The sequence below is a fragment of the Maribacter forsetii DSM 18668 genome (assembly GCF_000744105.1).
GTDB lineage: Bacteria > Bacteroidota > Bacteroidia > Flavobacteriales > Flavobacteriaceae > Maribacter > Maribacter forsetii.
This window is the reverse complement of sequence record NZ_JQLH01000001.1, coordinates 3,287,122-3,402,464: the sequence shown is the minus strand read 5'-3', so window position 1 is coordinate 3,402,464 and position 115,343 is coordinate 3,287,122. Positions and strand designations below refer to the sequence as shown.

Genomic DNA, 115,343 nt, shown 5'->3' with positions numbered 1-115,343 from the left:
CATGTTGATTATTTATTGGTTAGGTTGTTTTGAAAACGTGCTATTTAAAATAGCACGTTTTTGCTAAATAAAAGCTAATGTGTCATGAAAACTTCTAACTATGAAATCTGCATTGTACCTTATTTAAAAAAAAATTGATATGCCTGCAAAAGCCAAAAAAGTAACAAAAGAGATGATTATAACAATGTTTATGGACTACGTTTTAGAAAACGAGAAGTTGCCCAAAACAGTCTACAAATTTTGTAAAGTAAATGCTATTGAAGAATCAGCTTTTTATCTTCATTTTGGATCAATAGATGCCATCAAGAAAAGTATTTGGAATACTTTTTACACAAACACAGTTAGTGTAATAGAGAAAAATAAAGAGTATCAGGATTTTACCAATAGAGAAAAGATGCTTACGTTTTTCTATACCTTTTTTGAAGTACTGACATTGAATAGAAGCTATATTTTATTTATAATGGATAGTGCTTCTGGTCCGTTCAAAAATATGGAGCAATTAAAAGGACTAAGAAAAAATATTAAGGAATTTTCTAAAGGCTTGATTGCAGATGGCAATGCAGACAAGAATTTAAAAATTACGAAACACAACCCGCAATTATTTTCAGAAGGGGCATGGTTACAGACCATGTTTTTAATGAATTTTTGGAAATCGGATGATTCTGCCGCATTTGAAAAAACAGATATAGCTATTGAAAAATCTGTAAACACCATTTTCGATGTGTTCGATAATACGCCATTAGAGAATATTCTTGACTTCGGGAAATTTCTTTATAAGGAAACCTTTGCCTAATCTAAATCATACGATTTGAAAACACTTGATAAAATACCTACCGGAAAAATAGAGCGTGCAAGTAAGCTGGTGAAAACCGGAGCTAAGATTGGTGGTAATTATGCCAAGTATTTGGGTAAGAAAATCATAAATCCGGACACGACTAAAGACGAGTTGAACGAAGATAATGCCGCAGATATATATGACGGCTTAAAATCATTGAAGGGTAGTGCGCTTAAGGTTGCCCAGATGTTGAGTATGGAGAAAAATTTACTGCCTAATGCTTATGTAGAGAAGTTTTCACTTTCACAATTTTCAGTTCCCCCTTTATCTGCACCTTTGGTTAGAAAGACTTTTAAGAAGTATTTAGATAAGTATCCAGAAGAAGTTTTTGATACATTCGATAAAGATTCAATAAATGCCGCTAGTATAGGTCAGGTGCATAAAGCAACCAAAGACGGTAAAAATTTAGCGGTAAAAATTCAGTATCCAGGTGTAGCACAAAGTATAAGCAGCGATTTGGCGATTGTAAAGCCTATTGCTATCCGTATGTTCAATCTTCAAGGCAAAGATTCAGATAAATATTTTAGGGAAGTTGAAAATAAACTGGTTGAAGAGACAGATTATATTTTAGAAGTAGCACAAAGTAAAGAGATTACCGAAGCCTGTTCGGTAATACCGAATATCAATTTTCCAAAATATTATACAGAACTATCTAGTTCACGTATAATTACAATGGATTGGATGTCCGGTAAACATTTGAGTGAATTTACAAAAACTGATTTTTCTCAGGCAACAGGAGATAAGTTAGGTCAGGCATTGTGGGATTTCTATATGTTTCAAATTCACGGATTAAGAAAAGTACATGCAGATCCGCACCCAGGTAATTTTATGGTGAATGATAATGAAGAGCTTATTGCAATTGATTTTGGTTGCATTAAGGAAGTGCCAGATTCTTTTTATGTACCGTATTTTGAACTGGCAAGACCAGAGGTGATATCAAATGATGAAAAGTTTACAGAAAAGTTATACGAGCTTGAAATATTGATGCCTAATGATACTCCAGAAGAAATATTATTTTTTAAATCGATATTTCATCAATTGCTAAGTTTATTTACATCACCATTTCACAATGAAGATTTTGATTTTGGCGATGAGGTTTTTTGGAGTGAAATAGCGGCGTTAGGTGAACAATTCTCTTCTGATAAGCAAATTAGAAAAATGAATGGAAATAGAGGTTCAAAGCACTTTTTGTATATGAACCGTACCTTCTTTGGTCTTTACAATCTTCTTCATGATTTAAAATCAAATATTAAAGTAAACGACTACCAGAAATATTTGAGTTTGTAATTTCACGCTCCTTTGTAATAATAGATGATTGTTATATTTTCAAAAAAATTTCTTAATAGTTGTTTATATTGCAACACTAATTCAACCTGAGCTTTATCAGGATTAAAAAATTACTATGTATAATTCAAAAATAATTGGCTTAGGTCATTATGTACCTGAAAACGTAGTGACAAACGATGATTTGTCAAAAGTGATGGATACTAATGATGCTTGGATCCAAGAACGTACCGGTATAAAAGAGAGAAGGCATGTGGTAAAAGGTGATGGAGATACCACTACTACCATGGGTGTTAAGGCAGCTAAAATTGCCATTGAAAGAGCCGGTATTGATAAAGACGATATTGATTTTATCGTTTTTGCTACTTTGAGTCCCGATTATTATTTCCCTGGTCCTGGTGTATTGGTTCAAAGAGATTTAGGAATTAAAACCGTAGGTGCATTAGACGTTAGAAATCAATGTTCTGGTTTTGTGTATGCTGTTTCTATTGCAGATCAGTATATAAAAACGGGTATGTATAAAAATGTACTTGTTATTGGTTCTGAATTACATTCTCATGGTTTGGATATGACCACAAGAGGTAGGGGAGTTTCTGTAATATTTGGTGATGGTGCCGGTGCGGCAGTATTAACTAGAGAGGAAGATACTACCAAAGGTATATTGTCAACACATCTACATTCAGAAGGTCAGCATGCAGAAGAGCTTTCTCTAATAGCACCTGGTATGGGTAATAGATGGGTAACGGATATCATGGAGGACAATGATCCAAATGATGAATCTTATTTTCCTCATATGAATGGTCAATTTGTATTTAAAAATGCAGTTGTTCGTTTCAGTGAGGTTATTGTAGAAGGTTTGGAGAAAAATAAATTGAATTCGACGGATATAGATTTATTGGTTCCGCATCAAGCTAACTTGAGAATATCTCAATTTATTCAAAAGAAATTTCAGTTAAGTGATGACCAGGTTTTCAATAATATTATGAAATATGGTAACACAACAGCTGCATCTATTCCTATTGCACTTACAGAAGCGTGGCAAGAAGGTAAGGTAAAAAGTGGGGACTTAGTAGTTTTAGCTGCATTTGGTAGCGGTTTTACCTGGGGCAGTGTAATTATTAGATGGTAAACATAAAGCACCCATAGTTTTGGCTATGGGTGCTATATAGTTTTACTTAATAAGAAAAAACCAACCAATCTTCTTTATTTAACATCCCTATATAAAGTAATAGACGTAATTATGTTCTAAATGTTACTTCTTCATTCGTTTTATCGAAAAAATGAAGTGCAGTTATTATGGTAAATTTTTGGTCAAGTGTCAAAAAGAAGAAACCCGGACATTCCAAAATGAATTGGAAGCCGGGCTTCAAATGCTGATAGGCTATACTAAACACTAACCATTAACTATAAACATATAGCGTTACCAACAATATTTTAAACTCGTAAGAGTATCTAACTTTACTAATAGACGAAATATTGTCTTATTAGTTACATATTAGTGCTCTTTTAACATTTTTTTATCATGAAAAAGACCCTTGTGTTCGGAGCCTCCTTAAAACCAAATCGATATAGCAATATTGCAATACATCGACTAGTAGATTCGGGGGTAGAAACCTTGGCTTATGGATTAAGAGAAGGTGAGGTTTCTGGTGTCAATATCAGTAATACTTTAGACAAAATTAGTGATATTCATACAATAACCCTATATATAAATCCAAAAAGACAAGAAGAATATTATCAATATATTATTTCTTTGGCTCCCAAAAGGGTGATTTTTAATCCGGGAACCGAAAATCCTGAATTTTATAAGTTACTGAAAAATAATAATATAGAGGTAGATGTGGCATGTACTTTAGTATTGTTGGGTACACGTCAGTATTAAGCAATATCGTTAATTTTGGCAGATGTATTTTTTTTACGAATGAGCCATAATCCTACAAAGGTTAGCAGACCATTCAACGGTAAAAGTTCATATCCGAAGACATAGCCACCAAAATAGTCACTAGGTAGCTTTGCTAAAATGAGAATTATGGAGACGCAAACCAGAGCCACGATCCATACATATTTGTCTTTTACTTGATGTTTGGTGAAAATTCCGAAAGAGAATAATCCTAGTAACGGTCCGTAGGTGTATGAGGCTACCGTTAATAATCCGTCAATTACATTTTTGTCCAATATATATTTAAAAGATATAACCACTAGAACTAACAGAATGCTCATGCCTACATGTGTTATTCTACGGGTCTTTTTTGCTATTTGTTCAGATTTTTTCTCTGTTCCAAGAAAATCTATACAAAATGATGTGGTTAGAGAGGTAAGTGCACTGTCTGCGCTACTGTAAGCAGCTGCAATTAAACCTAGCATGAACGTTACGGCAACCGTTATGCCTAAACCACTATTTAGTGCTATCTCCGGAAATAAAAGATCTGACTTTGGAGAGCCGTCCATAAGTGGTATGGCAATATTATTCGCATCGGCATATATAAAGAGCAAAGCCCCCAACAACATAAATATAAAAGTAACAAAAACTAAAACGATACTAAAGCTGACCATATTTTTTTGAGCCTCACCTAAGTTTCTACATGTTAGGTTTTTTTGCATCATATCTTGATCAAGTCCCGTCATACATATGGTAATGAACATTCCGCCTAAAAACGATTTTACCAAATGGTTTTTAGAAGAAAGATCGTCAGTAAAAAAGGTTTTGCTATACTGACCTAATTCAGGAGAGTTTAGAAACTCCATAAAAGTCCAATCCATTTTTTCAAGTATAAAATAAATGGATAACCCCACTGATATCAACATAAACAAAGTTTGCAAGGTATCTGTCCAAACAATCGTTTTAATTCCGCCTTTAAAAGTATAGATCCAAATTAGTAATATGGATAGAATAACAGTAATTTCAAAAGGAACGTTCCAAGCATCGAACACGAATTGTTGTAGAACAATAGCTACCAGAAATAAACGAAAAGCAGCACCAAGAACCCTAGAGATAAAAAATGAAATAGCGCCCACTTTATAACTTACAAAGCCAAATCTATCATCTAAATACTGATAAATAGAGGTTACATTCTGCTTATAATAAACAGGAAGCAGTACAAACGCCGTAACCATGTAACCTAAAAAGTACCCAAAAACAACTTGCATATAGCTGAATTCAGAAGCTTTTACCCACCCTGGTACAGAAATAAAGGTAACACCAGATAAAGAGGCGCCCACCATACCAAATGCTACCAAATACCATGGTGACTGTTTACCTGCCTTAAAAAAATCTTCGTTAGAATCGTTTTTGCCGGTGAAATATGAAATAATCAACAGCAAAACAAAGTAGCCAGAAATTAAAAGTAAAATATGAGAGGCGTTCATGGTTTAAAATTTGCGGCAAATTACAAAAAGTTAAAGGAGCTTGTGAGATAACTTAAAATCTTGGAGCTTAATTTGAGAATACTTTAATTAAGAACTGATAAAGTTGGTTTACATTTTATTACCGATTTAATTTTGATACCTTTTCGAATATCAAATTCTAAATAAAAATAATTATGAATAAGGGGCATCTTTTGAAAAATAAAACATTTTTAGGTTTACTGATTTTCGGTTTGCTATTAAGTAATGTGTTAAGTGGTCAAGAGAGTGTAGTTGCGGATAAGAAAATTGATAAGGCAGTAGGTAAGCTTCTGAAAGATAAAAAAATAAAAAATGCTTTTGAGGTTATAGATGCTATAGAGAATGAAACAGAACGTGATTTAATTACGTTAACAGAAATTCCTGCTCCACCTTTTATGGAAGCTGAGAGGGCAGAAGCATTTAAGGAAATGTTTGTGGAAGCAGGTTTAGATGAAGTTTCAATTGATGATGTAGGTAATGTGATAGCAGTAAGAAAAGGAACAATTGGCAGTAAAATAGTTGTTTTAGATGCTCATTTAGATACCGTATTCCCAGAAGGGACAAATGTAAAAGTGGTTAAAAAAGGAGATACTTTGGTTGCACCAGGCGTTGGAGATGATACCAGAGGGTTGGCAATGTTACTAGCTATTTTTAAAGCTATGAAGAAAGCTGATGTAAGTACTGAGGCAGATGTTTGGTTTGTTGGTTCTGTAGGTGAAGAAGGATTAGGAGATTTACGTGGGGTAAAGCATTTGTTTAGAGATGGGGCTACAAAAATAGATTCATGGATATCTATAGATGGTGGTACGGTAGGCAGAGTCAATAATGCCGGTTTAGGTTCTGTAAGGTATAAGGCGCTGTTTAAAGGAAAAGGAGGGCATTCATGGGGTGCATTCGGATTGGCAAATCCGCATCACGCACTTGGTTTTGCTATTAAGGAGTTTACTGAAAATGCTAAAGCATTTACTGATGAAGGAGCTAAAACAAGTTTTAATATTGGTAGAATAGGAGGAGGTACTTCGGTTAATTCTATTCCTTTTGAATCTTGGATGGAAGTTGATATGCGATCTGTTGATAGTGGTCGTTTAAAAGAAGTAGAAGCTATTTTTAAAGAATCTATGGAAACTGCTTTAAAGGCATATAATAATACAGGTGTTGATGATGAAATATCTTTAGAGCTTATAAAAATTGGCGATAGACCATCGGGCGAGCTTTCATTAGACACTCCTTTAGTGCAACGTGCTATTAGTGCTACCAACTTATTTGGATATAAACCAAGTCTTACTAGGGGTTCTACAAATAGTAATATTCCTATTTCTATGGGTGTACCGGCAATTACCATTGGCAGAGGTGGTATTGGCGGTGGTGCACATTCACTTCATGAATGGTGGCTTAATGAAAATGGTGCAGAAGCTATAAAATTGGCAATGTTGCTTACTGTTATTGAAGCTGGTTATGTAAAATAGCGGTTGTAGGTAAGATTTTTTCGGTAATTTTTAAATGTTAAATAATTTTATGAAAACCGTAAGAGTTGATTTTCAAGTTTAGTTGTAAATTTATCCCGACAAAAACTTATGGATTTCTCATCTAAATTATTGGAAAACGCAGTATATGAAGTTTCGCAATTACCAGGTATTGGTAAGCGAACAGCATTACGTTTGGTATTGCATTTATTAAAACAGCCAGAGCAGCGTACAGAAAATCTTTCTGCGTCCTTAGTAGATTTAAGAGGTAAAATTCAATTTTGTGAAAATTGCCATAATATTTCAGATACGACCATGTGCGAAATATGTGCCAACCCTAAAAGAGATGGCGCATTGGTTTGTGTGGTTGAAGATATTAGAGATGTCATGGCAATTGAAAATACAGGTCAATTTAGGGGTAAGTACCATGTTCTTGGTGGTAAAATATCCCCTATGGAAGGCATTGGTCCACAAAATTTGAAAATAGGAACTTTGGTGGATAAAGTGAGAAAAGGCGTAATAAAGGAGTTGATTTTTGCGTTGAGTTCTACCATGGAGGGCGATACCACCAATTTTTATATTTTTAGGCAGATAGAAGGATTGGATGTAAAAACGTCTACCATAGCAAGAGGAATAGCGGTTGGCGATGAATTGGAGTATGCAGATGAGGTCACTTTGGGTCGTAGTATCTTAAATAGGGTGCCATTTGAAGGGTCGTTAAGACAAGATTAGCACTTGATTTTCGTTTAAATATCAATAAAAAGGTATTTATTTTATTATTTTTGCAAAAAACATAAACAAAACAAGCTTTAAATTATCGATATGTCAAAATTTGAATTGAAACTACCACGTATGGGAGAGAGTGTTGCAGAAGCAACATTGACGTCATGGTTGAAAGAGGTAGGTGATACGATTGAGATGGACGAGGCCATTTTTGAAATTGCTACGGATAAGGTTGATAGTGAAGTGCCAAGTGAGGTTGATGGTGTTTTAATTGAAAAATGCTTTAATGTTGATGATGTGGTAGAGGTCGGTCAAACAGTAGCAATAATTCAAGTAGGTGGTGATGTTGATGTAAGTGATGCTACAGATAACGTTCAAGATATAGCAGAACCAGAGCCGGTACTTCAGGAAATGGTTGCAGCGGCAGAATCAGCGGTTATGCATGCAAGAGCAGAGACATCTACGGCGCAATTAAATGGAACTTCTGATCGTTTTTACTCTCCTTTAGTTAAGAATATAGCAAAAGAAGAAGGTATTTCTTTTGAAGTTCTTGAAACAATTTCAGGAACAGGAAAGGACGGCAGAGTAACCAAAGATGATATATTAAACTACGTTAAAACCGGAGAAAGTAAGCCGGTTGCAAAGGTAGCGACTCCAGAAAGAGTTGTTGTACAAGATAGGGTTGAGGCACCGGTTAAGGTAGCTGCCCCCGCTCCTGCACAGGAAAAAGTTGCAGCGCCTGCAGTGACGGCTAAGGTGGCACCGGTCCCTCCGGCAAGTGCTCCAGCGCCAACGCCAGCTAGTGCCCCTGCTCCAGAAAAACCAAAAATGCAGGTTTCTCGTGGCGATGAGGTAATACCTATGACAAGAATGGGCAAGTTAATTGCCAAACATATGACGGATAGTGTTACTACATCTGCACATGTACAGAGTTTTATAGAGGTAGATGTAACCAATATTGTTACATGGCGTAATAAAATTAAAGATGCATTCTTTAAAAGAGAAGGTGAGAAGTTTACGTTCACACCAATTTTTATGGAAGCTGTTGCCGTGGCATTGAAGAAATATCCTATGATGAATATTTCAGTTGATGGTGATAACGTTATAAAAAAGAAGAATATAAATATAGGTATGGCGGCAGCTCTGCCAGATGGTAATTTGATAGTGCCGGTAATAAAAAATGCGGATCAATTAAATCTATTAGGTATAGCTAAAGTTGTAAATGATTTGGCAGACCGTTCTAGAAACAATGCGCTTAAGCCAGATGAGGTACAAGGTGGTACTTATACGGTAACCAATGTTGGAACGTTTGGTAGTGTGTTTGGAACTCCTATAATCAATCAGCCACAGGTTGGTATTATGGCATTGGGAGCTATAAGAAAAATTCCTTCGGTTATTGAAACTTCGGAAGGTGATGTAATTGCAGTACGTAGTAAAATGTATTTATCTCATAGCTATGATCACAGAGTGGTTAATGGCGCTTTAGGTAGTATGTTCGCCAAAGCTGTTGCAGACTATCTGGAAGGTTGGGATGTTAATAGAGAGGTGTAAACCTAAAGAGATATTAAAAAATATACCCCATTATACAAAATGTATAATGGGGTATATTTTTTAATTGTATAGTTTTTAATTCATTGTATATGTTGGTTTGGGTAATATAAAATTGATTAACTATTTAGGCAAATCCGTATTTTCTTCAGCTTTTTGATTTGAAATAAAATTAATCCCAAGTAATTTTATGTGTCTAAAAAACGAAAGTGTATTTTTGTTAAAAGTTGAACACTTATGGAATTAAAGCTTACCAGACCTATTTGTTTCTTTGATTTAGAGACAACTGGGATCAATGTGGCAAAAGATCGTATTGTAGAAATAGCGATTTTAAAAGTATACCCTAACGGTAATAAAGAAAGTAAAACATGGCTGGTGAATCCTGAAATGGTGATACCGGAAGAGGTAATTGCCGTTCATGGTATTACTAATGAAAAGGTGGCTAACGAGCCAACCTTCAAAGAACTTTCTAAAGAAATTTATAAGATTATAAAGGATAGTGATTTAGGTGGATTCAATTCTGACCGATTTGATATTCCTTTGTTGGCAGAAGAATTATTGCGTGCAGATATAGATTTTGATATGAAAAATACGGTATCTGTAGATGTACAGACCATTTTTCATAAAATGGAAAAACGTACCCTAGAAGCTGCTTATAAATTTTATTGTGATAAAGACCTTACCGATGCCCACAGTGCCGCGGCAGATACCAATGCTACTTATGAGGTGTTGCTTTCTCAGTTAGATAGGTATCCTGACTTGGAAAACAATATTAAAAAACTATCAGAATTCTCAAGAAGAAAGCAATCTGTAGATTTCGCAGGTTTTATAGCAATGGATGAAGAAGGAGAAGAAGTTTTCTCTTTTGGTAAGCATAAAGGTAAAAAAGTACATGCGGTTTTAGAAAATGAACCAGGTTATTTTGGCTGGATGCTAAATGCAGATTTCCCATTGTATACTAAAAAAATTCTTACTCAAATTAAACTGAGCAAACTCAATAATAAATTAGTTTAAAATGCGAATTTGTTTAGTATTATTTTTATTGATAATGGGTATTGGTCACGCCCAAGAAGTTTTGGTTGAAGGTCATGTATATGATGATAAAACCAAAACCGCAGTACCGTATGCCAACATAAGTTTTCTAAAAACGCTCAAAGGAACTTCTAGTGATGAAGAGGGTTATTTTTATATAGATGTTCCAGAATCATATTTAGAGCGCGACGTGCATATTTCAGCATTAGGATTTAAAGACACCATAATGTCTGCCAGAGTTATTTCTGAAAAGAAGAAAATCTACATGAAAGAAGAAACCTTTGAGCTTGAAGAGGTGGTGGTTTCTCAAAGTTTGGGTGATTCACAGGTGTTAAATCCTGTGAGTTCCTATAGTATTAAAAGTGGATTCTCGTCTGCAGAGACCCCTTGGGTATTGGCTTTGTATTTTCCCAATATAGGTGCTGCCAAAAAGTATCTGCAGAAAATAACTATTCATGTACAACAGAATAGCAAGTTTAAAAGAGCTTCGTCTAAATTTAGACTTCGTGTTTATGATGTAGATAAAAAAACACGTAAACCAAATCACGATTTAATTCGTAAAAGTATCATATTAGAAAGCTCTACAAAAGAAGATTATGTTTCCATAGATCTTTCAAGCATGGGTATAAGAATGCCAGACGAAGGTGTGTATATTGGACTAGAGTGGATTTTCCTTCCTTATAATTGGTATACAAATACGTACAAACACGCCATTACAAATAAGAATGTAGTGGAAGATCGTTTTGCACCTACATTTGCTGCGGTATATCAAAAGAATCAGAATTTTAAAACTATGGTTTACGGTATGGGCGAGTGGAATGAATTTGGGATAAAGGCACCTGGTAATAATGAAAACTTAATACCTGCCATCAGTTTAAAATTATCTAAGAAAAAATAAGTCCGGATGAAAATTATATGCATAGGTAGAAATTATACAGCTCATATTGATGAACTGAAGAATGAGAGACCGGAAGAACCGGTGGTTTTTATAAAGCCAGATTCATCTGTTTTGCCTAAACAGCAAGATTTTTATATTCCAGAATTTACGGATAATGTGCATTATGAGGTTGAGGTCTTGGTGAAAATTAAAAAAGTAGGAAAGCATATAGCTAAAGAATTTGCACCTACTTACTATGATGAAATAGGATTGGGTATAGATTTTACTGCAAGAGATTTGCAATCGAAATTAAAAGATAAAGGCTTGCCATGGGAAAAATCGAAAGGTTTTGATGGTGCTGCTGTGATAGGGGAATGGCTTCCTAAAACTGATTTTGAGGATATTAATAACCTAAATTTTAAGTTGTTAAAGAATGGTGAAGTCGTTCAAGATGGCAATACCAGTTTAATGCTTTGGGAGATAGATGAAATAATTGCTTATGTTTCAACGTTCTTTATGTTAAAAAAAGGAGATATTATTTTTACCGGAACACCTGCGGGTGTTGGGAAAATAAGTCCAAATGACTATCTTACGGGTAGTTTGGAAGACAAAGAGCTTTTTAACTTAAAAATTAAGTGATGATTTATAGCCTGGATAAGATTAATGAGATGGCAGAGGGGGATCAGGATTTTATAAATTCTGTTATATCTGTTTTTTTGGAAGAAGTACCTGAAGATTTAGAGGCTCTAGAAAAAGCCCTTCAAGAAAAAGACCATGATCAAGTATATAAACTTGCCCATAAAATAAAGCCAAATGTTGATTTGCTAGGAATGGAGCAAACACGTGCCATAGCCTTGGAGTTAGAAACTTTAGGTAAGCAAGAGGCTAATATGGCGGAGATCGAGAAAAGATTTCCAATGCTAAAGACCGATATCAATCAGGTTGTGGCAGAATTAAAAAATGACTTCCAGTTATAATGCTTGCAGAAATTATTACTATTGGCGATGAAATTCTCATCGGTCAAGTTATTGATACCAACTCTGCATTTATAGGTAAGGAGTTAAATAAAATCGGTATCTCGGTTTATCAAATTACTTCTATTCAAGATGAACGCGAACATTTATTAAATGCTTTTAAAGATTCATCAGAACGCGTAGATGTAGTCATCATCACAGGTGGTCTGGGTCCTACAAAAGATGATATTACGAAACACACTTTGTGCGAGTTCTTTAATGATACCCTTGTTGAGAATACAGAGGTATTGGCACATGTAGAAGAGCTGTTCGCTAAATATATAAGTAATACCCCAATATCCGATATTAATAGGATGCAGGCTTTAGTACCTAGTAAGGCAGAAGTCTTGCATAATGCCAATGGTACCGCTCCTGGTATATTGATAAGGGAAAATGAAGTTACGTTTATTTCTATGCCGGGTGTGCCTTTTGAAATGAAGCACCTAATGACGGAATCTGTGATTCCTAAACTGGCATCTTATTACAAAAGACCACATATTATTCATAGAACTGTAGTTACTTATGGTTTGGGAGAAAGTGCAATTGCCAAACGTATAGAGGCTTGGGAAGATGCATTGCCGGTTAATATAAAATTAGCTTATTTACCTAATCTAGGTAAAGTGAGGTTGCGTTTATCGGGTAAAGGACCTAGTCTTTATGAATTGGAAACAGCGATGAACGCTGAAATTGAAAAATTACACCCTTTAATCGATGATATTATATTTGGTCTTGAAGATGACGAAAGTATAGAAGAGATTGTAGCGAAATTATTGACTAGCAAAAATTTAACCTTATCCACTGCAGAGAGTTTTACAGGTGGTAAAATTGCTGAGAAGATTACTTCAATACCTGGTGCGTCCAATTATTTTAAAGGAAGTGTGGTCAGTTATGCTACAGAAGCAAAAATAAATGTATTGAATGTGCCTAAAGAAATTGTAGATCAATATTCTGTAGTTAGTGCTGAAGTTGCTACGGCAATGGCAAAAGGGGCAAAAGAATTGATGAAAACCGATTATGCAATAGCAACAACTGGTAATGCAGGCCCTACAAAAGGAGATTCAAATGCAGAGGTTGGAACGGTATTTATTGCCATCGATGGTCCGAAGTCAAAATATGTACAAAAATTTCAAATGGGAAGCACCCGTGAGAGAGTTGTGGAAAAGTCTGTAAATAAGGCATTTGAGCTTCTTCAAAAAGAAATTTTAAAAATGTGATCTTTATTGTTGTTGGAACGATAAAAAAGATATAAATTTGCACCCTGTTTAAAAGAAAAAGTCAGCACGATGTCAAAAGTTTGTGAAATTACGGGTAAGAAGGCGATGTTTGGAAACAATGTTTCGTTTTCCATTAATAAAACTAGAAGAAGATTTGATGTAAATCTATCTAAAAAACGTTTTTACATACCAGAGGAAGACCGTTGGATAACTCTTAAAGTATCTACAAGAGCTTTAAAAAGTATCAATAAGAAAGGTATATCTGCTGTTTTAAAAGAAGCAAAAGCAAAAGGATTCGTTATTAAGTAATCTGGAAAATAGAGCGATAAGATGGCAAAGAAAGGTAATAGAATACAAGTTATATTAGAATGCACTGAGCATAAAGAATCTGGTCAACCAGGTACTTCAAGATATATCACTACCAAGAATAAGAAGAATACTCCTGAGAGATTGGAAATTAAAAAATTCAATCCTATTCTTAAGAGAATGACCCTTCACAAAGAAATTAAATAGATTTTCACTTTAGAGAATCACAAAAAAATATAAGTCATGGCTAAGAAAACCGTAGCAAGTTTACAGACAAGTTCTAAAAGATTGACAAAAGCTATAAAAATGGTTAAGTCACCAAAATCAGGTGCTTACGTTTTTGTAGAACAAGTAATGCCACCAGAATTGGTAGATGCTTGGATTGCCAAGAAATAAGAAATATAACTTTTAGTAGTTATTGAGCCCCTTTCCTACGAAAGGGGCTTTTTAATTTTTTATATTTGACTAACCATACAATCAAAAATGAGTTTATTTAAAAAAATATTTTCTTCTCAGAAAAAGGAAACCTTAGATAAAGGTTTGGAGAAAACAAAAACCAGCTTCTTTTCTAAATTAGGAAAAGCAGTTGCCGGTAAGTCAAAAGTTGATGATGATGTTCTAGATAATCTTGAAGAAGTACTGGTTTCTTCAGATGTTGGTGTAGATACTACATTGAAAATTATTGAAAGAATAGAAGCAAGGGTAGCTCGAGATAAGTATGTAGGTACAGATGAGCTTAACTCTATTTTAAGAGCTGAAATTGCTGGTCTGCTTTCTGAAACTAATGACAGTGAAACTGGGGATATTCAGATACCAAAAGATAAAAAGCCTTATGTAATAATGGTCGTTGGTGTAAATGGTGTTGGTAAAACAACCACTATTGGTAAGTTGGCACATAGATTTAAAAACCAGGGTTTAAAAGTAGTGTTGGGTGCTGCAGATACATTTAGAGCAGCTGCAATTGATCAGTTACAAGTTTGGGCTGATCGTGTAGATGTGCCCATTGTAAAACAACAAATGGGAAGTGATCCTGCATCAGTTGCTTTTGATACGTTGAGTTCTGCCGTTACCCAAGATGCAGATGTAGTTATCATAGATACGGCTGGGCGTTTGCATAATAAGGTGAACTTAATGAATGAGTTGACCAAGGTTAAACGTGTAATGCAGAAGGTAGTTGAAGATACGCCGCATGAAGTATTATTGGTGTTAGATGGTTCTACGGGTCAAAATGCATTTGAACAAGCAAAACAGTTTACAAAGGCTACGGAGGTAACTGCCTTAGCCATCACCAAATTAGATGGAACGGCAAAAGGTGGTGTTGTTATCGGAATTTCTGATCAATTCAAAATTCCGGTAAAGTATATTGGTGTAGGTGAAGGTATTGAAGACTTACAGGCATTCAATAAGCACGAGTTTGTAGATTCATTCTTTAAAATTTAAAATTGAGATACGGCTGGTTCATACTTCCTCTTTTAATATGTAGTCTGAGTTGGGGGCAAATGAACCACCCGAAAGCTAGTCCGTTTGCTAAGATTGAACAAGAAGTCGGGCTTTCAAAAATTACTATAGCATATTCAAGGCCATCTGCTAAGGGTCGCACTTTATTTGGTAATCAACCTAACGGTGAACCTGGTCTAGTACCTAACGGTCGTATTTGGAGGGTAGGAGCCAATGAATCTACCAAAATTACTTTTAGTACTGATGTTTTAATAGATGGAAATAAACTTGCTAAAGGTGCTTATGCCCTATATGCTTTTCCTGAGGAAGAAGAATGGCAAATAGTTTTTCATAACAATACTACACATTGGGGAGATGGCAGGGCAAATTACAATGCTGAAGAAGATGCATTACGGTTTACGGTTACGCCCACACATAAAAACGATTTTCAGGAGACATTTTTAATCTCGTTCGATAATATTGATCACAACCAAGCATCAATTTATTTAAATTGGGGAACTACTCAAATAGTAATTCCTATTATGTTTGATACAAAATTTATTATGCAAGAACAGATAGATGAATTATTATCAAAAGAATCCACTGCACAAACTTATTACGAAATTGCACGATATTATCAAGAGCAGGGTTTACACCCCAAAAAGACACTTGATTATGTTGATAAAGCAATTGAATTGGGAGGTGATACATACTACTTTCATAGAGTACGATCTTTAATATTGGGAGATTTAAAAAAATATGAAGCTGCCATCAATGCATCTAACATTTCTATAAATCTAGCCGAAAAAGAAGGAAAAGATGAATTTGTTCGATTGAACAAGAATGATATAATGAAGTGGAAAGCTATTCAAAAAAATAAATAACACTATGAAAAAACTTGTATTATTATTAATCATTGTTATAAGTGCATGTAAGAACAAGCAAGAGACGAAAAAAGAGGAAGTAGTTCTTTGGACTCCCTATAATGATTCTACTGAAGTTGCTGACAATGCTGATCACGAGAATGGACGTATGCAGTACAAGCTGATTCAATCTAACGTATTAGATAAGAATGAGGTTTTTATGCCTTTGAATGAAGAGGTTTCTAAGTTTACTGAGGCTCAATATAAAGAGTTGCTTCCCATGATTTTGGAACAAGATATTTTTGTTATTAGAAATCATATAAAAGAGGGTAGGCTTACTTATGAAAATCTAGTATTGTTTTATTTATATCGTATTTATAAGTATGAACTGGATAATTCGACAACTTTAAATACTGTCATCGCTCTTAATAAAGATGTAGTAAACCAAGCCCGAGAATTAGATAGGCAGAATGAAAAAGGAATAGCGGCTCAAGTTCAGCACCCAATTTATGGTATGCCTATTTTGTTGAAAGACAATATTAATACACTGGGTATGAAAACGACAGCGGGTTCAATTGCTTTAATGGACAATGAAGTTGATGATTCGTTTATCGTTCAACAATTAAAAAAGAACGGTGCTTTAATTTTAGGTAAAGTTAATTTAAGTGAATGGGCGTATTTTTTATGCTCAGGTTGTCCAGTAGGGTATAGTGCTTATGGTGGTCAAACACTAAATCCTTACGGGAGAAGAGTCTTTGAAACAGGTGGTTCAAGTTCTGGAAGTGGTACGGCCGTTGCGGCAAATTATGCAGTTGCAGCAGTAGGTACGGAAACCTCGGGTTCTATTTTATCACCAAGTAGTCAAAATTCTGTAGTAGGCTTAAAACCAACTATAGGCTTATTGAGTAGGTCAGGCATAGTTCCTATATCTAGCACATTAGATACTCCCGGTCCTATGACAAAGAATGTTAAGGATAATGCCATTTTATTGTCTGCTATGTTGGGTTATGATAAATTGGATGCCGCTTCTGTAGAAGATAATTTTCCGGGTGTATTATCTGCAGGATTACATCCCATACCTTTTTCAGAAATGAGATTGGGTGCTATCAAAGAACTGGTGGAGACTGATAGTATTTATAAACATACCATTGAAGATTTAAAAGAAGCTGGTGCAACAATTGTAACGTTTACACCGCCAGAAGTTGCCATGGATGGCTTTCTAAGTATTTTAAATATTGATATGCGAAATGACTTAAAGTCGTATCTAAAGGTGTATACCAACCCTGAGTTAGTGAAAATTTCTTCAATTACAGATGCGGTGGCATTTAATAATACGGATTCATTGGTTAGAATACCATATGGTCAAGCATTATTCAATGGTATACTTTCAGATTCTACTACAACGACCGAATTAGAGGAGATAAAATCTAATCTTGAAACAAATGGACGAACTTTCTTCGATACAGCGATGGATAAGAACAAGCTGGATGCTGTTTTATCTATTAATAATTACCACGCAGGTTATGCTGCAGTTGCCAAATACCCTGCTTTGACAATACCTATGGGGTATAAAATATCGGGCGAACCGATAAGCTTAACTTTTATAGGAAAACAGTTTTCAGAGGGGCAACTGTTGAGGTTGGGAAAATCATATGAAGACAAATTTCAAAAGCGTGTAACGCCTAAAGACTATCAAAATTAAATTTGATTACTTAAAATGAAAAGAAGAAGCTTTGTCAAAAAGACTTTTCAGTGGGTAGCAGGGCTAGGTTTGTTAACAGGATTGTACAGTTGGCAAATAGAGCCTTTTTGGATGCAGTTTGTGTATGTAAATATGCATTTGAAGAACTTACCGGATTCACTGGTTGGTAAAACCGTAATGCAAATAAGTGATGTGCATATTGGCAATTCTTTTGATTATCAATACATCATAGATTCATTTAAAGAAGCCCAAGAATTGAATCCTGATTTTGTGGTGTATACCGGTGACTATGTTACCTATGAAGACAATGAACAACTAAACCAGTTGCAAGAGGTATTGAAATTTGTGGTTAAAGGCACTTTGGGTACCATCGGTATATTAGGTAATCACGATTACGGAATTGATTTTGTAGAAGATGATGTCGCGCAAAAAATCACGAAGAGTTTAGAAGATGTAGGGGTAACCATGTTACGAAATGATGCAGTGGAAATTAACGGACTCAATTTTATGGGTATGGATGACTTTTGGGGAAGTAATTTTTATCCTGAAAAAGCTATTGCAAAATACAATCCTGAGAAAGCAAATATTACCCTATGTCACAATCCGGATGTATGTGATCTTCCTGTTTGGAATAATTTTACGGGTTGGATACTCTCTGGTCATACTCATGGCGGACAAGTTAAACCACCTTTTTTGCCGCCACTTATTTTACCCGTTAAAAACAAAAAATACAATGCTGGCATAAAAGATTTAAAAGATGGAAGAACCCTGTATATTAATAGCGCATTAGGTTGTTTGCGTCAAGTACGTTTTAATGTAAGACCAGAAATTACGGTATTTGAATTGGCTAAAGAAGTTTGAAATTTTAGACTAATCAATTGATTGAATCACGGTATCTCCAGATAATCTAGATTTACCTATTAAATTTGGTTGTGTATTATCATTTTCATCACGGTAGCCAATTGCCACTGAAAATAAAACCTTGTGATCTGTAATATTAAGTATGTCCTTGTATTTAGCAGCGTCTATACCTTCCATAGGGGTAGAGTCTATTTCCATAGATGCACATGCGGCCAAAAAGAATCCTAACGTAATATACACTTGATTGGATAACCAGTTAACCGTTTTCTCTTTCGGTTGTGTTTTTATGTATTGCTTGTAAAACTTAATGGAGTTTTCAAGTAAATTTTCTTCTACACGTTTTTCAAATTCCTCAAGATTATCCATAACACTAAAAACGACCAAATGACTGGCATTTTTTATTTTAGGCGCATTAGAATATGAAGCATCAGCTAAGGCATTTTTCACCTGTTCATTAGAAACGAATGTGAATAACCAAGGTTGACTATTAATAGAAGACGGACTAAGTTTTAAAATATGCTTTAAATCTTCAATATCTGAATTTGAGATTTTTCTGGATACATCATATTTTTGGGTTGTATACCTATTTTGTGCAAATTGCTTAAAGTCCATTTTACCTTATTTAACTATTCTTAATCTCTATAACTTAGAATAGTGTTTTTTATTTTTAATGATGTCAGTTAGTTTTTGATTATTGCATTAAGTAATTCCCATATTTCATTATCGAAACTAGAAGGTCCTAAAAGTTCTTCATTACTAGCACCGCCCATACGTACGACTACCAAATCTAGGCTTGGCACCATATATAGTTTTTGGTCGTTTAATCCAAGTCCGGCATACATATCGGCAGGGGCATTAGGGATTAAGCTACCTGTAAATTCTTCTACAGAACTTGGCAGTCTAAAACTACTTTTACCGTTTAACCAATACAAATATCCGTAAGAAGGATTTATATCTTGAGAACTATTGATCATGGCGTTAAAGTAACTCTGGTCAGATAGAATGGGTGTTCCGTCCCAATTACCTTGATTCAAATTTAAAATTCCAAAACGAGCCATACTTCGTGCAGAACTAAAGAATACATTATTGTATCCTACTTTAAAGAACAGACCTTGCATGCCAATTGGTTCTTTGATTTTTTCTGAGAAATAGGAATTAAAATCAGTTTCGGTAGCATTGGCAATGACATCATCTAATAATGTATATGGTGCATTATGATAATACCAAAACGTGCCAGGATCATTTAAGTAAAACAGACATTCTGGTTCGGTACAGAAAATATCATCTCCAGTATAATCTAGACCAGTAATCATTGTCAATTGATTTTTTATGGTAATATTCAGTTCTTGTTCTAAAGGCATGCTTGACCAGCCCTCACCTAAATAAGTAGATGTAGCATCTGTGATTTTAAGATATTCCTCTTCTTGTGCAATACCTGTAAGCATTGCCGTTAAATTTTTTCCGGCAGAGTTCCATGCATGATTGTCATCAGACTTAAAATCACCAAAGTATTTTTCTATTACTATTCTGCCATCCTTTAGGATAATAAAAGCATCGGTATTATTGTTTTCTAGGAAGAAATATAGATTACTTACTTCATCTTCGTTCCAACCTAAGGTTTCCATTGATATGGTTTCCCATTCGTTAGCTCTTGAAATTGGAGGGAAATAAGTTTCTGTAGGTATAGGTGATACCTCGGGTGGTACGCCACTTTTACCAGTTTCTGATGTAGGTTCAGAATCTTTGGAGCATGAAGCTACAATTAATGATAGGGCAAATAGCCTGAAATATTGGGAGAATTTCATGGTTAATTTAAGATTTGGGTCTTGATAAACTGTAATCAAATAAAGATTACAAGTAAATTTGTCCATATCTAACGTTTTTAAGTACCCAAATCGTATTTTTGCACCCCAATTTAAATTATGAGGACAAAAACTCTTAAGAAGAACAAAATCAACGTAGTAACTCTAGGTTGTTCAAAGAATGTATATGATTCTGAAGTACTCATGGGCCAATTGAAGGCAAACGACAAAGAAGTTGTTCATGAAGAAGAAGGAAACATAGTCGTAATTAACACCTGTGGCTTTATTGCCAATGCTAAAGAGCAAAGTGTTAATACCATTTTAGAATATGTTCAAAAGAAAGAAGATGGTGCCGTAGATAAAGTTTTTGTTACTGGTTGCTTAAGTGAGCGTTACAAGCCAGATTTACAAAAAGAGATTCCTAATGTTGACGAATACTTTGGTACCAGTGAGTTACCAGGTTTGTTAAAAGCACTGGGTGCAGATTATAAACATGAGTTGATTGGTGAGCGTTTGACGACGACACCTAAGAATTATGCGTATTTGAAAATTGCAGAAGGTTGTGATAGACCTTGCTCTTTTTGTGCAATTCCTTTAATGCGTGGTAAGCACAAGAGTACTCCAATTGAAGAATTGGTGACAGAGGCTGAAAAACTTGCGGCAAAAGGTGTAAAAGAGCTTATTTTAATTGCTCAAGATTTAACGTATTACGGGTTAGATTTATATAAGAAAAGAAACCTTGCCGAGCTTTTAGAAGCTTTGGTAAAAATTGAAGGTATAGAATGGATACGTTTACATTACGCGTTTCCTGCAGGTTTTCCGATGGATGTATTAGATGTAATGAATAGAGAGCCAAAGGTTTGTAACTATTTAGATATTCCATTACAACACATATCTGACCGTATTCTTAAAAGTATGCGTCGTGGTACCACAGAAGCTAAAACAACTAAGTTGTTAAAGGAGTTTAGAGCTGCAGTTCCGGAAATGACCATTAGAACTACTTTGATTGTTGGTTACCCTGGTGAAACTGAAGAAGATTTTGAGATTCTTAAAAACTGGGTAATTGCCATGCGTTTTGAGCGTTTAGGTTGTTTTACCTATAGCCATGAAGAAAATACTCATGCCTATACTTTGGTAGACGATGTACCTGAAGAAGTAAAACAAGAGCGTGCCAATATTATCATGGAAATTCAATCTCAAATTTCTTGGGAATTGAACCAAAAGAAAGTAGGGGAGACGTTTCGTTGTATTATAGATCGTAAAGAAGGTAACTACTTTGTAGGAAGAACAGAATTTGATTCTCCAGATGTTGATAACGAGGTGTTGATAGATGTAACTAAGCATTATGTAAAGCAAGGTGAGTTTGTAAATATTAAGATTACAGAAGCGGCTGACTTTGATCTTTACGGTGAACCTGTTGTATCATCTAATTAAATAGAAATCCTGTTTTAAAACCGCCCCAATTGGCAGAATTACCAAAGGTGAACTCTTTGGTAATTGATGTTCGGCTATATTCTAAATATAATTTTCTGTATTTTATAATGAGTCCGTAGTCGATTTGTGCGGTTATCCTTTCTATATTTTTTGAAGATATGGTATAAGGATTATCATTGGTAAAAATGCCGCCTTGCAAGGTGGCATCAAAACCAACGACATGTACTGTTGGCTGTACAAAAGCATAAAATTTAAACTTTGAAGGTGTGCTGTTTCTAGCGAACGGATGATCTAATAGTCCGATAGTAGAATTAAATCCCACCGATGCATTTGTAAATAAGGTGCCTAGTTGTAGCGAAGTTATTGCTTGTGTATTTACTATGTTTTTATAATTGAATATTTGTTTCTCGTAGCCAATTTTATAGTTCAACACTAAATCGTTCTGAATTTGATTGTCCCAACCACCGGGAGTTTTGTTTTCAATAAGTTTATGAATTGCTGTTTGCATTTCTCTGCCAAATGCCCCCGGACCAAAAAGTCCTAAACTTAACGATTGAGATAATCTTGATTTTTTAATGGTATTTGCTGCAACAGCAAAACTCTTAAGATATATAGCAGCAGCAAAGGGTCTATCATCAATTTGTATATCTGGACTAACAAAATCACTAGGTGTATAGCCGATATGTTCTAGTGATAATCCGTAAGTGAAGTGATTACCTTTAGGCTTGATGAAAATATGGTTTACTGGATTTTTCTTTAAGCTTGGATTTGCATACTCAAAACTATAGCCTTGCGTGTAATTTTTATCTGATGCAGCGAAAAAATCATTGTCATAATTAAATCGGAAATAGCTTTCACTACCCATATCTCTGAAAGAGGCAAGATGGTCTATTTTTTGACTTAAAAGAACTGTTGGAAGTAGAAGCAGTAATAGAATGTAATATTTCATCAAACTACTTACGATGTAATTTCATGAAGGTTTTGCCTATTGGTAAGTTAAATTATATTAACCACTTTTACATCAGATTATAATTTATATAGCAATGGTTTATTTATTGATTCCCAGATCAGAGAGATGTGTTTGAACTTAGTTACGTAACTAGTTGATATTTGATTTTAAAAATTAGTTGTGTCCACTTTATATAGTAAATCATTTGATAAAAACAACTAAAGCTCCTTCTTCATCATCCCAATGGTAAAATACCCTAGCAAAGCAATTACAACACCAATAATAACCCACAACCACCATTTGTTTTCAAATAAAGGATTGGTTGTTTCAGTTTCTGGTTTAGGTATTTCTACCACGCTACCAAAATCTAGTTTTGTAATATTATCTGGTAAAGTAACCGTGGTTTTTGATATATCGTAATTAGGAAAGTTGCCATTAGGTTTACCGTAAACCAGATAGTAAGTAGCCGGTTCTGTAAAACGAGTGGTTAACGTATGCAGGTATCCTTTAAGTTTTACATTAGATATTTTTAAAGGTTGATTATCATTGTTTAAGATGATAACACGTAGTTTTTGTGTTAAAGTACCAGGTAATTGAAAGCTGTTATCCTCCATTGAAGAAAGCGTCTTTGTAGCTAAAGGTCTGTAATTATGGTAATAACCTTTTTCGGTCTTTACGCTATCAACCAAATAATGAATAGAAATTGATCGGTAGTAATCAATTTTATCATCGACCGTAAACTCTAGTCGGTTGAGGGGTACACGGTTTTTTAAATCAATGTCTATAATCGTTTTTTTGTCTTCTTTAGAAATCTGGAAATCACTAACCTCATAATCGCGATAAGTGGCAGCCTTTTCAGCCTTTTTGGTAATATGTACAGATGTTAGATTTGGCTTTTCCTTACTCTTTATTAATACTCTGTAATATCTAAAGCTAGCATCTGGAAACTTTAATGTAGTAAACGAATAGTTTGTCTGGTCATTGTTGATAGATAAAATACGATAGTCTTCTAGAATAGTAAACCATTGTTTCTGATGTTGACTACCTTCTAGTGTAATTTCCCAATTAAAATTTAGGTCTTCTATGTTTAGTAGTATCTCATTAATAGTTTCCTTTTGGGGTAGCTCATAAGTATAAAAGTAACCTTTAGAATTATTGACGCTATTTATTAGATTGAAAGATATCTCTGAATTGGAAACTTCAGCTTTGGAAACTTTGTGTAAGTACGGTGCTTCAATAGTATCGGTAGCGGTAACCCCATAAACGCGAATATCGCTCATGTTGGCATTTACATTTTCAAATACTTGGTTAGGTACTTCAATAGTATGCCATTGATTTTCGATACCCTTTAACGCTATCTTTTTGGAATAGGAATCCATCTGTCCGAAACAAACTGAAATAGATAAAAAGGCAAGTATTGTTAAAACGCTATTGTTCAGTCTCATCTGAAATTATGTATTTGTATTTGTTGTAAAGAAATGAAATAATCAATAATAAGACACCCAATGATACAAATACGATTGTCTTAGAAATAGTATTCAAAGATGAAATATCATAGAAGAACAACTTAATTAACGTAATAGAAAATAGTATAATAGCACCAATTCGCAAGTATTTTTTCTTTTTCCAAATACCTAATGCGATTAGAAGTAGCGCATATACGCCCCAAAGAATACTAAGGCCTAGCTTATAAGATTGTTCAGATCCGGATATATCCATCCAATTTAATAATTCGCTACTTGCTACCCATATAATTGTGGTATGCATTAGAATTTCAAACGGAATTTTATAATTGAATTTTAAATACTCTTGCTGTGCTAATTTATAAATGGCGAATAGAAGAAGTGTAAGAAATGCAAATGAAATATAACGTATGTATATGTTATATGCTCCTATATTGTAAAATTCTGTAAGTTGCTGTGAAAGGTAATTTTCACGAAGCTCGCTTAAGGTATAAAGTCCGATAGTAAGGAATATTATAGTCATTAAAAGCGCGGAGCCTAAGGCCACAATTCCTAATATCTTGTTTTTGATTTTTAAAATATTTACGAAACTTAAAACGCTAATAAAAAACATGGTGTAATGTATCAACCAAATAGCTTCAAAATCTATGAGATTGTAGTTGTACTCAGGGTATTCGCCAGAGGTACTTGATATCTCTATTTTAGATAACTGAAAGGCATTGTTCCAATATTGTTCAATTTCAAGATAGAAGGCAAAGTAGAGGGTTCCTATAAACAAAGCAGGAATACCAAATGTCATTATCTGTTGAACTATAGAAGGTTTTTCAGTACTGAACTTTGTTTGAATCCAATTCATGAATCCGAATACGGCAACGCAAAGTATCGAAGTTAAAAACGTAGTGTTCGACAATAGGCTCCATTCATCTGTGGTATTCATATACGAGTACCTTTCTGCCCAGTCCATTGTTAAGCTTAAGAATGCTAGAGCAACCAAAATATAGGAAAGGTATTCATAGAATTTGACTTTTTTGGTGCGCCCGATCCAAAATAATAATGCGGCTTCAAAAGCCCAAAATAATGTTACCCAATTGCCATCTAATTGAACAGGTACCGCTATGGTAATAAACGTAAGTACAAACCCAGAGGTTAAGAAGAATAGCTTTCGATCGGCTAATTTTCTTTTGAAGATAATTACCGTTATCACAAAATGAATAAGTGCATTCAATAGGGTGAATAAACCTAAATAAAATTCTCCACCTTCATAATCATAGAGCCAGGCAATACCAAATCCGTAAAATATGAACGAATTCAGCATGATTAGAATAATATCAGCAACTTGGAATTTTTCGGATTTTATTAATTTAAACGCTAAAAACGTAGCGTAGAACAATGTGAAGAATAGCGCTAAAAACCCAAAACCAATATAGAAATCTTCATCGTAGCTAGAGAATATATACCAAGATCCATAAATAAGCCAGGTGAATGCAAAGGCTACGTAATAAAGTGCTTTCCAATATTTTTTAAACGAAATAACTAAGAGACCGATATTAATTAGGGCGATATAACTAAATAGTGCAGTAACATTGCCAGAATCATTGCTTAAAAGAAAAGGTACGGCGTAAGCCCCTACTAGACCAATATGAGCAATAATCTGCTTGTTGTAACTCAGTGCGGCTACAACCCCAAAAATGGTAAATAATAGCATAATACCAAACGCTACCATCTGTGGGAATAGCCCATAAAGGTCGTAAGCGATATAGGTTAAGAAATAAAGGATAGCCAAAGCACCACTTACAAGAACAGCGCTGTAGCTTAGGTATTTTGCTTTTAGCTTAAATCCGAATCCTAATAAGCCAATGCCTACCAAATAACCGAGTATAATTCTGGTTAGCGGACTAATTAAGTTATTTTCAATAGAATATTTTGCACCAATACCAACACCAATTACGGTAATAAGTATCCCAATTTTATTGATAAGGTTTTCCCCAATAAATTTCTCAAGATTAGATTTACCTTTTGGAAGTTTTATTTTCTTTTCAGGAATTTTTTTAGGTTCTTCTTGTATAGAAGCAATTTCTATTGGAACTTGAACAGGAGCAGGAGTTTCAATTTCTACTACTTTATCAGTTATTTCAGCCTCTTTTTCAATACTTACCGCTTCAGGTTTAGTTGTTTGTTCAGTAGACTCTTCGTTGAATTTTATTGCCTGGGTGTTTCTAAGAATTTGAATATCCCTACGAATTTCATTTACCTCAATATTAAAGTCTTGCTGCTTTTTTAAAAGCAGTTCTAACTTTTGCATTAATGCATTTATTTGATCTTGGTTGTTTGGCATTGGTGGTGGTTTTTGCACTAACAGGTTAGTGTCTTCTATTTTAACGCAAAAGATGCGTATTTGTTGGGAGCAGTGCCATGAAGCTATAAAATAAAATATCCCTAAAACGATTTTAGCTGTTTCAGGGATATCTAAACTAGACGTTTATTTGTGTTATTTTACTTTTCAAAATACAGATAAACATACATATCCATACTATATTCTGTAGTATTGGTCGATACTAAACGCCATCCATTTTTAGCATACTCGTCTAGTTTTTCTTGAATTGCTATATTTGATGACTTCGCTAAATGATGTCTATCAAAAGTTAATTTAGAACGAAAAAGGAGGGTTTCAACTTTATATTCTTTCATATTGTTTTTTATTTAACCATAAATAACGCATTGGCGAAAAATAGTTTTCCATTTTCCCAAAAACCTCTAAATAAAGGGTTGTCTACCATGTATATTACTTGTCCGCGACCGATATCTTCTGTCCCAAAGATCAAGGTTTCGGCAATCTTCTTCTTTGCTTCACTACCTGCAAATCCAGATACGGGTTCATTGGCACCTTCACTTAAATAAACAGCACTTCCGTTTTCTAAGTAATTATAAGCACGAGATCCTAGTTTAAGCGTGAAATAAGTGTCGTCATACCCATAAGCCAACGGATTTGTATTATCAACCGTTGCTTTAAAAATAGCTCCTGTAATTGCTGATTTAATCTGTTCTCTTTCAGAAACCTCAAAGGATTCAATAGTAGTAGAAGTATCTTTTGGCATTTCTTTTTCAGATAGTTCAAAATCCTTATCAGAAGCAGTAATACCATCAATTGCGCCACCCATGGCAATTAATTTTCCGCCACGTTTAACCCAGTCCATGATTTTCTCTTTATTATATGTGCTTAAGAAACTGTTGTAGCCACGACCGTCAGGTAATATTAAAATATCATATTTCGCAAGATCAACACGACTAAAATAAGCCTCGTCCAATACAGAAATAGGGTAGTCTAGTTGTTGTTCAAAAAAGTTCCAGATTTCTCCAAAACGTAGGGTAGAGGTAGGCTCTCCAGATAGTACGGCAATTTTTAAATCTTGTAATACATCAACATAACCAGAACCAAAATCTTTACCGCTTTCTACAAAACCTGTGTTGGTAGAAGTTAAATTTTTAGAGAGGTTGGTAGATGCAGTTCTAAGAACTTCGTTGAAATTCTTTAGATGCTTGTTATCTCCTTTTGTGATGATCAATGTACCACGATCATGAGAAATACCATCTAATGTAAATGGTTTATGGGCATAACGCACACGTACCTTGTTACGTAATAATTCAGCCAGGAACCTAGCGTCTTTCATACTATTCCAGTCTGATAAATAAGCGTAACTGTCTGGTTTTAAAACTCCATATTCAGTACCGTTATGTGGCGGGTAGGTTTTACTTATAAGGCTTTCACTTGCAATAGCATCTAATCCGTAAGCATAAGGTAAAGACCATGCGGTAATATCATAGGTAACAGAATCACTTAATTTCGCCATTGGCTCAAAGAGTACTTTAACCAAAGTGCTTTTTGGCTGATTTGAAGAAATTACTAAACTCTTGTCAGTACTTTTTAATGAACCAGATTTGCCTGTAGCATAGTTGTAGCCTTTGACTGTAGCCTTTGAACCTGCTTGGTATTCAATTTCATGCTTGCTTAATAAATCTGCTAGAGCTTCAATTTTATCTGGATTACCGTTCAATACATAACTTTTGTATTTGAAGTTTTTGTTAAGATAGAATTTCTTGAATTCATCATTTAATTTAGAAATATTTTTAGATGCTACTTCTACGGTAGATAAACCTGTTGTAAGATGATGTGCTATTCTATCTTTTAAAGAAAGGGTGTCTCCAATGCTAGTTGTAATGGCTAAGCCAGCACGACCGCTACCACCTTGTTCATAAGTCATGCCAATACCACCATTGTAGGTAGGGTAGGTATCACCATAACTAGGGTAAAGTAAATCGAACACCTCTTTTGTAAAATAGAACCATCCATTTTCGTCAAAATATTTAGCGTGGTTTCTACCTATGGTTTCTTGAAACTCTCTTTGGAAATCCGTAATTACCTCATGAAAAGGCTCTGCGGCAGGGGCAAAAAAATATGGGTTGTCAACTCCTTGCTCATGAAAATCTACGTGTACATGAGGCAACCATTTATTAAACTGCTTTAAACGTTGCTGACTTTCTACTTGTGTTAGCCAAGCCCAATCTCTATTAAGATCGAACATATAATGGTTACTGCGACCACTCCACCAATTCTCATGATGCTCCTTACTATTAGGATCTACCTGGTTGGGTGAATTTTTAAATTGGTTGTACCAATTTACATAACGATCTCTACCATCTGGGTTAATACACGGATCGATCAATACTACTATATTATCTAGGTAACTGCTCTTAGTAGTGAAAAGGTCATATATAGTCTGCATTGACGCTTCTGTACTTACGCTTTCATTACCATGAACATTATAGCTAAGCCAAACAATTGCTTTATCTGGTGATCCTTCGCCATTAATACCTTTCATGTGCTCTTCCTTAATTTTATCAAGGTTTTGCATATTTTCCTTTGTAGAAATAGTAGCCAATAATAAAGGTCTTCTTTCATTGGTTTTACCGTATTCCATAAGGTTCATGCGCTGAGGTTCCGCTTCGGCTAAATATTGGTAGTAATCAACAACTTCATGATGTCTGGTAAATTGAGTTCCTAGTTCATAACCTAAAAATTCTGAAGGGGATTTTAATTGGGATAAACCTAGAAAGGGAATTAAAAATAATGTGTAGCGTAGAATTAGTTTCATATAGCGTTGTTTGTATTCTGAGTCAGCCAAATCTATTAAAATAAATGCAAAATAATCTCCATTTGCAGCGTATTTTGACGAGAATTCAAGTATTTAATACTAACGGTAATTAACTTATATTTAGGAAATGTAAGACGAAAGGGTTTTATATTTACCAAGTATTTACTTTTTATATGGATATTGATTGTTTGCCCTTAGCAAAAACGGGTTATTTTTCGAAATTAATTTGCGATTACACTGCAGCGGATATTAAGCTTAAACCATTATATAATCGGTTTCCCGATATTGAAGGTTTTAAAGGGCAGATAGAAGAAAAACGGAAGCATTTTACCCAAGCCCAAAGAGATGTGTTGCATTCTTCAATGCAAAATCAATATAAAAATACAGATACATCTAAGGGTACGGCTGCTAATATAGCGTTATTAAAAGAAAAGAATACGTTTACTATTGTTACCGGTCATCAATTAAATCTCTTTACGGGTCCGTTGTATTTTTTATACAAGATCATCTCTACGATCAACTTGACCAAGCAATTAAAAAAGGAATTTCCAAATAGTAATTTTATACCTGTCTATTGGATGGCTACGGAAGATCATGATTTTGATGAAATCAATTATTTTAATTTCAAAGGATTAAAATTTCAGTGGAATAAAGAGGCATCTGGGGCAGTAGGGCATTTACCTACAGAAGGGCTAGAGGAGGTTTTTTCATTGTATTCAAGAACCATTGGTGATAGTAAGAATGCCAAGGTGCTAAAAGAGCTATTTGAAAACGCCTATTTAAAGCATGATAATTTAACGGATGCAACCCGATTTTTGGCAAATGAAATTTTTAAGGATTACGGGCTAGTCATTGTTGATGGTGATGATATAGATTTGAAAAGGACATTAGTGCCTTACATGAAGAAAGATATTTTTGAACAAACTGCGTTCAAGAAAGTATCTGAAAGTATTACTGAGATTGAAAATATATCATCGGATTATCCTATACAGGTTAATCCGCGTGAAATCAATTATTTCTATTTAGCAGAGGGTGTTCGCGAAAGAATTATAGAAAGTAAGGGCAACTACCTAGTAAATGAAACGAATATATCATTTACAAAAGAGAAATTGGTTGCAGAGATGAATGCTCACCCAGAGCGTTTTTCTCCCAATGTAATAGCTAGACCTTTATACCAAGAAGTAATTTTGCCTAATCTATGTTATATAGGTGGTGGCGGTGAGATTGCCTATTGGTTTGAATTAAAAGCGGCATTTGAAGCTATGGATGTTCCTTTTCCAATTTTGCTGGTAAGAAATTCGGCGCTAATCATTACCGAGAAGCAAGCTGAAAAGTTAGAGAAAATGAATATCTCTAAATCTGATATCTTTTTAAAGCAAAATAGTCTTATCAACAAAAAGATTAGAGAAATTTCAAATATCGATATCGATTTTTCGCCAAAGAAGAAATTACTGGAAGAACAGTTTAAAGATATGTACGTACTTGCCGAAAAGACCGACAAATCTTTTCTAGGAGCTGTGAAAGCACAAGAAGTAAAGCAGAAAAAAGGACTGGATGCTTTAGAAAAACGCTTGTTGCAAGCGCAAAAAAGAAAGTTAAAAGATCACGTAGTTCGTATGACAGAATTGCAAAATGAAATATTCCCAAACCAGTCACTTCAAGAACGGCAATCTAATTTTTCTGAGTTTTATTTGGCTTATGGCGAAGACTTAGTGCCTATGTTATTTGAAGCTTTAAATCCGCTAGATTTAAGTTTCACGGTTATTACCCAAAAATAAGCGATGGGCAAGAACGCATCTCTAAATAAGATAACCGTCCTTGCTTTTTTATCATTTTCAGCTATAACCTTAATTACATTTTTTAAAAGTGCCTTAGAATTAGAAGACGCTGAACAGGCATATTACTCGCAATGGTTTCGTTGGGGGTATGATGATCAACCACCACTTTATACATGGTTGCAGTATGGCTTTAATACCATATTTGGTGTTAGTAAAATTTCATTCTCTATACTAAGGGGATTATTATTTGCTGGTATAATACTGCTATTGTATCAATTTTCAATACTTAGAATACCTGATAAGTATACATCAAAACTTCCTGTATTAGCATTGGTCTTCATACCAGTATTCATAGATTTTACTTTTAGAAGGCTTTCACATACCAGTCTATTGTGTTTAAGTGTAGTAGCGTCTTACTATTGCATACAGTTATTGATGCAACGAAAATCCATATTAAATTATCTATTACTAGGTTTTGTTGTGGGTGCAGGGTTCATGTCTAAATACAACTATGCATTTTTTCTGGTAGTGTTTGCTTTGGTTTCTTTATGGGACTCAAAATTGCGGGCTATAGTTTTCAATCCCAAAATACTGATAACTATGCTGCTTTCTTGCCTGTTAGTTGCGCCACATGTCTATTGGCTATTGGGTCCTGAAGGGTTTCAAACTTTTTTGGCTTCTAGTATTGAAGAGAAAATAGGAATAGAAGAAGTTGAATCAGGATTTTCATTGATGCCTATTCTAATTTATGTAAAAGGATTATTTGCTTTGTCATTCCCTTTGTTATTGGTAATAGGTATCGGTTACTTTTCAAAATTGATCACTTTTAATAAGCAAAATTTAAACTGGTTTTCTAAAATGTTCTTGGCGCAGTTAGTTGTGGTTGGCTTGTTCTTTCTTGTTTTTCAAAGTCAGAAAGTAGAAACAAGATGGCTATTACCCCTTTTTATTCCTTTTGTAGTTTTATTAATGGAGTCAGTTAGTTTTAAAAATGAAAAGAAGATTGTTACTGTTGGATTTTGGGTTTTTGTAGCTGTAATTTTTATCCAAACACTTAGAACGCCAATAGAGAAGGTGTTGAACATACCTTCTTCTGTTCATTTTGGTTTTGATCCTATTGCCAATAAGTTGAGCGAGAATTATGATCATTATCAATGGGTGCTTCCCAATGTAACCTATGCAGGTAATGTACGATTACTGAATCCTGAACGAACAGTATTTTCGGCAGATGACTATTCGTTACCCCTTATAGAATTGAAACATGAGAGAGAAGTTGAAATAACGATTGATCCATCCGCAATGAAACAGACCGCACCAGTAGATAGTTTAATCGTTTTTGGAAAGGATATGGAAAATCTTTATTTCTATATCAATTAGGGAACAAGAAATTCCCCGTTCCAAGAATTATCCACATTTTTGAATAAGGCTCTAATATGATTAGGACGTTTAAGCTTTAGGTATTCGATCTTTAGAGGTGTAACATCGATGATGCTGAAATAATTCTTCTCATCAATATATTCAACATTATCGGGGTTTTTAATAAGGCTTCCAGGTGTAGTTTGGGTAATGTAGTCCTTTCTACTATTAGGCTGTATAGTTTGCCAAGTTGTTTTTAATCTTTCTGTATTCGTTACTATTTCAGCGGTACCTTCAACTTTTAACTGTAGCATTTTTTCAGGATGATAAAGTAGAAAGCTAACCTGATTGTTTTGGGCAATATGTTTCATCTTTTGCGTACGGCTATCGGTATATATCGTAATTCGCAAATCTTCGGTAATCTCACGTAACACCACAGTACGCAAACGAGCGATAGTTTCATTGCCTACTGTTGCCATGGTAATGAATCTGAACGGATGCCCTTTTTCATTTACTCCGTTTTGTAATTCAGTACTTAATTCTTCAAAAAATGAATGGATCATATAGTTGATTTATCTAAAGGTAAAAATAAATGAATTTTACAATAGGGTAGATGATGAGTTAGTTGTTAAATAAGTAATGGTCTTGTAAAAGAATTAATTAAGGTCAATTTTTAAGCTTTGGCTTGAATATTATTTTCTTTTATTAGAAAGCTCAGTGTAATTCCTAAGCTTTTTTTTAAAAGATTGTAAGGTGTTTAGAAAAGTAGCGACCTACAAGGTGAATACATATTGTTATGAAAAAGATTTTTTAATGTATTCGTTTTGATAATTGGTTGAATGAAAAGCCCGGGGTGATTGCCGGGCTTTTATATTTTTAAAGAATTAATATTATTTAAATTATTCTTTCCCAGATCACTATGTAATATTGAACAAAGTAATACTATTACTTTACCTTATATTCTAAACGCATGGTTATAGATGCTGTTTTATTTTTAGATGAGGTATTGTATGCGCCACCCCAGCTATAATCTTCACCAGAATTTTGACCTGTAATTTGAAAAACCCCCATATTGGCTGAAACTAGATCTCCTAAATTACTACCCGCATTTTCAGCTATTTTCTCGGCACGTATTCTAGCATCCTCGGTGGCTTTAGAGATCATTTCAATTTTAAGGTCGGCTAATTTGGTGTAGTAATATCTTGGTGGTGAAGAGTTGAATTGGACCCCTTTGTTCAATAATTCGGTAATTTCCCTAGATACACCTTCTATTAAAGCAACGTTTTCAGATTCTATTTTTAGAGTTTGAATTAATTGGTATCCTCTAAAAATACTACCAACATAATTTCCATTCTCATATTGGTTATCTCGCATTTCTGTAGTCTGTACACTATTGAAAATTATGCTGTTTGCATCAATACCTTTAGAGGTTAAATATTGGCGAACAATATCCTTGTCGCGGTTTAATTGATCAAAAGCTGTTTTTAATACGGTACTGTTTGTAGAAAATTGACCTTCCCAAACAATGAGGTCAGAGGTGAAATTTTCATTGCCCAAACCGGTAACGGATATCATTTGTGGCGGGTTTGCCCTTTGTATATATGCGTTGCCTAAAAAATATGCAGCGATAACAATTGCAGCTCCAAAAATAATTGCACTAATGTGTTTCATGATTTTTTATTAAAATACAATCTAAATATAACAAAAGATACTTTTCAAGAACTACCAATTTACTATTTTTGCCCATGCAAAATAAAGTCCTGATATTAGATTTTGGTTCACAATACACCCAATTGATTGGAAGACGCGTACGTGAGCTAAATATTTTCTCCGAAATTAAACCTTATAATAAACTACCAAAAGACCTTTCTGACTATAAAGCGGTGATTCTTTCTGGATCTCCTTTATCGGTTAGGGGCGAAGATGCAGTTCATCCGGATCTGTCAGAAATACGTGGTAAAAAACCATTATTGGGCGTTTGTTATGGTGCACAGTATTTGGCACATTTTCATGGTGGTAGTGTAGAAAAATCCAATACAAGGGAATATGGTCGTGCCAACCTTAGCTTTATTAAGGAAAACGAACCATTTTTTGATAACGTAGATACAGGCAGCCAAGTTTGGATGAGCCATGCGGATACTATTAAGCATTTGCCAGAAAATACAACCTTGCTGGCAAGTACCCATGATGTACAAAATGCAGCTTTTAAGTTTCAGGGAGAAGAAACATATGCAATTCAGTTTCACCCTGAAGTATATCACTCTAAGGACGGAAAACAGGTTTTGGAAAACTTTTTGGTGCATATTGCCGGAATGGAACAAACTTGGACTCCGGATGCCTTTGTTGACAAAACCGTAGCGGAGTTAAAAGAAAAGATCGGCGATGAAAAGGTGATTTTAGGATTGTCTGGTGGTGTAGATTCATCTGTAGCAGCGGTATTATTACATAAGGCGATAGGGAAAAACCTTCATTGCATATTTGTAAACAACGGTCTTTTAAGAAAAAATGAGTTCACTGATGTATTGAAGCAATACGAGGGTATGGGCTTAAATGTAAAAGGTGTAGATGCTTCGGCACGTTTTTTGGATGATTTGGCTGGTGAGAGTGATCCAGAAACCAAACGAAAAACAATTGGTCGTGTATTTGTAGAAGTTTTTGATGATGAGTCACATTTAGTTGAGAACGCAAAATGGTTGGCACAGGGTACTATTTATCCAGATGTTATTGAATCTGTGTCTGCAACTGGCGGTCCGTCACAAACGATAAAGAGTCACCATAATGTTGGTGGTTTGCCAGATTATATGAAATTGAAGGTGGTAGAGCCTTTAAAGATGTTATTTAAAGATGAGGTAAGAAGAGTAGGGGCTAGCTTAGGAATTGACAAGGCATTGTTAGGAAGGCATCCTTTTCCAGGTCCTGGTTTGGCAATTCGTATCCTTGGCGATATAACGCCAGAGAAAGTGGCTATTTTGCAAGAAGTAGATGCCATTTTTATAGACGGATTAAAAAAATGGAATCTATACGATAAAGTATGGCAGGCAGGTGCCATGTTATTACCTGTAAATAGTGTTGGTGTAATGGGTGATGAGCGTACGTATGAAAAATGTGTTGCACTTAGAGCTGTAGAAAGTACGGATGGTATGACTGCTGATTGGGTGAATCTGCCGTATGAGTTTCTACAAAAAACATCAAATGATATCATTAATAAAGTCCCTGGCGTCAATCGTGTCGTATATGATATAAGTTCAAAGCCGCCAGCAACAATAGAATGGGAATAGTATGAAATATATATTTAATCAAATTTACTTAATAGGATCGTTTTGCTTATTAGTGTCTTGTACGGCAATGGCGCAAAAATTCGATACTCATCAAGTAAAATCAGGGGAGACTTTAGAAAGCATTTCTAAAATGTACGGGGTTTCAACGTCAAGTATATTACAGTATAATAAAGAGATTAAGGAAGGTCAAAAACTAAGGTCCAATACCATTTTGGTAGTGCCTGGTAAAAAGATTGTTGAGCAGACAAGTGCACCTATATCTAATACCCCAACCTCTACTACAGTAACGACGACTACAAATACTACGGTTGTTCAGGACTCTGTTAAGGCAAGAGAACCTATTGGTTATACAGAGCATCGGGTCAAAAGAAAGGAAACCATTTTTGGCATCACTCAAATGTATAATATTACAGAAGATGAGCTAAAAAAATACAACCCCAAGTTGTACGCTTCTCCACTTCAAAAGAAGATGGATTTACGTATTCCTAAATACCGCGCTCCTAAGGTGGAAGAGGTTACAGGTAATACTGATGATTTAGAAAAATACATTGTTGCGGCAAAAGAAACAAGGTGGAGTATAGCGCATAAATATGGTATTACTATAGAGCGAATGCTGGAGCTAAACCCTGGGTTGTCGGCGGCAAATAATTATTTATCTGAAGGATACGAATTAATGATGCCTAAAATTGCGGGTAGTACCGTAAAAAATCAGGTAACTCAATTATATACTTCGTATACAGTGCCTGCTAAAATGAATTTCTATCGTTTGGAAAAGGAATTCGGAGTTAAATCGGACGAGATAGTTCGCCTAAACCCAGAAATTACTGAAAGAGGCGGTTTAAAAGAAGGTATGGTAATTCGTATTCCAGAAAAGAAAGTAGAGACCGGAGAAATTAATACCGAGAACTACATTTTTTACGAGGTTAAACCAAAGCAAAATGAATTTCGATTAACTAGAAAATTTGGTATGACTTGGGCAGAGTTGGTTGCATTGAATCCTGATTTAAAAGACGGTCTAAAAGCAGGTATGGTTTTAAAATTACCAAAAGACAAGGTTGGTGATTTTGAAGTTAGAAATGCGTTGGTTTTGGATAAGGTAAATTTATTGGACAGTATAAATGTTACTGTAAAACCAAAAGTATTGTTCTTATTACCTTTTAGATTAGATAAACTTGATTTAAGTAATAAAGAGGCAACTGAAAAAATCATTGACAATAGAAATAGCTTAAAATATAGTTTAGGGCTTTATTCTGGGGCATTGGTAGCAATTGATTCTATGAAATCATTAGGGGTTTCTATAGATGTTAAAACTTTTGATAATCAATTGGATTTAGCTAGGACAAAGCAAGTTTTACAAGGCGAGCAATTAGGTGGCTACAGTGCTGTTTTTGGTCCTTTAGATATGCCATCGTTGAAAGAAACCGCGGTACAGGCATCTAAATTTAATGTTCCTGTTGTAGCGCCAGTACCTGCTAAAAGCGAGTTAAGTTTAGATAATGTTTTCTTTTCATATACCGATGAAGAGGTGTTGTGGAAACATATGCTAGATTATGTAGAAGCGAACCATACGGAAGAAACACTTTTGGTTATAGCGGATGAGGATAACAAAAAGGAGAAAGATGCTATTCTTAAAAGATTTCCGACAGCTAAAGTAGTTGTTGTAAAAGAAGAAGAGAAAAATATTGGTATTAACAGAGATAAATTGCAAACTCTATTATCTGATCAAGTACCTAACTGGGTCTTTGTAGAATCTGATAATTATAAATTGATTGCCAGTGTGGTATCTATATTAAACTCATTCAATAATACCGCTTTTGATCCATTATTGGGTAAGGATAAGGTTAGTGTACGTATGTTTACAACAGATATGAATTCGGCATTTGAAAAAGATGTGATTTCAAATACGCATTTATCCAACTTAAAATTTACGTATCCTTCTGTAAATCGTCAGGTAGCCAATAATTCATTTGTTGAGCGATATAGAAAACGTTTTGGCGATGATCCAGATAAATATGCGGTAAGAGGATTTGATCTTACCTATGATCTTTTGTTGAAACTAGCATATAATAATAGCCTAATAGATGTTTCAAGATTTATTGGGGAAACGGAATACAGTGGTAATAAATTCAATTACCAGAGAAAAGGAGTAGCTGGTTATTATAATCAGTCGTCTTATATTATGATGATGGATGATTTAAGAATAAAAACAATAGAGTAGAATGACATCAAAGGTTACTTACAACGGCGAGTTAAGAACAGAATGTGTGCATTTACAATCTAACGATTCTTTTGTTACTGATGCACCGGTAGATAATAACGGATTAGGGCAGGCATTTTCACCTACCGATACCGTGGCTACAGGTTTAGCAAGTTGTATGTTGACGATGATGGGTATTAAGGCAAACGGATTGGAAGTAGACCTAAAAGGCACTACGGCATCGGTTACCAAACATATGGCAGCTTCACCAAGAAGAATTTCTAAAATAGAAGTTGAGGTTTATTTGCCAAAAGAAATATCAGATAAGAATAGAAAAATTTTGGTGCACACGGCAAACACTTGCCCTGTGCATTATAGTTTACATCCAGATATTGAGAAAGTAATCACTTATAATTGGGACTTATAAAAAAGGTACATTTTATTATATTTCTTTTAGCGCTACTGAGCATCTCTAATGTTCAGAGTCAAGAAGTAGTGTCTTGGGAACCTGATTTTAGATTTACTTGGAACGATTTTAAAGGAGCTGCTCCCATAACTTCAAGAGCAGCAGCAACCACGGCAAGTGGTATAACCTACCGTTTTTCCACTTATTACGAGAATAATGAATTACAGGTAGATTATAAGGTATTTGCCTATTTTTATCCAACAAAGTCATGGTATAAACCTGCGCTTTGTAATGACATAACCTTGCTACACGAACAATTACATTTTGATATTACCGAACTCTATGCACGCAAATTGCGAAAGAAATTGGCGGAGACAAAATTTACCAAGAACGTAAAAGAAGAGATTCGTAAAATCTACAAGGTCACCATTCGTCAACTAAACGATTTTCAAAATAAATACGATTCAGAAACCAACTATTCTAGAAATCTACCTGTACAAGAACGTTGGGTAAAAGAGATAGAAGAGGCTTTAATCAAATCTTAGCTTAATGGTTTAAAAGTGAATTAGTGAATTAGTGAAATAGTTTATTGGTTTTAGATTCGAGTTATAAGAATTCATTAAAATTACATCAACAATCTTCTTGTATAGAAAAGGAGAAGTAAGTTTTATCAGAAAACAGCTTGCTGTTTTTTGATAAAGAGCTCACTAACGAACCAGCTCACTAATTAACTGGATAAACTACACATCACAAATAGTAACGCCTTGTTTTAAAGCGTCTATTTTATTTTCCCAACTAGGAACAAATTCCTGTGCTACGTGTCCGGTATAACCCGTTTTTAAAATAGCCTTCATTACGGCAGGGTAGAAAATTTCCTGTGTTTCATCTATCTCGTGCCTACCGGGGTTTCCGCCTGTGTGGTAGTGTCCGTAGTATTGGTGGTAATTTTCGATATTTCTTATAATGTCGCCCTCCATAATTTGCATATGGTAAATATCGTATAGCAGTTTAAAATGCTCAGAACCTATGGCTTCGCAAAGAGAAACGCCCCACTCAGAAGTATCGCACATATAGTCTTTATGGTCCACCTTACTGTTTAAAAGTTCCATTTGTAAAACAACACCGTGCTTTTCAGCCAAAGGCATTAATTTTTTTAATCCAATGGCACAGTTACGTAAACCAACTAGGTCGTTCATTCCGTTTCTATTACCACTAAAGCATATAAGGTTGGTGTAACCGGCTTCAGCTACTAACGGAATAACACGTTCGTAGTCTGCGATAAGTTCATCATGTAAAGAGAGGTCGTTAAAACCTTTTTCAATACCCATGCCAGCACCCCAACACATGGCAGCGTGGATATTATATTTTTTTAAAAGCAGAAATTCATCCGGTCCCACTAGATCTACAGAACGTATATCAAGTTCTACTAAATTTTTAAGAAAATCTTCAAAAGGGATGCTCCCATAGCACCAATAACAAACACTATGGTTTATATTGTACTTTAGTTTGGCGGTAGCTTCATTTTTATTTTTGCTTGCTGCTGTAGCAGATGTAGTTAAGAAACCAACAGACGCCGCCGCCGAGGTTCCAATAAAATTTCTTCGTTTCATGTTGTTGTGAGTTGTTGATTTTTTTAAAGATAATTTTTTTAGATTAAAAAATGGAAATAAATCCTGATAAGGAAAAATTAATAGAATTGGCACATTACAGAATGCCATTTGGTAAGTTTAAGGGTAGGTATCTAATAGATTTGCCGGAACCTTATTTGGTATGGTTTAAACAAAAAGGATTTCCTGATGGTAAATTGGGAGATTTGTTGCAATCTATGTTAGAAATCAAAACAAATGGCTTAGAATCGATAATTCGAAAAATACAAAAACATTTTCCTAAGGAAACCCGTTAAGTTCTCACCTCAATTTGTAACTTTGTGTCCCGTAACATAGAAATTGATACATGGCACAAACCAAATACATCTTCGTTACGGGAGGCGTTACTTCTTCGTTAGGAAAAGGCATCATTGCTGCATCTTTGGCGAAATTACTGCAATCTCGCGGCTACAAAACTACCATTCAAAAACTAGATCCTTACATTAATGTAGATCCAGGAACTTTAAACCCTTATGAGCATGGCGAATGTTATGTAACTGATGATGGTGCGGAAACAGATCTAGATTTAGGTCATTATGAGCGTTTTTTAAATGTTCGTACATCTCAAGCGAATAATGTTACTACAGGTAGAATTTACCAAAGCGTTATTGAAAAAGAACGTAGAGGGGAATTTTTAGGTAAGACCGTACAAGTGGTTCCCCACATTACAAATGAAATTAAAGAACGTGTTCAGGTTTTAGGTAAAAGTGGTGAATATGATATTGTGATTACTGAAATTGGTGGTACGGTAGGTGATATTGAATCTTTGCCATATATTGAAGCGGTTCGTCAACTTCTTTGGGAACTTGGAGATAACAATGCCATTGTTATTCATTTAACTTTGGTGCCCTATTTATCCGCTGCAGGTGAATTAAAGACCAAACCTACACAACACTCTGTAAAAACATTAATGGAAAGCGGTATAAAAGCCGATATTTTGGTGTGCAGAACAGAGCATGAGATTTCTAATGATATTAAAGATAAACTAGCACTTTTCTGTAATGTAAAGCGTGAAGCGGTTATACAAAGTATTGATGCATCTACAATTTATGATGTGCCGTTATTAATGCAAGAAGAAGGTTTAGATACAGTAACCTTACAGAAATTGGCATTGCCTAATGAGGTAGCTCCAGATTTAGGTCGTTGGAACGAGTTCTTGGCGAGACATAAGAACCCAAAAGATGAAGTTACTATAGGTTTAGTTGGTAAGTATGTAGAGCTACAAGATTCATATAAATCTATTCTAGAAGCTTTTATACATGCGGGAGCTGCTAACGAGGTAAAAGTAAAAGTAAAATCTGTTCATTCAGAATATATTACGGCTGCCAACTATGAGAACAAGCTAAAAGGATTGGATGCTATTTTGGTAGCACCAGGCTTTGGTGAGCGTGGTATAGAAGGTAAAGTGAAGGCTGTTGAATATGCACGTGTAATGAATATTCCATTTTTGGGTATATGCTTAGGTATGCAGATGGCAGTTATTGAATATGCACGTAATGTGTTAGGTCTTGTAAATGCAAATTCTACCGAGATGGATGAAAACACTCCTGATCCGGTAATTAGTATTATGGAAGAACAAAAAAGTATTACCGATAAAGGTGGTACAATGCGTTTAGGTGCGTGGGATTGTGAATTGAAGGAAGGTAGTCTTGTTAAAGAAATGTATAATGGTGAGTCTCAAATTTCTGAGCGTCATCGTCATAGATATGAGTTTAACAATGCATATTTAGAGCAATTAGAGAATGCAGGTCTAAAAGCAACAGGTTTTAATAAAGAAACCAATTTGGTTGAAATTGTAGAGTTAGATGATCATCCTTGGTTTATTGGCGTGCAGTATCACCCAGAGTATAAGAGTACGGTAGCTAATCCACATCCATTGTTTGTTGGCTTGGTTAAGGCTGCTTTAGAGCATAAAAATGCACAAACTAATGCCACATTGGCATAAACACCATATTTGGACATATATTTGCTTTCTTAAAAACTCAAAATATTCCCAATTAATTAGAAATACCACATGGAAGAAAAGAAATTTGATGTACAATCCATAATTGGCTTCGTGCTTATTTTTGGAATACTCATCTTCATGTTTTACCAAAATCAGCCAACTCCAGAAGAGTTAGAGGCAGAAAAGGCAAAGCAAGAACAAGTAGAGGCTGCAAAGGCATCAGAAAATTCAGGAACAGAAACTGTTATTAATGATGTACCGCAATTAGATTTACAAGATTCTACTGCAGTTGCCAATTACCAAGGTAAACTTGGCGCATTTGGTTTTACAAAACCTTCTAATGACATTACTACTTTTGAGAATGAAGTGCTTTTATTAAAGATTAGTAATAAAGGTGGACAAATTGTAGAAGCGAAAATGAAACAATTCGTTACCTATGATTCTGTACCTGTATATTTAATAAAGGATGGTAATGCTTCTTTCGGATTGGATTTTGCCACTTCTGATAATAGAACATTGAATACTCAGGATTTATATTTTGAGCCAACAATGTCAAATGACAATGGTAATAAGGTATTATCATTAAAAGCTAAGACATCAGGTAATCAATACTTAGAGTATAGATATGTTATTAAGCCGAACGATTATTTAGTTGACTTTACGATCAAGTCTAAAGGTTTGGACAATGTTATTAGTACAAGTAAGCCGGTAACCTTAGATTGGAAATTAAAAGGGATACGCCACTCAAAAAGTATTCAATATGAAAACAGGTATACACGTTTAACCTATAACCATGAAGATGGTAAAATAAGTAAACTTTCTGAAGGAAGTGATGACGAGGAAACTGAAGAAGATATAAAGTGGATTTCATACAGACAGCATTTTTTTAGCAGTATTCTAGCAGCTGATGAGCCTTTTAAAGGTGGTGATCTTACTTCTGTTAATTTAGTGGAAGAAGAAAGTAGAACTTTTGGTTTTACTAAAGAATATGCATCTGCTTTACCTGTGGAATTGGAAGGTGGAGAAATATCTAAAGATTTACATTGGTATTTTGGTCCTACCGATGTTGATACCTTATCTCAGTACGAAGATTTAGGTTTAGTAGATTCTATTCCTTTTGGTTGGGGTATTTTCGGGTGGATCAACCGTTATGTGTTTACACCTTTCTACGGCCTGATCAGTACGTATTTCCCTTACGGTATAGCAATTGTTATTATGACGATCTTAGTTCGTTTGGCAATGTCGCCAGTAACCTATAAGTCGTATTTATCTCAAGCGAAGATGAAGGTGTTGAAACCTGAAATCACGGAGTTAGGGGAGAAGTACAAGGACAATGCGATGAAGAAGCAGCAAGAAACCATGAAATTGTATGGTAAGGCTGGGGTCAGCCCTATGAGTGGTTGTATACCGGCGGTCATACAAATGCCTATTTTTTATGCGCTTTTCATGTTTTTCCCAACATCGTTCGCATTACGTCAAAAATCATTCTTATGGGCAGATGACCTTTCGTCTTTTGATACTATTTATCAGTTCCCAGAAGGATTCTCAATTCCTTTCTATGGAGACCACGTAAGTTTGTTTCCAATATTGGCTTCCATAGCAATTTTCTTTTACATGAATATGACTACGGGTCAGAACATGCCAACACAACCTGGTATGCCTAACATGAAGTTCATTATGTATCTAATGCCTTTTATGATGTTGTTTTTCTTTAACAACTATGCGAGTGGTTTAAGTTTGTATTATTTTGTGTCTAACTTAATTACTATAGGTATTATGCTGGTTATTAAGAATGTTATCATAGATAATGATAAGATACATGCTCAAATACAAGAGAATAAGAAGAAACCTAAAAAGGAGAACAAGTTTCAAAAGAAAATGCGTGAAATGATGGAGCAAGCAGAAGCGCAGAAGAAGAATTAAAAAAACTTCATATACTCATATAAAAATAAAAGCCCTTTCAATTTTGAAAGGGCTTTTGCCATTGGTTAAGGCTTGGTTTGGTAAGATTTGGGATGTCAAAGATGTAATTAATTAAAGGTTCTATAAAAAGTTAGTTGTCAAGGTTGATTAATTGTATGTTAAAAGAGTGTATAATGATGTTAGCCATTTTAAGGCATAAAAAAACCTTCCTATTTCTAGGAAGGTTTTCTTTTGTGTTGAATTGAATCGTAATTATTATAGCGCATCAAGTGCTGCTTGTGGTAAAAGTACCTTATTGATTACATGAACTACGCCGTTACTAGCTTCTACATCTGCTGTAACTACAGTAGCGTTATCTGTACTTGCATCCTCAACGTGTACAGTACCATCTTCCTTAATATTGATACCTACGTTTTCACCTTGAAAAGTAGCAATTGTCTGTCCGTCACTTAAATCAGTTGAGAAAGCTGTGGTACCAGAAACAACGTGATATGTAAGAATGGTTGCCAATAAATCCTTTTCAGCTTCTGTGTCAAAATCCGCCAAACTGTTGTAATCCTCACCTAAAGAATCTAATAAAGCAACAAAAGCATCGTTGGTTGGGGCAAATACCGTAAATGGGCCGTCACCACTTAATGTTTCTACCAAACCAGCATCTGCTTGACCAAGAGCGTCTACTAATAAACTTAAATCGTCTGTTTCAACAGCAATCTCTACAATTGTTTTTAAACTCATTGCGGCTAACATATCTAAAACCTCTTGTGGCAAAATTACTTTATCAATAACGTGTACGACACCATTAGTTGCTGCTACATCTGCCAAAGCAACATTTGCATTGGTTTCGGTTGCATCCATAATTTGAACACCATTGTCGGTTAATACTACTGTTACGTTTTCACCTTGAACGGTTTCAATGGCTTGCCCGTTAGTTAAGTCAGTTGAAAAGGCAGCTGTACCGGCAACCACGTGATAAGTTAATACTTTAGTTAAAAGTGCTTTCTCGTCTTCAGTATCAAAATCTGCAAGACTGTTAAAATCATCACCTAATGTTTCTAGCAAAGCGGCAAAAGCAGCGTTTGTTGGTGCAAAAACGGTAAAAGGACCGTCACCATTTAAAGTTTCTACTAAACCGGCATCAGCTTGAACCAGGGCATCTACCAATAAGCTTAAATCATCTGTTGCAACAGCGGTATCGACAATGGTTTTTAATTGTAGACTGGTAACGAAATCTATAGCCGCTTGTGGTAATAAGACTTTATCTATTGTATGTGCAATACCATTAGATGCCATAATGTCTACACCTGTAATATTTGCGTCAGTATCAGAAGCATCGCCTATAACAAAAGTGTCGCCCGAAGCTATAATTTCAACGCTATTATTTTCCAACGCCGTAGCAACTTGCCCTGCAGCCAAATCAGTTGATTTTACTTCTGCAGCAACCACATGAAATAATAAAATATTCTTTAATAGAGCAATTTCTTCATCGGTATCAAAATCATCAAGACTATTGTAATCATCTCCTAGAACCTCCAATAACGCAACAAAAGCATCATCGGTAGGAGCAAAAACGGTAAAAGGACCGTCAGAATTAAGAGTTGCAACCAAATCAGCTTTGATTACTGCAGCTTCTAATAGCGATAGTGGTTCTGTAGCTACAACTATATCAACTAAAGTTCCATTTTCCTCAGGCATTTCTTCGCCATTTAAAGCGTCGATAATTGCTTGTGGCAACATTACTTTATCAATAACATGAACCACTCCATTACTTGCTTCCACATCAGCAATAACAACTTGGGCGTCTACCTCAGTTGCATCATCAATAAATACATCATCATCTATATTAATGGTCAAATCTTCACCTTGAACAGTGGTAACTGTCATTCCGTTGGTAAGGTCTGAAGAACTTGCCGCAACACCTGAAACAACGTGATAAGTTAAAATAGAGGTTAAAATTGCTCTTTCTTCATCTGTGTCAAAATCGGATAGTGATTCAAAATCATCTAATTGATTTAATAATGCTGTAAAAGCATCATTTGTTGGGGCAAAAACGGTAAAAGGACCTTCAGAACTCAATGTACCAACTAAATCTGTTCCTTCAGAATTATCTACAGTAGTAAGTGCGGAAACCAATGAAGAAAGAGCGTCTTCTGCCTGGGCAGTTTCAACAATGGTTAATTCGTCAGATGTAATAGGTTCTACATCATCATCGTCACTACAAGACCATGTAACCATTGCAATGGTGAGTAGCAGTAAAAAGTTTTGTAATCTCAACATTTTTTTCATAACTGTGTTTTTAAAGATTGTTTAATTAAGTGTGAAAGATGTTTAACATTAAATGTAATAAAATGCATTTATGTTAATAAATCATCTGCAATGCTAAAAATACGACAGTTACTTATTGTTTAACTAATTTTTAAAAAAGTTTAACAAAATATTTTTAACTCAAAAAAATATGTAAGTAAAAAGGAAATTGGCTGAGCAACAAATTTTACTATGCTTATCGTTAAAGGTTTATGGGAAAAGCAGTGTTTGAAAAAAATAGACTTTGAAATGAAATTTCGTAATTTTGTATCGACCAAGAAGAAGAGATGAAAAAAGTAGTAATAGGACTTTCTGGAGGAGTAGATTCAAGCGTGGCGGCATACCTTTTAAAAGAACAAGGTTATGATGTCATTGGTTTGTTTATGAAGAATTGGCATGATGATTCGGTAACGATATCAGAAGAGTGTCCGTGGTTAGAAGATAGCAACGATGCATTAATTGTCGCTGAAAAATTGGGTATTCCGTTTCAAACAGTTGATTTAAGTACTGAGTATAAAGAGCGTATAGTTGATTATATGTTTAAGGAGTACGAGATGGGACGCACCCCAAATCCTGATGTGCTTTGTAATAGAGAAATCAAGTTTGATGTCTTTATGAAAATAGCTATGCAGCTTGGAGCAGATTATGTAGCTACCGGTCATTACTGTAGAAAGGGCACTATCAAAAATACAGACGATACCGAAACCTACCAGTTGTTAGCGGGGAAAGATGGTAATAAAGATCAGTCTTATTTTTTATGTCAATTATCGCAAGAGCAATTATCAAAAACATTATTTCCAATAGGGGAGTTGACCAAGCCGCAGGTTAGGGAAATTGCTGCAAAGATGAATTTGATAACTGCAGATAAAAAAGATTCACAAGGGTTATGCTTTATAGGTAAGGTTAGATTACCGGAGTTTTTACAACAACAGTTAAAACCAAAAACAGGTAAAATTGTTGAAGTTCCTGCCGGGTTTAATGCTTACGAACGTGCAACACCTCATTTCAATGATAAAAACTCGGAATTAGAGTTTTATGCGGAGAAACCTGTATACCATTTAACAGATGGTAAAGTTGTTGGTGAGCATCAAGGTGCGCACTATTTTACCAAAGGGCAACGGAAAGGGCTGCACGTGGGTGGAACAAAAGAGCCTTTATTTGTAATAGATACCGATGTTAATGAGAATATCATTTATACTGGTCAAGGTAAGGCACACCCAGGGCTGTATAGAAGAACTTTATTTGTAAAGGATGAAGAAATACATTGGGTACGTACAGATCTAGCCTTAGATATTGATGAGAAATTAGAAGTAAAAGCACGTATTAGGTACCGTCAAGAACTTCAAGAAGCTACTATTTATAGAGTGGAAGGTGGTATGTACGTAGATTTCAAAGAAATGCAATCTGCAATTACCGAGGGCCAGTTCGTAGCTTGGTATTTAGATGATGATCTAATAGGATCTGGCGTTATATCTTAAATAAGAGTTTACATTTTAAGAAGCATAATAGTATCTTTAAAATGTAAGTTTTTACTGGATAATCGAGATTTTTATAATTTATCAAATACATGCAAAATAGAATTACCGAACTTTTCAATATAGAATTTCCTATTATTCAAGGAGGAATGATTTGGACCAGCGGATGGCGACTAGCCAGTGCTGTATCAAATGCTGGAGGATTGGGAGTTATTGGTGCCGGGAGCATGTACCCTGATGTTTTACGAGAGCATATTCAAAAATGCAAGAAAGCCACCTCAAAACCTTTTGGAGTAAATATCCCTATGTTGTATCCTGATATTGATAAGTTGATGGATATTATCGTTGCCGAGGGTGTAAAAATTGTGTTTACATCAGCAGGAAATCCTAAAACTTGGACCTCCTTTCTAAAAGAAAAAGGAATTACGGTTGTGCATGTGGTAGGTAGCTTGAAATTTGCATTAAAAGCACAGGATGCCGGGGTAGATGCAATTGTAGCGGAAGGCTTTGAAGCAGGCGGTCATAATGGTAGAGATGAAACAACAACTTTGGTTTTGATTCCTGCAGTGAAAGAAAAAATAACTATTCCTTTAATTGCAGCAGGAGGTATTGCCAATGGTAGTGCCATGTTAGCAGCCATGGTTTTAGGTGCAGACGGAGTGCAAGTGGGCAGCCGATTTGTAGCTAGTGAAGAAGCATCGAATCATATGAATTTCAAAGAGGTAGTAGTCAATTCCAAAGAAGGGGATACGCAGTTGACATTAAAAGAATTAGCACCTGTTCGTTTAGTTAAAAACAAATTCTATAACGAAGTGCAAAAAGCATACGCTCACGGAGCAACTACAGATGAGTTGAAATCACTTTTAGGTAGAGGTCGTGCTAAAAAAGGTATGTTCTTAGGTGACTTAGAAGATGGTGAACTAGAAATAGGTCAAGCATCTGCTTTAATACACGACATTAAACCAGCAGGTGAAATTGTTAAACAGTTGATGAGAGAATTTGAAAAGAGGAAAGCAGAACTTTCCTCTTTATAGATTATACTTCTTTATCTTCCCCTACAATAATTCGTTTTTTATTTTTTAGAGCGCCAAGATATTCTATAAGATCACGAAGTTCCCTTCTTGATATCATGCGTCCCATAGCGGGCATGGCAGACATAGAATTTTCTCTGCTGGCAATTCTCATTAAAGGAACTCTTAAAGGTTCAGCTTCAGATGTTCTCAGCAAAATCTCCTTATTATTTTCCTCAATTAAAACCCCTTTAACTTTTTGTCCGTCTTTTAATGTAATAGTTACGGTTCCATAACCAGGTGCCAATCTAACACTTGGCTCTATTAAGGCTTCCAGTAATTGTTGTCTATTTAAAATAGTACCAATATTATCTAACTTAGGGCCAACTTCACCACCAGATCCATTTACAGAATGGCAACGTACACATTGCGCCGTAGGATTGTTGTTGAAAACAGATCTCCCTGCCCACCAGTTTCCTCCATAGAGAGTTTCTTGGAAAGAATCAGCAGAAAACCCTGCTTTTTTAAGATGATCTAATTGTGCTATTAGTTCAGGGTTTTCAGTCGTTTTCACCGATTCCATTAGATCTAATAATATACCCTGATTTAATTGATTTCTACTGGCTTTATTAATTAGGCTGGTAAGTATGGCATTACTTTTTTCATCTGGTAAGTCACCGAGAACATTCAACATTCTTTGTTGCTCCGATACCGAACCTTTTTTAAATATGGGGCCAACAATATTCGGTAGTTTTTCTTTTGATACGTTTAACTGGCTCAATAAGCCAACTGCTGCAGTTCTTACCTGTTCGTTCTTATCTTTCATACCTATAGACATTGCAGTCTCCATATTTTTAAATTTTAATTGCCCCAAGGCATTTAAAACCGCAGTTCTAACTTCAGGAGATCTGTTTGATTTAAATATAGCATACAAATCATCATTGTAAGAGTTGATACCGATAGCACTGATAGTTTTTGAAATTCCAATTAATATTTCGGGTTGACTCTCTTTAAGAAATGCTGGTATGTCTTTTTTTATCTTTTCTTCCAACTGTCCGTTTTCTCTTATGATTTCGCCTCTATATCTCCCGTCTACACGGTCTAAAAGAGAAGGGTTGTTCCATGTGCCTAATGCGGCTAAGGCCTCACCACGTAAATCGCTAGAGACGTTTTTTCGTTTGGCAAAATTGATGAGAAATTCTAATTGTTCATCGCCACCTACACGCAGGGAGGCATTAATTGCTCTACGTAACAACGGTTCTGATTTAAATTTTTCGTTGTTCAGTGTAGCCGCTAACGCAGGTAATGCAGCTTCAATAGAGAGGTCGTCATTTATTGCTCTTGCAGTTTCGGTAACAATATATTCATCCTTATCAGAAAGGAATATGGATATTTTTGGGTCCTGTAATTTTCTAAGAACCATAACAGCTGCAATTCTAAGACTTCTATTTTCACTATTGGCAAGCGCTAAAATCGGTCCGGCATTTCCTATTCTAGCCAAGGCTAAAACAGCGGCATGTCTCAAATATAAATCTTGATCATTATTGGCTTCAATCATTGCCAATAATGGGTCAATGGCATTTTCATATTTTAATCTTCCTAAGGCTTGCGCCGCATAGAATTTTACACGGTCATTTTTATGAGTAGTTAGAGAAATAAGACTATCGGCAGCTTTTTCATAACGTAAATCTCCTAGTACTTTAACACTTTGAGCTATAATTTCTGGATCTTCATCATGCAATAAATTTAGTAGGGGTTGAGCTTCATCTGCATCATTTGCCGCAATTTGTCCAATACCCCAAATAGCATGTATACGTGCAAATTGGTTTTCTTCCTCTATTATTGCCTTTTCTAAAGCTCTGTAGCCCCAAAAGGTTCTTTTAGCAAGTTCAAACTGAGCTTTTTGTCGAATTCTCATATCGCCATATGATAGTAAGCTGACCAAACTATCAATCTTTTCATCCTCATAATTATGAGTCATTAGCTGTTGTGTTCTTAGCCTTTCTTTGGCAAGATCATTGGTTTCTTCGGTAACGTCTAGTTTCCATACTCTACCGTAATTTTTAGTGCCCCAGCCGTTTACCCAATCGGCAAGATATAGTGCGCCATCTGGTCCAAAATCAATACCTGTAGGTAATACTCCCGATAGAATGGATTTGTCACTTTTCAATTCAAACGAAGCGCCTTTTGGTTGTAGATCGAACGACCAAATATGGGACCTGCTTGGGTCTCCTACAAATTCTACCAAGAAAAATTTGTCCATCCATTTTTTACCTAAAGCAGTACCAGGATTATATATCATTCCGGTAGGTCCGTTATGAAAATTTTGGATGGGAGGCATAATGTAAGCAGCCTGACCTTCCCAATGAGGAGTGAACAATTTTTCATCCATCCATACATTATAGCCATTGTTCTTTGGATCTGTATATTTTCCATATTGCCAATTTGCTCTCCATCCGGCATCAGAACCTTCAACTATATGAACCAAACGTTCGCTTTCGCCTTTGTGGTCACCGTCATTGTCAGATGAAATTATATTTCCGTAAGCATCAAAAACAAACTCGTGTGTATTACGTAGACCATGGGCAAAAACCTCAAAATCTGTCCCATCAGGATTACATCTTACGATTACCCCTTCATTTGGATACTTATGGTTTTCACCATCTACTGTAGTAATATTTGCACCAATATCTCCTATACCCCAATATATCTTGCCATCAGGACCTTCAATAGCGCCGGACATTCCGTGACCGCTAAAACCAATGTGCACAGCGAATCCCTCTGCAATACTGGTTTTATCATCTAGTATTTTGTCACCGTTAGTATCCTTTAAGCGATACATACTAGGTCCTATACCAACAAAAACATCTTCATCACGCACTAAAAGGGCTCCGGCGACATCATTAATTTCATCACTGAAGTCATTCATGATCTGTGTAGAAACATCTGCAATGCCGTCATTGTCGGTATCTTGTAACATCCAAATTTCATCTTGTTCAACAGCAAGGTCGTGCCAATCATGAATGCTGTCATTATTTAAATCAGGAAGCCACTCATTTTCCTCACTAAGTTCAGGAGCAAAAGTTTTATGCAGAAAAGCTCTTCGGTCTTCTACGGATTCTAGGGCTATAGATTCCGTCATCCAATCTCTATGTCCACGAATATCGAATTCCGAATTTTTGGCTCTATTTGAACGAGTAATGTATATGTTGCCTTTACTGTCAATATCCAGCGCAATTGGATCTGGAGCCAAGGAATCCGAAGCCCAAAGACTTAGTTCAAGTCCATCTGCTACATCTGCCGTTATAGTTTCTCTGGCAAGCTTTGCCATTTCAATAAGATCGGTACTGTCTTGTTGTATGGTTAACGGTATTTCAATTGGCTTTTTATTTATGCAAGAAGCGCAAAGAAGCAATAGGGATATGGTCCCTAGAAGGAATTTTTTAAAGAATGTCATTGTTGTTTGGTTAAATTGATACTTAAATGTAACGAATAATGTAGATAATCAAGGTAAAAAATGAATTGTAGGTAAACTATTAACCATTTATGGTATAGATTTATCAATTTGAATTTTAAACATAATTTATTTCAATGTTAAGAAAGTGTGTTCAAAAGTTCTTTTATATTTGATTACTTATCAAACCAATAATTATATGAATATTATAAAAACAGCTGCTTTCATTTTTTTGATGGCTTTTAATTTTACGATGGTACAAGCCCAAGAAGGTCATCCGTTAGAAGGAAAATGGAACTTGACCATTGATCAAGAAGGGAAGAAACTACCATCATGGTTAGAAATTAGACATTCTGGCACCAATACTTTGATCGGTAGATTTACGTATGCATTTGGTAGTGCAAGACCAGTTGCTGAGATTGAAAAGCACGGAGAATTATTTTCATTTGAAATTCCGCCACAGTGGGAGCCAGGAGCTGCCAATATGGAATTTGAAGGTAAAATAGAAGGAGAAGGTTTATCAGGAACCATGATTTATGTAGATGGAAAAACGTATAATTGGACGGCTACAAAATCTCCAAAACTACCGTATTATGACAATGTGAAAGAAGGCAAGACCGTGAAGCTTTTTAATGGTAAAAACTTAAAAGGATGGGAGATGAAACCAGGAAATCAATGGGCGGTTTTAGATGGTATATTGACTAGCTCAAAACCAGGAGTAAACTTAGTGTCAGAAGAAAAATTCAAGGATTTTAAATTACATGCAGAATTTAGATACCCTGAAGGGAGTAACAGCGGTTTGTATTTACGTGGTCGCTACGAAGTTCAAATAGCAGATAACATAGGATTAGAGCCTTCTTCAATTTATTTTGGAGGAATCTATGGTTTACTTACACCAAATGAAAATGCGGCTATGAAAGCTGGGGAGTGGCAAACGTATGAAATTACTTTAATAGGTAGGAGAGTTACTATTGTCGCAAATGGAAAAACTGTAATTTCAAATCAGAATATTGAAGCAATGACAGGTGGCGCTCTGGATAATGATGAAGCAGAAGCCGGACCAATAATGATTCAAGGAGATCATGGTCCAGTCGAATTTAGAAAGTTAGAGATTACGCCTTTGAGTAAAGGGTAATTTTGAAAATTAGAATTTTAAAAGCCTCCTTTACTGGAGGCTTTTTTTAATGTATTTAACTATTAAGTTGAGTAATTAAAGTTAAAGCTTTTTCTTCCTCATCTTTATAAACATAGATTTCTACCAGTTCTTGTTGTGGTGTGCCAAAACCTGCTAAGCGAGCAGATTCCTTTTCGTCTTTAAGAATAGGTACAATATTATTTTCTTTCAGTATTAGTTCTATTCGTTTGGCTTCTATATTATTTCCGCCAAAAACTTTTATATAATTTGAGTCCATTGTAATCTGTTTTAGTTAATCGTTGCTGAAGCTATTCAATTTTTTATTTAGAGTAAATAAGGTTCAAAGTTACACCTGGTCAGGTATTTTTTAGTTGAGATTAATAGTGTGTTCTTGAATGTCTTCTTGTTCTAACGAATTGGTGTTAATTGTAAAATAAAAGGTACTACCTACATTCTCTTCTGACTCTACCCATATTTTGCCTAAGTGGTGTTCTACAATCTTTTTACTACCGTACAGACCTATACCTGACCCCTCGAATTTAGATTGATTGTGTAGCTTATGAAACGCATTAAATATTTTTGCTTGTTGTTCTTTTGGAATGCCTATACCGTTATCAGAAACACTAAAAAGATATTCATTCTCTTTCTTCTGGGACGCTATGGTAATTACTGGGTCTTTGGTAGCGGTTCTAAATTTTAGTGCGTTATGTATCAAATTTTGAAAGAGCATTCCAATATCATTTGATCTTGCCGTTATCGTCGGTAACTCACCAACGGTAATAGTTGCATTGCTCTCTTTTATTATTTCTGAAAAATCAGATAAAACAAGCTGTACTATCTTTGGGAAATTTACAGTTTCCATTTCGCTAGAATTACCAATTTCAGCATATTTCAAAAGTCCCTCCACTAGGTTTGTCAGTCTTGTAGAACTGCCCTGTAAATGCTTTAAATAGCTGTTGAAATTTGCATAATTAGCTGTTGCATGTTGTTTTTCCAATTCTGTAGCAATAACATTGATATTATTTAGTGGTCCTCTAAGGTCATGTGTTACTATGAATGTAAATTCTTCAATATGTGTGTTTTTTAGTTCAAGTTCATTATTCAATACGGCTAGTTTGCTGTTTTGAAGTTTTAAATCATTTTGAGCTTTTTTTAAGTTTAACTCACTTTCTTTTAAAGCTTCAATATGATTTTCTAGATCTGTAGTGTATGTTCTGGTTTTATTTTCGTCATACATTCTAAAGGTTAGTGAAAGCCAACCTAAACAGGCTAAGAAAGCAAATATTTCATCAAAGGGTACGTCAATAGTTCCTAAAATTGGTCCGTAAATAGAGATGTAGACGGTAGGAATAATAAATGCTAGAATATCAAAAACAATTATCAGGTTTCTTAACCTAGGGTTTCTTCTAAAACCTATAAATGCTAAAAAACCCATAGTGGCAAATGCAACTGCCTGACCAAAAAAGCCTCCTATCAAAAATATTAAGGTCATGAACATCACCGGCGGAAACAACGTCATGTAAATTCTAGTTGTATAGTGAAGTTTTAAACGATTTAATAAGAACCCGATTCCGAAACCAATAGCAACGATACCTGCTAAAATCTGCTCGGTATATGAATGAAACATTAGCGTATATATAAACACTACAAAAGTAAAAATACTTGACACGATGGTTATAAGACCAAATTCGTCCAAAAAGTTTCTGCTTTTCTGACTGTTATTTTTTGAAGTCGTGTTAAGTTTTGGCAAACTATTAAAATTTAGTTTTAAATGACTTTGTTTAATTTGGTAATGCTAAATCCTATCTATTTGTGGAAACTCAGCTAGAAAATAATAATTATATAATTTTAGATAAATCTGATTTAAAAACAATGATTAATTAAGGGAGATATAAACGAAATTATATTTTACTTAAATATAAGAAAGTAGTGACGTTTATACCTAAAAAGACACTTTTATTATGTGTCTTTTAACGTAAACAACTTTATGAAATTAGAAAACCTGAATTACAATTAAAAAGTCATAGGAACTTCTATGATAAGTATTTTTGATGTTTTGTTAATATTAAAATTGAAAGTATCGGTTTCCCAAATTCCTAGTCCATCACGTTTATTTAATTTCTGATTTATAATTTCTATTTCCCCATCTAATACAAAAACATACACTCCGTTTCCCTTCTTCTTAAAATCATAAGAATCTGTTGTTCCAGATTCATAATCACCAAGATAAAACCAAGCATTTTGATGAATCCATACACCTGCATCATCGGCGTTAGGTGAAAGTACTTGATACAAGCTGTTCTTGGTAGCAATATCAGCAATAGAGATTTGGTCATAACGCGGGGTAACCTCTTCTTCATTTGGAATAATCCAAATCTGAAGGAACTTAACCTCTTGATCCTTGTTCTTGTTATACTCGCTATGTGAAATCCCCGTACCGGCACTCATTACTTGAACATCACCAGACTTTATAACAGTAGAATTACCCATGTCATCCATATGTTGAAGATCACCTTTAAGCGGAATTGATATGATTTCCATATTTCTATGTGGGTGGGTTCCAAACCCTCGACCTGCAGCTACTGTATCATCGTTTAATACACGTAATGCTCCAAAGTTCATTCGTTCTGGATTATGATAATTTCCAAAACTAAAACTATGATAAGAGTTTAACCAACCGTGATCTGCATGACCTCTAGTGTCAGATTTATGTATTATAGTTTTCATTTTATTTGTTTTTTATTGATAGCTTTTTAGTCGTGATTTAGAGATAAAATTTACTATGATTTACTGCTTTAAAATTACAATTAAATACTTGGTATTATGTTAATGCCTATTGTTGGTAAACATACTTTTCTTTAAATAAAAACGTTATTCACAAAAATTCCCTCGTTAAATGAAATACGTAATTAGTTTAATATTAGTATTCTTTTTTTATAGTTCTTACGCTCAAACAAGCGCTGATGCTGCCAAACATTTAGGTGCAGGTATAGTAATTGGTGGAGTAGGTGGATACGCAGCTCACAAGCTTTCTAATGGAAATGCAGTTTGGCGATGGACAGGAGCTGTTGGCAGTGCTTTTGCTGCAGGTCTGGCAAAAGAGGCTATTTATGATTCTTCAAGAGGAGAAGATTGGGAAACAAGAGATGTGGTATTTACCACGTTAGGCGGCGTAATATCTGCTTTGGCTTTGGAAGTTTTTACTGGGAGCGGAAGCAATGCTAGAGGAGGTAATAGAAGAGGCAAAAGCTGTGGTTGCCTGGTTGCACAAATAGACCAAATCAATGAAATTCAGTTACCTGTATTCGTAGAAAACGGAACTGGTGATATTTCTTCAGAATTACAGGCGGCTTACCTTCTTCGGTAGACTATAAAAGTCCCTTCGCTTTTATTTCTAAGTATTTATTAATTGTATTAATGGTTAAATCCTCAGGTTTGGTTAAAATAGTCTGTATACCATACTTTCTTAGTTCATTTACTACTAATTGTTTTTCATAGATGAATTTCTCTGCAATAGCTTGTTCGTAAACTTCAAGAGTACTATTTGGTTTCTCTTGTGCAAAAGAAAATAACTCTGTATTCTCAAAGAAAATGACCACCAATAAATGTTGTTTGGCTATTGCTTGTAAATAAGGTAATTGACGATGTAAAGCATCTAGGGTTTCAAAATTAGTGTATAATAATAGCAGGCTTCTTTGAGGTAAATGTCTTTTTGTGTCAATGTACAATCTACTAAAATCACTCTCAACAAAATTAGTCTCCAGATTATATAGTGTTTCAAGAATAAGGTTCATTTGAGAACTTCTGCGTTCAGCAACAACCCTGTTTTCAATTTTATTGCTAAAAGAAAACATACCAGCTTTATCATTCTTTTTAAGTGCAATATTGCTTATGACCAAAGTGGCGTTGATGGCATAATCTAATAAGCTAAGGGACTTAAAAGGCATTTTCATTACTCTACCTTTGTCTATAATAGAATAAATAGGTTGGGATTTTTCGTCTTGAAATTGGTTGACCATCAACTGACCTCTTTTTGCCGTTGCCTTCCAATTTATATTACGAATATCATCACCTTGTATGTAATCTTTAATTTGTTCAAACTCCATCGTATGGCCAATACGGCGAATTTTTTTAATTCCGAATTCAAATAAGCGATTGCTAAAAGCTAAAAGGTCATATTTACGAAGTTGTAAAAAGGATGGATAAACAGGTACTTCTTTATCTTGGTCAAATGTATATTTCTTGGCCAAAAAACCAATGGGGGATGTAGCGAATACGTTTAAATTTCCAAAACTATAAACTCCACGTTCAACAGGTCTTACATTGTAATTATAAAACTTTTGTTCTCCAGATTTTAATACGCTATGAAAATTAAAATCGCGTTTTTGAAATTGGAAAGGAAGTTCATCTATGATGTTTACATGGCTTGTAAATAGGTATTGATTAGTGACCTTGATTTCAATCTTATTTTCATCACCATTAGAAAGTTTGTCAGGTACAATTCTATAGGCAATTATGGTTCCTTTAGATAAAAATAAAAGAATAATGTCTACACTTGTAAGTGCTAAAAATATATAAAAGAGAAGTTTGGCTACAAAAGATACATTTTCAAAAATATAGGATATTAAAAAGCACAAGATGATTACTGTCAAAGCCAGAAAGAATCTTTTTTGAAGAAATATATTTTTGAAAACCTTTTTCACGATAATTATCTTGGAATTTCTATAGTTTGAATAAGGTCGCTAATCATCTTCTCAGCAGTATAGCCTTCCATTTCCCTTTCAGGGGTCAAGATAATTCTATGACCTAGAATAGGACCTACTACTTTTTTAATATCATCGGGAGTAATAAAATCTCTTCCGTTGATGGCTGCAACGGCTTTAGAAGCATCTAAAATAGCTATTGAAGCTCTTGGCGATGCACCCAAATATAAATTAGCATTTGTTCTAGTATTGTTGACAATAGCGGCAATATACTTCAGTAAGTTATCTTCAACGATAATATCTTTTATCACTAATTGATAAGCTGCGATCTGTTCGGCCGAAAGAACGGAATCTATAAGTGCTTCAACGTTTGTATTTTTCTGTTGGTGTTTGTTTTCAAGTATTTGTATTTCTTCTTCTAAAGTAGGGTAGTGTACATTTATCTTAAATAGAAAACGGTCTAATTGAGCTTCTGGCAGTCTATATGTGCCTTCCTGCTCAACAGGGTTTTGTGTAGCAAAGACCAAAAATGGAGGCTGCATTTCAAATTCATTTCCATCAATAGTAATCTGTCGTTCCGCCATAGCTTCAAAAAGAGCGGCTTGGGTTTTGGCAGGTGCTCGGTTTATCTCATCAATTAGAATAATATTAGAGAATATAGGACCTTTTTTAAATTCAAATTCTGAGGTTTTTACATTAAAAATGGAAGTACCCAAAATATCACTTGGCATTAAATCTGGCGTAAACTGAATTCTACTAAAATCTACGTTCATTGTTTTTGCCAAAAGCTTTGCGGTCACTGTTTTGGCAACACCGGGTACACCTTCAATAAGTGAATGCCCATTTGCCAAAATAGAAACAATCAGTAACTCGATCATATCTTGTTGACCTATAATTACTTTTCCTAATTCAGATTTAACCTTGGCTACAGATTCTTGTAATTTAGAGAGATCAATGCGCGAATTAAATTCTACGTTGTTTTCATCCTGTGTATTATCTTCCATAAGATTGTTTAAATGTATTTATTTTCTGAACTAGGGTTAAAGAATCCTGTTCAGTATGTACCGTTTTGTTTTTTAGATTAAGTATGAGTTCAATTAAAGCTTTTGTTTCTTCTTTAGGTTTACCTGCTTTAGCACTTAATTGGGTTATTAGATTCTCATCTAAAACTGAAGTGTTTAGATAGTACTTATTTCTAATGTGCGTTAAAAAATAAGTTATCTTTTTATTGTTCAAATTAGTATAATCCCTATGTTGATAATATAGTGATCCAACAGTTTTTGCAAATTCTACAGAAGAGTTTTCTAAAGGTTTAATAATAGGTATGATTCGCTGTTCTCGTTTTGCTTTAAATATTACAAAAAGCAGCAGACCTATGACAAGTAAGTAATAACTCCATTTTAATGCAGGCTGGTTCAATATAAACCGCATAGGTGAAGTAATAACTTTTCTGCCAGATTTCTTGTAATCGTCCCAATACAAAAGTTGGTCGTTTAGATAAGAAAAACTTTGAACACTGTAGTTACTATTATCACCCAAAACGTAATAGTTGGTAAAGGCAACTGGTAAGGTGTTTATCAAGAAATTTCCCTTACCAAAAGTTGTTTTGATAAAGTTGGGTTGAACCTTAATTTCATCTTCGTTATTTTCTAAAAAGGTAGAAGACTTAAACTGTAGGTGTCCTAGAATTTCTGTTTTTAAGGTATCTACACTTGCAAAATAACTAGGGTCAACACCTCTTGTAAAATAGAAATGTTCTTGTTCAAAATTTTGATTGGTAAACGAAGCTTTTACAGAATCTTCTTGAATGTCATATTGTTGTCTGATTTCAATGTTTAATGTATCGGCTAATTGACCTGTAAGATTGTTGCTAGCTATAAAAACTTGATTGCCGTCAGCTACATATTTTAAAACTTGATTAGTCTCTTGCTCATCTAAATAGACAAAATCGTTGATGATTAAATAATTGGAGCGTATGGAGCTATCTCGTTGAATTAGAATATCGTACATGCTATTTTCGACAGATTCAATTTCGTTGTTCGAAAATATGTTCGGTAGTTCGTTAAACAGAACAAAACAGCCAAACGGAATTTTAGAAACCGATGTGTAAGACGGTCTCCAATTTATGGGTCTAGGACGCACAATTTCTGTCACGATGATACCAATTAGCACCACAATCAAAAGCCCAAGTATTATTTTAGAACGCTTACCCAAGTTATGTTTGAATTTGTTTGTTGATCGATTCAAAATCCAAAACCGATTTCGTGTATTTATTATTATCTATAGTTTGCTCACCATACCATATGTAATCGTATAGGTATGCTATTTGCTTAAACCCCTTTTGTATTTCTGGCTGTTCTATTTCAGAAAGGTAGTCAGAGTTTGTTTTGTCAAAATGCCATTCTATAATATCACTTTTAGATAACTTTTGTAATGTAAGTAGGAACTGGTAGCGTATAGCCAGTCTATAATCCTTGTTCTCAATAGCTGTGTTCAGTAACTTATTAATGTCAATACCCTCTATATGCTCTTCTGTTAAGTTGATGTCGTTAATGGTCTTTGCTTTTTTCTGAAAAAGTGAATTAAAATTTTCGTTAATCAGCACCTTAACGATAAGGTAAATAGCAAGAATTACCAGTAAAAAGTAAATGAGATATTCAATGATTTGTAATACTTGCGGGGAAATGTTAATACCGAAAATATTACTCAATCCTTGTCCCACCCAATTTATGAATCGCGCCAGCAGGTTTTGAGATTCTCCTGTTTTAAATGTATAGTTAAACTCATCACCAGTATATTTTTTTGACAAATCTTCTTTATTGGTCCTAATGTTCAATATTGACGAAGAATCAATTTTTATGATACTATCATTTGAACCCTGTGCAAATGTGCAGAGAATGGTTAATTGGAAGAATGTGATTAGAAAAATATACTTCAATTTAATCGTTTTGACCTATTTGTTCTATAGTAGCTCTAGTATTTTCATTGTATGTTTTTTCATAAAGGGCATAATATAAAACACCATTTACAAATTGACTAAGGCATTGACCGTACACCGCAATTATTAGTACAATACACGTGCCTAAGGTGTATACAATTGTAGAAACTATGGAATGTGAATAGTCTACGTTATTTTCAACAACATGAAAGGTATAAATACCTATGATAATGCCAGGTACTATTAAAGCGATCATTAGTAAAATACCTAATAAGAGACCTAAGATAAAGTTGACACCTACAGATTTCCAGAAGTTAGTAGTTACTAATTTCCAACCTTCACCTAAGGCTTCTGTTACTCCTTTTTTCTTTTGTAACATGTCAAAAAAAGAAACACCTACCCATGCGGTTAAAAAGAATTGAACTATATATTGCCCAATAAACCCCACAATTGGGATTATAGCCAAAATAATGGCGGCAATGAGAAACACAAAATAAATAGGAATAAGTAATAATACGAATAAAAAGATATTTCCGAATTGACTCTTTGCCAGTTGCCAAACCACTTTTTTATCAACATTTTTATCCCTTGTCTCAACGTATTTAATCATGTAACTAGTAGATAACGAATAGTTCAAGAAAGCGACACCTAAAAAAATGATGACGAATAAAAAGCCGCCAATACCTAAGTAGATAAAATAGTCTTGTTCAAACTCCGTACCGTTAGCAAAAGAATTACTGCTAGATTCTTGTGCGATCATCCCTAAAAAGCCAGATACCAATAAGTAACTAGTAATTAATAGCCCTATTAAAAAAACACCATTGTAGCTTATAAAAACATTTGTAAAGTTTTTAATATTTTGTTTGAAAAAGTCGAAATAAACGGATACGATTCCGCCAAAATCACGGTTTAACCGTAACGGTATGTAATTGTCTTTCATGTTGGTTGTTGAGTATGATCGGGTATGCTATATAATAAAATATGATTAAAAATAAAGACGCGCCTATAATAAAAAATGCCAACCAATTTGGCATACCAGTATATCGTGTAATAAAACCTTCTATAAAGCCGGCAATGATAAAAAACGGAATAGTGCTGACAACAACTTTTAGTCCATCTTTTGCACCTTTCATAAAGGAAACACGTCTAGAATACGTTTTAGGAAATAGTATGCTATTGCCCATTATTAAGCCAGCGCACCCCGCAATGATAATAACTGAAATTTCTATGGTACCATGTAGCCATATTTGTTTATTAGCTTCAAAGAAAACCCCTTTTGTATAAAAGAAGGTGATGAATGCACCAAGCATTACGCCGTTACTGAAAAGAATATAGCCAGTACCAATACTAGTAATTACACCAAAAGCAAAGGCAAGAAATGCAACTCTTATATTGTTGATAGTAATACCTAAAAATGAGCCAATTTCACTACCTCCTTTATAGATAGCTGCAGGATCGCCGTTGGCAATATTATTTAGGGTTTCGTTTACGTATGCATCACCTAAAATTAAACGAACAAAGCTAGCGTCGTTCAAAGCAGATAATGAACCAATGGCAGAAGCTATTATAAATATTAAAAAAGCGATACCTAATGTGTAATGATATTGCTTGAAAAAAAGTGGGAATTCATAAAGCCAAAAGCTAAGAATTCGGTTTTTGTTTTCTTTTTTATTCTTATATATTTTTTGGTGAGCCTGAGAAGCTAATTCGTTTAAATACAATAAAGTCTTACTTTCTGCGTAATACGTTTGCGCGTAGGCTAAATCATTCGTTAGTTGAATGTAGCCATTGGCAAGTTCATCTGGGTTAGAAGCAGCACCAAGGTTGATAGCTTTTTCGAATGCTATCCATTTTTCCTTATTTTGCTTTACAAAAGCAGCTTCGCGCATAAACTATATTTACCTTGTTAAATTTAAGACTTAATGAATAACCTTCAAATCAATACAACGCAAAATGTTAACCTTAATTATACTATTGTTGGTATTGGTGAGCGAATTGTGGCATTTTTTATAGATGCATTTATATTATATCTCTATTATATTCTGGTCGATTTAATTGGCGATGCAGTGGGTTATGTTTATAATGACGGGTGGACACAGAGAGGTATTGTTGGCTTAATTTCTTTACCAGCAATGTTTTACAGTTTATTGATGCATGTTATATTTAATGGAAGAACTGTTGGGAAAATGATTATGAAGATGCGGGTAGTATCAGTTGATGGCTCGCCGGTAAACTGGAGCAATTATTTAATTCGTTGGATGCTTCGTTTGGTAGATATTTGGATTTTTGTAGGCTCTATTGGTATACTTTCTATTTTATTTTCTGAAAAAAGACAACGCTTGGGTGATGCCGCAGCTGGTACTGTGGTTATAAGTACTAAGAACAAAACAAAAGTTTCTCATACTATTCTAGAAGAAGTAGAAGATACATATGTTCCTAAATTTGTGAATGTTACCATCTTGACGGATAAAGATGTAAGACTGATCAAAGAAACCTTTAGTATAGCTAAAAAAAATAATGATTTTAAAACAATGAAAGCACTAAGAGATAAAGTAGATAGTATATTGCAGACCAATTCAGATTTATATGATAAGCAATTTCTAGATACTGTATTGAAAGACTATAATTACTTTACTCAAAAGCTATAATTAATGTTTTATTTCATCATTGATATTTTAGGTACTATTGCCTTTGCCATTTCTGGAGTTTTAGTTGCTATGGATAAAAGGCTTGATGCCTTTGGTGTACTTATCATCGCTTTTGTAACAGCGGTAGGTGGTGGCACATTAAGAGATCTGTTAATTGGTATCAGACCCGTTGGTTGGTTGAATGCACCCATGCATTTGCTTATAATCGTGATTACCGTTTTGTTAGCTATCATTTTCGTAACTCAGTTAAAGTATGTGAGGAAATCGCTGTTTCTTTTCGATACGATAGGAATAGGCTTGTACACAATGGTGGGCATTGAAAAAGGATTGGCGGCAGATTTACCACCTGTTATGTGCATTGCCTTAGGTACAATTACAGCAAGCTTTGGCGGAGTAATTAGAGATATACTATGTAATGAAATACCGGTAATATTTAGAAAGGAAATTTATGCAACGGTATGTATTTTGGGCGGATTGGTTTATTTTCTTTTAATTCAATTTCCAATACAAAATACCATAGCCTATTCTATGGCAATTGTAATCATCATCATTATGAGGATATTGGCAGTTCGCTTTAAGATTTCACTGCCAAACATTTATCGCAAAGAAATGTGAGTTTTTTAGAGTATTTAGCTTCGCTAAATAATTGTATTTCAGCCAACAGCCAACAGCCAACAGCCAACAGCCAACAGCCAACAGCCAACAGCCAACAGCCAACAGCCAACAGCCAACAGCCAACAGCCAACAGCCAACAGCCAACAGCCAACAGCCAACAGCCAACAGCCAACAGCCAACAGCCAACAGCCAACAGCCAACAGCCAACAGCCAACAGCCAACAGCCAACAACTACTCTAAGATTTCGGCTTTTTCAATGTAAATGTTCTGTAAAGGCCAATCACCTTTTTCAACCGGTACATTATTAATTTTATCAACCACGTCCATGCCATCTATAACTCTACCAAAAGGAGTGTACTCGTCATCTAAATGATAAGATCCAGGGTCGGTTACCACTATAAAAAATTCAAAAGGGCTGGCTAACATATGGGGGTTATCCATTTCGCTACTAGGCATAGAAACAGTACCTCTATGATGTTTATGACCTTTTCGGGTGTCAGGTGGTAATAAATATCTTCCTAAATCATTTCTTTTCTTTCCGGTTCGTTCATCATCGGAGTTGCCACCCTGAATAATGAAATTTTTCACAACTCTATGAAATTGGGTATAATCAAAATAACCTTTTTCAGTCAGATAAATGAAATTAGCCCTATGGTATGGTACGTTCTCAAATAATTCTATGGTAAAGCTACCTAGGTTTGTAGTGATTTTAACTTTATTCGATGTTAATGTTTTTTCGTAGTTGAAAAAGAAATCTATAGCATTGTCTTCGGTAAGTTCAAAAGCTTCTTCTTGCTCGTCTATTATAACTTCTTTTTCTGTAATTTTAGTAGAGTCTAACGCAGTCGGTGACTTAGAAGTTGTATTGTCAACCTTCTTAGGGGTATCTTTGCAGCTAGCAAAAGCTACAATAGCAACGAAAAGGAATATATTGAATTTAAGTGAACGCATGGATTTCAATTTTTTTGAACAACGAATATCAAAAATAAAGGATCTACCGCTACCGGGAGAAGCTTCACAGTACAAAATGGCTCCAGAGAGTAGAATAGAAGATTTACAACGCATTAATCGATCAAAGAAGAATCCAAGAAAGGCGGCTGTCATGGCATTGTTTTATCCATCGGTAAATCAAAACACTAATCTTCTATTGATATTGAGAAAAACGTATGCAGGAGTACACTCCAACCAAGTAGGATTTCCGGGCGGTAAAGCGGAAAAGTCAGATGGCGGATTGTTGACTACTGCGTTACGCGAAACTTATGAAGAAGTAGGCGTAGAGCCTAAAGATATTACCTTAATAAAAGAAATTTCAGAAATTTTTATACCACCAAGTAATTTTATAGTACAGCCTTATGTTGGGTTATATAAAGAGCCAAAACCTTTTGTAAAACAAGAAACGGAAGTAGAATTGCTTCTAGAAGTTCCAATACTTGATTTTTTAGACGACTCAAAAGTAGTTTCTAAAAAAATAACCACATCTTATGCTGTAGATATTGAAGTACCTGCCTTTAAATTAAATGGTTATATTGTTTGGGGAGCTACGGCAATGATGTTGAATGAGATTAAAGAGTTATTAAAGCAGGTGTTATAAGGCATATTTATTTATTTTAGCATTCTATGGGATTATTTGATAAAAACCCTTTTGGGCATAATTTATATATTAAAAAATGGCTAATTCGTATTTTGGCCGTGCTTTCGCATCAAAGATATAAGCGATTTAATACGTTAGAAATTGAAGGCTCTGATATTATTAGAAATCTGCCGGATAAGAATGTCCTGTTCGTTAGTAACCATCAAACATACTTTGCTGATGTTGTAGCAATGTTTCATGTATTTAATGCTAGTTTAAGCGGTAGAGAAGATTCGATTAAAAACCTAGGTTACATATGGCAACCCAAATTGAATATGTATTATGTCGCGGCCGCAGAGACCATGAGAAAAAGTCTATTGACAAAAATTATGGCATATGCCGGTTCTGTCAGTGTTGAAAGAACGTGGCGTTCAGAGGGAAAAGATGTAAAGAGACAGGTAAAAATGAGCGACATCTCTAGCATTGGTAAAGCTTTAAACGATGGTTGGGTAATCACCTTTCCCCAAGGAACTACAACACCTTGGAAACCTTTAAGAAAAGGAACTGCGCATATTATTAAAAAATACAAGCCGGTTGTGGTACCTGTGGTTATTGACGGTTTTAGACGATCATTTGATAAGAAGGGGCTACGTGTTAAGAAAAAAGGAATTCTCCAGTCAATGGTCATTAAAGAGCCATTGCAGATAGATTATGAGAATGAATCTTCTGAGTCTATAATAGAAAAATTAGAATATGCCATTGAGCAACACCCTTCGTTTTTAAAGGTGATTTCTAAAAAAGATTTATTGGCGGTCGAAGAAGAAAATAAACAGCGTAAATGGAGACAGTCTTAAACTGTTAAATGTTTTAATTCACTGTAATTGTTCTTCAGTTTTCTAAGTAATAGACCATAAAGTAAAAAGTAGATTCCGCCCATAACTAAAGTCAGTATTATACCAAAAATTCCTATGGAGAGCATAACGGTTATCTTTAGTTTTTCTGCGGATATATTTTCTAGACTATCTTTTAGTTCAGGGAATGCCGATGTAATATTATCGTTTAAATAAACCCCAATGATCATAACGATTATTGTTACCATAATCATAGACAAAGAAAAGATGACGTAATGTTTAACGGTCTTTCTAGTCTTTATTATTTTCTTCATCAAGTTTTTGGAATTATCTAAAACGGAAATTTCTTTAAATCTTTTATAGAATTGGAATATAAAGAAGAATGCTATCACATATGTAAAACCTGATAAGATCTTTAGATATTTGGAAACCCCTATGTTTTCATAAATTTCCATACCATCTCGCATAGATGGTAATAAGTATAAAAGATGGGGTACAGTAAATTCTAGAACACTTATAATAAGTATCCATTTAACGATAGAGGAAGATTTCTTCCATATCATTTTATGTATTTCGTCATAGCTCAATTTAGGAACGTTAAATTCCTTTTTTTGCCAGTCTTTCTTCAATAATTCCAGTTCATCCGTCATATGCTTATGGATTCAAAATGGTTCTTAACTTTGTTTTGATACGATTCATCTTCACTCGTGCATTTACTTCGGTAATACCCAAAGTTTCTGAGATTTCTGTATAATTTTTATCCTCCAGATATAAAAAAACCAATGCTTTGTCAACATCGTTCAACTGCTTTACCGCTTTGTACATCAGCTTTAATTGCAATTCTTCGGTTTCATCATACTCATCTGCCTTGATTTTAAAAATTATAGACTCATAATCGGCAGTATCAATTCTTCTTTTATTTTTTCGATATAAAGTGATGGCGGTATTCAATGCCACACGATACATCCATGTACTAAACTTTGCATCGCCCCTAAATTTAGGGTAAGCTTTCCATAATTGAATAGTGATTTCTTGAAACAGATCATTGTGAGAGTCGCGGTCATTTGTGTACAGTGTACAGACTTTATGGACAATATTTTGATTGTCCTGTAGCTCGGTCACAAATTTGTGTTCAAGGTCTTTCTTCACTATTGGTTGGTTGTTGTTAGCATGTTAGTCTAACAAAAGTTTCATTTGTTACAAGAATTCTTTAATAAAATAAAAAAAGTGCCAAAATTGACTTTGGCACTTTTTATAGTATATACTTCTAAAATTATTTTCTGTAATCTAGTGCCGGAGCTCTATCCCCCAAAAGCGGAATATACTTAAAATCTGCACCTCTTTTTTCTAAGAACTCAGCTTTGGCAGATGCTACCAATTTTTTATCCTTGAATAAATCAATTGCGGTCATGGTCAATGTTTTAGCAGCGATCATCATGCCTTTGTTACCTATAGAAGTTCCGCCTGCGGCAACTGCTTGCCAGCTATGCGCCGGTGTGCCTGGTACCCAAGTAGAAGTACTAAAACCAACAGTTGGTACGGTGAAACTAACATCGCCAACATCTGTAGAACCAAATGCTTTAGCTTCTGTTTTGTATGGTTGTACATTTTTTGCCGTAGCAAGATCGGCCTTTTCTTGACCTAATGTTTTTGCAATTTTATCGGCAAACTCTTTTTCTTCTGCTGTATATTCCATTCCGCCAACTTCAGATAGGTTTTCATGCATCACTTTTTGTAATGTTAAGTTGGCTAATAGTTCATGCGTACCACCGATCATTTCATAATCCATAGTTGTACCGGTACCCAATGCAGCACCTTCTGCAGCTTTTACCATACGATCAAAAATTTCTATAACTACGTCACGTCTATTATGGCGAGCATAGTAATAAACTTCTGCAAAATCAGGTATAACGTTAGGTGCTTTTCCTCCGTCTGTAATTACATAATGTATTCTGGCTTCTTGTGGTATATGCTCACGCATCATATTAATCATCATATCCATAGCTTCAACGCCATCTAAAGCAGAACGGCCTTTGTCTGGTGATGCTGCGGCATGTGCAGATATACCGTGAAATCTAAATTTAGCAGATTTGTTAGCCAAAGCTGCGCCGGCACTTGCTGCATTTTGTGCTCCTGGGTGCCAATGTAACGCGATATCTACATCATTAAAAAGTCCCTCGCGAACCATATATACTTTCCCAGATCCACCTTCTTCAGCCGGTGTACCGTAAAAACGTATAGTTCCTTTAGACTTGTTGGCTTCTAGCCAATCTTTCGTTGAAATGGCAGCAGCTGTAGAAGCCGTACCAAATAAATGGTGCCCACATGCATGACCTGCCGCAGCACCGGCAGATTCCTTTTCAGAAACCGCTTTTTGAGAAAGACCAGGTAAGGCATCGAATTCGCCCATAATAGCAATTACCGGACTTCCACTGCCATATTCAGCTATAAATGCAGTAGGTATACCTGCAACACCTTTCTTTATAGAGAAACCAGCATCTTGTAAAGTCTTTTGAAGAAGACCGGAGCTTTGTTCTTCTTGGTATCCCATTTCTGCGAATTCCCAAATATTTTGAGCTATAATTCCGTATTCGGCACTTTTCTGCTCTAAATTTTTAATAATATCTTTTTCGCTCTTTTGAGCGTTCATCGAATAAAAGGAAGTACAGAGTACCGCCAGTAAAATAAGCGTTTTACGCATTTTTAAGTTTGTTTGAGTTAGAGCTTAAAGATACTAAAAACACATAATTATTTTAAAGTAGTTGTCCATTTGTTTAATTTCGCATTTAAGTATTCATACTATGAACATACCTCTTTCCAGCTATCCTAGAATTGTGATAATAGGTGGTGGTTTTGGCGGAGTCTCTCTCGCTAAAAAATTAAGTAAGCAAGAAGTACAGGTCGTTCTTATCGATAAGAACAATTATCATACTTTTCAGCCATTATTATATCAAGTATCTACAGGAGGTCTGGAGCCAGATTCTATAGCATACCCTTTACGTAAGGTTTTAATAGGGTATGATAATTTTTATTTTCGTTTGGCCAAGGTAGATCATATAGATGCCGCTGGTAAAAAAGTAAATACAAATATTGGTGATATCAGTTTTGATTATTTAGTAGTAGCAACAGGTTCTGAAACTAATTTCTTTGGTAATAAAGAGATAGAGAAGAATGCAATGTCTATGAAGTCTATTCCGCAATCGTTAAATCTTCGTAGTTTAATTCTGGAGAACTTTGAGCAGGCACTTCTTACAGATGACTATCATGAAAGAGATGCGCTGATGAATTTTGTAATTGTAGGTGGAGGTCCAACGGGAGTAGAGCTTGCAGGCGCTTTAGCTGAAATCAAAAAAGGCATATTACCAAAGGATTATCCAGATTTAGATACTAGAAGAGCGCAGATTAATATTGTACAAGGAGGAGATTGTTTATTGCCGGGTTTTAGTGCTCAGGCATCAAAAAAAGCAGAAGATTTTTTAGAAAAATTGGGGGTACAAGTTTGGAAAGGCGTTCGTGTAACCGGATATAACGGAAAAACAGTAACTACTCTGACCGATTTAAAGTTCAATTCTGCAGCTGTAGTTTGGGCAGCGGGAGTAAAAGGTGCCGGTATAAAAGGTTTAGATGCCGAAGGCGTAATTGTTGGTGGTAATAGAATAAATGTGAACGAATATAATCAGGTGATAGGTCATCCAAATATATTCGCTATAGGTGATATTGCTTGTATGTCAACGGAAGATAACCCTCGTGGTCACCCAATGGTGGCGCAACCGGCAATTCAACAAGGTAAATTATTGGGTGAAAATTTAATAAAATTGTTTGAAAATAAACCAATGAAGCCATTCGTCTATAACGACAAAGGAAGCATGGCAACAATTGGCCGTAATAAAGCGGTTTGTGACATAAAGAAATTCAGATTTCAAGGAGTTTTCGCTTGGTTTGTCTGGATGTTTGTACACTTGTTTTTCTTAATCGGATTCAGAAACAGAATGGTAGTGTTTATCAATTGGGTTTATAACTACATTCGCTTTGATCGTGAAGCACGTTTAATCATCCGCCCATTCAAAAGAGATTACAGCCAATTTAAAGATTAGGAGTATTTCAATTTATGTAGGATAGAAGTTTTCTAAATGCTTGGCAGTTAAATTTTTGCCAAGTATTTCGTTGGTTCTTATTTTTAAAATATCTTTTGTAGGAATTTATTTCAATAATTGATATTTAACCTATGAAAGTTCTTGTACATAGTTTTCTTTTCTTGTTTGTAGTTGTTTCTAAAGCTCAGGCAGTAGAAGAACCGCCATTAACAAATTTACCATCGTCATTAACCGGATTATCTATAACCGGGCACGCATATCCTACTTCCGCAATTGGTGATGTTCATAAGTCTTTTATGGTGCAATACGGAGTTTCAAAATCGTTTCAATTAGAACTTCAAGGTTTTTATGATACCTATATATTAAGTGAAAGATTCAGATCTAGTGTATTGGCTAAAGTGTACTTGAATAAACGATTATATTTACTTGGTGGGCTAGAAGCAGAGGTAGCTACGGAAAATGCAGGTGTTGGACAAACACCATATCGTCTTGGTTTTATATCTGGTGCTGGTTATGAAGTAAGTGAAAATTTAATGATAGAGTTGAAGAGTAATGTTCAGTTAAATAAGTCAAATATTGGTGCTCTTGGAGAAACTCAGGTAACTATACCTTCGGTATATACTATTGGTAGTAAGTGGAAATTTTAATGACTCTTTCTAGGGTGATACGTATTCATAACCTCTGCTAAATGCGAACGGTCTACATGCATGTAAATTTCAGTAGTAGTAATACTCTCATGACCTAGCATTTGTTGAATAGAGCGTAAATCGGCACCATTTTCAAGTAGATGGGTGGCAAAAGAATGTCTGAAGGTATGTGGACTAATGCTTTTCTTTAAATCAATTGTTAAGGCTAAGTTTTTTACAATGGTAAATATCATTGCTCTGGTAAGTTGCCTGCCACGTCGGTTAAGAAATAGGATGTCTTGAAAACCTTCTTTTATTTTTAAGTGAACCCTGATTTCATTTCTATAAATGTCAATGTATTTTTTGTTCACGGCACTAATAGGTACAAATCTTTGTTTATCTCCTTTACCGGTAACTTTAATAAAATCTTCCTCAAAAAACAGGTCAGATAATTTTAAGCCAATAAGTTCAGAAACTCTTAGTCCGCAACCATATAAAGTTTCTAGCATTGCCCTGTTGCGTTCTCCTTCGGCGGAACTTAAATCTATAGCACCGATCAATTTATCTATTTCATTTTCAGAAAGTGTATCTGGTAATTTGCGTCCAATTTTTGGAGACTCTATTAAATCTAGAGGATTATCCTTTCTGTAATCCTCAAAAATTAAATAATTGAAAAAACTTTTGAGTCCGGATATTATACGTGCCTGTGATCTAGGGTTGACCACTTTGGCAATTTCATAAATAAACTGTTGAACAGTGCTTTTATCAATAAGAATTGGGGTAGTATTTATATCATGGGTTTCAAGAAAAGACATAAGTTTTTCAATATCCATCGTATAGCTCTGAATAGAGTTTTTTGATAGACCACGCTCAAGCTTTAAGTAGGTGGTATAATCTTTCAGCGCATGTTTCCATTTCATGGTTTAAAGATAAAGAATACATTAATTATGTAGGATAAAATGTATAGATGGAAGAAATACTGGTTTTTTGGTAGTTGTATTTACTTGTTAAATTAATACTTTTACAAAAAATAATCATGAGGCTATAACTCAGTAGTCCAATTAAATGACAATCAATTTTAACAAAGTTTAGTACACTTAAAAACAACAAAATGAAAAAGTTATTATTTTTAGTAGTGGCAATTATTTTAGGGTCAAATGTTTCTAATGCACAGTCAGATTATACGTTTGCAGCTGGTTTAGGTTTGGATTTATTTTCAGGAGTAACTTTAGTAGGGCCAAGTGCTAAATATTTCTTCGCAGAAGAGCATGCGGGTCAGGCAGAGATAATGTTCGAAAGCGGTTTAACAACTATTACGGCACTTTATGAATATCATGGCGATATTTCTGGTGCTGATGGTTTACAATGGTTTGCCGGCGCAGGACCTTCATTTCTTTTATTTGGAAATGGAATAGGAACTGAAGTTGCATTAAGACCGGTTGTAGGTTTAGATTATAAAATAGATGGAGTACCATTGGCATTTTCTTTCGATTGGAGACCATTTATAGGTCTTGGAGATTTATTAGGAAATGAGGTAGGTGCTTTTGGTCTTGGTATTAGATATGTAATTGAATAAAACTATTTAGTTTTATTATGAAAAGGGAAAGCTTAGCTTTCCCTTTTTGCATTTTATATGGTAAAGTTGACTTCAAGAAAATCGACAATACCATAGTAAATCTATCATGTACAACTACTTTCATGGTATTCACAACAAAGATGCCTGTAAGCTTAGTCTTACCTTTATTTTTGAAGAAAACAAACCAACCATACCATGAATAAGTTTTTCATTTTATTATTTGCCTTATGTCTTTCAACTGGAATTTTTGCTCAAGAAGGTTTCAAATTCGGTATTCAAGGAGGTATACCACTAGATGATTATAATGAGGCGGTCAGTGTGGTTCTTGGGGCAGATTTCTCATACATGTATCCGCTAGGTGAAGTAGTGGATATAGGACCAGCAGTAGGTTATATTCATGGTTTTGCAGAAACCTTTCAAACAACGATTATTAGAGAAGAGCAAGAGGCTGTTCAGTTTTTGCCACTATCTGCAGGCGTTCGTTTTTGGACATCAAATTATTTCTCATTTGGAGGGAATGTTGGCTATGCAATGGGCATTAATGATGGTAATGAGGGTGGTTTATATTACAGACCTACAATAGCTTATTTAATGAGTTCAAGTGTTGAGGTCAATTTTTCTTATACAGGTATTGATATTGAAGAAACTACATGGTCTACAGTGACTTTGGGTATCGTTTACAATTTCGAGCCTAAATATAGAACTCGTCGTTAGAGAAATACTTTAATTTACTTCTAATATTTGTAATTCATTGTAAGGTAACATTCGTTATTTTTGATATATGAAGATTATCATTATAAATGGTCCCAATCTAAACTTATTAGGAAAAAGGGAGCCAGAAGTATACGGTTCAGAAACTTTTGAAGATTACTTTTCAAAACTGCAATTCAAATTTAAAGATGTTGAATTGGAATATTTTCAATCAAATGTAGAAGGGGAATTGATTTCTAAAATACAGGAAACGGGTTTTTCTTATGATGGTATAGTATTAAATGCCGCAGCGTATACACATACATCTGTAGGTATTGGCGATGCCGTAAAAGCAGTTGAAACACCTGTTATAGAAGTTCATATTTCCAACACTCATAAGCGCGAAGAATTTAGGCATGTATCTTATATCTCGCCTGTAGCTAGTGGGGTAATACTTGGCTTCGGTTTAAAAAGTTATGATCTGGCGATCGACAGCTTTTTATTTTAACTCAATAACTATTTTAACAACCATAAAGGTGCTGTAGTTCGTAAGTAATGGTAAAGACATTATTATGAAAAGAATTGCACCTGTTCTATTGGGTATTATCACATTACTTTACGTGTCGTGTAGTGACAAAGATGAATTGGCACTTACTCCAAATCCTGATATTCAAATAGATTCTTTAGTAAGTTTCACTGTAAATAATGCCTTTTCTAATCTAACTTTCAATAATCCATTAGATCTTCAGTCTGTGACTGGTGATAGTACTAGAATATTTGTGGCCGAGAAAGGCGGAGTTATTAAAATTTTCAATCATGAAGCTACCACAGAGGAAGCAACTACCTTTTTAGATATTTCTGCAAGAACAGCTACGGCTAGTGAACTAGGGTTATTAGGTTTTGCTTTTCATCCGGATTATACTACAAACGGATTTTTATATGTCACCTATACACCAAGTGAAGAACTTGCTGTTGTTTCTCGTTTTAAAATTTCTGATACCGATGCTAATATGGTAGATGAATCTAGTGAACTTGTTTTGTTGGAAATTTCGCAGCCTGCAACCAATCACAATGGCGGGCAGTTAGCTTTTGGTCCTGATGGATATTTATATATTGCTTCTGGTGATGGGGGTGGTTCTGGTGATCCAGATGGCAATGCACAGAATTTGGGAACTTTACTGGGTAAAATTTTACGAATTGATGTAAATACAACAGAGGAAGGATTGAATTATGGAATTCCAACGGATAATCCGTTCGTTGAAGAAGAAAATGCAAGAGGTGAGATTTATGCATACGGATTAAGAAATCCGTGGAGATTTAGTTTTGATAATCAAACGAACACCATTTGGGCAGGTGATGTAGGTCAAGGTGAGAAAGAAGAAATCGACTTAATAGTAAAAGGTGGTAATTATGGTTGGAATATTCTAGAAGGTACCTCGTGCTTTCTAGAAGATGATTGCAATACCACAGATTTAATTGCTCCTATTTATGAATACAATCGTTCAGACAATGACAAATCGGTAACGGGTGGATATGTGTATAGGGGAGATGCTTTGCCTGAGTTGCAAGGATTTTATATTTATGGTGATTTTGTATCAGGTAGAATTTGGGCTTTAGACCAATCAGGAAATAATAATTTATTACTAGAAACCGGCTTAGCTATTTCCTCATTTGGTACAGATGCAAATAGTGAATTGTATATATGTGCTTTTGATGGAAAAATATATGAACTTTCAACGGTAGTTGAAGCTCAGTCCTAAGCGTTATCCTCAGGCCTTAAATATTTCTCTTCTACATAGAACGTAGCAAAAGGTAGCAATGAAGCTATACCAAAAATAAATATCTTTTTAAAACTCCATTTGTGGGTAAACCCAACAATTAGGGTTAGGGCAATAAAGGCAATGAAAAGTACGCCATGGGCGTAACCAACCAATTTATTAGGTTCTGGTATTTCTGCCCAATATTTTAAAGGCATGGTTATTCCGAACAACGCCAAATAGGAGATTCCTTCTAAAATTGCCGTTGCTCGAAATAATTTTAACATGCTATAGTGTATTATAATTAATTATAAATGAATTACCTCGTCATAAGCCGCTGCAGTTGCTTCCATAACAGCTTCGCTCATAGTTGGGTGTGGGTGAATAGCTTTTAGTACTTCGTGTCCTGTAGTTTCAAGTTTACGGCCTAGAACCGCTTCGGCAATCATATCTGTAACACCTGCACCGATCATATGGCAACCTAGCCATTCGCCGTACTTGGCATCATAAATTACTTTAACGAATCCTTCATAAGCACCGGCAGCTTTTGCCTTACCACTTGCAGAGAAAGGAAACTTACCTACTTTAATTTCAATACCTTTTTCTCTAGCTTGCTTTTCGGTTAAACCAACGGAAGCAATTTCAGGAGAACAGTAAGTACAACCTGGTATGTTACCATAATCTAATGGTTCAACGTGCATTTCCGCTAATTTTTCAACACATAAAATACCTTCTGCAGATGCCACGTGTGCAAGTGCAGGTCCTGGTGTAACATCACCTATGGCAAAATATCCTGGTATGTTTGTTTGGTAATAATCATTTACCAAAATCTTATCTCTATCGGTAGCAATACCAACATCTTCCAAACCAATATTTTCAATATTGGTTTTAATACCAACAGCAGATAATACGATATCAGCTTCAAGAACTTTTTCTCCTTTTGCTGTTTTTACCGTAGCTTTTACACCACTACCAGAAGTGTCTACAGAAGTAACTTCAGCAGATGTCATAATCTTAACTCCCGCTTTTTTGAAGCTTCTTTCTAATTGTTTAGATACATCTTCATCTTCAACTGGTACAATGTTCGGTAAATATTCAACAACGGTAACTTCGGTCCCCATAGAGTTGTAGAAGTAAGCGAATTCAATACCAATAGCTCCACTACCAACAACAATCATTTTCTTTGGTTGCTTGTCTAAGGTCATTGCCTGTCTGTACCCAATAATTTTCTTACCATCTTGTGGTAAGCTAGGAAGTTCACGACTTCTAGCGCCAGTAGCTATAATTATATTGTTAGCACTGTATTCAGTAGTAGAACCATCTTCAGCCTTAACAGAAACTTTTTTTCCAGCCTTTAAAGTACCGTAACCTTTAATTACTTCAATTTTATTCTTCTTCATTAAGAATTGAACACCTTTGCTCATTCCGTCAGCAACGCCACGACTTCTTTTTACAACCGCATCAAAATCTTTATCGGCACCTTTAATTTTTAAACCGTAATCTTCTGCATGTTTCAAGTATTCAAATACTTGTGCAGATTTCAACAAAGCTTTGGTAGGTATACAACCCCAATTTAAGCAAACGCCGCCTAAACTTTCTTTTTCAATAATGGCAGTCTTAAAGCCTAATTGTGCAGCCCTAATTGCGGTAACATATCCGCCAGGACCACTACCTAAAACGATAATATCGAAAGTGCTCATATTTTGATTTTTTGTAGTTTTTATTGAAGTGCAAAAATACAAAACCTAATTGAGATTGATTGTAGGATTTTAAAATATGACCTTTATTATGAAATTGTGATATTTTGAAATAGGTCTAGTTAGTTTGCTATGAATGTTATAGAAACAAAAAAGAGGCCTTTAAGAGCCTCTTGTATCTAATATATTTAGTGGAAAATTATTCTGCAGGAACAAAATTTAAAGCCACACCATTTATGCAATGACGTAAACCTGTGGGATTTGGTCCGTCTTCAAAAACATGACCTAAATGACCTCCACAAGTGGCGCAATGTTCTTCGGTTCTCTTGTAACCAATTTTGTAATCCACATCATAGGCTACGTTGCCTTCAATCTCTTCATAGAAGCTTGGCCATCCCGTACCAGAATCGAATTTTGTATAGCTTTTAAATAGGGGAGTGGCACAGGCGGCACAAACGTAGGTCCCTTTTTCTTTATTTTTTAAAAGCTCGCTGGTAAATGGGTTCTCAGTAGCAGCTTCACGAAGTACGTAATATTCAGAATCTGTCAACTCTTTCTTCCATTCGCTATTTGTTTTTTGTACAGCAAATTCTTTCTTGGCACTCGTTTTTGTTGAGGTTGCCATCTCTTTTTCTTGCGAAGTACCTTTACAGCTCACAAAAAGTACAAGTAGTGCAATTGCGATATTTATTTTCATGTTTTCAATTTTTTTAATTCTGTCGAATAAATTAAGTATTCCTTTCAAGGTATCGTATTTACGAGACTATTTGGGTTAAGGTTTTAATAAATCGAAATAAAAAAAGCCATTGAACTAATGTTTAATGGCTTTAGCTTAAATAGGTTAATTACCCAGGGATATTATTGTAATGTTACTTTCTGTATTTCTTGTTCCGTAACACCTAAATGTGCCATTACAGAATTAATGTTTGAAGTGTCTAATTTGCCTGTGGATGCAATTTCTCCCGGAATAATAACTACACGTAAAATTTGATTATCTGTAAAATCTGTACTTAAAGTACTTAAATCAAAATTGCCATCTATGAAAACTTGTGCGTCGAACAAAGTATGTGAAAATACATATTGTATTATGCCTTCATCAAAAAAATAATTTTGAGGTAATAGTCCCCATGAATCTTCAACAGCTCCGTCACCAAATTCCACTGGTCCATCGTATCGATATATTAAAACCACATCTTCTTTTAAAGTCTCAAAACTGGTGAAATCTGAAAATGTAATTAAATAATCATAAAGATTATCTGTAGCATCATACGTGAAATTAACACCTTCCAATTCAAATACCTGCGCCTGAATTGCATCTACGCCATCTTGACCGGCAGGTCCTCTTTCGCCATCAAACCCATCAAATCCTTGTGGTCCCTGTGGTCCTTCACATGATATAATAAATAAAGCTGCAAGTGCTCCAATAAATAAATTTAGTTTTCTCATAATGTTATAATTTTTCGGTTTGAGTTTTAATTTTGAAATGTTGTTTCAAAAAGCGTTCCATTTTTGGTATTTAGATATTTAAATCGGATATTAACTGCTAAATTATCAACAAAAATGAATTAAAGTCGGTTGTCTTTAAAAGATGATTAGCTTTACAAAAATAAACACTCCATATGCCCAACGTTCAAGTTCACTCACTTTTTACTGATTTTGATATTGATCTTTTTAAAGGAGGTAAGCATTATCGACTTTATGAAAAATTGGGGTCACATTTGGTAGAAGTAGATGGAATAGCCGGTACTTACTTTGCTGTATGGGCCCCGTCCGCAAAATCTGTATCTGTTGTTGGTAATTTCAATTCGTGGAACGTAGAGGAACACCAGTTAAATGTTAGATGGGATTCTAGCGGTATTTGGGAAGGATTTATACCTAATATTGGAAAAGGTGAAATCTATAAATATAAGATACAGTCTAATAACAATGATATTTGGACAGAGAAAGCAGACCCTTTTGCAAGATATTGTGAGCACCCACCAAATACAGCATCTATAATTTGGACTGCCGAGCATAATTGGAAAGATGATGCTTGGATGGGGTATAGAAAAGATAAAAACGGGTTGGACAAACCTTATTCCGTTTATGAAGTGCATTTAGGGTCATGGAAGAAAAATGCCGAAAATAAGTTTTTGACCTATAAAGAGTTTGCAATAGACCTTGTAAATTATGTAAAGGAAATGGGGTATACCCATGTTGAGTTTATGCCTGTTATGGAGTATCCTTATGATCCATCTTGGGGCTATCAACTTACTGGTTATTTCGCACCAACATCAAGATTTGGTTCTCCAGAAGAATTCAAGTTTTTGGTAGATGCCTTTCATCAAAATGATATAGGAGTAATTTTGGATTGGGTACCTTCTCATTTTCCAGAAGATGCGCATGGACTAGGTTTTTTTGATGGTTCAAATTTATATGAGCACCCAGATAGAAGAAAAGGTTATCATACAGATTGGAAAAGTTTGATCTTCAACTATGGTAGAAATGAGGTTAGAGCTTTTCTTATAAGTAATGCCATTTTTTGGTTAGATCAGTTTCATGTAGACGGTCTACGTGTAGACGCTGTGGCTTCTATGCTGTATTTAGATTATTCTAGGGAAGATGGAGAATGGGAGCCAAATATTTATGGTAACAACGAGAATTTAGAGGCGATGTCATTTATACGTGAATTGAATGAGGCTGTATATTCTAATTTTGAAGGTGTGCAGACCATTGCTGAAGAATCTACTGCTTTTACGGGTGTGTCTAAGCCAGTGGAACACGGAGGATTGGGTTTTGGTATGAAGTGGATGATGGGTTGGATGCATGATACGCTGCAATTCTTTCAAAAAGAACCCATTTATAGAAAACACCACCAAAACGATTTAACCTTTAGTATGACCTATGCGTTTACCGAGCATTTTATGTTGCCTTTTTCTCATGATGAGGTAGTTTATGGTAAACAGTCATTAGTATATAGAATGCCAGGAGACGAATGGCAACGTTTTGCGAATCTAAGATTGTTGTTTGGGTATATGTTTACACACCCGGGTACCAAATTAATGTTCATGGGGGGTGAATTCGGTCAAACGGCAGAATGGAATTTTGAACAAAGTTTAGACTGGCATTTATTGCAGTATGATGGTCATAAAGGAATTCAAGATTTTGTAAAGGACTTAAACCATTTATATAAAAGCTCACCGGCATTGTATGAAAAGCAATTTAGTCCAGAAGGTTTTCAATGGATAGATTACGGCGATCACGAAAATTCTGTATTGACTTATGTACGCAAAGGTCATGATGAAAAGAACGATTTAATTATAGCGTGTAATTTCACCCCTGTGCCAAGAGAAAATTATAGAATAGGAAACCCTAAAAAGGAAAAATTAACAGAGGTGTTAAATAGTGATGATGCCAAATATGGTGGTGGCGGTAATGTCAACGGCAAAGTAAAATCATCTACTAAAGCATCTCATGGTTTTAAAAAGTCTATAGAAATTACTATTCCGCCTTTAGGTATTGTAATACTGAAATAACTTAAGGCAATTGCACGATATTTGGGCAATTTTAAAGTGTTTCTGTAGTTCTAATAATTTGATATTTTTTAATTTATAAGTTCATGATTACAAATACAGAGCTTGAGTATAAAGGTAATTTATACCCAAACCATATCGTTGAATTTTCACAAGACTCAGATAAATTATACTTCACTACAGACAACGGTGTTGTTTTACAGATAACCATATTAAGAGGTAGTATTATTCGTTTTAGATATGCTACAAATTATAATTTTGAACCAGATTTCTCATATGCTATAGACCCAGATGCTACAATGGGGTATAGTAAGCTAGAAGTTGTAGAGAATGACACGGAGTATATTATATCTACTGCAAGACTGAGTGTTTTGGTAGATAAGATGACCTTAAGAACCCAGATTTCTGATTTAGATGGTAATATCATCTGTGAAGATGAACTAGGTTTTCATTGGGAAGAGAATTATGAGTACGGTGGTAATACCGTAAAATTGAGCAAAATAACCCAATCAGGAGAAAGTTTTTATGGTATGGGTGATAAGGCCATGCATAGTAACCTAAAGGGTAAAAGAGTAGAGAATTGGGTAACCGATCAATTTGCATTTGCAAAAGAGCAAGACCCACTTTATAAGGCAATACCATTTTATGTGGGCTTGAATAAGGGTAAAGCTTACGGTATTTATTTTGATAACAGTTTTAGAACAGGTTTCGATTTTTCTCAGGAAAGAAGAAATATAACTAGCTTTTGGGCAGATGGTGGTGAAATGAATTATTACTTCATTTTTGGACCGGATATGCCCAAGGTAGTAAGTTCATATTCTAGTCTTACCGGTACACCAGAGTTACCGCCAATGTGGGCATTAGGTTTTCATCAATCTAAATGGAGTTATTATCCAGAAAGTAATGTAAAGGATATTACAGGTGAGTTTAGAAGATTGCAAATACCTTGCGATGCCATCTATTTAGATATAGATTATATGGATGGTTTTAGATGTTTTACTTGGGATAAAGAACATTTTCCTGATCCAAAGAGAATGATTTCTGAACTGGAAGAAGACGGCTTTAAGACTGTAGTGATGATTGATCCGGGTATAAAAGTGGATCGTGATTATTGGATATATAATGAAGCATTAGAAAATGATTATTTCTGTAAAAGGGGAGATGGTCCTTTAATGCATGGTAAGGTGTGGCCTGGGGAATGTAATTTTCCAGATTTTACAAATCCAGCCGTGCGTGAGTGGTGGGCAGAATTATATAAAGAGTTTATGTCAGAATTAGGTGTTCATGCCGTTTGGAATGATATGAATGAACCGGCAGTAATGGAAGTCCCCACAAAAACGGCACCTTTAGATACGCGTCATGACTATGACGGTCACCCCTGTACACACCGTAAAGCACATAATGTTTACGGTATGCAAATGGTTAGGGCAACCTATGAAGGCGTTAAAAAATATGTTTATCCTAAAAGACCATTTGTAATAACAAGAGCCGCTTTTGCCGGTACACAAAGATATTCTTCTACTTGGACAGGAGATAACGTTGCTACTTGGGAGCATTTATGGATAGCCAACGTACAGGTACAGCGTATGTGTTTAAGTGGATATTCTTTTGTAGGTTCGGATATTGGCGGATTTGCCGAACAACCAGATGGCGAATTATTTGCGAGATGGATACAGTTGGGTATTTTTCATCCGTTTTGTAGAGTACATTCAAGTGGCGATCATGGTGATCAAGAACCATGGTCATTTGGTACAGAGATTACAGATATCGTTAGAAAATTTGTAAATCTACGATATCAATTGTTGCCGTATTTATATACTATGTTTTATAAATACACAAAAGAGAACATACCAATGATCCAGTCTTTGGTGTTCTTTGATCAAGAAGATAATCAAACCCATTTTAGAACGGATGAGTTTATATTTGGAGAAAAAATATTAGTTTGTCCTATACAAGAACCTAATGCGCAAGGGCGAAGAATGTACATTCCTAGAGGAGATTGGTATGACTTTTGGACTAACGAACATGTAGAAGGAGGAAAAGAGAAGTGGGTAGCGGCAGAGATAGATATGCTTCCTATTTTTGTAAAAGCCGGATCTATAATTCCTAAATACCCCATTCAACAATATGTGGGAGAAAAGAAGATAGAAGAATTAGTTTTAGAAGTGTATTATGTTGAAGGTACTGAAGCTTCAGAGGTATATGAGGATGCAGACAATGGTTATGATTATAAAAAAGGACGATATTCTTTAAGTAATTATAAGTTGACCGGAAAAGATAATTCGTTGACTATACAGTTATTCAAAGATGGTACTTATGACACGGAGTATTCTAAAATGAAGCTTAATTTTCATGGTCTTCCGTTTGAGATTGAAAAGGTGATGATAGATAATGAAGAGGTGTTATTGCATACCATATCAGCCAATGATAATCACGATTTGCTAATAGACAAAAATTTTACGCTATTGCATTTATCCGGAAAACAATAACTTTGTAGCTTAAAACCGTTAACTAAAAATAATAATATGAGAAAATTAGTATTAATACTATTCGTCTTTATTGGCGTTTCTGCTTGTAAGGTCAACCCCTTTACAGGTCAAAAAACCTTGAACTTTTATCCAAATAGTCAGGTGTTTCCATCAGCATTTGCGCAATATGATCAATTTTTAACCGAAAATAAGGTGGTGACTGGGACAGCAGATGCTCAAATGATAACAAGAGTTGGTCAGCGTATCTCTAGTGCTGCAGAGCGTTGGTTGACAGCAAACGGACATCCGGGTTATTTGGCAGATTATAAATGGGAATATAATTTGGTGAATGATGAAACTGTAAATGCATGGTGTATGCCAGGGGGTAAAATCGTTTTTTACACAGGTATATTGCCTATTACACAAACGGAAACGGGTGTTGCCGTGGTAATGGGTCATGAAGTAGCACATGCTTTAGCTGATCATGGAGCACAACGTATGAGTGCTGGTACTTTGCAACAAGTAGGTGCAGTTGCAGGTAATGTGGCAATCAAAAATCAACAAACTTTAGGGTTGTTCAATCAGGCTTATGGTGTAGGAACACAGTATTTAGGTATGTTGCCATTTAGTAGAAGCCACGAAACGGAAGCAGATAGAATAGGCTTACAGATTATGGCCATCGCAGGTTATGATCCTTACGAAGCTGCGGAATTGTGGAAAAGAATGAAAGCTAACAGTGGAGGAGAGGCACCGCCAGAATTTATGAGTACGCACCCTTCTAATGACACAAGAATTAATAACTTAACAGCTTGGGCTCCAGATGCGGAAGCAGAAGCTGCTAAATTTGGTGTAACCAGTTTCAAGTAAACAATAAGGATTATTGTATATTGAAGCCGTTCAGAAATGAACGGCTTTTTATTTTTATATATGGGAAAAACTATAGTTGCAAAAGGAAGTAAAAAATTATTGAACGCATGGGCCTTTTATGACTGGGCAAATTCAGTGTATAGTTTAGTAATTTCCTCGGCAGTTTTTCCAATATTTTATGGTGCACTTTTTAGAGTTGCCGGCATTGAAAAAGTAACCGTTTTTGGCGGTGATATCGCCCGTGCTCCTTTAATAAGTTATACTACTTCTTTGGCATTTGTTTTTATAGCGATCGTCACACCCTTAGTGTCTGGTATTGCAGATTATCTCGGTAATAAAAAAATGTTCATGAAATTTTTTTGCTACTTAGGAGGACTCTCATGTATTGGTTTATACTGGTTTTCTTTAGAAAATATATACATAGGCTTAGCGTGCTATTTCTTCGGACTGGTGGGATTTTGGGTCAGTTTTGCTATCAATAATTCATATTTACCCGATGTAGCTTTTCCGAGACAACAAGATGCGATTAGTGCCAAAGGCTTTACCTTAGGATATGTAGGTAGTGTAATTTTGCTCATTTTTAACTTGGCAATGGTAATGAAACCAGACTTTTTTGGTATCACTACAGATGAAGCTGGTGCTGCAGAAATAAAGGCAATGAAATATTCATTTGTAACTGTAGGTATCTGGTGGATACTTTTTGCACAATACAGCTTTTACTATCTGCCAAAAGGGTATAAGAAAGAGGGAAAAAGAACCAATATTGTTTTAAATGGATTCAAAGAGCTTCAGCTAGTATGGCATCAACTTGGAGAGCAGGTAAAGCTTAAAAGATATCTAGGTGCCTTTTTTGTATATAGTATGGCCGTGCAGACTGTAATGCTAATCGCTACATACTTTGGAGAAGAAGAAATTGCATGGGGTACAGATTCTGAACGTACAACAGGTTTGATAGTAAGTATATTGGTAATACAAATCGTAGCAATACTAGGTGCAACGATAACGGCACGAGCATCAGAAAAATATGGAAACATTAAAACATTAATAGTTGTCAATGCCCTTTGGGTATGCATTTGTGTATATGCCTATTTTGTTATTACACCGACAGATTTCTATATTGCCGCCGGTTGCGTAGGTTTGGTTATGGGAGGTATACAGGCACTGTCAAGATCTACGTATTCAAAATTTTTACCGCAGACTACAGACACCACTTCATTCTTCAGTTTTTATGATGTAGCTGAAAAAATAGGGATAATTATTGGTACTTTTCTTTATGGAATAATAGCGCAAAGAACAGGTAGCATGAGAAGTTCAATTATATTCTTAGGTATATTCTTCTTAATTGGAATGTTCTTGCTTACCAGGGTTAAAGAAACAAAAAAGCCCCTTTAAAAGAGGCTGTGTTGAATTGATTGTTCGCTATTTTGATTTTATGCTTTTACCCTTTGGAAATGTCTCCAGAACCAGAGGTTTTGGTATTTACCTTTTCAGGATTACCTCTATAAGAAATATCACCGGAACCAGAAACCCTCGCTTTTAAAGATTTGTTTGCGGTAACCCGTATATCTGCAGAGCCAGATACCGTAGCGTCTACATTGTCAGCTTCAAGATCGTATGCCTCAATATCGCCACTGCCAGAAATAGTAGCTTCAAAGTCTGTGGTTTTACCACTTAAAGAAATATCTCCAGATCCAGACATTGAGGCTGAAATTAAATTAGAATCTATATCTAAAGTAATATCTCCTGATCCTGACATTGCGGTACTGAATTTATCGGCTTTGATTTTTGTCTTACCAACGATATCACCAGAACCAGACATGGCAACGTGGCTAATTGATTCTACTGGTATTGTAATATGAATTCCAGATTTCCAATTACTTGATTTTAAGTTAACGCCTTTTTCTGTTTTAATGACCAATTTGCCGTCCTTTACTTCGGTAATAATATATTCCAATAGATTTTCTTCTCCTTTTAAGGTAATTTCTCCTTCGTTGCCAGAAACCAAGTCAACATCGAACCAGCCAGATACGGCTACACCGTCATAATCACCGGTGTTTCTTTCAATAGTAACATTGTTTCCATTTCCTTTAATGGTCTTTCCCCATTGTGCTGAACAGGAAAGAGATATGAATCCCGCACATAGTAATACACTTAATTTTTTCATGATTTTCATTTTTAATTGATTGATTGATTGATATTTATTTTTTTGTAAAACTTATCCCACCATAATCACTAGACAATGTCATTCTATTACCACTTCCTTTAGAGCCATAAAAACCTTCGTAATGTTTATCGGAAGATTTTTCAGTACTGATGTTAATAGTAAAATCGTCTTTTCCACTAACTCCAGAATAACTAGTAGATATGTCAAAATCAAAATGATATTCGCTGTTGTACCCAATTTTGATTCCTGTATAGTCCGTTCTTATTTCTACGTTACCGGCATCCGCCGCTAGTTCGTTGATACGTACAGAACCATAGTCGGCACGGATGGATACATCACCATGAACAACACCTAGTTTTACGGTTATATAGTCGCCGTTACCATCTATATCTTTTAATTCAGAAACATCCATATTTCCATAATTACTGGTGTATTCCAAATCATCCATAGTACCAATGTTGGCGTCTGTATAATCGGCATTTATAGCAAGGTTTCCGGCTTTGTCAATAGTAAAACCAGAGTAGTCAGCTCTAATTTCGGCACTGTTGATATAGCCTATTGTAGATTTAGAAGTATAATCGAAATTTAATTTATTGTTGCGCCCTCTAAGCTCTCCTAATTCTAGTCTACCGTAGTCACAACTAATTCTGGCATGACCATCTATTCTATCTAATATTATATTACCATAGTCATTACTAAGGTCAACATTGTTTTTAACCGGCACTTTAATGGTGTAGTTGATCTGCATATTAACATTGTTGTTATTTCCCCAGCTCCATCCCCAGCCATTACTACTTTTGTTGAAAATAGTTTCTGCAGATACGCGTTCGCTACTAGCTTCAAAGTCAACAGATATTTCATCCAATTTTTTCTGAACCTTATCTTCGTTGTTTCCGTTGGTTTTAATATGAACTTCAATAACGACCCTATTCTCGTTCCATGAAGTAATATTTAAATTTCCATAAGAGTTATCTATTTTGAGCAATGCGTTGGCGTTAACGTTGAACTCTTTTTTTATGGTTTTCTCTCTTGTATGCTTACCGTCAAAAGAGGTGTTATTGGCAGTAGCGACTGTTGTGAAGGCTAGCATTAATAGCCAAGTGTATTTATATAGTAAAGTTTTCATCATTCGATTTTTTAATTGATTTAATATTTTCAATCTGTATCATTACCTCGTTTAAAAGGTCTATTCTAGTTTGGAAATTGGTGATCATAGCACTTAGTATTAATTTACTATTGCCACCGTTTAAAAGGTCTTGTTCCATTTTTGTATAGTTCAATTGAAGTTTTTTCAATTGCGCCATAGTATCATTAATAATTTTTTCTGTTTCTGGTGATTTTTCAGAATTCAGTTCGTTGATCTGCTCTTCGATTAGGTTTGCAAAATAAAATTGGGTCTTAGAAGCTTCAGGTGAAATCTCTGCAACCTGATCTTCAATGCTACTAGCCGTATTAAGTTGAAATATTCCAACAGATAATAGAATAGCAAAAGAAGCGGCAACGGATAAAAATAACACCCAAGGATTCTTTTTCTTAGGAGCAAGCGTTGCCACACCTTTAGATTCATTTAGTTTTTCTAAAAAACGTAGTTGGTGCCCACTGGTGGGTTCCGCATAATCCATTTTGTCCTGTAGCTCAATAAAAAGCTCGTCAATAGTATCTTTCTTCATTAGACAGCGAGTATTAATTTTTTTCTAAGACTTTCTTTAGCTCTTGAAACAGTAGTTCTGCAATTGGCATAGCTAATGTTCATGATTTCGCAAATTTCATCATAATCAAACCCTTCAATTAGATGTAAGGTCAAAGAAATTCTGTAATTGTCTTTTAAATCTTTCATGGTTTCCATCACTTTTTGAGCCTTTAGTTCTGTAAACACATGGTCAGATGCAATTCCGTCATTATCTTCGACCTTGTACAATACTTCATCTAAAGCAACTTCATTCTTTTTTTGTTGCTTTCTATATTGATGTATGCTGTTGTTGATAACAATACGTTTTAACCAAGATCCAAAAGTTACTTCCCCTTTAAAAGTATGCAGTTTCGTAAATGCGCTTAAAAACGATTCTTGCATAATGTCTTCTGCTTGGGCAGTGTCTTTTACGATTCTTAGAGATGTATTGAACATAGCCTTGTAATACCTATTGTACACTTCTAGCTGTGCACTCTGTTTACCGGCTATGCACAATTGCACTAGCTCATCAATATGTTCCTTTTGTTGGCTCAAAAAGTGATTGGTTTATTGAAAGATGATTCAATTTACGGTTTGTTACAGTTTGTTAGAATTATTATCAAAAATTCTTTCTTTTTATAAAGTTCAATTTTTAAAATGAAATAAATCAGTTGGCACAGGAATTGAAATACATATGTGCAATTGAAGGTGTAAAAAGCTGTATTCGCTTAGTTTTCATTGCTATTACAGTATTTATGTATAATTTATAAAAATAAAGTTCTGTTCTTTTAATGACAGAATGACCGATATATGAGTATGGAAGATTCTAAATTTTCAAATTTTGACAATATGTCTTTACAAGGAATAGATCAAGATTCTGAGCTAATACCACTTTTGACCCCAGAAGATGAGGAGCAAATGAATAGTGAGACTTTGCCAGAAACATTACCTATTTTACCTTTAAGAAATACAGTACTTTTTCCAGGTGTGGTAATTCCTATTACTGCAGGTAGAGATAAAAGTATACAATTGATAAAAGATGCTAATAATGGCTCTAAGGTTATTGGCGTGGTTTCACAGAAAGATGAGGAAACTGAAAATCCAGATGTGCAGGATATCAATACCTTGGGTACGGTTGCAAGAATTTTACGTGTACTACAAATGCCCGATGGTAATACTACAGTAATTATACAAGGTAAAAAGCGTTTTGAGATTGCTGAGGTATTGACCAAAAAGCCATATTTTACAGCAACGGTAAGGGAGACGGAAGAAGTAAGACCGGAAAAGAACGATAAGGAATTTTTGGCTATTATTGAATCTATCAAAGAATTAGCCTTAAAGATTATTAGGGATAATCCAAACATTCCTAGTGAAGCATCTTTTGCTATAAAGAATATTCAAAGTAATTCATTCTTGATAAATTTTGTATCCTCTAATTTGAATTTAGATGTAAAGGCAAAACAGGATTTATTAGAAATTGGTAGCTTACAGGAAAGAGCATTGGCAACATTAAAGTACATGAATGTTGAAATGCAAAAGCTAGAGCTTAAGAATGATATACAGTCTAAAGTTAGAAATGACCTAGATCAACAGCAAAGAGAATACTTCTTGCACCAGCAGATGAAAACCATTCAAGAAGAATTGGGTGGTGTTTCTTATGATGAGGAATTAGAGGAGATGAAAATCAAATCTAAAAAGAAGAAGTGGGGTAAAAAGGTAAAAGAGCATTTCGATAAAGAATTAGCTAAAATGAAGCGAATGAATCCGCAAGTTGCGGAGTATTCTATTCAAAGAAACTATTTAGATCTTTTGTTGGAATTACCTTGGAAAGAATATTCGAAAGATAAGTTCGATTTAAAAAGAGCACAACGAATATTAGACCGTGATCATTATGGTTTAGAAGATGTAAAGAAAAGGATCATTGAATATTTAGCAGTATTAAAACTGCGAAATGATATGAAATCTCCAATATTATGTCTTTACGGACCTCCAGGAGTTGGTAAAACATCTTTAGGTAAATCTGTTGCGGAGGCATTGGGTAGAGAATATGTACGTATGTCACTTGGTGGATTAAGAGATGAAGCTGAGATTAGAGGTCACCGTAAAACTTACATAGGTGCAATGCCAGGTAGAATTATTCAAAGTCTTAAAAAGGCAGGTACTTCAAATCCTGTATTCATTTTGGATGAGATAGATAAATTATCCAACAGCAATCAAGGTGATCCATCATCGGCAATGTTAGAGGTATTAGATCCTGAGCAGAATAGTGATTTCCATGATAACTTCTTAGAGTTGGGCTATGATTTATCTAAGGTTATGTTCGTTGCTACCGCCAATAATCTAGGAAGTATTCAACCGGCACTTAGAGACCGTATGGAGATTATAAATGTTAGTGGATATACCATTGAAGAAAAAGTGGAGATTGCTAAAAAGCACTTATTGCCAAAGCAATTAACAGAGCATGGTTTAGATGCTAGTCACTTAAAAATAGGAAAGCCACAACTTGAGAAAATTGTTGAAGGGTACACGCGCGAATCTGGAGTTCGTTCTTTAGAAAAGCAAATAGCCAAAATGGTTCGTTATGCCGCTAAATCTATTGCTACAGAAGAAGAGTATGATATTAAGGTGAGCAATGAAGATATTATAGAAGTATTGGGCGCGCCAAAGATGGAGCGTAACAAATATGAAAATAATGAGGTTGCAGGTGTGGTTACAGGTTTAGCTTGGACTAGTGTTGGGGGTGATATTTTGTTTATTGAATCTATACTATCAAAAGGTAAAGGTTCTATGAGTATTACCGGTAACTTAGGTAAAGTCATGAAAGAGTCTGCTACCATTGCCATGGAATACATAAAATCTAATGCAGAACGTTTTGGTATAGATCCGTCTGTATTTGAAAAGTACAATGTACATATTCACGTTCCGGAAGGTGCTACACCAAAAGATGGACCAAGTGCTGGTATTACCATGTTAACTTCTTTAGTTTCTTTGTTTACTCAAAAACGAATAAAAAAGAGTTTGGCAATGACGGGTGAAATTACCTTACGTGGTAAGGTGTTGCCTGTAGGCGGAATAAAAGAAAAAATTCTTGCAGCTAAAAGAGCAAAGATCAAAGAAATTATTCTGTGTGCGGATAATGAGCGTGATATTAAGGAAATTAAAGAATCTTACTTGAAAGGACTTACTTTTCACTACGTAAAAGAAATGTCTGAAGTAATTGATATCGCAATCACAGATGTCAAAGTTAAGAACGCAAAGGAATTATAATCTAGCTTTTCTTTATATTTTTGATACAATGAAAAAAATCACCATTGCAATAGACGGATTCTCTTCTACGGGAAAGAGCACTTTGGCTAAACAACTAGCTAAAAAGTTAGAATATGTATACGTAGATACAGGTGCTATGTACCGTGCGGTTACATTATTTGCTATGAAGTCAGGTTTTATAGATGCAGGTAAAGTAGATGAAGATGCATTGGTGAAATCCTTAGGTGATATTGAACTGAATTTTATTTTTAATTCGGATTTAGGTTTTGCCGAAATGTATTTGAATGGTGAAAATGTAGAGAAAGAAATTAGAACCATGCCGGTATCCAAGAATGTTAGTCCGGTTTCTGTTATAAAAGCTGTACGCGAGAAGTTGGTTGCCATGCAACAGGCAATGGGTGTAGATAAAGGTATAGTTATGGATGGTAGGGATATTGGTACCGTTGTATTCCCTGATGCGGAACTTAAAATTTTCATGACGGCTTCACCAGAAAAGAGAGCGGTAAGAAGATATAAAGAATTGCTGGATAGGGGAGAAGATGTGGAGTATTCAGATATTCTTGAAAATGTTCAAAAAAGAGATTATATAGATAGTAACCGTGCAATTTCACCTTTAAAAAGGGCAGAAGATGCTATTGAGTTTGATAATAGTGATTTAGGGTTGGAAGACCAGTTTCAAAGAATCTATGAACATTCGCTTCGGGTTATTGAGAAGCAAGCATAAAAAAAGAGGTTAGCATTGCTAACCTCTTTTTATTTATATAGTATCAATTCTATTTGTTTGGTATAACCAATACTTGATCTGGATGAATGACATCTGGGCTTTTTAAGATACCAGTGTTCGCTTCAAATATAGCTTTGTATTGCATAGCATCACCGTAGTAGTGCTTTGCTATTTTACTTAAAGATTCACCACCTTTAACAACGTGTCTGTGATATACAGAATCATCTTCAACTGAGATATTAGCTTTAATGTCAGAAGGGCTTTCACCACCTAGTTGCTTAATTTTATCCCACATAAGGTCTTTTTCATAAGGCGTTTTTGCTTGTCCTTTTATTTTAAGAACATCACCTTCAACAGTTACATTACCGTCTTTTATACCTAATTGCTCACCAAGATCCAATACACCTTGATATTTTGCCTTAACACTCATAAATTTACTTTTTTTAATGGTTATTATAATACTTCTAAGATAAGCATATTTAAGATGCATAACTCTAAAATCATGCCATAATCCATAAATGAACGTGTAATAAGTAGTTCTGTTGTCTAATTTAAATAAAATGATTATTTTTGCACACCTTTTTTGCAAGGAAGTCAAGAGAAAAAGGGATTAGATAAATAAATATAACTACTTTCATAGTTGTTGCCTAAGTCTTGATGAGGTTATGGAATACAAATTATTAATCAGCAAATGGCTGAAGAAAAAACAAACGCAGAGGTAGAAGCTACTACTGAAGCAACACAACAAGCTGTTGAAACTCCACAGCAAGATCCAAAAGAATTCTTAGAAAACTTTAACTGGGAAAAATACGAGCAAGGTATTGAGCGTGTTGATGATTCTAAATTAAAGGAATTTGAAGAATTAGTTGCCGAAAACTTCGTAGATACTGCCGATGAGGAAGTAGTAGAAGGTAAGGTTGTTTATATTACTGATAGAGAAGCTATCATTGATATTAACGCAAAATCTGAAGGTGTAATTTCGTTAAACGAATTTCGTTACAACCCAGGTTTAAAAGTTGGAGACAAAGTAGAGGTATTGATCGATATTCGTGAGGATAAAAGTGGTCAATTAGTATTATCTCACAGAAAGGCGAGAACTATTATGGCTTGGGACCGTGTTAACGCGGCTCATGACAAAGAAGAAATCGTTAGTGGTTTTGTTAAGTGCAGAACTAAAGGTGGTATGATCGTTGACGTATTTGGTATTGAAGCTTTCTTACCAGGTTCTCAAATAGATGTTAAGCCTATTCGTGATTACGATCAGTATGTTAATAAAACAATGGAATTCAAGGTTGTGAAAATCAATCACGAATTTAAGAACGTTGTTGTTTCTCATAAAGCGCTTATTGAAGCTGATATTGAAGAACAGAAGAAAGAAATCATTAGCCAATTAGAAAAAGGACAAGTATTAGAAGGTGTTGTTAAAAACATTACTTCTTACGGTGTGTTTATTGATCTTGGTGGTGTTGATGGTTTAGTTCACATTACTGACCTTTCTTGGAGCAGAATCAACCACCCGAACGAGGTTGTTGAGCTTGATCAGAAATTAAATGTTGTAATTCTTGATTTTGATGAAAACAAATCTAGAATTCAATTAGGTCTTAAGCAATTAGAGAAGCACCCTTGGGAAGCATTGTCTGATGAAATTAAGATTGGTGATAAAGTAAAAGGTAAAGTAGTTGTTATAGCTGATTACGGCGCATTCATTGAAGTTGTTGAAGGTGTTGAAGGTCTTATCCACGTTTCTGAAATGTCTTGGTCTACGCACTTGCGTTCAGCTCAAGATTTCGTAAAAGTTGGTGATGAGGTTGAAGCAGTTGTATTGACATTGGATCGTGAAGATCGTAAAATGTCTCTTGGTATCAAGCAATTGACTCCGGACCCTTGGACTGATATTACTACTAAATACCCTGTAGGTTCTAAGCATAAAGGTATTGTAAGAAACTTTACAAACTTTGGTGTTTTCGTTGAACTAGAAGAAGGTATTGACGGTTTAATTTACATCTCTGATCTTTCTTGGACTAAGAAAATCAAGCATCCATCTGAGTTTACTAACGTAGGTGATACTTTAGAAGTTGAAGTATTGGAATTAGATGTTGATGGTCGTAAATTAAGCTTAGGTCATAAGCAGACTACAGAAAACCCATGGGATAAATATGAAACTGAATTCGCTTTGGGTACAGTTCATACAGCAACCATTTCTGATGTAGTTGATAAAGGTGCAACAATTGAATTTAACGAAGATATTACTGCATTCATTCCTCAACGTCATTTAGAGAAAGAAGATGGTAAGAAACTAGGTAAAGGCGATGAAGCTGAATTCAAGATTATTGAGTTCAATAAAGACTTCAAACGTGTAGTAGCTAGTCATACTGCTATTTTCCGTGAGGAAGAGCAACGTAATGTAAAAGCAGCTGTCAAAAGACAAGCAGCTAGCGCAGATGAAGCTAAGCCTACTTTAGGTGATGCTAACGATGCACTACAAGCGTTGAAAGACAAAATGGAAGCTGATTCTAAGAAGAAGTAATTTCATTAGTATATATCCTTGAAAAAGGATAATAAGTAAAAGCCCGGATTCATATCCGGGCTTTTTGTTTTTCAAGATTATGGAGTTTGATAGCGCTATTATACCTAACAAAACAATTTATATTGCGAAATAAGATGAAAATAAGAAGCTTGGAACAATAAGTTAGTTGCAATTTATAATTAGGAAATAACTAATATATTTAGGTTCCTAGAAGTAGATGTGAACAAAATTCTAAAAGCTTCCAAAGCTATGGATGGTTGGGTTTGATATGTGCCAAACTCAATTCATGTGCGCTTAACAAGCTTAAATACAAAAGCCCAGATTATTCATCTGGGCTTTTTTTAATATCCACAATTTCAGTTCCTATTAGGGTTCTAAAAAAATGAATTACTAATGGAGATCTTAATTAACTTCAATTTTTATTTTAATCACTATTAGTTATGGTACTTAAATTAATACACTTTTTTCTTTACAAACCAGATGTCTTCTAAGCTCAAGTTTAAGGTTACTAAATGAAATTTCTCTTTCACCAATACATTTTGTAAAAGTCCTTTAGATCCATAACTATACGAAAGATTGATCATGGAGTGTGTACCTCTACTTGTTGGTATACCTATACCTGCGGTAAAGTTGTAACCTTCCACTTTATTATCGCCTATAGCCAAGTAACCATTATCATAATTGTAACCTAATCTGTAAGCAATTCTTTGACCATATTTGTAGCTGGTAGGGTCTTGTATAAATTCCAGTCCGAAGGCATAAATATCTTGGTCTTCATAACTGCCAATGTTTTCAGATTGATTGGTGTCTGTCCAAAAGTTTTTCTTATAATCTGCACTAAATGTCAGTTCTTCAATAGGTTTTATGCTAAGACCAAAGCCCATTTCAAGAGGTAGTTTAAAATCAGAAACATTATCAGAACTCTCATCTTCAACAGAAATATCTATTCCAGATATAGATTTGTCTACAGACCTTTTTAGATTACCGTTTAAGCTTGTAGGTAATTGTACGGTGCTACCAATGGTTATCTTGTCATTAACATCATATTGAAGACCAAACCCTAGTCTTGCTCCGCTGTAATTTGTTTTCTCAATAGATTCAAATGTAGATGAGTTGTAGATGAAAGATTCGGTCTCTTCTATACTTCCAAATAGAAATGAAGCACTTAAGCCTAATCTTAATTTTGGGATGATTGCATAACCAACATTAAGTTTAATATCGTTAAGGCCTCCCAATCCAGTAACGTTACTTTCAAAAGTATCTGTTGATCCCTCAATATTGCTACTTACGCCAAGTATTGAATAACCAACATCGCTATAAGGGACCATGGTAATACCAGCGCCTAAATTTTCCATTATTCTAAATCCGAAAGCTAGGTTTGAAAAGTTTACATTTGATTTCTCTTCCGCTGAAGAAGTATTACTGTAACTATTAAACTCGCCCGTAACTCCAATATCGTACAAGAAAGAGTTTTGAGGTATTAAGGCATAATTTGCCGGATTTAGATTGTTTAGTTCATAAGGAGATTTTATGCCAATACCGCTGTAACCTAAACTATTGAATTTACCAATACTGGTTTGGTTGATTACTCCTAATCCGTAAAGCGAATATGGTGAGCTGGTTAAAGCTTCAGATTGTGCCGAAGACTGGTAAAAAGCTAAGAGTGCTGCTATGGTGAAAAATATTATTTGGTTAATCTTCATCGTATATACCGTATGTTAATTCTAAAATTGTTTCGTTTACTCCATTTCCGTTCCCACTCATAATAAATCGATCAACAGAAGAATTATAATCTACAGGAAGTAGAATTAATGCATCGTCTAAATCTCTATCTCTCAGTTGTAGCTCCTCTAAATAATAGCTTAATGATATTTCGTAGTAGATGTCATTAAATTCTTGATTATCCCTGTTAAGAATAGCGTAAGACGTAGAAGACAAGGTTTCTGTTAATTCATTGTTTTGGTCAACCACATAGACGGCAAGGGTATCCCTTAGTTTTAGATTGTCATTGTAAGACTGTGCTACAGGTTTAATTTTTAGAGTGCCATCCAAAATAGTACCGCTGCCAGGTATATCATACAGGCTTAATATACTTGGAAATTGTACCCGCATGGCAATACCTACGCCAGACTGTATGTAGCTTTTATTGTCAGAATCCGAGCTGGCTAAATTTACCTTACTATCTGTAAGCGTTTGTAAAGGTGTTATAGGGTCTTCTGCTGTAATTCTATTAAAGAAGGGGATAGGCGTCGTTGCAGCATTTATTTGCACATCTAAATAATCTTGCTCGAACTCATATTCGGTATCTGTAGTGTAATACAGTCTTAAGTATGTGTTTTCCGAAGATTTTGAAAAACCGATGATAGAACCGTTGTCCGTTTCGTCAGGTATAATGCCTATACCTTTAAAGTAATCTCGGTACTCGTCAGAATTTACAATGTTCTTTTCTTGAAGTTGAGAGAATACATCTGTTCCAAAATCATCTACGAGCTTTATGGTAATAGAATCACCTGCCAACGGTCTAGGAATGTATTCATAAAACCCAAGGTCAGCTTCGTCATAGCTTATACTACTTGTATTGTAGAAGTAATCATCACTTTCTGGATTAAGGTTTTCGGTTATTTTTTTAATATGTAAGGTGTTTTTCTGTAGTGTGTCATTGTAATAATAATTGTCATAGCCCAAGACCATTACTAAACTGTCAAATACCGCTTCTGAATCTATGGTATAGGTTTCTGGTAAAAATTGCATGTAACTAGAGGCGGTTACGGTTCCAAAAACTTCATCGATATATTTTCCTGTTAGTATTCTGGTAGATTCTGATGTAACAAGGCTGTCAAACTTCATAGTAGACGTACTAACCGTTAAAGTGTCTATTAGTATTAGGCGAATGTTGCTGTCAGTGAAAGTTTCACCGGCAACAAACTCTGAATCATTATAAATATCATCGCTGCAAGAATGAACAGCAATAGTGAGGAAACCGCCTACTATAATGATGTAGAGCGCACGTACTTTGTTTAATAACACCTTCATTTAGAAATTAATTTTTCTCAAAACTAAATACCAAGCGTGTTTGTAAAAACCTGAATAGACGAATCGTAAATGTTAAGGGATGAACTCTATTATTTGAACTATTAATGAAATGTTTGTGTTCGTAGATGAAAACTGGGGATTGGTATGTTAAAAACCAATCTTAATCTATTGTGTTTTTTTGAACACTAGGGTCTCTAGTAGCTTTGATCTTGAAAAGAAAGAACCTTAAAACAAAAAGTAATGAATAAAAGAAAATCGTATGTGTACAAAATTACTGGTATGGCGTTATTGGCCATGGTAATTACAAGTTGTTCAAGTGATGACGATGATGACGAGTTAGGAAACTTTGTAGATAGATCTGTTTTTGATGGCAGCGCAAGAAGTAGTGTGTCTGGTTTTACAATCGACAACATGGGTTATATGGGTGTTGGATACGATGGAGATGATTATTTGGCATCTTTTTGGGCGTATGACATGGAAGGAGATTTTTGGTCTCAAAAAGCTGATTTTCCGGGAGCAGCTAGAAATGCTGCTGTAGGTTTTCAAGTAGATGGAACCGGATATATAGGTTCAGGATATGATGGTGTCAATGAATTGGCCGATTTTTATAGTTATAATGCAGCTTCCAATACATGGACGGAGATTGCACCATTACCTATTGTAAGAAGAAGTGCGGTTGGTTTTGGCGTTAATGGAGCCGGATATATAGGTACGGGGTATGATGGTGAGAACGACAGAAAAGATTTTTGGAAGTATAATCCGGAAAATGATACTTGGACAGAGTTAGTTGGCTTTGGAGGAGACAAGAGAAGATCTGCTACAACATTTACAATAGACGGGTTGGTGTACTTAGGCACTGGAATTTCTAATGGAGTTTACTTAGATGATTTTTGGGTGTTTGATCCTGCTACTGAAAGTTGGACCTCAAAACTGGATCTTGATGAAGAAGATGATTACGCTATACAAAGAAGTAATGCCGTTGGGTTTACTTTAGATGGTTACGGCTATATAGCAACTGGTGAGTTAGGTGGAGCAACCAATACGGTTTGGGAGTATGATCCGGTATCGGATGAATGGGAACAAAAAACTTCTTTTGAGGGGGCAACGAGACAAGATGCGATAGCATTTTCTAATGGAACACGTGCCTTTATTGGTATGGGTAGAACGGGTACTTTATATTTAGACGATTTAGATGAGTTTTTTCCCCTTGATGAATTTGAAGAAGAAGATTAATTTTTCATAGTGAGTGCATTTGTTAATTTTTTGGGTCAATCTGTGTGGATTGGCCCATTTTTAAACATTTATTTATGAGTTCTACTATAAAATACTCGATAATTATTGTGCTACTTTTGGCACTTGGGCTTGGCTATTCTATTTATAATCAAATTACAACAGATAATAATCAACAATTTCATGGTCAGGTAGTGAATCTAAATGATGGCTTTGGCTATCAGATAATGAGCGGAGAAAAGATTGTGATTTTACAAGAATATATACCTGGTTTTTCGGGCAAGCAAAAATTTGTGTCTGAGGAAGATGCCCAAAAAACAGTAAATCTGGTATTGTCAAAATTAGAGGATGGTAAATCACCGGTTTTATTGCCATCAGATTTGGCGGAATTGAATATTTCTACTGCGGTAGTTCAGTAATTTCTTTATGGAATCGATCATTAAAAATAGGGTTCAAATAGTTGTTCATATTAGTTTATGGATATTGTTATACGGACTCACATTTTATCCTATTTTAAATGATGCAAGACCCATTCCTTCAGATGTATTCCCCAAGCTTATTGTAATTATCATTCTTTTTTACTTCAACTACTTCTATTTGGTGCCGGAGTTTTTGTTGAAAAAAAGTGTGTTGTCTTATTTGATGATTTCGTTGGGTCTATTAATTGTCTCGGCTTTGCTATTGAATCATTTTTACGAGCCCAGATTTCCTGAAAATTTTTTCATGGACAGGGTGCGACCAAGAGGTTTTATGATAATGCCATATTATAGGTCTTTTGTAAGTCTTGCCATACCTTATGTTATCAGTGCCATCTTAAGAATGTATGTAGAGTGGAAACGTAATGAGAATTTACGTTTGTCGGTTGAAAAAGAGAGTATAAAGTCAGAGTTACAGTTTTTAAAGGCACAATTGAATCCACATTTTTTATTCAATTCACTTAATACAATTTATGCGCTTTCCGTAAAAAAGTCACCAGATACATCAGAAGCAATTGTGGATCTATCTGAGTTGATGCGGTATATGATTTATGAGGCAGATAAAGATTTGGTTCCTTTAAATAAAGAGCTAGACTATATTAAAAGTTATATACAGTTACAACGCTTAAGATTATCTGATAGTGAAAATGTATCCTTAAAGATAACAGGAGAAGATAGGGGTAGGGCAGTACCTCCCTTACTGTTTATTTCGTTTATAGAAAATGCCTTTAAATACGGTACAGACTATAAAGGTAAGACTTATGTAAAAATTGCCTTGATCATTACAGATACATCTGTTTATTTAAATGTTAAGAATAAAATAGGAGTGTTTAAAGAGCCTACCAAAAATTCTGGTATAGGCTTGGAGAATATTAGAAATCAATTAGAATTGATTTATCCGGGGTTGCATAATCTTGAAGTTGATAATGACGGTAAAGATTATGAAGTATCATTAACTATTTACCAAAAACAATCAAGCCTATGAAATGTATAATTATAGATGATGAGCCATTAGCAATTGAAATACTTTCAAGCTACTGTGAAAAACTAGATTTTATAGAATTGGTAAATACTTATACCAATCCGTTAGATGCTATAACAGAAATTAAGGAGAAGAAAATAGATTTAATTTTCTGTGATATAGAAATGCCACAAATCAATGGAATTGATTTTATGGGCACGCTAGACAATAAGCCTTTGTTTATTTTTACAACTGCATATTCTCAGTATGCCGTTGATGGTTTTGAATTGAATGCGGTAGATTATTTGGTAAAGCCAATACCATATCATCGTTTTATAAAGTCGGTATCCAGAGTACAAGATTTAATTTCTAAAAAACAAAAAACTATTATGGAGGCAAATGTTTTTTCATCAACAGGCGATAATTCAGTAGAAAAGAAGTTCATTTTTGTAAAGGCAGAATATGAGAGTATAAAAATTGATTTAGACCAAATTGAGTACGTACAGGGTTTAAAAGATTATTTAAAAATTCATATTGCCAATACTAATAAGACCATTCTTACTTTAATGAGTTTTAAAGAGATTATGAGTAAATTACCTTCTAATCAGTTTCTTAGAGTGCATAAATCTTATCTTGTTAATGTAAACTATATTAAAACTGTTCAGCGTAATAGAATTGTTATAAACGATATGCGCATACCTATTGGTGAGAGCCATAAAGAAGCTTTCTTTTCCATTTTGGGCTTATAGAATATGGTTTCAGCGCACTAAATTTAATTTTTAGAATTTACTTCATAATTTAAGCAACCAAAGTTTAGATAGAATTATCTATTTTTGTTTAGCTAAAAGCACGGGTGCCTATTATGAGTCAAAAAGTTTTACTCTCTTCCAAAGAAATAAATATCATCCTGCATCGATTGGCTTGTCAGCTTCTTGAGAATCATTTAAATTTTGAAAATACCGTTTTAATAGGTATTCAGCCTAGAGGTAAATTTCTTGCTGAACGTTTAAATAAGATTCTTAAAGAGGAATATAAGGTAAAGCACATAGACTTAGGTTTTTTGGATATCACTTTTTATAGAGATGACTTTAGAAGGGGAGAGAAAACTTTAGAGGCAACAAAAACCAAAATTGATTTCTTGATTGAAGATAAGAATGTGGTCTTAATTGATGATGTTTTATATACGGGTAGAAGTATAAATGCAGCATTGACTGCGTTGCAATCTTTTGGTAGGCCCAAAGATGTAGAATTATTGTGTTTAATAGACCGTAGATTTAGCAGGCATTTGCCCATACAACCTAATTATAGAGGTCGTCAGGTAGATGCGATCAATGATGAGAAAGTAAAGGTGATGTGGGAAGAAAATGACGGGGAAGATATTATATATTTAGTAAATAGATAAGAAAATGAGCGAACTGAGTGTTAAACACTTACTGGGAATTAAATACCTAAAGGAAACCGATATTCAGCTTATTTTTGAAACTGCCGATCATTTTAAGGAAGTGATCAACCGATCGATTAAAAAAGTGCCTTCGCTTAGAGATATTACTATCGCCAACATATTTTTTGAGAATAGTACCAGAACAAAATTGTCTTTTGAGCTTGCAGAAAAACGATTGTCTGCAGATGTTCTTAATTTCTCTGCCAGTCAGTCTTCTGTAAAAAAAGGAGAAACTTTAATAGATACCGTAAATAACATTTTATCTATGAAAGTAGATATGGTGGTTATGCGGCATCCTAATCCTGGTGCGGGTATATTTTTATCCAAGCATGTAAATGCATCTATTGTTAATGCTGGAGATGGTGCACATGAGCATCCTACACAGGCATTACTGGATTCTTATTCTATACGAGAAAGACTTGGTGATGTTGCTGGTAAAAATGTAGTTATTGTAGGTGATATTCTTCACTCAAGGGTGGCGCTCTCAAATATATTTGCTCTTAAATTACAAGGAGCAAATGTTAAGGTATGTGGACCTAAAACTTTGTTGCCTAAACATATAGAATCTTTAGGTGTAGGTGTAGAAACCAATTTAAGAAAAGCTTTGGAGTGGTGCGATGTAGCTAATATGTTACGTATACAGAACGAAAGATTAGATATATCCTATTTTCCGACAACAAGGGAATACACCCAACAATTCGGAGTCAATAAAAAATTACTTGATAGTTTGGATAAAGAAATTGTAATCATGCACCCGGGTCCTATAAACAGAGGTGTAGAAATTACAAGTGACGTTGCAGATTCAAAACAATCAATAATTCTGAATCAGGTTGAAAACGGAGTAGCTATACGTATGGCAGTGATTTATTTGTTAGCATCTAAAATTAAATGATATGATTTTTACTAAAGAAGGATCGTTGATAATCGTCTCTCAGGAAGAAATTTCTATTGAGCGTTTTTTGGAAAATTTGGATAAGGAATATACTAAATTAAAGAATGATAATTTGGTGTTAGATTTATTGAGTTTCTCTGAGCTTACGCCATATAATGTTATTTCATTTTTGGAAATAGCTAGAAAACATAAAGAGAATGAACAGTCTTTTGTGTTGGTGTCAGATAAGGTGTCTTATGATGACGTACCAGAAGAAATCAATTTAGTGCCTACACTTCAAGAAGCTAGGGACATTGTTGAAATGGAAGAAATAGAACGTGATTTGGGTATTTAAAACAACCCTGAATTACAAATAGGAATACTTAAGTACTTTTTTATGCATCTTACTGTATTGGGTTGTTATGCGGCAACACCAAGAACGCTTACGAACCCAACATCTCAAGTGCTAGAAATCAACAACCATATTGTGTTAATTGATTGTGGAGAAGGTACCCAAGTAGAGCTGAGAAGACATAAAATAAAGTTCTCTAGAATCAATCATATTTTCATTTCTCATTTGCACGGAGACCACTTTTTTGGGTTGCCAGGTTTTATTTCTACAATGAGATTGTTGGGAAGAGAGAAAGAGTTGCATGTTTATGGTCCTAAAGGAATAAAAGAGGCGATAACTTTACTTTTAAAGTTGGGAGATTCTTGGACCAACTACCCTCTATTGTTTCATGAACTATCAAGTAAAGAATCTGAACTTATTTTTGAGGATAGTAAAATTAGTGTTACAACAATACCGCTAGATCATAGAATTTATACAAATGGTTACTTGTTTCAGGAAAAAATTGGAAAGCGAAAACTGAATATTGAAGCTGCTGAGGAATATGGTATTGATAAGGCATATTATCAAAACATAAAAAATGGTAAGGATATTACTTTAGATAATGGAGAAGTGATAGCTAATAGTACATTAACTTTTGATCCACCAAAGCCAGAATCATACGCTTTTTGTAGTGATACTGTTTATGATGAAAGCTTAGCTGAGAAGATTAAAGATGTTGATGTTTTGTATCATGAATCTACCTTTTTACAGTCAGAGGCAGAATTGGCAACAAAAACTAAGCACGCTACAGCTATGCAGGCAGCAAAAGTAGCAAGAGATGCTAATGTAAGAACCTTAATATTAGGTCATTATTCTACTCGATATAAATCTATAGCCCTATTTAAAGAAGAAGCTTCTACAATTTTTCCTAATGTACTTCTTGCCGATGATGGTAAGACTTTTGATTTTTAAGCTATTAAATACATTTTTATAACGTTTATTTTCCTTTCTTTTTAGAACTTTGTTTATCTTGTTTTTAACACGAAAATGATGCAAAAAGATTTAGGCGATTACAGGAAATCTTACGAGAAAAGTGCGTTGATGGAAGACAGTATATCTGACAATCCAATTCAACTTTTTCAAACATGGTTCTATGAGGTTGAAAAATCTGATGGAGTAGATGAACCAAATGCCATGACGGTATCTACAGTTGGTTTAGATGGTTTTCCTAAAAGTAGGGTAGTACTTCTAAAAAAATATACTCACGAAGGTTTTATCTTTTATACGAATTACAATAGTGAGAAAGGTCGTGCCATTAGCGCAAACCCAAATATCTGTATTTCTTTTTTCTGGGCAAATTTAGAACGCCAAGTAATCATAAAAGGAATTGCGGAAAAACTGCCTAAAAATCTATCTGACGGGTATTTTGATTCAAGACCAGACGGAAGCAAGTTAGGAGCGATGGTTTCCGATCAGAGTACGGTAATAGACTCAAGAGCTGTTTTAGAGGATCAACTTACCAAGTTGGAGAAAGAATATGAAGGTAAGGAAATTGAAAGACCAGACCATTGGGGCGGCTATTTAGTAAGACCGGTTTCTATAGAGTTTTGGCAAGGAAGACCTAATAGATTGCATGATCGTATTAGGTACACCCTTACAAATGAATATGATTGGAAAATTGAGCGATTAGCTCCTTAAATAAGTAAGATGAAAAATCTATTTTTAATGCGCCATGGTAAATCTTCTTGGGAGCTAAATGTTGGCGATGAAGACAGGGCATTATTGCAAAGAGGAATTTCTGACGCCCGTTTGGTAGGCGAAGAAATTTCCAAACTAAATTTAAAAATAGATCATGTATATACCAGTCCGGCAAACAGGGCGTTTCATACCTGTATGATTTGTTTGCGAATTCTGAATTATCCGTTAGAGAATTGTAGTGTAGATGCGCATCTGTATGATTTTTCAGGGAATCAAGTATTCCAGTTTATTAAAGATTTAGATGATAATTTAGATAATGTCTTTCTTTTTGGACACAACCATACCTTTACCCATTTAGCAAATTCTATGGGAGATAAGCATATTGACAATGTGCCTACTAGCGGATTTGTTCATTTGCAATTCAATGAAAATACCTGGGCTAATGTTAATAAAGGCTCAACAATACAAACCATTTTTCCGAAGCAACTAAAAGCATGATAAAAAATAACAACCAGTACGTAAATAGAGAAATAAGTTGGTTATGGTTCAACGAACGTGTATTACAAGAAAGCGCGGATAAGAATGTTCCATTAATTGAAAGACTTCGTTTTTTAGGTATTTTCTCAAATAACTTAGATGAGTTTTTCAAAGTTCGTTACGCAACTGTAAAGCGAATAGTTGAAGCCGGTAAAACAGGTAAAAGTGTTTTAGGAGGTGAAAAAGCAAAAGACCTTTTAGAGGAGATTACAAATATTGTAATTGAGCAGCAAACCAAGAGTTTGACTATTCTAAGAAGAATTGAGCATGAGCTTGAGGGTAAGAATATTTTTATTATCAAGGAAACGGAATTAAACGAAAATCAAAAAGAATTCGTGAAAGCTTATTTCTTAAAAGAAGTAAGTCCGCAGTTAATGACTATTATCTTAAATGATCTTACGCGTTTTCCTACCTTAAAAGATACGGCAGCGTATTTAGCTGTAAAAATGGTTATTAAAAGTGAGGAAAGTAAAAAAGAGAAGCGTTATGCACTAATTGAAATACCTAAGGGGATAGACCGTTTCGTGGTTTTGCCAGATGAAGGAGATAAAAGTTATATCATTATACTAGATGATTTAATTAGATATTGTTTGGGGAATATTTTCACCATGTTTGAGTACGAGTCTATTTCTGCTCACATGATTAAAATAACCAGAGATGCAGAGCTAGATATAGATAATGACTTAAGTAAAAGTTTTATAGAGAAAATATCGTCAAGTGTAGAGCATAGAAAAATCAGTGATCCTGTTCGTTTTGTTTATGACAAAAGTATAGGTAGGGATACTTTGACTTTTCTTAAAGAGAAGATGAATATAGAAGATACGGATAGTGTTATACCAGGTGGTAGATATCACAATCGTAGAGATTATATGGGCTTTCCTAGTTTGGGAAGAAAAGATTTACTGTACGATAAAATAACACCCTTACCGGTAAAAGGTCTTAGTGTTGAGGGTAGTATTTTGGAAAGCATAGCTAAAAAAGACTATTTACAGTATACTCCTTATCACACCTTTACCTATGTACTAAAGTTTTTGCGTGAAGCGGCGTTGGACCCTAAAGTGCGTACTATTAAGATTACGGTATATAGATTGGCAAGTAATTCTCAAATTGCGGCCTCTCTAATAAACGCGGTTAAAAATGGGAAACAGGTAACGGTACAGATTGAACTTCAAGCTCGTTTTGATGAGCAAGCGAATATTGAATATGCAGAGCAACTTCAGGCAGAAGGGGTGAAACTTATTTTCGGAGTACCAGGTTTAAAAGTGCACAGTAAAATATGTTTGATAGAAAGAGAAGAAGGAAATTCTTTAAAACGCTACGGATTTGTAAGTACAGGTAACTTTAATGAATCAACGGCAAGAATTTATACTGATTTTACACTATTTACAGCAGATGATTCTATATTAAAAGAGTTGAATAAGGTCTTTGATTTCTTTGAGACTACTTATAAAATCAATAAATACAAACACCTTATTGTTTCTCCGCATTATACTAAAAATGCATTCATGAAATTGATTGATAATGAGATAGCAAATGCCAAGCAAGGTAAAGTAGCTTTTATCAAGATTAAAATGAACAGTTTTACCTCTTACAAGATGGTAGACAAGCTTTATGAAGCAAGTAGAGCGGGAGTAAAGATCCAGTTGATTATAAGAGGTATATGTTGCTTAATACCAGGGGTTGAAGGCATGAGTGAAAACATAGAAGCGATAAGTGTAATAGATAAATTTTTGGAGCATACCCGCTTCTTTGCATTTGCGAATGATGGTGATACAAAAATGTATATTTCCTCTGCAGATTGGATGACTAGAAATCTTGATTATAGAGTTGAAGTAGGTTGCCCAATCTATGATGAGGACATTAAGAAAGAATTGATGGATACTTTTGATATCTGTTGGGAAGATAATACGAAAGCGCGTGTGTTCAACGTAGCACAGGATAATGCATATAGAAAAACAACGTTACCTAGAATAAGGTCTCAATTTGCTACGTATGAGTATTATGCGAATAAACAAGAATCTTAAAAAAGAGGTCTATTGAAGGTAAGAAAATTTGCAGCGATAGATATAGGCTCTAATGCCATTAGGTTGCTTACACACAATGTTATTGAGGATAAGGGTAAAAAGACTCAGTTTAGAAAAAGTGCTTTAGTAAGGGTACCTGTACGTTTAGGTGAAGATTCGTTTACAGTAGGTGAAATATCAGAAGTTAATGAAGCTAGACTCATTAAGACCATGAAGGCTTTTAAGCTTTTGATGGAAGTTGCTGGTGTTGAAAAGTATAGAGCCTGTGCTACATCTGCCATGAGAGAGGCTAATAATGGGAATGAAATAATAGAGAAGGTTGTTCAAGAATCTGGAGTTAAAATAGATTTAATAGATGGTAAGCAAGAAGCTGCCATTATTGCCTCAACAGATTTAAAGAATTTAATAAAAGATGATCAATGTTATTTATATATAGACGTTGGTGGAGGTAGCACGGAGTTTACCTTATTTTCAAATGGCAATATCAAAGTCTCAAAATCTTTTAAGTTAGGTACGGTAAGACTTTTGAACGATATGGTGAAACCAGAAACTTGGAAAAAATTAGAAGAATGGATAAAGGTGAATTTAAAGGACAAGCCTAAGTTATCCATCATAGGCTCTGGGGGTAATATCAATAAGTTGCATAAGTTATCAGGTAGAAAAGAAGGCGAACCATTATCTTATATATGGCTGAATGCCCAATACCATTTTTTAGATAGCTTAAGTTATGATGATAGAATATCAGAACTAGGCTTAAACCCCGATAGGGCAGACGTTATCATTCCGGCAACTAAAATATTTCTTTCAGCGGCAAAATGGAGTGGAGCAAAGAAAATTCATGTACCTAAAATAGGACTATCGGATGGTATAATTAAAGATTTATACAATTCTGAGAACAACTAAGTTAAGATTTAACCGTGAATAGATTCCTTAGTTCCTAGGTCTTTCATGATTTGGGCTTCATATTCTAAAAGGCTGTCCCATTTTTTGTTCACTTCTTCTAGTTCACCATATTTACGGGCAAATTTTAAGAACATGGTATAGTGTCCAGCTTCACTAATCATTAATTTATGATAGAAATCGGCTAATTTTTTATCTTCCAATTCTTCGGAAAGCAATCTAAAACGCTCACAACTACGGGCTTCAATTAGTCCGGCATAAAGCAATCTATGAACCAGTTGGGTAGTTCTACTTCCTCCCTTTGGAAAAAATTTAATGAGTTCAATTACATAATCATCCTTACGGTCTCTACCTAAAGTATTGCCACGTTGTAAAATAAGATCGTGTACCATTTTAAAATGACCCATTTCCTCCCTGGATAAAGCTACCATCTCTGTAACTAGCTCAGTGTATTCAGGAAAAGAGACTATTAAAGAGATTGCCGTACTAGCCGCTTTTTGCTCGCAGTACGCATGATCGGTCAATATTTCGTCAATATTTTTTTCGACAATATTAACCCATCTAGGGTCGGTAGGTAGTTTTAAGCCTAGCATAATTTACTTTTTTCCAAAATTAGAAAGATTTTGAAGACCTCACCAATTTTAATCAAAAACCTAGACGACTTACTGCTGAATAATAATTATTTTTGAAGTAAGATCAATCCTATATTTTAAAATGCACAATCAAGAAGATATTCAGAGTATATTAATAAAATATGGAAATGCAGAAAGTGTTGCTTGGTTAAAGGGTAAAATTGAAAAATTGGCATATGATAAGTCTTCAAAAGACTTATTTATGACTTACAGCCTTTTGAATGTAAAGTTTGAAGGGGTAAAATCAATTTCATTTGAAAGTCAAGATTCTGAAAGTGCCCGTTATTTTAGTGAGCATAAAGCAAACATTTTACAAATAGCACGTATCTATTTGTTGTCAGAGGTTCTTGTTCAAGATTTGGAGTTTTATACTCCTAAAGTGGCGAATATTATACAAGTGGCTGATACAAGTGAGTTAGAAACATTTCTCAAATACTTGATATTATTACCAAATCCTGAGGCTTACAAACAAACAGCGGTAGAAGCTTTAAGAACAAATATTGCTACTATTTTTGATGCCATATCATTGAACAATCCTTACCCTGCAAAGTTTTTCAATGACCAACAGTGGAACCAAATGTTTTTGAAAGCGGCATTTATGGAGCGTGACCTTTCTCAAATAGAAGCTGTTGACGAAAGGGCAAATCAAGATTTAACAAGAATAATATCTGATTATGCACATGAAAGATGGGCAGCGGGCAGAAAAATAGACCCGTTATTTTGGAGACCAGTTTCAAAGTTTTTGAATGAAGAACTTTTAAATGATATGAAGAAGCTTCTTAATAGTGAAGATGTAATAGAAAATAATGCCGGAGCACTTTGTTGTTATCTATCAGAAAATGATAAAGCAATGGCACTTTTAAATAGTAAACCAGAGCTAAAACACAAAATAGCGGACGGGCAAATAACTTGGAATACGATTAAACAACATTAGAATGGAAGATAAAATGATGATTATTGACCCACATGTTCACATGACGTCAAGAACAACAGATGATTATGAAGCAATGGCGGCTGCGGGTGTTGTGGCGGTAATAGAACCTTCGTTTTGGCTTGGTCAGCCAAGAACTCAAGTAGGTTCTTTTCAAGATTACTTTAGTAGCCTGGTAGGTTGGGAGCCTTTTAGGGCTAGCCAATTCGGAATTAAACATTACTGTACTATTGGTTTAAATTCTAAGGAAGCCAACAATGAAGCCTTGGCAGAGCAGGTAATTGAATTATTGCCTTTATACCTACATAAAGAGAATGTAGTTGCTATTGGTGAAATAGGTTACGATGATCAAACTCCTGCAGAAGATAAGTTCTTTAGAATGCAACTTGATATGGCTAAAGAATTGGATATGACTGTACAAGTACATACACCGCACCGAGATAAAAAAGCAGGAACCATAAAAAGTATGGAAGTATGTTTGGAGCATGGTTTAGATCCTGCCAATGTAATTATTGACCATAATAATGAAGAAACGGTAAAAGAAGTTCTTGACCGCGGATTTATTGCTGCATTTACAATTTATCCAAAAACAAAAATGGGTAATGAACGTATGGTAGAAGTAGTTAGAAAATTTGGAAGTTCTAACATTATCGTAGATAGCTCTGCAGATTGGGGCGTTAGTGACCCTCTTGCAGTACCAAAAACAGCTAATTTAATGCTGAAAAGAGGTATTTCTATGGAAGATGTAAGAAAGACTTGTTACCAAAATGCTTTAGATGCGTTTAGTAAAAACGGTAAAATGAAAGAAGCACATTGGTTACAGCCAGATAGCATTAACCAATCCCAACTATTTAATGATAATAGTGTTTTAAGAGGTCAGAAACCAAGAATAGACGAAGACCAAATTACCTAAAATGAAAGATAAATTAATGGGTTTTGCTCGTTTAGCAAGACCTGCAAATTTGCCAACTGCAGCAGCGGATATATTGGCAGGTATTGCCATTGCATTATATTTAAGTACCATAGACGTACTCGGTTTTCTAACCGAGCAAAGTGGTGACGTACTTTTATTGGTCTTTTCTTCGGTAGCATTGTATGCTGGCGGAGTTGTTTTTAACGATGTTTTCGATGCAGCGTTAGATGTTGTTGAAAGACCGGAAAGGGCTATACCTAGCGGACTGGTACCAAAACGTGAAGCTATTTATTTTGGAACTATACTAATGTTGATTGGTATTACTTTGGCATTTAAATGTACGATGTTATCCGGACTCATTTCAGTTGCCTTGACCATTGCAATTTTAACCTATGACGGGTATTTCAAGCAATTTGGATTCGCCGGACCTTTGAATATGGGTATATGCCGGGGATTGAACCTTTTAATGGGAATGTCAATTTTAGGAACTCTTTCAGATTGGTATATAACATTGGTGCCAGTAGTTTATATTTTTGCCATTACATTAATAAGTAGAGGAGAAGTACATGGTAACAATAAAAATCATATTGTTTGGGCTGGTATTTTGTATGCAATAGTTATACTATCTATTACGTTAATTGTAATGCAACAGAAAGACAGTATTGTGGTCTTATTGCCGTTCTTATTTTTATTCGGGTATTTGATTTATAAGCCATTATTACAAGCATACAAGGAGAATTCCCCTAAGAATATTAAGAAAGCGGTTATGGGAGGTGTTTTGTCGTTAGTCGTAATGAATGCTTGTTGGGTAGCCGGTTTTTCTAATTGGTATTTGGCATTAGCGGTTTTATTACTATTACCGATTTCAATGCTTTTGTCTAAATTATTTGCAGTAACATAAAATTCGTATGCAATTACAACCTATAAAACAGTCTTTTCAAGTACAATATGATTATCAATTGTATTTTACTTCGGGACTCTTTGATTTAGAAAACCTTTTGTTCGCAAACTTAATTGCAGACTATAAAGATTTTGAGCCTGTTAAGCTTCTTTTTGTATTGGATGACGGAGTTGAAAACCATCATCCTACATTAATAAATCAGATTGAAAAATATTGCGAAAAGCATCAGCAAACTATAAAGTATACTAATACGTTAGTTTTACCGGGTGGCGAGCAGGTAAAGAACAGTGATGATGCCATTGAATCCGTTTTAAAAGGAGTCAACCAAAATAAAATTTGTCGCCATTCATTCGTTGTAGTTATCGGTGGTGGTGCGGTGATAGATATGGTTGGCTATGCTGCAGCTATTGCACATAGGGGAGTAAAGTTGATCAGAATACCTACTACGGTTTTATCTCAGAACGATTCTGCCGTTGGTGTAAAGAACAGTGTAAATGCATTTAAGAAGAAGAATTTCTTAGGGACATTTGCTCCGCCATTTGCCATTATTAACGATAGCAATTTTTTGGAAACTCTAGAACAACGAGATTGGATTTCCGGTATATCCGAAGCTATAAAAGTAGCATTAATTAAGGATAAGACCTTCTTTAAATATATAGCGGATAATGCCACGGCTTTGAAAAATAGGGAAATGGAACCTATGCAATATGTCATTTATAAGTGTGCAGAAATGCACATGCACCATATTGCCCAAGGTGGTGACCCATTTGAATCAGGATCATCAAGACCGTTAGATTTTGGACATTGGGCTGCTCACAAGATGGAATTCATGACCAATTATGAATTGAGACATGGAGAAGCTGTAGCAAAGGGTATTGCATTAGACGTCACCTACGCACAATTAATAGGTTTAATTTCCGAAGAAGATTTACAGTACATATTAGATGTAATGATTGCTATAGGTTTTGATCTATCGCTTCCTGTTGAAAGTGAAGAAGAAATTCAGTCTTTATTAGATGGTATAGAAGAGTTTAGAGAGCATTTGGGTGGGCAGTTAACAATTACTCTAATTTCTGACTTGGGAGTCAAGCATGATGTTCATACCATTGATATGATGCTAATGGCACAGGCGATTACAAAATTGAATCATCAATTCGCATTAAATTAAGTTCAATGCAGCTACGAGATAACTTTCATTTAACCTACTGTACTAACATTCACCCTGGGCAAGATTGGAAAAGTACTTTTGAGAGTATTAAAAGCCATGTACCGGGTATAAAGCAAGAAGTTTCAAAAGAACAACCTTTTGGTTTGGGGCTGCGCTTATCTAATAAAGCGAGTGAGGAGCTTGATTTAGGTGATAACATGTCTCATTTTAAAAGTTGGTTACACGACAATAATCTTTATGTATTTACCATGAATGGATTTCCATATGGGAATTTTCACGATGAACGTGTAAAAGATATGGTGCATGCTCCAGATTGGACTACTAGTGACCGTTTAAAGTATACAAAGAGATTGTTCCGTCAATTGTCGGTGTTAATCCCTGAAGGAATGAATGGCGGAATTTCAACTTCACCCATTACCTATAAATATTGGCATAAAACAGAAAGCGAAACACAAAATACATTTCAAGTTGGTGCTAAAAACATGCTCGAAGTTGCCAAACAATTATTTGAAATTGAACAAACTACAGAAACCTATTTACATCTAGATATTGAACCAGAACCAGACGGATTACTGGAAAATAGTGATGAGGTATTGATGTTTTATTCCGATTATCTAGTGCCTTTGGGGATTGCATATTTTAAGCAGGAATTAGGATTGAATCCCGATGAAGCAGAAGCATTAATTAAAAAGTACATCACGGTTTGTTATGACGTTTGTCATTTCTCACTAGCTTATGAAGAGCCTACGGATACCTTTGCAAAGTTCAAGGCAAATAATATTAGGGTAGGAAAAATTCAAGTAAGTGCCGCATTGAAAATTCTTTTTAATGGAACCGATGATGAACGTATTTGGGAAGAATTATCCCAATTTAATGAGCCAACTTATTTACATCAAGTAACAGAGAAAATCGATGGCAAAGTAAAAACGTATAGTGATTTGCCTTTAGTTTTAGAAGGGGAGAGAAATCATAAAGAACTACGTGCGCATTATCACGTTCCTATTTTCTTGGAAAAATACGGCGAGTTGTTTTCAACACAAGACCATATTCTAAAAACGATGGAGTATCTAAGGATTGATCCTATATCTGAACATTTAGAAATAGAAACTTATACTTGGGATGTGCTTCCTACAGATTTAAAACAAGATTTATCAGTATCCATAATTCGCGAAATAGAGTGGTTTAAATCACATATGTAATATGAAGAAAACGGTAGTCATAAATGTAGTAGGATTAACGAAGCGATTGATAGGTGAACACACTCCGTTTATAAAATCATTTTTAGAAAAAGGTCAGTCATCATATATAGAACCTGTACTGCCAGGTGTTACCTGTGCTGTACAATCTACCTATGTTACCGGTAAATGGCCATCAGAACATGGTATTGTTGGTAATGGCTGGTATTTTAAAGATGAATGCGAAGTCAAATTCTGGCGACAATCTAACAAATTGGTGGAGCAGCCAAAAATTTGGGATGATATTAAAGAGCAACATCCTGATTTTACTTGTGCCAATCATTTTTGGTGGTACAATATGTATAGTAATGTTGACTATAGCCTAACGCCAAGACCAAATTATTTGGCAGATGGCAGAAAAATTCCAGATGTGTATTCTCATCCCGCACAGTTGCGTGACGATATGCAAAAAGCATTAGGTACTTTTCCATTGTTTGAGTTTTGGGGACCTAAAACAACTATCAATTCATCAAAGTGGATTGCAGATGCTGCTTTATTGACGGATAAAGAGCATAATCCAGATCTAACCTTTATTTATCTACCGCATTTAGATTATAATTTACAGCGATATGGACTTGATTTTAATATCATATCCAAAGATTTAAGTGAAATAGACGCTGTAGTAAAACAATTAGTGCAACATTATGAAGCATTTGATACCAGAGTGATACTGCTTTCTGAATACGGAATTACAAATGTAAACAGACCCATTCATCTTAATCGCGTATTACGTAAAGAAGGTTTGATAGCTGTGCGTGAAGAAAGAGGATTAGAGCTCTTAGATGCAGGGGCAAGTGATGTATTTGCCGTTGCAGACCATCAAATTGCACATGTGTATTGCAAGAATACCCAAGACATTGAACGGGTAGTTGAATTGATTAAAGCTGTCGAAGGTGTAGAAAAAGTACTTTACGAAGAAGATTTAAAAACTTATCATATAGATCATGAACGCTGTGGCGATATAGTGGTGGTAGCTGATAAAGATTCTTGGTTTACGTATTACTTCTGGCTAAATGATGCAAAAGCACCGGATTATGCAAGAATGGTTGATATTCATAAAAAACCAGGCTACGATCCGGTTGAAATGATGACAGACCCAAAAGATAAATTGGTAATGGCCAAAGTGGTTGGTAAGCTACTAAAAAAGAAGATGGGCTTTAGAACCGTCATGAATATCATCCCAATTGATGCAACTCTAATTAAAGGATCACACGGTCGTTTAACTGAAGAAGAAGAAGATTTTCCTATCTTCATTAGTAACCATTTATCTGGCGATAACGATCAGAGAATTAGTGCAGTACAAGTGCGTGATCTTATTGAAGATCACTTATTAAACTAAACTCAAATGAATCTATTATTTAAGATCTTAGGTTACGTTTTTGCCATGTTATTTTCTGTTGGCGCTGTTTTACAATACAATGATCCAGACTCGTTACATTGGATTATCATCTATGGCGTTGCGGCTTTAATGTCTTTGTTGTTCGCATTGAATAAAATAGGCTATATAGTACCGTTGATATTAGGAATATTTGCTTTTATTGGCTTCGTTTACCTTTATCCTTCAGATTTTCAAGGATTCGATTTAAATGATGGAGATATCGTTACTGTAGAATTAGGGCGAGAGGCTTTTGGACTTCTGATTATTTCAATAGTTCTTTTAGTCTTTGCTTTTAGAATTAAGAGAAAGCTATAAGAACAAATCGAATTCCTGTCTCAATAAATCAATCACCGGATTTTTCTCTCTTAGTTTCTCGTATTTCTCTTCGGGTGTAAAAGCAAATTTAGTTGCTGTTGTTTCATTGACTTTAATAACTAGATGAACGAAATGGTTATTCAGTTTAGCACGTAAATACT

The 115,343-nt window shown here is 34.9% G+C and carries 109 protein-coding genes (1 of these 109 running past the window's edge); 69 read left to right on the top strand and 40 right to left on the bottom strand.

Annotated elements, in window-relative coordinates; all coding sequences use genetic code 11:
• The first annotated feature begins 139 nt into the window (after positions 1 to 139).
• The 4 genes from P177_RS14545 (at position 140) to P177_RS14530 (ending at position 4,001) form a co-directional block, all read left to right on the top strand.
• Positions 140 to 793 carry a TetR family transcriptional regulator C-terminal domain-containing protein gene (locus P177_RS14545; protein ID WP_036155886.1) on the top strand — a complete coding sequence of 218 codons (654 nt, stop codon included), beginning with the start codon at positions 140 to 142 and terminating at the stop codon, positions 791 to 793.
• 15 nt (positions 794 to 808) lie between these two features.
• Positions 809 to 2,122, top strand: a complete 1,314-nt coding sequence (locus tag P177_RS14540; RefSeq protein ID WP_036155884.1) for an ABC1 kinase family protein — start codon at positions 809 to 811, stop codon at positions 2,120 to 2,122.
• Between the two features lie 115 nt (positions 2,123 to 2,237).
• Positions 2,238 to 3,248, top strand: coding sequence for a 3-oxoacyl-ACP synthase III family protein (locus tag P177_RS14535; protein ID WP_036155882.1), 1,011 nt, complete (start codon positions 2,238 to 2,240; stop codon positions 3,246 to 3,248).
• Between the two features lie 393 nt (positions 3,249 to 3,641).
• A complete protein-coding gene (locus P177_RS14530) occupies positions 3,642 to 4,001 on the top strand; it encodes a CoA-binding protein (RefSeq protein ID WP_036155880.1) in 360 nt (119 codons plus the stop codon).
• Here the strand turns inward: P177_RS14530 and P177_RS14525 are convergent.
• Positions 3,998 to 5,485, bottom strand: a complete 1,488-nt coding sequence (locus tag P177_RS14525; RefSeq protein ID WP_036155878.1) for a sodium:solute symporter — start codon at positions 5,483 to 5,485, stop codon at positions 3,998 to 4,000. The two genes, P177_RS14530 and P177_RS14525, sit on opposite strands and share 4 nt — an antisense overlap.
• 173 nt (positions 5,486 to 5,658) lie before the next feature.
• Between P177_RS14525 and P177_RS14520 the strand changes: the two genes are divergently transcribed.
• From P177_RS14520 to P177_RS14455, 15 genes are all read left to right on the top strand, one after another.
• Positions 5,659 to 6,969 carry a M20/M25/M40 family metallo-hydrolase gene (locus P177_RS14520; RefSeq protein ID WP_084684704.1) on the top strand — a complete coding sequence of 437 codons (1,311 nt, stop codon included), beginning with the start codon at positions 5,659 to 5,661 and terminating at the stop codon, positions 6,967 to 6,969.
• A gap of 108 nt (positions 6,970 to 7,077) precedes the next feature.
• On the top strand, positions 7,078 to 7,698 hold the full coding sequence (recR, locus tag P177_RS14515; RefSeq protein WP_036155876.1) for a recombination mediator RecR: 621 nt from the start codon (positions 7,078 to 7,080) through the stop codon (positions 7,696 to 7,698).
• 90 nt (positions 7,699 to 7,788) lie between these two features.
• Positions 7,789 to 9,240: a dihydrolipoamide acetyltransferase family protein gene (locus tag P177_RS14510; protein ID WP_036155874.1), complete on the top strand. Its 1,452-nt coding sequence runs from the start codon at positions 7,789 to 7,791 to the stop codon at positions 9,238 to 9,240.
• A gap of 234 nt (positions 9,241 to 9,474) precedes the next feature.
• Positions 9,475 to 10,251, top strand: a complete 777-nt coding sequence (locus P177_RS14505; RefSeq protein WP_036155871.1) for a 3'-5' exonuclease — start codon at positions 9,475 to 9,477, stop codon at positions 10,249 to 10,251.
• Between the two features lies 1 nt (position 10,252).
• Positions 10,253 to 11,167 carry a carboxypeptidase-like regulatory domain-containing protein gene (locus P177_RS14500; RefSeq protein ID WP_036155870.1) on the top strand — a complete coding sequence of 305 codons (915 nt, stop codon included), beginning with the start codon at positions 10,253 to 10,255 and terminating at the stop codon, positions 11,165 to 11,167.
• A gap of 6 nt (positions 11,168 to 11,173) precedes the next feature.
• Positions 11,174 to 11,785, top strand: a complete 612-nt coding sequence (locus tag P177_RS14495) for a fumarylacetoacetate hydrolase family protein (RefSeq protein ID WP_036155867.1) — start codon at positions 11,174 to 11,176, stop codon at positions 11,783 to 11,785.
• A complete protein-coding gene (locus P177_RS14490) occupies positions 11,785 to 12,123 on the top strand; it encodes an Hpt domain-containing protein (protein WP_036155865.1) in 339 nt (112 codons plus the stop codon). The genes P177_RS14495 and P177_RS14490 overlap by 1 nt, the downstream gene beginning before the upstream one ends.
• On the top strand, positions 12,123 to 13,373 hold the full coding sequence (locus P177_RS14485; RefSeq protein ID WP_036155863.1) for a competence/damage-inducible protein A: 1,251 nt from the start codon (positions 12,123 to 12,125) through the stop codon (positions 13,371 to 13,373). The genes P177_RS14490 and P177_RS14485 overlap by 1 nt, the downstream gene beginning before the upstream one ends.
• Before the next feature lie 69 nt (positions 13,374 to 13,442).
• Positions 13,443 to 13,682 (top strand): 50S ribosomal protein L28, encoded by a 240-nt coding sequence (gene rpmB / locus P177_RS14480; protein ID WP_036155860.1) that lies wholly within the window; start codon positions 13,443 to 13,445, stop codon positions 13,680 to 13,682.
• Between the two features lie 21 nt (positions 13,683 to 13,703).
• Positions 13,704 to 13,886 carry a 50S ribosomal protein L33 gene (rpmG, locus tag P177_RS14475; RefSeq protein ID WP_027067805.1) on the top strand — a complete coding sequence of 61 codons (183 nt, stop codon included), beginning with the start codon at positions 13,704 to 13,706 and terminating at the stop codon, positions 13,884 to 13,886.
• A 36-nt stretch (positions 13,887 to 13,922) separates the two neighbouring features.
• Complete coding sequence (locus P177_RS19845) at positions 13,923 to 14,075, top strand: DUF4295 domain-containing protein (RefSeq protein ID WP_071340023.1); 153 nt, start codon at positions 13,923 to 13,925, stop codon at positions 14,073 to 14,075.
• 87 nt (positions 14,076 to 14,162) lie between these two features.
• Entirely contained in the window at positions 14,163 to 15,119 is a 957-nt protein-coding gene (gene ftsY / locus P177_RS14470; protein ID WP_036155858.1) for a signal recognition particle-docking protein FtsY, read from the top strand.
• 59 nt (positions 15,120 to 15,178) lie between these two features.
• The gene (locus tag P177_RS14465; protein ID WP_084684703.1) at positions 15,179 to 16,000 is read left to right on the top strand and encodes a DUF2911 domain-containing protein; all 822 of its coding nucleotides are present in this window, start codon (positions 15,179 to 15,181) and stop codon (positions 15,998 to 16,000) included.
• Between the two features lie 4 nt (positions 16,001 to 16,004).
• A complete protein-coding gene (locus P177_RS14460; RefSeq protein WP_036155854.1) occupies positions 16,005 to 17,681 on the top strand; it encodes an amidase family protein in 1,677 nt (558 codons plus the stop codon).
• A 15-nt stretch (positions 17,682 to 17,696) separates the two neighbouring features.
• Positions 17,697 to 18,542 carry a metallophosphoesterase gene (locus P177_RS14455; RefSeq protein WP_036155852.1) on the top strand — a complete coding sequence of 282 codons (846 nt, stop codon included), beginning with the start codon at positions 17,697 to 17,699 and terminating at the stop codon, positions 18,540 to 18,542.
• A gap of 9 nt (positions 18,543 to 18,551) precedes the next feature.
• On the opposite strand, the gene P177_RS14450 is transcribed toward P177_RS14455, so the two are convergent.
• Positions 18,552 to 19,154 carry a nitroreductase family protein gene (locus P177_RS14450; RefSeq protein ID WP_036155850.1) on the bottom strand — a complete coding sequence of 201 codons (603 nt, stop codon included), beginning with the start codon at positions 19,152 to 19,154 and terminating at the stop codon, positions 18,552 to 18,554.
• 68 nt (positions 19,155 to 19,222) lie between these two features.
• Complete coding sequence (locus tag P177_RS14445; protein ID WP_051941860.1) at positions 19,223 to 20,413, bottom strand: serine hydrolase domain-containing protein; 1,191 nt, start codon at positions 20,411 to 20,413, stop codon at positions 19,223 to 19,225.
• Positions 20,414 to 20,464: 51 nt separating this feature from the next.
• On the opposite strand from P177_RS14445, the gene rimO reads away from it, so the two are divergent.
• Positions 20,465 to 21,778, top strand: a complete 1,314-nt coding sequence (gene rimO / locus P177_RS14440) for a 30S ribosomal protein S12 methylthiotransferase RimO (RefSeq protein WP_036155848.1) — start codon at positions 20,465 to 20,467, stop codon at positions 21,776 to 21,778.
• Here the strand turns inward: rimO and P177_RS14435 are convergent.
• From P177_RS14435 to P177_RS14415, 5 genes are all read right to left on the bottom strand, one after another.
• On the bottom strand, positions 21,771 to 22,727 hold the full coding sequence (locus P177_RS14435) for a lipid A deacylase LpxR family protein (protein WP_036155846.1): 957 nt from the start codon (positions 22,725 to 22,727) through the stop codon (positions 21,771 to 21,773). The genes rimO and P177_RS14435 overlap by 8 nt on opposite strands.
• 218 nt (positions 22,728 to 22,945) lie before the next feature.
• A complete protein-coding gene (locus P177_RS14430; protein WP_036155844.1) occupies positions 22,946 to 24,172 on the bottom strand; it encodes a DUF3999 family protein in 1,227 nt (408 codons plus the stop codon).
• Positions 24,156 to 26,525: a DUF2339 domain-containing protein gene (locus P177_RS14425; protein WP_036158538.1), complete on the bottom strand. Its 2,370-nt coding sequence runs from the start codon at positions 26,523 to 26,525 to the stop codon at positions 24,156 to 24,158. The genes P177_RS14430 and P177_RS14425 overlap by 17 nt, the downstream gene beginning before the upstream one ends.
• 158 nt (positions 26,526 to 26,683) lie before the next feature.
• Positions 26,684 to 26,878: a DUF4177 domain-containing protein gene (locus P177_RS14420; RefSeq protein WP_036155842.1), complete on the bottom strand. Its 195-nt coding sequence runs from the start codon at positions 26,876 to 26,878 to the stop codon at positions 26,684 to 26,686.
• Between the two features lie 8 nt (positions 26,879 to 26,886).
• On the bottom strand, positions 26,887 to 29,340 hold the full coding sequence (locus tag P177_RS14415) for a M14 metallopeptidase family protein (protein WP_036155840.1): 2,454 nt from the start codon (positions 29,338 to 29,340) through the stop codon (positions 26,887 to 26,889).
• Between the two features lie 173 nt (positions 29,341 to 29,513).
• Here P177_RS14415 and bshC point away from each other — a divergent pair, with 173 nt between their 5' ends.
• Both bshC and P177_RS14405 read left to right on the top strand, forming a co-directional pair.
• Positions 29,514 to 31,118 carry a bacillithiol biosynthesis cysteine-adding enzyme BshC gene (bshC, locus tag P177_RS14410; RefSeq protein ID WP_036155838.1) on the top strand — a complete coding sequence of 535 codons (1,605 nt, stop codon included), beginning with the start codon at positions 29,514 to 29,516 and terminating at the stop codon, positions 31,116 to 31,118.
• Positions 31,119 to 31,121: 3 nt separating this feature from the next.
• On the top strand, positions 31,122 to 32,495 hold the full coding sequence (locus tag P177_RS14405; protein ID WP_036155836.1) for an ArnT family glycosyltransferase: 1,374 nt from the start codon (positions 31,122 to 31,124) through the stop codon (positions 32,493 to 32,495).
• Here P177_RS14405 and P177_RS14400 read toward each other — a convergent pair.
• Both P177_RS14400 and P177_RS14395 read right to left on the bottom strand, forming a co-directional pair.
• Positions 32,492 to 33,037: a pyridoxamine 5'-phosphate oxidase family protein gene (locus tag P177_RS14400; protein ID WP_036155834.1), complete on the bottom strand. Its 546-nt coding sequence runs from the start codon at positions 33,035 to 33,037 to the stop codon at positions 32,492 to 32,494. The genes P177_RS14405 and P177_RS14400 overlap by 4 nt on opposite strands.
• Before the next feature lie 382 nt (positions 33,038 to 33,419).
• Positions 33,420 to 34,145: an SIMPL domain-containing protein gene (locus P177_RS14395; RefSeq protein ID WP_036155832.1), complete on the bottom strand. Its 726-nt coding sequence runs from the start codon at positions 34,143 to 34,145 to the stop codon at positions 33,420 to 33,422.
• A gap of 74 nt (positions 34,146 to 34,219) precedes the next feature.
• Between P177_RS14395 and guaA the strand changes: the two genes are divergently transcribed.
• The 4 genes from guaA to P177_RS14375 are packed head-to-tail and all read left to right on the top strand — an operon-like array spanning position 34,220 to position 38,900.
• Positions 34,220 to 35,752 carry a glutamine-hydrolyzing GMP synthase gene (gene guaA, locus P177_RS14390; RefSeq protein ID WP_036155830.1) on the top strand — a complete coding sequence of 511 codons (1,533 nt, stop codon included), beginning with the start codon at positions 34,220 to 34,222 and terminating at the stop codon, positions 35,750 to 35,752.
• A gap of 1 nt (position 35,753) precedes the next feature.
• On the top strand, positions 35,754 to 37,970 hold the full coding sequence (locus P177_RS14385; protein WP_036155828.1) for a LysM peptidoglycan-binding domain-containing protein: 2,217 nt from the start codon (positions 35,754 to 35,756) through the stop codon (positions 37,968 to 37,970).
• A gap of 1 nt (position 37,971) precedes the next feature.
• Complete coding sequence (locus tag P177_RS14380; RefSeq protein ID WP_036155826.1) at positions 37,972 to 38,376, top strand: OsmC family protein; 405 nt, start codon at positions 37,972 to 37,974, stop codon at positions 38,374 to 38,376.
• On the top strand, positions 38,364 to 38,900 hold the full coding sequence (locus P177_RS14375) for a DUF922 domain-containing protein (RefSeq protein ID WP_036155824.1): 537 nt from the start codon (positions 38,364 to 38,366) through the stop codon (positions 38,898 to 38,900). Before P177_RS14380 ends, P177_RS14375 begins: the two co-directional genes overlap by 13 nt.
• Before the next feature lie 195 nt (positions 38,901 to 39,095).
• Here P177_RS14375 and P177_RS14370 read toward each other — a convergent pair whose 3' ends face one another.
• On the bottom strand, positions 39,096 to 39,965 hold the full coding sequence (locus tag P177_RS14370) for a hydroxypyruvate isomerase family protein (RefSeq protein ID WP_036155822.1): 870 nt from the start codon (positions 39,963 to 39,965) through the stop codon (positions 39,096 to 39,098).
• A 50-nt stretch (positions 39,966 to 40,015) separates the two neighbouring features.
• Here P177_RS14370 and P177_RS14365 point away from each other — a divergent pair, with 50 nt between their 5' ends.
• The 3 genes from P177_RS14365 (at position 40,016) to yidC (ending at position 43,869) form a co-directional block, all read left to right on the top strand.
• Entirely contained in the window at positions 40,016 to 40,258 is a 243-nt protein-coding gene (locus P177_RS14365; protein ID WP_036155820.1) for a DUF3820 family protein, read from the top strand.
• Between the two features lie 50 nt (positions 40,259 to 40,308).
• Positions 40,309 to 41,946, top strand: coding sequence for a CTP synthase (locus P177_RS14360; RefSeq protein WP_036155818.1), 1,638 nt, complete (start codon positions 40,309 to 40,311; stop codon positions 41,944 to 41,946).
• Between the two features lie 69 nt (positions 41,947 to 42,015).
• Positions 42,016 to 43,869: a membrane protein insertase YidC gene (gene yidC, locus P177_RS14355; protein ID WP_036155817.1), complete on the top strand. Its 1,854-nt coding sequence runs from the start codon at positions 42,016 to 42,018 to the stop codon at positions 43,867 to 43,869.
• Between the two features lie 255 nt (positions 43,870 to 44,124).
• On the opposite strand, the gene P177_RS14350 is transcribed toward yidC, so the two are convergent.
• Positions 44,125 to 46,152 (bottom strand): fasciclin domain-containing protein, encoded by a 2,028-nt coding sequence (locus tag P177_RS14350; RefSeq protein WP_036155815.1) that lies wholly within the window; start codon positions 46,150 to 46,152, stop codon positions 44,125 to 44,127.
• A 305-nt stretch (positions 46,153 to 46,457) separates the two neighbouring features.
• On the opposite strand from P177_RS14350, the gene mnmA reads away from it, so the two are divergent.
• Positions 46,458 to 47,648: a tRNA 2-thiouridine(34) synthase MnmA gene (mnmA, locus tag P177_RS14345; RefSeq protein ID WP_036155813.1), complete on the top strand. Its 1,191-nt coding sequence runs from the start codon at positions 46,458 to 46,460 to the stop codon at positions 47,646 to 47,648.
• Positions 47,649 to 47,737: 89 nt separating this feature from the next.
• Positions 47,738 to 48,679: an NAD(P)H-dependent flavin oxidoreductase gene (locus P177_RS14340; protein WP_036155811.1), complete on the top strand. Its 942-nt coding sequence runs from the start codon at positions 47,738 to 47,740 to the stop codon at positions 48,677 to 48,679.
• 1 nt (position 48,680) lies between these two features.
• On the opposite strand, the gene P177_RS14335 is transcribed toward P177_RS14340, so the two are convergent.
• The gene (locus P177_RS14335; RefSeq protein WP_051941859.1) at positions 48,681 to 52,112 is read right to left on the bottom strand and encodes a HEAT repeat domain-containing protein; all 3,432 of its coding nucleotides are present in this window, start codon (positions 52,110 to 52,112) and stop codon (positions 48,681 to 48,683) included.
• A gap of 196 nt (positions 52,113 to 52,308) precedes the next feature.
• Between P177_RS14335 and P177_RS14330 the strand changes: the two genes are divergently transcribed.
• A complete protein-coding gene (locus P177_RS14330) occupies positions 52,309 to 53,244 on the top strand; it encodes a 3-keto-disaccharide hydrolase (protein ID WP_036155808.1) in 936 nt (311 codons plus the stop codon).
• 55 nt (positions 53,245 to 53,299) lie between these two features.
• Here P177_RS14330 and P177_RS14325 read toward each other — a convergent pair whose 3' ends face one another.
• The 3 genes from P177_RS14325 to P177_RS14315 form a co-directional block, all read right to left on the bottom strand.
• A complete protein-coding gene (locus P177_RS14325) occupies positions 53,300 to 53,521 on the bottom strand; it encodes a putative signal transducing protein (RefSeq protein WP_036155806.1) in 222 nt (73 codons plus the stop codon).
• 90 nt (positions 53,522 to 53,611) lie between these two features.
• Positions 53,612 to 54,871, bottom strand: coding sequence for a sensor histidine kinase (locus P177_RS19485; protein WP_051941858.1), 1,260 nt, complete (start codon positions 54,869 to 54,871; stop codon positions 53,612 to 53,614).
• 386 nt (positions 54,872 to 55,257) lie between these two features.
• Positions 55,258 to 55,971 (bottom strand): pirin family protein, encoded by a 714-nt coding sequence (locus tag P177_RS14315; RefSeq protein ID WP_036155804.1) that lies wholly within the window; start codon positions 55,969 to 55,971, stop codon positions 55,258 to 55,260.
• A gap of 169 nt (positions 55,972 to 56,140) precedes the next feature.
• Here P177_RS14315 and P177_RS14310 point away from each other — a divergent pair, with 169 nt between their 5' ends.
• Positions 56,141 to 56,611 (top strand): hypothetical protein, encoded by a 471-nt coding sequence (locus tag P177_RS14310; RefSeq protein WP_036155802.1) that lies wholly within the window; start codon positions 56,141 to 56,143, stop codon positions 56,609 to 56,611.
• A 1-nt stretch (position 56,612) separates the two neighbouring features.
• On the opposite strand, the gene P177_RS14305 is transcribed toward P177_RS14310, so the two are convergent.
• The 6 genes from P177_RS14305 to P177_RS14280 all read right to left on the bottom strand — a co-directional run bounded on the left by P177_RS14305 (position 56,613) and on the right by P177_RS14280 (position 62,774).
• A complete protein-coding gene (locus P177_RS14305; protein WP_036155799.1) occupies positions 56,613 to 57,947 on the bottom strand; it encodes a DUF58 domain-containing protein in 1,335 nt (444 codons plus the stop codon).
• Positions 57,948 to 57,952: 5 nt separating this feature from the next.
• A complete protein-coding gene (locus tag P177_RS14300) occupies positions 57,953 to 58,951 on the bottom strand; it encodes an AAA family ATPase (RefSeq protein WP_036155797.1) in 999 nt (332 codons plus the stop codon).
• Complete coding sequence (locus P177_RS14295; protein ID WP_167333115.1) at positions 58,941 to 60,101, bottom strand: DUF4350 domain-containing protein; 1,161 nt, start codon at positions 60,099 to 60,101, stop codon at positions 58,941 to 58,943. The genes P177_RS14300 and P177_RS14295 overlap by 11 nt, the downstream gene beginning before the upstream one ends.
• A 61-nt stretch (positions 60,102 to 60,162) precedes the next feature.
• Positions 60,163 to 60,885, bottom strand: coding sequence for a DUF4129 domain-containing protein (locus tag P177_RS14290; protein ID WP_157486576.1), 723 nt, complete (start codon positions 60,883 to 60,885; stop codon positions 60,163 to 60,165).
• Between the two features lies 1 nt (position 60,886).
• On the bottom strand, positions 60,887 to 61,825 hold the full coding sequence (locus tag P177_RS14285; RefSeq protein ID WP_036155793.1) for a hypothetical protein: 939 nt from the start codon (positions 61,823 to 61,825) through the stop codon (positions 60,887 to 60,889).
• The gene (locus tag P177_RS14280) at positions 61,788 to 62,774 is read right to left on the bottom strand and encodes a stage II sporulation protein M (protein WP_036155791.1); all 987 of its coding nucleotides are present in this window, start codon (positions 62,772 to 62,774) and stop codon (positions 61,788 to 61,790) included. The genes P177_RS14285 and P177_RS14280 overlap by 38 nt, the downstream gene beginning before the upstream one ends.
• Positions 62,775 to 62,807: 33 nt before the next feature.
• Here P177_RS14280 and P177_RS14275 point away from each other — a divergent pair, with 33 nt between their 5' ends.
• Together P177_RS14275 and P177_RS14270 are read left to right on the top strand one after the other, a co-directional pair.
• Positions 62,808 to 63,533, top strand: coding sequence for an RDD family protein (locus P177_RS14275; RefSeq protein ID WP_036155790.1), 726 nt, complete (start codon positions 62,808 to 62,810; stop codon positions 63,531 to 63,533).
• A gap of 3 nt (positions 63,534 to 63,536) precedes the next feature.
• Complete coding sequence (locus P177_RS14270; RefSeq protein WP_036155788.1) at positions 63,537 to 64,148, top strand: trimeric intracellular cation channel family protein; 612 nt, start codon at positions 63,537 to 63,539, stop codon at positions 64,146 to 64,148.
• A 231-nt stretch (positions 64,149 to 64,379) separates the two neighbouring features.
• On the opposite strand, the gene P177_RS14260 is transcribed toward P177_RS14270, so the two are convergent.
• The gene (locus tag P177_RS14260; RefSeq protein WP_036155784.1) at positions 64,380 to 65,099 is read right to left on the bottom strand and encodes a peptidylprolyl isomerase; all 720 of its coding nucleotides are present in this window, start codon (positions 65,097 to 65,099) and stop codon (positions 64,380 to 64,382) included.
• Here P177_RS14260 and P177_RS14255 point away from each other — a divergent pair.
• On the top strand, positions 65,098 to 65,739 hold the full coding sequence (locus P177_RS14255) for an NUDIX hydrolase (RefSeq protein ID WP_036155783.1): 642 nt from the start codon (positions 65,098 to 65,100) through the stop codon (positions 65,737 to 65,739). The two genes, P177_RS14260 and P177_RS14255, sit on opposite strands and share 2 nt — an antisense overlap.
• A gap of 26 nt (positions 65,740 to 65,765) precedes the next feature.
• Positions 65,766 to 66,572, top strand: coding sequence for a lysophospholipid acyltransferase family protein (locus tag P177_RS14250; protein WP_036155780.1), 807 nt, complete (start codon positions 65,766 to 65,768; stop codon positions 66,570 to 66,572).
• Here the strand turns inward: P177_RS14250 and P177_RS14245 are convergent.
• The 3 genes from P177_RS14245 to P177_RS14235 all read right to left on the bottom strand — a co-directional run bounded on the left by P177_RS14245 (position 66,569) and on the right by P177_RS14235 (position 69,219).
• Positions 66,569 to 67,219: a hypothetical protein gene (locus P177_RS14245; RefSeq protein ID WP_036155778.1), complete on the bottom strand. Its 651-nt coding sequence runs from the start codon at positions 67,217 to 67,219 to the stop codon at positions 66,569 to 66,571. The genes P177_RS14250 and P177_RS14245 overlap by 4 nt on opposite strands.
• Positions 67,220 to 67,223: 4 nt before the next feature.
• Entirely contained in the window at positions 67,224 to 67,718 is a 495-nt protein-coding gene (locus P177_RS14240; RefSeq protein ID WP_036155776.1) for an RNA polymerase sigma factor, read from the bottom strand.
• A 124-nt stretch (positions 67,719 to 67,842) separates the two neighbouring features.
• Positions 67,843 to 69,219, bottom strand: coding sequence for an amidohydrolase (locus P177_RS14235; protein ID WP_394330713.1), 1,377 nt, complete (start codon positions 69,217 to 69,219; stop codon positions 67,843 to 67,845).
• Positions 69,220 to 69,370: 151 nt separating this feature from the next.
• Between P177_RS14235 and P177_RS14230 the strand changes: the two genes are divergently transcribed.
• Positions 69,371 to 70,663 (top strand): NAD(P)/FAD-dependent oxidoreductase, encoded by a 1,293-nt coding sequence (locus P177_RS14230; protein ID WP_036155772.1) that lies wholly within the window; start codon positions 69,371 to 69,373, stop codon positions 70,661 to 70,663.
• Positions 70,664 to 70,794: 131 nt separating this feature from the next.
• Positions 70,795 to 71,310, top strand: coding sequence for a hypothetical protein (locus P177_RS14225; protein ID WP_036155770.1), 516 nt, complete (start codon positions 70,795 to 70,797; stop codon positions 71,308 to 71,310).
• Here P177_RS14225 and xerD read toward each other — a convergent pair.
• Positions 71,307 to 72,209 carry a site-specific tyrosine recombinase XerD gene (gene xerD, locus P177_RS14220; protein ID WP_036155768.1) on the bottom strand — a complete coding sequence of 301 codons (903 nt, stop codon included), beginning with the start codon at positions 72,207 to 72,209 and terminating at the stop codon, positions 71,307 to 71,309. The genes P177_RS14225 and xerD overlap by 4 nt on opposite strands.
• Before the next feature lie 191 nt (positions 72,210 to 72,400).
• Between xerD and P177_RS14215 the strand changes: the two genes are divergently transcribed.
• The 4 genes from P177_RS14215 (at position 72,401) to P177_RS14200 (ending at position 75,315) form a co-directional block, all read left to right on the top strand.
• Positions 72,401 to 72,865 carry a hypothetical protein gene (locus P177_RS14215; protein ID WP_036155766.1) on the top strand — a complete coding sequence of 155 codons (465 nt, stop codon included), beginning with the start codon at positions 72,401 to 72,403 and terminating at the stop codon, positions 72,863 to 72,865.
• Positions 72,866 to 73,060: 195 nt separating this feature from the next.
• Complete coding sequence (locus P177_RS14210; RefSeq protein WP_036155764.1) at positions 73,061 to 73,579, top strand: outer membrane beta-barrel protein; 519 nt, start codon at positions 73,061 to 73,063, stop codon at positions 73,577 to 73,579.
• A gap of 67 nt (positions 73,580 to 73,646) precedes the next feature.
• Complete coding sequence (gene aroQ / locus P177_RS14205) at positions 73,647 to 74,063, top strand: type II 3-dehydroquinate dehydratase (RefSeq protein ID WP_036155763.1); 417 nt, start codon at positions 73,647 to 73,649, stop codon at positions 74,061 to 74,063.
• A 64-nt stretch (positions 74,064 to 74,127) separates the two neighbouring features.
• A complete protein-coding gene (locus P177_RS14200) occupies positions 74,128 to 75,315 on the top strand; it encodes a PQQ-dependent sugar dehydrogenase (protein ID WP_036155761.1) in 1,188 nt (395 codons plus the stop codon).
• Here P177_RS14200 and P177_RS14195 read toward each other — a convergent pair.
• The 4 genes from P177_RS14195 to P177_RS14180 all read right to left on the bottom strand — a co-directional run bounded on the left by P177_RS14195 (position 75,312) and on the right by P177_RS14180 (position 78,455).
• On the bottom strand, positions 75,312 to 75,599 hold the full coding sequence (locus tag P177_RS14195; protein ID WP_036155759.1) for a DUF3817 domain-containing protein: 288 nt from the start codon (positions 75,597 to 75,599) through the stop codon (positions 75,312 to 75,314). The two genes, P177_RS14200 and P177_RS14195, sit on opposite strands and share 4 nt — an antisense overlap.
• Positions 75,600 to 75,620: 21 nt before the next feature.
• Positions 75,621 to 77,012 carry a dihydrolipoyl dehydrogenase gene (gene lpdA, locus P177_RS14190; RefSeq protein WP_036155757.1) on the bottom strand — a complete coding sequence of 464 codons (1,392 nt, stop codon included), beginning with the start codon at positions 77,010 to 77,012 and terminating at the stop codon, positions 75,621 to 75,623.
• 196 nt (positions 77,013 to 77,208) lie between these two features.
• Positions 77,209 to 77,706, bottom strand: coding sequence for a peptide-methionine (R)-S-oxide reductase MsrB (gene msrB, locus P177_RS14185; protein WP_036155756.1), 498 nt, complete (start codon positions 77,704 to 77,706; stop codon positions 77,209 to 77,211).
• A gap of 161 nt (positions 77,707 to 77,867) precedes the next feature.
• Positions 77,868 to 78,455, bottom strand: a complete 588-nt coding sequence (locus P177_RS14180; RefSeq protein ID WP_036155753.1) for a collagen-like triple helix repeat-containing protein — start codon at positions 78,453 to 78,455, stop codon at positions 77,868 to 77,870.
• Positions 78,456 to 78,628: 173 nt separating this feature from the next.
• Between P177_RS14180 and glgB the strand changes: the two genes are divergently transcribed.
• The 4 genes from glgB (at position 78,629) to P177_RS14160 (ending at position 85,248) form a co-directional block, all read left to right on the top strand.
• Complete coding sequence (gene glgB, locus P177_RS14175; RefSeq protein ID WP_036155751.1) at positions 78,629 to 80,524, top strand: 1,4-alpha-glucan branching protein GlgB; 1,896 nt, start codon at positions 78,629 to 78,631, stop codon at positions 80,522 to 80,524.
• An 83-nt stretch (positions 80,525 to 80,607) separates the two neighbouring features.
• Positions 80,608 to 83,010: a glycoside hydrolase family 31 protein gene (locus P177_RS14170; RefSeq protein WP_036155749.1), complete on the top strand. Its 2,403-nt coding sequence runs from the start codon at positions 80,608 to 80,610 to the stop codon at positions 83,008 to 83,010.
• A 36-nt stretch (positions 83,011 to 83,046) separates the two neighbouring features.
• Complete coding sequence (locus P177_RS14165; protein WP_036155747.1) at positions 83,047 to 83,856, top strand: M48 family metallopeptidase; 810 nt, start codon at positions 83,047 to 83,049, stop codon at positions 83,854 to 83,856.
• Positions 83,857 to 83,916: 60 nt separating this feature from the next.
• Positions 83,917 to 85,248 (top strand): MFS transporter, encoded by a 1,332-nt coding sequence (locus P177_RS14160; RefSeq protein WP_036158529.1) that lies wholly within the window; start codon positions 83,917 to 83,919, stop codon positions 85,246 to 85,248.
• 46 nt (positions 85,249 to 85,294) lie between these two features.
• On the opposite strand, the gene P177_RS14155 is transcribed toward P177_RS14160, so the two are convergent.
• The 4 genes from P177_RS14155 to P177_RS14140 are packed head-to-tail and all read right to left on the bottom strand — an operon-like array spanning position 85,295 to position 88,244.
• Positions 85,295 to 86,020: a head GIN domain-containing protein gene (locus P177_RS14155; RefSeq protein WP_036158526.1), complete on the bottom strand. Its 726-nt coding sequence runs from the start codon at positions 86,018 to 86,020 to the stop codon at positions 85,295 to 85,297.
• A gap of 34 nt (positions 86,021 to 86,054) precedes the next feature.
• Positions 86,055 to 87,146, bottom strand: coding sequence for a DUF4097 family beta strand repeat-containing protein (locus P177_RS14150; protein WP_036158523.1), 1,092 nt, complete (start codon positions 87,144 to 87,146; stop codon positions 86,055 to 86,057).
• Positions 87,127 to 87,690, bottom strand: a complete 564-nt coding sequence (locus P177_RS14145; RefSeq protein WP_036155746.1) for a hypothetical protein — start codon at positions 87,688 to 87,690, stop codon at positions 87,127 to 87,129. Before P177_RS14145 ends, P177_RS14150 begins: the two co-directional genes overlap by 20 nt.
• Positions 87,690 to 88,244, bottom strand: a complete 555-nt coding sequence (locus P177_RS14140; RefSeq protein ID WP_036155743.1) for an RNA polymerase sigma factor — start codon at positions 88,242 to 88,244, stop codon at positions 87,690 to 87,692. The genes P177_RS14145 and P177_RS14140 overlap by 1 nt, the downstream gene beginning before the upstream one ends.
• A 261-nt stretch (positions 88,245 to 88,505) precedes the next feature.
• Between P177_RS14140 and lon the strand changes: the two genes are divergently transcribed.
• Together lon and cmk are read left to right on the top strand one after the other, a co-directional pair.
• Complete coding sequence (lon, locus tag P177_RS14135; RefSeq protein WP_036158520.1) at positions 88,506 to 90,956, top strand: endopeptidase La; 2,451 nt, start codon at positions 88,506 to 88,508, stop codon at positions 90,954 to 90,956.
• 28 nt (positions 90,957 to 90,984) lie between these two features.
• Positions 90,985 to 91,680 carry a (d)CMP kinase gene (cmk, locus tag P177_RS14130; RefSeq protein WP_036158516.1) on the top strand — a complete coding sequence of 232 codons (696 nt, stop codon included), beginning with the start codon at positions 90,985 to 90,987 and terminating at the stop codon, positions 91,678 to 91,680.
• Between the two features lie 49 nt (positions 91,681 to 91,729).
• Here cmk and P177_RS14125 read toward each other — a convergent pair whose 3' ends face one another.
• On the bottom strand, positions 91,730 to 92,110 hold the full coding sequence (locus tag P177_RS14125) for a LysM peptidoglycan-binding domain-containing protein (protein WP_036158513.1): 381 nt from the start codon (positions 92,108 to 92,110) through the stop codon (positions 91,730 to 91,732).
• A 261-nt stretch (positions 92,111 to 92,371) separates the two neighbouring features.
• Here P177_RS14125 and rpsA point away from each other — a divergent pair, with 261 nt between their 5' ends.
• Positions 92,372 to 94,207 carry a 30S ribosomal protein S1 gene (gene rpsA, locus P177_RS14120; RefSeq protein WP_036155742.1) on the top strand — a complete coding sequence of 612 codons (1,836 nt, stop codon included), beginning with the start codon at positions 92,372 to 92,374 and terminating at the stop codon, positions 94,205 to 94,207.
• Positions 94,208 to 94,659: 452 nt separating this feature from the next.
• On the opposite strand, the gene P177_RS14115 is transcribed toward rpsA, so the two are convergent.
• Both P177_RS14115 and P177_RS14110 read right to left on the bottom strand, forming a co-directional pair.
• The gene (locus P177_RS14115; RefSeq protein WP_036155740.1) at positions 94,660 to 95,910 is read right to left on the bottom strand and encodes an OmpP1/FadL family transporter; all 1,251 of its coding nucleotides are present in this window, start codon (positions 95,908 to 95,910) and stop codon (positions 94,660 to 94,662) included.
• Positions 95,900 to 97,240, bottom strand: a complete 1,341-nt coding sequence (locus P177_RS14110; RefSeq protein ID WP_036155738.1) for a DUF4270 family protein — start codon at positions 97,238 to 97,240, stop codon at positions 95,900 to 95,902. Before P177_RS14110 ends, P177_RS14115 begins: the two co-directional genes overlap by 11 nt.
• A 240-nt stretch (positions 97,241 to 97,480) precedes the next feature.
• On the opposite strand from P177_RS14110, the gene P177_RS14105 reads away from it, so the two are divergent.
• The 12 genes from P177_RS14105 to P177_RS14050 all read left to right on the top strand — a co-directional run bounded on the left by P177_RS14105 (position 97,481) and on the right by P177_RS14050 (position 107,712).
• On the top strand, positions 97,481 to 98,473 hold the full coding sequence (locus P177_RS14105) for a Kelch repeat-containing protein (RefSeq protein ID WP_036155736.1): 993 nt from the start codon (positions 97,481 to 97,483) through the stop codon (positions 98,471 to 98,473).
• 74 nt (positions 98,474 to 98,547) lie between these two features.
• Entirely contained in the window at positions 98,548 to 98,889 is a 342-nt protein-coding gene (locus P177_RS19480) for a DUF4907 domain-containing protein (protein ID WP_051941856.1), read from the top strand.
• Positions 98,890 to 98,896: 7 nt separating this feature from the next.
• On the top strand, positions 98,897 to 99,931 hold the full coding sequence (locus P177_RS14095) for a sensor histidine kinase (RefSeq protein ID WP_036155734.1): 1,035 nt from the start codon (positions 98,897 to 98,899) through the stop codon (positions 99,929 to 99,931).
• Positions 99,928 to 100,656, top strand: coding sequence for a LytR/AlgR family response regulator transcription factor (locus tag P177_RS14090; RefSeq protein WP_036155732.1), 729 nt, complete (start codon positions 99,928 to 99,930; stop codon positions 100,654 to 100,656). Before P177_RS14095 ends, P177_RS14090 begins: the two co-directional genes overlap by 4 nt.
• Before the next feature lie 113 nt (positions 100,657 to 100,769).
• Entirely contained in the window at positions 100,770 to 101,309 is a 540-nt protein-coding gene (gene pyrR / locus P177_RS14085; RefSeq protein ID WP_036155730.1) for a bifunctional pyr operon transcriptional regulator/uracil phosphoribosyltransferase PyrR, read from the top strand.
• 4 nt (positions 101,310 to 101,313) lie between these two features.
• Positions 101,314 to 102,240, top strand: coding sequence for an aspartate carbamoyltransferase catalytic subunit (locus P177_RS14080; protein ID WP_036155728.1), 927 nt, complete (start codon positions 101,314 to 101,316; stop codon positions 102,238 to 102,240).
• A 1-nt stretch (position 102,241) separates the two neighbouring features.
• Positions 102,242 to 102,574 (top strand): hypothetical protein, encoded by a 333-nt coding sequence (locus P177_RS14075; protein WP_036155726.1) that lies wholly within the window; start codon positions 102,242 to 102,244, stop codon positions 102,572 to 102,574.
• A 42-nt stretch (positions 102,575 to 102,616) separates the two neighbouring features.
• Positions 102,617 to 103,522: a ribonuclease Z gene (locus P177_RS14070; RefSeq protein WP_036155724.1), complete on the top strand. Its 906-nt coding sequence runs from the start codon at positions 102,617 to 102,619 to the stop codon at positions 103,520 to 103,522.
• Between the two features lie 78 nt (positions 103,523 to 103,600).
• A complete protein-coding gene (pdxH, locus tag P177_RS14065; RefSeq protein ID WP_036158508.1) occupies positions 103,601 to 104,248 on the top strand; it encodes a pyridoxamine 5'-phosphate oxidase in 648 nt (215 codons plus the stop codon).
• A 9-nt stretch (positions 104,249 to 104,257) separates the two neighbouring features.
• Entirely contained in the window at positions 104,258 to 104,746 is a 489-nt protein-coding gene (locus P177_RS14060; RefSeq protein ID WP_036155722.1) for a SixA phosphatase family protein, read from the top strand.
• The gene (ppk1, locus tag P177_RS14055; protein ID WP_036155720.1) at positions 104,743 to 106,809 is read left to right on the top strand and encodes a polyphosphate kinase 1; all 2,067 of its coding nucleotides are present in this window, start codon (positions 104,743 to 104,745) and stop codon (positions 106,807 to 106,809) included. The genes P177_RS14060 and ppk1 overlap by 4 nt, the downstream gene beginning before the upstream one ends.
• Positions 106,810 to 106,821: 12 nt before the next feature.
• A complete protein-coding gene (locus P177_RS14050) occupies positions 106,822 to 107,712 on the top strand; it encodes a Ppx/GppA phosphatase family protein (protein WP_036155718.1) in 891 nt (296 codons plus the stop codon).
• An 8-nt stretch (positions 107,713 to 107,720) separates the two neighbouring features.
• Here the strand turns inward: P177_RS14050 and miaE are convergent, their stop codons facing one another.
• Positions 107,721 to 108,302 carry a tRNA-(ms[2]io[6]A)-hydroxylase gene (miaE, locus tag P177_RS14045; protein ID WP_036155715.1) on the bottom strand — a complete coding sequence of 194 codons (582 nt, stop codon included), beginning with the start codon at positions 108,300 to 108,302 and terminating at the stop codon, positions 107,721 to 107,723.
• 121 nt (positions 108,303 to 108,423) lie between these two features.
• Here miaE and P177_RS14040 point away from each other — a divergent pair, with 121 nt between their 5' ends.
• The 7 genes from P177_RS14040 to P177_RS14010 are packed head-to-tail and all read left to right on the top strand — an operon-like array spanning position 108,424 to position 115,182.
• A complete protein-coding gene (locus P177_RS14040; RefSeq protein WP_051941855.1) occupies positions 108,424 to 109,275 on the top strand; it encodes an EboA domain-containing protein in 852 nt (283 codons plus the stop codon).
• 1 nt (position 109,276) lies between these two features.
• Entirely contained in the window at positions 109,277 to 110,185 is a 909-nt protein-coding gene (locus P177_RS14035; RefSeq protein WP_084684702.1) for a TatD family hydrolase, read from the top strand.
• Position 110,186: 1 nt separating this feature from the next.
• On the top strand, positions 110,187 to 111,086 hold the full coding sequence (gene eboC, locus P177_RS14030) for a UbiA-like protein EboC (protein ID WP_084684701.1): 900 nt from the start codon (positions 110,187 to 110,189) through the stop codon (positions 111,084 to 111,086).
• A gap of 7 nt (positions 111,087 to 111,093) precedes the next feature.
• Positions 111,094 to 112,254, top strand: coding sequence for a 3-dehydroquinate synthase (locus P177_RS14025; RefSeq protein WP_036155713.1), 1,161 nt, complete (start codon positions 111,094 to 111,096; stop codon positions 112,252 to 112,254).
• A gap of 5 nt (positions 112,255 to 112,259) precedes the next feature.
• Positions 112,260 to 113,453, top strand: coding sequence for a metabolite traffic protein EboE (gene eboE, locus P177_RS14020; protein ID WP_036155711.1), 1,194 nt, complete (start codon positions 112,260 to 112,262; stop codon positions 113,451 to 113,453).
• A gap of 1 nt (position 113,454) precedes the next feature.
• Positions 113,455 to 114,828 carry an alkaline phosphatase family protein gene (locus P177_RS14015; protein ID WP_036155710.1) on the top strand — a complete coding sequence of 458 codons (1,374 nt, stop codon included), beginning with the start codon at positions 113,455 to 113,457 and terminating at the stop codon, positions 114,826 to 114,828.
• A 6-nt stretch (positions 114,829 to 114,834) separates the two neighbouring features.
• A complete protein-coding gene (locus P177_RS14010) occupies positions 114,835 to 115,182 on the top strand; it encodes a transmembrane 220 family protein (RefSeq protein ID WP_036155708.1) in 348 nt (115 codons plus the stop codon).
• On the opposite strand, the gene P177_RS14005 is transcribed toward P177_RS14010, so the two are convergent.
• Positions 115,177 to 115,343 carry the end of a DNA polymerase III subunit gamma/tau gene (locus tag P177_RS14005; RefSeq protein ID WP_036155707.1) on the bottom strand. The gene runs 1,684 nt beyond the window's last position, so only the last 167 of its 1,851 coding nucleotides appear in the window; its start codon lies beyond the right edge, outside the window; the stop codon is at positions 115,177 to 115,179. The two genes, P177_RS14010 and P177_RS14005, sit on opposite strands and share 6 nt — an antisense overlap.

Bases quoted from the DNA above. Each gene is read 5' to 3' on its own strand.
- P177_RS14545 (WP_036155886.1), top strand. From the start codon at position 140: ATGCCTGCAAAAGCCAAAAAAGTAACAAAAGAGATGATTATAACAATG.
- P177_RS14535 (WP_036155882.1), top strand. From the start codon at position 2,238: ATGTATAATTCAAAAATAATTGGCTTAGGTCATTATGTACCTGAAAAC.
- P177_RS14530 (WP_036155880.1), top strand. From the start codon at position 3,642: ATGAAAAAGACCCTTGTGTTCGGAGCCTCCTTAAAACCAAATCGATAT.
- P177_RS14525 (WP_036155878.1), bottom strand. From the start codon at position 5,485: ATGAACGCCTCTCATATTTTACTTTTAATTTCTGGCTACTTTGTTTTG.
- P177_RS14520 (WP_084684704.1), top strand. From the start codon at position 5,659: ATGAATAAGGGGCATCTTTTGAAAAATAAAACATTTTTAGGTTTACTG.
- recR (WP_036155876.1), top strand. From the start codon at position 7,078: ATGGATTTCTCATCTAAATTATTGGAAAACGCAGTATATGAAGTTTCG.
- P177_RS14510 (WP_036155874.1), top strand. From the start codon at position 7,789: ATGTCAAAATTTGAATTGAAACTACCACGTATGGGAGAGAGTGTTGCA.
- P177_RS14505 (WP_036155871.1), top strand. From the start codon at position 9,475: ATGGAATTAAAGCTTACCAGACCTATTTGTTTCTTTGATTTAGAGACA.
- P177_RS14500 (WP_036155870.1), top strand. From the start codon at position 10,253: ATGCGAATTTGTTTAGTATTATTTTTATTGATAATGGGTATTGGTCAC.
- P177_RS14495 (WP_036155867.1), top strand. From the start codon at position 11,174: ATGAAAATTATATGCATAGGTAGAAATTATACAGCTCATATTGATGAA.
- P177_RS14490 (WP_036155865.1), top strand. From the start codon at position 11,785: ATGATTTATAGCCTGGATAAGATTAATGAGATGGCAGAGGGGGATCAG.
- P177_RS14485 (WP_036155863.1), top strand. From the start codon at position 12,123: ATGCTTGCAGAAATTATTACTATTGGCGATGAAATTCTCATCGGTCAA.
- rpmB (WP_036155860.1), top strand. From the start codon at position 13,443: ATGTCAAAAGTTTGTGAAATTACGGGTAAGAAGGCGATGTTTGGAAAC.
- rpmG (WP_027067805.1), top strand. From the start codon at position 13,704: ATGGCAAAGAAAGGTAATAGAATACAAGTTATATTAGAATGCACTGAG.
- P177_RS19845 (WP_071340023.1), top strand. From the start codon at position 13,923: ATGGCTAAGAAAACCGTAGCAAGTTTACAGACAAGTTCTAAAAGATTG.
- ftsY (WP_036155858.1), top strand. From the start codon at position 14,163: ATGAGTTTATTTAAAAAAATATTTTCTTCTCAGAAAAAGGAAACCTTA.
- P177_RS14465 (WP_084684703.1), top strand. From the start codon at position 15,179: ATGAACCACCCGAAAGCTAGTCCGTTTGCTAAGATTGAACAAGAAGTC.
- P177_RS14460 (WP_036155854.1), top strand. From the start codon at position 16,005: ATGAAAAAACTTGTATTATTATTAATCATTGTTATAAGTGCATGTAAG.
- P177_RS14455 (WP_036155852.1), top strand. From the start codon at position 17,697: ATGAAAAGAAGAAGCTTTGTCAAAAAGACTTTTCAGTGGGTAGCAGGG.
- P177_RS14450 (WP_036155850.1), bottom strand. From the start codon at position 19,154: ATGGACTTTAAGCAATTTGCACAAAATAGGTATACAACCCAAAAATAT.
- P177_RS14445 (WP_051941860.1), bottom strand. From the start codon at position 20,413: ATGGACAAATTTACTTGTAATCTTTATTTGATTACAGTTTATCAAGAC.
- rimO (WP_036155848.1), top strand. From the start codon at position 20,465: ATGAGGACAAAAACTCTTAAGAAGAACAAAATCAACGTAGTAACTCTA.
- P177_RS14435 (WP_036155846.1), bottom strand. From the start codon at position 22,727: ATGAAATATTACATTCTATTACTGCTTCTACTTCCAACAGTTCTTTTA.
- P177_RS14430 (WP_036155844.1), bottom strand. From the start codon at position 24,172: ATGAGACTGAACAATAGCGTTTTAACAATACTTGCCTTTTTATCTATT.
- P177_RS14425 (WP_036158538.1), bottom strand. From the start codon at position 26,525: ATGCCAAACAACCAAGATCAAATAAATGCATTAATGCAAAAGTTAGAA.
- P177_RS14420 (WP_036155842.1), bottom strand. From the start codon at position 26,878: ATGAAAGAATATAAAGTTGAAACCCTCCTTTTTCGTTCTAAATTAACT.
- P177_RS14415 (WP_036155840.1), bottom strand. From the start codon at position 29,340: ATGAAACTAATTCTACGCTACACATTATTTTTAATTCCCTTTCTAGGT.
- bshC (WP_036155838.1), top strand. From the start codon at position 29,514: ATGGATATTGATTGTTTGCCCTTAGCAAAAACGGGTTATTTTTCGAAA.
- P177_RS14405 (WP_036155836.1), top strand. From the start codon at position 31,122: ATGGGCAAGAACGCATCTCTAAATAAGATAACCGTCCTTGCTTTTTTA.
- P177_RS14400 (WP_036155834.1), bottom strand. From the start codon at position 33,037: ATGATCCATTCATTTTTTGAAGAATTAAGTACTGAATTACAAAACGGA.
- P177_RS14395 (WP_036155832.1), bottom strand. From the start codon at position 34,145: ATGAAACACATTAGTGCAATTATTTTTGGAGCTGCAATTGTTATCGCT.
- guaA (WP_036155830.1), top strand. From the start codon at position 34,220: ATGCAAAATAAAGTCCTGATATTAGATTTTGGTTCACAATACACCCAA.
- P177_RS14385 (WP_036155828.1), top strand. From the start codon at position 35,754: ATGAAATATATATTTAATCAAATTTACTTAATAGGATCGTTTTGCTTA.
- P177_RS14380 (WP_036155826.1), top strand. From the start codon at position 37,972: ATGACATCAAAGGTTACTTACAACGGCGAGTTAAGAACAGAATGTGTG.
- P177_RS14370 (WP_036155822.1), bottom strand. From the start codon at position 39,965: ATGAAACGAAGAAATTTTATTGGAACCTCGGCGGCGGCGTCTGTTGGT.
- P177_RS14365 (WP_036155820.1), top strand. From the start codon at position 40,016: ATGGAAATAAATCCTGATAAGGAAAAATTAATAGAATTGGCACATTAC.
- P177_RS14360 (WP_036155818.1), top strand. From the start codon at position 40,309: ATGGCACAAACCAAATACATCTTCGTTACGGGAGGCGTTACTTCTTCG.
- yidC (WP_036155817.1), top strand. From the start codon at position 42,016: ATGGAAGAAAAGAAATTTGATGTACAATCCATAATTGGCTTCGTGCTT.
- P177_RS14350 (WP_036155815.1), bottom strand. From the start codon at position 46,152: ATGAAAAAAATGTTGAGATTACAAAACTTTTTACTGCTACTCACCATT.
- mnmA (WP_036155813.1), top strand. From the start codon at position 46,458: ATGAAAAAAGTAGTAATAGGACTTTCTGGAGGAGTAGATTCAAGCGTG.
- P177_RS14340 (WP_036155811.1), top strand. From the start codon at position 47,738: ATGCAAAATAGAATTACCGAACTTTTCAATATAGAATTTCCTATTATT.
- P177_RS14335 (WP_051941859.1), bottom strand. From the start codon at position 52,112: ATGACATTCTTTAAAAAATTCCTTCTAGGGACCATATCCCTATTGCTT.
- P177_RS14330 (WP_036155808.1), top strand. From the start codon at position 52,309: ATGAATATTATAAAAACAGCTGCTTTCATTTTTTTGATGGCTTTTAAT.
- P177_RS14325 (WP_036155806.1), bottom strand. From the start codon at position 53,521: ATGGACTCAAATTATATAAAAGTTTTTGGCGGAAATAATATAGAAGCC.
- P177_RS19485 (WP_051941858.1), bottom strand. From the start codon at position 54,871: ATGTTTCATTCATATACCGAGCAGATTTTAGCAGGTATCGTTGCTATT.
- P177_RS14315 (WP_036155804.1), bottom strand. From the start codon at position 55,971: ATGAAAACTATAATACATAAATCTGACACTAGAGGTCATGCAGATCAC.
- P177_RS14310 (WP_036155802.1), top strand. From the start codon at position 56,141: ATGAAATACGTAATTAGTTTAATATTAGTATTCTTTTTTTATAGTTCT.
- P177_RS14300 (WP_036155797.1), bottom strand. From the start codon at position 58,951: ATGGAAGATAATACACAGGATGAAAACAACGTAGAATTTAATTCGCGC.
- P177_RS14285 (WP_036155793.1), bottom strand. From the start codon at position 61,825: ATGAAAGACAATTACATACCGTTACGGTTAAACCGTGATTTTGGCGGA.
- P177_RS14280 (WP_036155791.1), bottom strand. From the start codon at position 62,774: ATGCGCGAAGCTGCTTTTGTAAAGCAAAATAAGGAAAAATGGATAGCA.
- P177_RS14275 (WP_036155790.1), top strand. From the start codon at position 62,808: ATGAATAACCTTCAAATCAATACAACGCAAAATGTTAACCTTAATTAT.
- P177_RS14270 (WP_036155788.1), top strand. From the start codon at position 63,537: ATGTTTTATTTCATCATTGATATTTTAGGTACTATTGCCTTTGCCATT.
- P177_RS14255 (WP_036155783.1), top strand. From the start codon at position 65,098: ATGGATTTCAATTTTTTTGAACAACGAATATCAAAAATAAAGGATCTA.
- P177_RS14260 (WP_036155784.1), bottom strand. From the start codon at position 65,099: ATGCGTTCACTTAAATTCAATATATTCCTTTTCGTTGCTATTGTAGCT.
- P177_RS14250 (WP_036155780.1), top strand. From the start codon at position 65,766: ATGGGATTATTTGATAAAAACCCTTTTGGGCATAATTTATATATTAAA.
- P177_RS14245 (WP_036155778.1), bottom strand. From the start codon at position 67,219: ATGACGGATGAACTGGAATTATTGAAGAAAGACTGGCAAAAAAAGGAA.
- P177_RS14235 (WP_394330713.1), bottom strand. From the start codon at position 69,219: ATGAACGCTCAAAAGAGCGAAAAAGATATTATTAAAAATTTAGAGCAG.
- P177_RS14230 (WP_036155772.1), top strand. From the start codon at position 69,371: ATGAACATACCTCTTTCCAGCTATCCTAGAATTGTGATAATAGGTGGT.
- P177_RS14225 (WP_036155770.1), top strand. From the start codon at position 70,795: ATGAAAGTTCTTGTACATAGTTTTCTTTTCTTGTTTGTAGTTGTTTCT.
- xerD (WP_036155768.1), bottom strand. From the start codon at position 72,209: ATGAAATGGAAACATGCGCTGAAAGATTATACCACCTACTTAAAGCTT.
- P177_RS14215 (WP_036155766.1), top strand. From the start codon at position 72,401: ATGAAAAAGTTATTATTTTTAGTAGTGGCAATTATTTTAGGGTCAAAT.
- P177_RS14210 (WP_036155764.1), top strand. From the start codon at position 73,061: ATGAATAAGTTTTTCATTTTATTATTTGCCTTATGTCTTTCAACTGGA.
- aroQ (WP_036155763.1), top strand. From the start codon at position 73,647: ATGAAGATTATCATTATAAATGGTCCCAATCTAAACTTATTAGGAAAA.
- P177_RS14200 (WP_036155761.1), top strand. From the start codon at position 74,128: ATGAAAAGAATTGCACCTGTTCTATTGGGTATTATCACATTACTTTAC.
- P177_RS14195 (WP_036155759.1), bottom strand. From the start codon at position 75,599: ATGTTAAAATTATTTCGAGCAACGGCAATTTTAGAAGGAATCTCCTAT.
- lpdA (WP_036155757.1), bottom strand. From the start codon at position 77,012: ATGAGCACTTTCGATATTATCGTTTTAGGTAGTGGTCCTGGCGGATAT.
- msrB (WP_036155756.1), bottom strand. From the start codon at position 77,706: ATGAAAATAAATATCGCAATTGCACTACTTGTACTTTTTGTGAGCTGT.
- P177_RS14180 (WP_036155753.1), bottom strand. From the start codon at position 78,455: ATGAGAAAACTAAATTTATTTATTGGAGCACTTGCAGCTTTATTTATT.
- glgB (WP_036155751.1), top strand. From the start codon at position 78,629: ATGCCCAACGTTCAAGTTCACTCACTTTTTACTGATTTTGATATTGAT.
- P177_RS14170 (WP_036155749.1), top strand. From the start codon at position 80,608: ATGATTACAAATACAGAGCTTGAGTATAAAGGTAATTTATACCCAAAC.
- P177_RS14165 (WP_036155747.1), top strand. From the start codon at position 83,047: ATGAGAAAATTAGTATTAATACTATTCGTCTTTATTGGCGTTTCTGCT.
- P177_RS14160 (WP_036158529.1), top strand. From the start codon at position 83,917: ATGGGAAAAACTATAGTTGCAAAAGGAAGTAAAAAATTATTGAACGCA.
- P177_RS14155 (WP_036158526.1), bottom strand. From the start codon at position 86,020: ATGAAAAAATTAAGTGTATTACTATGTGCGGGATTCATATCTCTTTCC.
- P177_RS14150 (WP_036158523.1), bottom strand. From the start codon at position 87,146: ATGAAAACTTTACTATATAAATACACTTGGCTATTAATGCTAGCCTTC.
- P177_RS14145 (WP_036155746.1), bottom strand. From the start codon at position 87,690: ATGAAGAAAGATACTATTGACGAGCTTTTTATTGAGCTACAGGACAAA.
- lon (WP_036158520.1), top strand. From the start codon at position 88,506: ATGGAAGATTCTAAATTTTCAAATTTTGACAATATGTCTTTACAAGGA.
- cmk (WP_036158516.1), top strand. From the start codon at position 90,985: ATGAAAAAAATCACCATTGCAATAGACGGATTCTCTTCTACGGGAAAG.
- P177_RS14125 (WP_036158513.1), bottom strand. From the start codon at position 92,110: ATGAGTGTTAAGGCAAAATATCAAGGTGTATTGGATCTTGGTGAGCAA.
- rpsA (WP_036155742.1), top strand. From the start codon at position 92,372: ATGGCTGAAGAAAAAACAAACGCAGAGGTAGAAGCTACTACTGAAGCA.
- P177_RS14115 (WP_036155740.1), bottom strand. From the start codon at position 95,910: ATGAAGATTAACCAAATAATATTTTTCACCATAGCAGCACTCTTAGCT.
- P177_RS14110 (WP_036155738.1), bottom strand. From the start codon at position 97,240: ATGAAGGTGTTATTAAACAAAGTACGTGCGCTCTACATCATTATAGTA.
- P177_RS14105 (WP_036155736.1), top strand. From the start codon at position 97,481: ATGAATAAAAGAAAATCGTATGTGTACAAAATTACTGGTATGGCGTTA.
- P177_RS19480 (WP_051941856.1), top strand. From the start codon at position 98,548: ATGAGTTCTACTATAAAATACTCGATAATTATTGTGCTACTTTTGGCA.
- P177_RS14095 (WP_036155734.1), top strand. From the start codon at position 98,897: ATGGAATCGATCATTAAAAATAGGGTTCAAATAGTTGTTCATATTAGT.
- P177_RS14090 (WP_036155732.1), top strand. From the start codon at position 99,928: ATGAAATGTATAATTATAGATGATGAGCCATTAGCAATTGAAATACTT.
- pyrR (WP_036155730.1), top strand. From the start codon at position 100,770: ATGAGTCAAAAAGTTTTACTCTCTTCCAAAGAAATAAATATCATCCTG.
- P177_RS14080 (WP_036155728.1), top strand. From the start codon at position 101,314: ATGAGCGAACTGAGTGTTAAACACTTACTGGGAATTAAATACCTAAAG.
- P177_RS14075 (WP_036155726.1), top strand. From the start codon at position 102,242: ATGATTTTTACTAAAGAAGGATCGTTGATAATCGTCTCTCAGGAAGAA.
- P177_RS14070 (WP_036155724.1), top strand. From the start codon at position 102,617: ATGCATCTTACTGTATTGGGTTGTTATGCGGCAACACCAAGAACGCTT.
- pdxH (WP_036158508.1), top strand. From the start codon at position 103,601: ATGCAAAAAGATTTAGGCGATTACAGGAAATCTTACGAGAAAAGTGCG.
- P177_RS14060 (WP_036155722.1), top strand. From the start codon at position 104,258: ATGAAAAATCTATTTTTAATGCGCCATGGTAAATCTTCTTGGGAGCTA.
- ppk1 (WP_036155720.1), top strand. From the start codon at position 104,743: ATGATAAAAAATAACAACCAGTACGTAAATAGAGAAATAAGTTGGTTA.
- miaE (WP_036155715.1), bottom strand. From the start codon at position 108,302: ATGCTAGGCTTAAAACTACCTACCGACCCTAGATGGGTTAATATTGTC.
- P177_RS14040 (WP_051941855.1), top strand. From the start codon at position 108,424: ATGCACAATCAAGAAGATATTCAGAGTATATTAATAAAATATGGAAAT.
- P177_RS14035 (WP_084684702.1), top strand. From the start codon at position 109,277: ATGGAAGATAAAATGATGATTATTGACCCACATGTTCACATGACGTCA.
- eboC (WP_084684701.1), top strand. From the start codon at position 110,187: ATGAAAGATAAATTAATGGGTTTTGCTCGTTTAGCAAGACCTGCAAAT.
- P177_RS14025 (WP_036155713.1), top strand. From the start codon at position 111,094: ATGCAATTACAACCTATAAAACAGTCTTTTCAAGTACAATATGATTAT.
- eboE (WP_036155711.1), top strand. From the start codon at position 112,260: ATGCAGCTACGAGATAACTTTCATTTAACCTACTGTACTAACATTCAC.
- P177_RS14015 (WP_036155710.1), top strand. From the start codon at position 113,455: ATGAAGAAAACGGTAGTCATAAATGTAGTAGGATTAACGAAGCGATTG.
- P177_RS14010 (WP_036155708.1), top strand. From the start codon at position 114,835: ATGAATCTATTATTTAAGATCTTAGGTTACGTTTTTGCCATGTTATTT.